The 111,150-nt window shown below is 71.8% G+C and carries 104 protein-coding genes and 2 tRNA genes (1 of these 106 cut by a window edge); 62 read left to right on the forward strand and 44 right to left on the reverse strand.

All coding sequences use genetic code 11. The annotated features are described in order from the left end of the window. The first annotated feature begins 1,721 nt into the window (after nucleotides 1-1,721). Nucleotides 1,722-2,336: a nuclease-related domain-containing protein gene (locus tag AB0I82_RS26705; RefSeq protein WP_363259866.1), complete on the forward strand. Its 615-nt coding sequence runs from the start codon at nucleotides 1,722-1,724 to the stop codon at nucleotides 2,334-2,336. A gap of 4 nt (nucleotides 2,337-2,340) precedes the next feature. On the opposite strand, the gene AB0I82_RS26710 is transcribed toward AB0I82_RS26705, so the two are convergent. Beyond that, complete coding sequence (locus tag AB0I82_RS26710) at nucleotides 2,341-3,099, reverse strand: GntR family transcriptional regulator (RefSeq protein ID WP_363259868.1); 759 nt, start codon at nucleotides 3,097-3,099, stop codon at nucleotides 2,341-2,343. Nucleotides 3,100-3,295: 196 nt separating this feature from the next. Between AB0I82_RS26710 and AB0I82_RS26715 the strand changes: the two genes are divergently transcribed. The 10 genes from AB0I82_RS26715 to AB0I82_RS26760 all read left to right on the forward strand — a co-directional run bounded on the left by AB0I82_RS26715 (nucleotide 3,296) and on the right by AB0I82_RS26760 (nucleotide 9,544). Continuing rightward, nucleotides 3,296-3,625, forward strand: a complete 330-nt coding sequence (locus AB0I82_RS26715; protein ID WP_363259869.1) for a hypothetical protein — start codon at nucleotides 3,296-3,298, stop codon at nucleotides 3,623-3,625. Between the two features lie 2 nt (nucleotides 3,626-3,627). Next, the gene (locus tag AB0I82_RS26720; protein WP_363259870.1) at nucleotides 3,628-4,974 is read left to right on the forward strand and encodes an FtsK/SpoIIIE domain-containing protein; all 1,347 of its coding nucleotides are present in this window, start codon (nucleotides 3,628-3,630) and stop codon (nucleotides 4,972-4,974) included. A gap of 88 nt (nucleotides 4,975-5,062) precedes the next feature. After that, complete coding sequence (locus AB0I82_RS26725) at nucleotides 5,063-5,239, forward strand: hypothetical protein (protein ID WP_363259871.1); 177 nt, start codon at nucleotides 5,063-5,065, stop codon at nucleotides 5,237-5,239. Between the two features lie 66 nt (nucleotides 5,240-5,305). After that, on the forward strand, nucleotides 5,306-6,040 hold the full coding sequence (locus AB0I82_RS26730) for a DUF2637 domain-containing protein (RefSeq protein WP_363259872.1): 735 nt from the start codon (nucleotides 5,306-5,308) through the stop codon (nucleotides 6,038-6,040). Nucleotides 6,041-6,053: 13 nt separating this feature from the next. Next, nucleotides 6,054-6,242, forward strand: coding sequence for a mobile element transfer protein (locus AB0I82_RS26735; protein ID WP_031050283.1), 189 nt, complete (start codon nucleotides 6,054-6,056; stop codon nucleotides 6,240-6,242). A 21-nt stretch (nucleotides 6,243-6,263) separates the two neighbouring features. Further along, a complete protein-coding gene (locus AB0I82_RS26740; protein ID WP_363259873.1) occupies nucleotides 6,264-6,533 on the forward strand; it encodes a hypothetical protein in 270 nt (89 codons plus the stop codon). A 92-nt stretch (nucleotides 6,534-6,625) separates the two neighbouring features. Continuing rightward, nucleotides 6,626-6,814, forward strand: coding sequence for a hypothetical protein (locus tag AB0I82_RS26745; RefSeq protein WP_363260015.1), 189 nt, complete (start codon nucleotides 6,626-6,628; stop codon nucleotides 6,812-6,814). Then, the gene (repSA, locus tag AB0I82_RS26750; RefSeq protein WP_363259874.1) at nucleotides 6,811-8,208 is read left to right on the forward strand and encodes a replication initiator protein RepSA; all 1,398 of its coding nucleotides are present in this window, start codon (nucleotides 6,811-6,813) and stop codon (nucleotides 8,206-8,208) included. Before AB0I82_RS26745 ends, repSA begins: the two co-directional genes overlap by 4 nt. Then, nucleotides 8,205-8,420 carry an excisionase family DNA-binding protein gene (locus AB0I82_RS26755; RefSeq protein WP_363259875.1) on the forward strand — a complete coding sequence of 72 codons (216 nt, stop codon included), beginning with the start codon at nucleotides 8,205-8,207 and terminating at the stop codon, nucleotides 8,418-8,420. Before repSA ends, AB0I82_RS26755 begins: the two co-directional genes overlap by 4 nt. Next, nucleotides 8,420-9,544, forward strand: a complete 1,125-nt coding sequence (locus tag AB0I82_RS26760) for a tyrosine-type recombinase/integrase (protein WP_363259876.1) — start codon at nucleotides 8,420-8,422, stop codon at nucleotides 9,542-9,544. Before AB0I82_RS26755 ends, AB0I82_RS26760 begins: the two co-directional genes overlap by 1 nt. Before the next feature lie 90 nt (nucleotides 9,545-9,634). On the opposite strand, the gene AB0I82_RS26765 is transcribed toward AB0I82_RS26760, so the two are convergent. The 3 genes from AB0I82_RS26765 to AB0I82_RS26775 form a co-directional block, all read right to left on the reverse strand. Next, a tRNA-Arg gene (locus AB0I82_RS26765) sits at nucleotides 9,635-9,707 on the reverse strand. A 116-nt stretch (nucleotides 9,708-9,823) separates the two neighbouring features. Further along, nucleotides 9,824-10,138, reverse strand: a complete 315-nt coding sequence (locus tag AB0I82_RS26770) for a hypothetical protein (protein ID WP_363259877.1) — start codon at nucleotides 10,136-10,138, stop codon at nucleotides 9,824-9,826. Next, complete coding sequence (locus AB0I82_RS26775) at nucleotides 10,135-10,293, reverse strand: hypothetical protein (RefSeq protein WP_169746153.1); 159 nt, start codon at nucleotides 10,291-10,293, stop codon at nucleotides 10,135-10,137. Before AB0I82_RS26775 ends, AB0I82_RS26770 begins: the two co-directional genes overlap by 4 nt. A 149-nt stretch (nucleotides 10,294-10,442) precedes the next feature. Here AB0I82_RS26775 and AB0I82_RS26780 point away from each other — a divergent pair, with 149 nt between their 5' ends. Continuing rightward, a complete protein-coding gene (locus tag AB0I82_RS26780; RefSeq protein ID WP_363259878.1) occupies nucleotides 10,443-11,087 on the forward strand; it encodes a TetR family transcriptional regulator in 645 nt (214 codons plus the stop codon). 30 nt (nucleotides 11,088-11,117) lie between these two features. Here AB0I82_RS26780 and AB0I82_RS26785 read toward each other — a convergent pair whose 3' ends face one another. After that, on the reverse strand, nucleotides 11,118-12,563 hold the full coding sequence (locus tag AB0I82_RS26785; protein ID WP_363259879.1) for a M6 family metalloprotease domain-containing protein: 1,446 nt from the start codon (nucleotides 12,561-12,563) through the stop codon (nucleotides 11,118-11,120). A gap of 255 nt (nucleotides 12,564-12,818) precedes the next feature. Between AB0I82_RS26785 and AB0I82_RS26790 the strand changes: the two genes are divergently transcribed. Continuing rightward, nucleotides 12,819-13,475, forward strand: a complete 657-nt coding sequence (locus tag AB0I82_RS26790) for a helix-turn-helix domain-containing protein (protein WP_363259880.1) — start codon at nucleotides 12,819-12,821, stop codon at nucleotides 13,473-13,475. A gap of 138 nt (nucleotides 13,476-13,613) precedes the next feature. Beyond that, entirely contained in the window at nucleotides 13,614-15,131 is a 1,518-nt protein-coding gene (locus AB0I82_RS26795; RefSeq protein WP_363259881.1) for an MFS transporter, read from the forward strand. Nucleotides 15,132-15,206: 75 nt separating this feature from the next. Here the strand turns inward: AB0I82_RS26795 and AB0I82_RS26800 are convergent, their stop codons facing one another. Then, nucleotides 15,207-15,704 carry a MarR family transcriptional regulator gene (locus AB0I82_RS26800; protein ID WP_363259882.1) on the reverse strand — a complete coding sequence of 166 codons (498 nt, stop codon included), beginning with the start codon at nucleotides 15,702-15,704 and terminating at the stop codon, nucleotides 15,207-15,209. A 153-nt stretch (nucleotides 15,705-15,857) separates the two neighbouring features. Between AB0I82_RS26800 and AB0I82_RS26805 the strand changes: the two genes are divergently transcribed. Together AB0I82_RS26805 and AB0I82_RS26810 are read left to right on the forward strand one after the other, a co-directional pair. Further along, nucleotides 15,858-16,283, forward strand: coding sequence for a pyridoxamine 5'-phosphate oxidase family protein (locus tag AB0I82_RS26805; protein WP_363259883.1), 426 nt, complete (start codon nucleotides 15,858-15,860; stop codon nucleotides 16,281-16,283). 55 nt (nucleotides 16,284-16,338) lie between these two features. Beyond that, the gene (locus AB0I82_RS26810) at nucleotides 16,339-16,848 is read left to right on the forward strand and encodes a pyridoxamine 5'-phosphate oxidase family protein (RefSeq protein WP_363259884.1); all 510 of its coding nucleotides are present in this window, start codon (nucleotides 16,339-16,341) and stop codon (nucleotides 16,846-16,848) included. Between the two features lie 48 nt (nucleotides 16,849-16,896). Here AB0I82_RS26810 and AB0I82_RS26815 read toward each other — a convergent pair whose 3' ends face one another. Both AB0I82_RS26815 and AB0I82_RS26820 read right to left on the reverse strand, forming a co-directional pair. Next, the gene (locus AB0I82_RS26815; RefSeq protein WP_363259885.1) at nucleotides 16,897-17,316 is read right to left on the reverse strand and encodes a hypothetical protein; all 420 of its coding nucleotides are present in this window, start codon (nucleotides 17,314-17,316) and stop codon (nucleotides 16,897-16,899) included. A gap of 53 nt (nucleotides 17,317-17,369) precedes the next feature. Further along, nucleotides 17,370-17,927, reverse strand: a complete 558-nt coding sequence (locus AB0I82_RS26820) for an N-acetyltransferase family protein (RefSeq protein ID WP_363259886.1) — start codon at nucleotides 17,925-17,927, stop codon at nucleotides 17,370-17,372. 188 nt (nucleotides 17,928-18,115) lie between these two features. Here AB0I82_RS26820 and AB0I82_RS26825 point away from each other — a divergent pair, with 188 nt between their 5' ends. From AB0I82_RS26825 to AB0I82_RS26840, 4 genes are all read left to right on the forward strand, one after another. Next, a complete protein-coding gene (locus AB0I82_RS26825) occupies nucleotides 18,116-19,117 on the forward strand; it encodes a sigma-70 family RNA polymerase sigma factor (protein WP_031051217.1) in 1,002 nt (333 codons plus the stop codon). Nucleotides 19,118-19,402: 285 nt separating this feature from the next. Continuing rightward, nucleotides 19,403-20,164, forward strand: coding sequence for a DeoR/GlpR family DNA-binding transcription regulator (locus AB0I82_RS26830; protein WP_363259887.1), 762 nt, complete (start codon nucleotides 19,403-19,405; stop codon nucleotides 20,162-20,164). Then, on the forward strand, nucleotides 20,161-21,108 hold the full coding sequence (pfkB, locus tag AB0I82_RS26835; protein WP_363259888.1) for a 1-phosphofructokinase: 948 nt from the start codon (nucleotides 20,161-20,163) through the stop codon (nucleotides 21,106-21,108). The genes AB0I82_RS26830 and pfkB overlap by 4 nt, the downstream gene beginning before the upstream one ends. Before the next feature lie 138 nt (nucleotides 21,109-21,246). After that, nucleotides 21,247-23,307, forward strand: a complete 2,061-nt coding sequence (locus AB0I82_RS26840; RefSeq protein ID WP_363259889.1) for a fructose-specific PTS transporter subunit EIIC — start codon at nucleotides 21,247-21,249, stop codon at nucleotides 23,305-23,307. Between the two features lie 114 nt (nucleotides 23,308-23,421). On the opposite strand, the gene AB0I82_RS26845 is transcribed toward AB0I82_RS26840, so the two are convergent. Both AB0I82_RS26845 and AB0I82_RS26850 read right to left on the reverse strand, forming a co-directional pair. After that, a complete protein-coding gene (locus AB0I82_RS26845) occupies nucleotides 23,422-24,705 on the reverse strand; it encodes an Ig-like domain-containing protein (RefSeq protein ID WP_363260016.1) in 1,284 nt (427 codons plus the stop codon). Between the two features lie 79 nt (nucleotides 24,706-24,784). After that, nucleotides 24,785-25,966 carry a CoA transferase gene (locus AB0I82_RS26850; RefSeq protein WP_363259890.1) on the reverse strand — a complete coding sequence of 394 codons (1,182 nt, stop codon included), beginning with the start codon at nucleotides 25,964-25,966 and terminating at the stop codon, nucleotides 24,785-24,787. Nucleotides 25,967-26,477: 511 nt separating this feature from the next. Here AB0I82_RS26850 and AB0I82_RS26855 point away from each other — a divergent pair. Then, nucleotides 26,478-26,735: a hypothetical protein gene (locus AB0I82_RS26855; protein ID WP_223732716.1), complete on the forward strand. Its 258-nt coding sequence runs from the start codon at nucleotides 26,478-26,480 to the stop codon at nucleotides 26,733-26,735. Nucleotides 26,736-26,767: 32 nt separating this feature from the next. Here the strand turns inward: AB0I82_RS26855 and AB0I82_RS26860 are convergent, their stop codons facing one another. From AB0I82_RS26860 to AB0I82_RS26870, 3 genes are all read right to left on the reverse strand, one after another. Beyond that, nucleotides 26,768-27,376, reverse strand: a complete 609-nt coding sequence (locus AB0I82_RS26860; RefSeq protein WP_363259891.1) for a YIP1 family protein — start codon at nucleotides 27,374-27,376, stop codon at nucleotides 26,768-26,770. 78 nt (nucleotides 27,377-27,454) lie between these two features. Beyond that, entirely contained in the window at nucleotides 27,455-28,606 is a 1,152-nt protein-coding gene (locus tag AB0I82_RS26865; RefSeq protein ID WP_363259892.1) for a P1 family peptidase, read from the reverse strand. Nucleotides 28,607-28,660: 54 nt separating this feature from the next. Further along, complete coding sequence (locus tag AB0I82_RS26870; protein WP_363259894.1) at nucleotides 28,661-29,485, reverse strand: L,D-transpeptidase family protein; 825 nt, start codon at nucleotides 29,483-29,485, stop codon at nucleotides 28,661-28,663. A 347-nt stretch (nucleotides 29,486-29,832) separates the two neighbouring features. Here AB0I82_RS26870 and AB0I82_RS26875 point away from each other — a divergent pair, with 347 nt between their 5' ends. Further along, on the forward strand, nucleotides 29,833-30,297 hold the full coding sequence (locus AB0I82_RS26875) for a group III truncated hemoglobin (RefSeq protein WP_363259895.1): 465 nt from the start codon (nucleotides 29,833-29,835) through the stop codon (nucleotides 30,295-30,297). Nucleotides 30,298-30,303: 6 nt separating this feature from the next. On the opposite strand, the gene AB0I82_RS26880 is transcribed toward AB0I82_RS26875, so the two are convergent. Then, nucleotides 30,304-31,416, reverse strand: a complete 1,113-nt coding sequence (locus AB0I82_RS26880; RefSeq protein WP_363259897.1) for a methyltransferase — start codon at nucleotides 31,414-31,416, stop codon at nucleotides 30,304-30,306. Nucleotides 31,417-31,683: 267 nt separating this feature from the next. On the opposite strand from AB0I82_RS26880, the gene AB0I82_RS26885 reads away from it, so the two are divergent. Continuing rightward, nucleotides 31,684-32,919, forward strand: coding sequence for an amidohydrolase (locus tag AB0I82_RS26885; protein WP_363259898.1), 1,236 nt, complete (start codon nucleotides 31,684-31,686; stop codon nucleotides 32,917-32,919). A 118-nt stretch (nucleotides 32,920-33,037) separates the two neighbouring features. Beyond that, nucleotides 33,038-34,123, forward strand: coding sequence for a MerR family transcriptional regulator (locus tag AB0I82_RS26890; protein WP_363260017.1), 1,086 nt, complete (start codon nucleotides 33,038-33,040; stop codon nucleotides 34,121-34,123). A 1-nt stretch (nucleotide 34,124) separates the two neighbouring features. Here the strand turns inward: AB0I82_RS26890 and AB0I82_RS26895 are convergent, their stop codons facing one another. Then, a complete protein-coding gene (locus AB0I82_RS26895) occupies nucleotides 34,125-35,369 on the reverse strand; it encodes an FAD/NAD(P)-binding oxidoreductase (protein WP_363259899.1) in 1,245 nt (414 codons plus the stop codon). A 250-nt stretch (nucleotides 35,370-35,619) separates the two neighbouring features. Here AB0I82_RS26895 and AB0I82_RS26900 point away from each other — a divergent pair, with 250 nt between their 5' ends. Continuing rightward, nucleotides 35,620-36,093 (forward strand): AMP-binding protein, encoded by a 474-nt coding sequence (locus tag AB0I82_RS26900; RefSeq protein WP_363259900.1) that lies wholly within the window; start codon nucleotides 35,620-35,622, stop codon nucleotides 36,091-36,093. Here the strand turns inward: AB0I82_RS26900 and AB0I82_RS26905 are convergent. Then, complete coding sequence (locus AB0I82_RS26905; RefSeq protein ID WP_363260018.1) at nucleotides 36,060-37,505, reverse strand: MFS transporter; 1,446 nt, start codon at nucleotides 37,503-37,505, stop codon at nucleotides 36,060-36,062. The two genes, AB0I82_RS26900 and AB0I82_RS26905, sit on opposite strands and share 34 nt — an antisense overlap. A gap of 421 nt (nucleotides 37,506-37,926) precedes the next feature. Here AB0I82_RS26905 and AB0I82_RS26910 point away from each other — a divergent pair, with 421 nt between their 5' ends. From AB0I82_RS26910 to AB0I82_RS26925, 4 genes are all read left to right on the forward strand, one after another. Continuing rightward, nucleotides 37,927-38,826: a formylglycine-generating enzyme family protein gene (locus AB0I82_RS26910; protein WP_363260019.1), complete on the forward strand. Its 900-nt coding sequence runs from the start codon at nucleotides 37,927-37,929 to the stop codon at nucleotides 38,824-38,826. A gap of 178 nt (nucleotides 38,827-39,004) precedes the next feature. Continuing rightward, nucleotides 39,005-41,113: an arylsulfatase gene (locus AB0I82_RS26915; RefSeq protein ID WP_363259901.1), complete on the forward strand. Its 2,109-nt coding sequence runs from the start codon at nucleotides 39,005-39,007 to the stop codon at nucleotides 41,111-41,113. A 201-nt stretch (nucleotides 41,114-41,314) separates the two neighbouring features. Next, the gene (locus tag AB0I82_RS26920; RefSeq protein ID WP_363259902.1) at nucleotides 41,315-42,328 is read left to right on the forward strand and encodes a LacI family DNA-binding transcriptional regulator; all 1,014 of its coding nucleotides are present in this window, start codon (nucleotides 41,315-41,317) and stop codon (nucleotides 42,326-42,328) included. Between the two features lie 222 nt (nucleotides 42,329-42,550). Continuing rightward, entirely contained in the window at nucleotides 42,551-42,745 is a 195-nt protein-coding gene (locus AB0I82_RS26925; RefSeq protein WP_363260020.1) for a hypothetical protein, read from the forward strand. Nucleotides 42,746-42,789: 44 nt separating this feature from the next. On the opposite strand, the gene mscL is transcribed toward AB0I82_RS26925, so the two are convergent. From mscL to AB0I82_RS26950, 5 genes are all read right to left on the reverse strand, one after another. Beyond that, nucleotides 42,790-43,305: a large conductance mechanosensitive channel protein MscL gene (gene mscL, locus AB0I82_RS26930; protein WP_363259903.1), complete on the reverse strand. Its 516-nt coding sequence runs from the start codon at nucleotides 43,303-43,305 to the stop codon at nucleotides 42,790-42,792. 693 nt (nucleotides 43,306-43,998) lie between these two features. Then, a complete protein-coding gene (locus AB0I82_RS26935; protein ID WP_363259904.1) occupies nucleotides 43,999-44,832 on the reverse strand; it encodes an S-methyl-5'-thioadenosine phosphorylase in 834 nt (277 codons plus the stop codon). Between the two features lie 98 nt (nucleotides 44,833-44,930). Next, nucleotides 44,931-45,260: an FmdB family zinc ribbon protein gene (locus AB0I82_RS26940; RefSeq protein ID WP_363259905.1), complete on the reverse strand. Its 330-nt coding sequence runs from the start codon at nucleotides 45,258-45,260 to the stop codon at nucleotides 44,931-44,933. A gap of 69 nt (nucleotides 45,261-45,329) precedes the next feature. Beyond that, the gene (locus tag AB0I82_RS26945) at nucleotides 45,330-46,550 is read right to left on the reverse strand and encodes an MFS transporter (protein ID WP_363260021.1); all 1,221 of its coding nucleotides are present in this window, start codon (nucleotides 46,548-46,550) and stop codon (nucleotides 45,330-45,332) included. 459 nt (nucleotides 46,551-47,009) lie between these two features. Beyond that, nucleotides 47,010-48,515: a potassium/proton antiporter gene (locus AB0I82_RS26950; protein WP_363260022.1), complete on the reverse strand. Its 1,506-nt coding sequence runs from the start codon at nucleotides 48,513-48,515 to the stop codon at nucleotides 47,010-47,012. A 193-nt stretch (nucleotides 48,516-48,708) separates the two neighbouring features. On the opposite strand from AB0I82_RS26950, the gene AB0I82_RS26955 reads away from it, so the two are divergent. Further along, nucleotides 48,709-51,417, forward strand: coding sequence for a penicillin acylase family protein (locus AB0I82_RS26955; RefSeq protein ID WP_363259906.1), 2,709 nt, complete (start codon nucleotides 48,709-48,711; stop codon nucleotides 51,415-51,417). Between the two features lie 60 nt (nucleotides 51,418-51,477). Here the strand turns inward: AB0I82_RS26955 and AB0I82_RS26960 are convergent, their stop codons facing one another. After that, nucleotides 51,478-52,089, reverse strand: a complete 612-nt coding sequence (locus AB0I82_RS26960; RefSeq protein WP_363259907.1) for a 5-formyltetrahydrofolate cyclo-ligase — start codon at nucleotides 52,087-52,089, stop codon at nucleotides 51,478-51,480. A gap of 56 nt (nucleotides 52,090-52,145) precedes the next feature. Here AB0I82_RS26960 and galU point away from each other — a divergent pair, with 56 nt between their 5' ends. The 7 genes from galU (at nucleotide 52,146) to AB0I82_RS26995 (ending at nucleotide 57,644) form a co-directional block, all read left to right on the forward strand. Beyond that, on the forward strand, nucleotides 52,146-53,048 hold the full coding sequence (galU, locus tag AB0I82_RS26965; protein ID WP_351595563.1) for a UTP--glucose-1-phosphate uridylyltransferase GalU: 903 nt from the start codon (nucleotides 52,146-52,148) through the stop codon (nucleotides 53,046-53,048). A gap of 4 nt (nucleotides 53,049-53,052) precedes the next feature. Next, a complete protein-coding gene (gene glp / locus AB0I82_RS26970; RefSeq protein WP_363259908.1) occupies nucleotides 53,053-54,369 on the forward strand; it encodes a gephyrin-like molybdotransferase Glp in 1,317 nt (438 codons plus the stop codon). 152 nt (nucleotides 54,370-54,521) lie between these two features. Next, a complete protein-coding gene (gene moaC / locus AB0I82_RS26975) occupies nucleotides 54,522-55,025 on the forward strand; it encodes a cyclic pyranopterin monophosphate synthase MoaC (RefSeq protein ID WP_363259909.1) in 504 nt (167 codons plus the stop codon). Further along, entirely contained in the window at nucleotides 55,022-55,552 is a 531-nt protein-coding gene (locus AB0I82_RS26980; protein ID WP_363259910.1) for a MogA/MoaB family molybdenum cofactor biosynthesis protein, read from the forward strand. Before moaC ends, AB0I82_RS26980 begins: the two co-directional genes overlap by 4 nt. 14 nt (nucleotides 55,553-55,566) lie before the next feature. Then, nucleotides 55,567-56,181, forward strand: coding sequence for a GNAT family protein (locus AB0I82_RS26985; RefSeq protein WP_037799145.1), 615 nt, complete (start codon nucleotides 55,567-55,569; stop codon nucleotides 56,179-56,181). Nucleotides 56,182-56,332: 151 nt separating this feature from the next. Continuing rightward, entirely contained in the window at nucleotides 56,333-57,496 is a 1,164-nt protein-coding gene (gene glpR / locus AB0I82_RS26990) for a gephyrin-like molybdotransferase receptor GlpR (protein ID WP_363259911.1), read from the forward strand. 75 nt (nucleotides 57,497-57,571) lie between these two features. Next, nucleotides 57,572-57,644: transfer RNA gene (locus AB0I82_RS26995), tRNA-Ala, on the forward strand. Between the two features lie 87 nt (nucleotides 57,645-57,731). Here the strand turns inward: AB0I82_RS26995 and AB0I82_RS27000 are convergent. The 3 genes from AB0I82_RS27000 to AB0I82_RS27010 form a co-directional block, all read right to left on the reverse strand. Then, nucleotides 57,732-58,586: a DUF2637 domain-containing protein gene (locus AB0I82_RS27000; RefSeq protein ID WP_363259912.1), complete on the reverse strand. Its 855-nt coding sequence runs from the start codon at nucleotides 58,584-58,586 to the stop codon at nucleotides 57,732-57,734. 82 nt (nucleotides 58,587-58,668) lie between these two features. Then, on the reverse strand, nucleotides 58,669-58,869 hold the full coding sequence (locus AB0I82_RS27005; RefSeq protein WP_363259913.1) for a hypothetical protein: 201 nt from the start codon (nucleotides 58,867-58,869) through the stop codon (nucleotides 58,669-58,671). 442 nt (nucleotides 58,870-59,311) lie between these two features. Then, complete coding sequence (locus AB0I82_RS27010) at nucleotides 59,312-59,884, reverse strand: M23 family metallopeptidase (RefSeq protein WP_363259914.1); 573 nt, start codon at nucleotides 59,882-59,884, stop codon at nucleotides 59,312-59,314. A gap of 198 nt (nucleotides 59,885-60,082) precedes the next feature. Here AB0I82_RS27010 and AB0I82_RS27015 point away from each other — a divergent pair, with 198 nt between their 5' ends. Further along, the gene (locus AB0I82_RS27015) at nucleotides 60,083-63,154 is read left to right on the forward strand and encodes a glycoside hydrolase family 38 C-terminal domain-containing protein (RefSeq protein WP_363259915.1); all 3,072 of its coding nucleotides are present in this window, start codon (nucleotides 60,083-60,085) and stop codon (nucleotides 63,152-63,154) included. Here AB0I82_RS27015 and AB0I82_RS27020 read toward each other — a convergent pair. Beyond that, the gene (locus AB0I82_RS27020) at nucleotides 63,151-63,630 is read right to left on the reverse strand and encodes a hypothetical protein (protein WP_363259916.1); all 480 of its coding nucleotides are present in this window, start codon (nucleotides 63,628-63,630) and stop codon (nucleotides 63,151-63,153) included. The two genes, AB0I82_RS27015 and AB0I82_RS27020, sit on opposite strands and share 4 nt — an antisense overlap. On the opposite strand from AB0I82_RS27020, the gene AB0I82_RS27025 reads away from it, so the two are divergent. Next, entirely contained in the window at nucleotides 63,602-64,690 is a 1,089-nt protein-coding gene (locus AB0I82_RS27025) for a helix-turn-helix transcriptional regulator (RefSeq protein ID WP_363259917.1), read from the forward strand. The genes AB0I82_RS27020 and AB0I82_RS27025 overlap by 29 nt on opposite strands. A gap of 19 nt (nucleotides 64,691-64,709) precedes the next feature. Here AB0I82_RS27025 and AB0I82_RS27030 read toward each other — a convergent pair whose 3' ends face one another. From AB0I82_RS27030 to AB0I82_RS27060, 7 genes are all read right to left on the reverse strand, one after another. After that, on the reverse strand, nucleotides 64,710-65,402 hold the full coding sequence (locus tag AB0I82_RS27030; protein ID WP_363259919.1) for a maleylpyruvate isomerase family mycothiol-dependent enzyme: 693 nt from the start codon (nucleotides 65,400-65,402) through the stop codon (nucleotides 64,710-64,712). A gap of 21 nt (nucleotides 65,403-65,423) precedes the next feature. Then, complete coding sequence (locus AB0I82_RS27035) at nucleotides 65,424-66,749, reverse strand: glycosyltransferase (RefSeq protein ID WP_363259920.1); 1,326 nt, start codon at nucleotides 66,747-66,749, stop codon at nucleotides 65,424-65,426. Further along, the gene (locus AB0I82_RS27040; protein WP_363259921.1) at nucleotides 66,746-67,537 is read right to left on the reverse strand and encodes a MerR family transcriptional regulator; all 792 of its coding nucleotides are present in this window, start codon (nucleotides 67,535-67,537) and stop codon (nucleotides 66,746-66,748) included. The genes AB0I82_RS27035 and AB0I82_RS27040 overlap by 4 nt, the downstream gene beginning before the upstream one ends. A gap of 90 nt (nucleotides 67,538-67,627) precedes the next feature. Beyond that, complete coding sequence (locus AB0I82_RS27045) at nucleotides 67,628-68,014, reverse strand: GntR family transcriptional regulator (protein WP_363259922.1); 387 nt, start codon at nucleotides 68,012-68,014, stop codon at nucleotides 67,628-67,630. A gap of 73 nt (nucleotides 68,015-68,087) precedes the next feature. Further along, the gene (locus AB0I82_RS27050) at nucleotides 68,088-69,053 is read right to left on the reverse strand and encodes an ABC transporter permease (RefSeq protein ID WP_363259923.1); all 966 of its coding nucleotides are present in this window, start codon (nucleotides 69,051-69,053) and stop codon (nucleotides 68,088-68,090) included. Then, on the reverse strand, nucleotides 69,050-69,979 hold the full coding sequence (locus tag AB0I82_RS27055; RefSeq protein ID WP_363259924.1) for an ABC transporter ATP-binding protein: 930 nt from the start codon (nucleotides 69,977-69,979) through the stop codon (nucleotides 69,050-69,052). The genes AB0I82_RS27050 and AB0I82_RS27055 overlap by 4 nt, the downstream gene beginning before the upstream one ends. Nucleotides 69,980-70,135: 156 nt before the next feature. Further along, nucleotides 70,136-70,618 carry a GNAT family N-acetyltransferase gene (locus AB0I82_RS27060; RefSeq protein WP_363259925.1) on the reverse strand — a complete coding sequence of 161 codons (483 nt, stop codon included), beginning with the start codon at nucleotides 70,616-70,618 and terminating at the stop codon, nucleotides 70,136-70,138. A 67-nt stretch (nucleotides 70,619-70,685) separates the two neighbouring features. Here AB0I82_RS27060 and AB0I82_RS27065 point away from each other — a divergent pair, with 67 nt between their 5' ends. Both AB0I82_RS27065 and AB0I82_RS27070 read left to right on the forward strand, forming a co-directional pair. After that, nucleotides 70,686-71,483 (forward strand): exodeoxyribonuclease III, encoded by a 798-nt coding sequence (locus AB0I82_RS27065; protein ID WP_363259926.1) that lies wholly within the window; start codon nucleotides 70,686-70,688, stop codon nucleotides 71,481-71,483. A gap of 213 nt (nucleotides 71,484-71,696) precedes the next feature. After that, nucleotides 71,697-72,605, forward strand: a complete 909-nt coding sequence (locus tag AB0I82_RS27070) for a hypothetical protein (protein ID WP_363259928.1) — start codon at nucleotides 71,697-71,699, stop codon at nucleotides 72,603-72,605. Between the two features lie 54 nt (nucleotides 72,606-72,659). Here AB0I82_RS27070 and AB0I82_RS27075 read toward each other — a convergent pair whose 3' ends face one another. Beyond that, on the reverse strand, nucleotides 72,660-73,415 hold the full coding sequence (locus tag AB0I82_RS27075; protein ID WP_363260023.1) for a MerR family transcriptional regulator: 756 nt from the start codon (nucleotides 73,413-73,415) through the stop codon (nucleotides 72,660-72,662). A 217-nt stretch (nucleotides 73,416-73,632) separates the two neighbouring features. Here AB0I82_RS27075 and AB0I82_RS27080 point away from each other — a divergent pair, with 217 nt between their 5' ends. From AB0I82_RS27080 to AB0I82_RS27095, 4 genes are all read left to right on the forward strand, one after another. Continuing rightward, nucleotides 73,633-75,159 carry an NAD(P)/FAD-dependent oxidoreductase gene (locus tag AB0I82_RS27080; RefSeq protein ID WP_363259929.1) on the forward strand — a complete coding sequence of 509 codons (1,527 nt, stop codon included), beginning with the start codon at nucleotides 73,633-73,635 and terminating at the stop codon, nucleotides 75,157-75,159. Beyond that, nucleotides 75,156-76,148 (forward strand): alpha/beta fold hydrolase, encoded by a 993-nt coding sequence (locus tag AB0I82_RS27085; protein WP_363259930.1) that lies wholly within the window; start codon nucleotides 75,156-75,158, stop codon nucleotides 76,146-76,148. The genes AB0I82_RS27080 and AB0I82_RS27085 overlap by 4 nt, the downstream gene beginning before the upstream one ends. Next, nucleotides 76,145-77,026: an SDR family oxidoreductase gene (locus AB0I82_RS27090; RefSeq protein WP_363259931.1), complete on the forward strand. Its 882-nt coding sequence runs from the start codon at nucleotides 76,145-76,147 to the stop codon at nucleotides 77,024-77,026. Before AB0I82_RS27085 ends, AB0I82_RS27090 begins: the two co-directional genes overlap by 4 nt. Before the next feature lie 89 nt (nucleotides 77,027-77,115). Further along, a complete protein-coding gene (locus tag AB0I82_RS27095; RefSeq protein WP_363259932.1) occupies nucleotides 77,116-77,262 on the forward strand; it encodes a hypothetical protein in 147 nt (48 codons plus the stop codon). Nucleotides 77,263-77,319: 57 nt separating this feature from the next. Here AB0I82_RS27095 and AB0I82_RS27100 read toward each other — a convergent pair whose 3' ends face one another. Next, the gene (locus AB0I82_RS27100; RefSeq protein WP_363260024.1) at nucleotides 77,320-80,595 is read right to left on the reverse strand and encodes a S41 family peptidase; all 3,276 of its coding nucleotides are present in this window, start codon (nucleotides 80,593-80,595) and stop codon (nucleotides 77,320-77,322) included. A gap of 339 nt (nucleotides 80,596-80,934) precedes the next feature. On the opposite strand from AB0I82_RS27100, the gene AB0I82_RS27105 reads away from it, so the two are divergent. The 4 genes from AB0I82_RS27105 (at nucleotide 80,935) to AB0I82_RS27120 (ending at nucleotide 84,918) form a co-directional block, all read left to right on the forward strand. After that, complete coding sequence (locus AB0I82_RS27105) at nucleotides 80,935-82,104, forward strand: energy-coupling factor ABC transporter permease (RefSeq protein ID WP_363259933.1); 1,170 nt, start codon at nucleotides 80,935-80,937, stop codon at nucleotides 82,102-82,104. A 1-nt stretch (nucleotide 82,105) separates the two neighbouring features. Beyond that, nucleotides 82,106-82,867 carry a cobalt ECF transporter T component CbiQ gene (gene cbiQ, locus AB0I82_RS27110; protein WP_363259934.1) on the forward strand — a complete coding sequence of 254 codons (762 nt, stop codon included), beginning with the start codon at nucleotides 82,106-82,108 and terminating at the stop codon, nucleotides 82,865-82,867. Further along, the gene (locus AB0I82_RS27115; protein ID WP_363259935.1) at nucleotides 82,864-83,622 is read left to right on the forward strand and encodes an ABC transporter ATP-binding protein; all 759 of its coding nucleotides are present in this window, start codon (nucleotides 82,864-82,866) and stop codon (nucleotides 83,620-83,622) included. The genes cbiQ and AB0I82_RS27115 overlap by 4 nt, the downstream gene beginning before the upstream one ends. A gap of 102 nt (nucleotides 83,623-83,724) precedes the next feature. Further along, a complete protein-coding gene (locus AB0I82_RS27120) occupies nucleotides 83,725-84,918 on the forward strand; it encodes a serine hydrolase domain-containing protein (protein WP_363259936.1) in 1,194 nt (397 codons plus the stop codon). Nucleotides 84,919-84,946: 28 nt separating this feature from the next. Here the strand turns inward: AB0I82_RS27120 and AB0I82_RS27125 are convergent, their stop codons facing one another. The 4 genes from AB0I82_RS27125 to AB0I82_RS27140 form a co-directional block, all read right to left on the reverse strand. Beyond that, nucleotides 84,947-85,798 (reverse strand): EamA family transporter, encoded by an 852-nt coding sequence (locus tag AB0I82_RS27125; protein WP_363259937.1) that lies wholly within the window; start codon nucleotides 85,796-85,798, stop codon nucleotides 84,947-84,949. Beyond that, the gene (locus tag AB0I82_RS27130) at nucleotides 85,795-86,280 is read right to left on the reverse strand and encodes a YbaK/EbsC family protein (protein WP_363259939.1); all 486 of its coding nucleotides are present in this window, start codon (nucleotides 86,278-86,280) and stop codon (nucleotides 85,795-85,797) included. The genes AB0I82_RS27125 and AB0I82_RS27130 overlap by 4 nt, the downstream gene beginning before the upstream one ends. Before the next feature lie 124 nt (nucleotides 86,281-86,404). Beyond that, nucleotides 86,405-88,063, reverse strand: coding sequence for a penicillin-binding transpeptidase domain-containing protein (locus tag AB0I82_RS27135; RefSeq protein ID WP_363259941.1), 1,659 nt, complete (start codon nucleotides 88,061-88,063; stop codon nucleotides 86,405-86,407). 197 nt (nucleotides 88,064-88,260) lie between these two features. Further along, entirely contained in the window at nucleotides 88,261-89,913 is a 1,653-nt protein-coding gene (locus tag AB0I82_RS27140; protein WP_363260025.1) for a phospholipid carrier-dependent glycosyltransferase, read from the reverse strand. Nucleotides 89,914-90,137: 224 nt separating this feature from the next. On the opposite strand from AB0I82_RS27140, the gene rsmI reads away from it, so the two are divergent. From rsmI to AB0I82_RS27185, 9 genes are all read left to right on the forward strand, one after another. Beyond that, nucleotides 90,138-91,007, forward strand: a complete 870-nt coding sequence (gene rsmI / locus AB0I82_RS27145; protein ID WP_363259942.1) for a 16S rRNA (cytidine(1402)-2'-O)-methyltransferase — start codon at nucleotides 90,138-90,140, stop codon at nucleotides 91,005-91,007. Nucleotides 91,008-91,176: 169 nt separating this feature from the next. After that, nucleotides 91,177-91,617 (forward strand): hypothetical protein, encoded by a 441-nt coding sequence (locus AB0I82_RS27150; RefSeq protein WP_363259943.1) that lies wholly within the window; start codon nucleotides 91,177-91,179, stop codon nucleotides 91,615-91,617. A 40-nt stretch (nucleotides 91,618-91,657) separates the two neighbouring features. Beyond that, nucleotides 91,658-92,557 (forward strand): TatD family hydrolase, encoded by a 900-nt coding sequence (locus AB0I82_RS27155; RefSeq protein ID WP_363259944.1) that lies wholly within the window; start codon nucleotides 91,658-91,660, stop codon nucleotides 92,555-92,557. Between the two features lie 73 nt (nucleotides 92,558-92,630). Beyond that, nucleotides 92,631-94,088, forward strand: coding sequence for a ubiquitin-like domain-containing protein (locus AB0I82_RS27160; protein ID WP_363259945.1), 1,458 nt, complete (start codon nucleotides 92,631-92,633; stop codon nucleotides 94,086-94,088). Continuing rightward, the gene (gene rsmA / locus AB0I82_RS27165) at nucleotides 94,085-94,966 is read left to right on the forward strand and encodes a 16S rRNA (adenine(1518)-N(6)/adenine(1519)-N(6))-dimethyltransferase RsmA (protein ID WP_363259946.1); all 882 of its coding nucleotides are present in this window, start codon (nucleotides 94,085-94,087) and stop codon (nucleotides 94,964-94,966) included. Before AB0I82_RS27160 ends, rsmA begins: the two co-directional genes overlap by 4 nt. Beyond that, nucleotides 94,963-95,883 carry a 4-(cytidine 5'-diphospho)-2-C-methyl-D-erythritol kinase gene (locus AB0I82_RS27170; protein WP_363259947.1) on the forward strand — a complete coding sequence of 307 codons (921 nt, stop codon included), beginning with the start codon at nucleotides 94,963-94,965 and terminating at the stop codon, nucleotides 95,881-95,883. The genes rsmA and AB0I82_RS27170 overlap by 4 nt, the downstream gene beginning before the upstream one ends. Nucleotides 95,884-96,007: 124 nt before the next feature. Next, a complete protein-coding gene (locus tag AB0I82_RS27175) occupies nucleotides 96,008-97,804 on the forward strand; it encodes an ABC-F family ATP-binding cassette domain-containing protein (RefSeq protein ID WP_363259948.1) in 1,797 nt (598 codons plus the stop codon). Nucleotides 97,805-97,993: 189 nt separating this feature from the next. Next, complete coding sequence (locus tag AB0I82_RS27180) at nucleotides 97,994-99,844, forward strand: PQQ-binding-like beta-propeller repeat protein (protein ID WP_363259949.1); 1,851 nt, start codon at nucleotides 97,994-97,996, stop codon at nucleotides 99,842-99,844. A 266-nt stretch (nucleotides 99,845-100,110) separates the two neighbouring features. Next, nucleotides 100,111-100,818 (forward strand): LuxR C-terminal-related transcriptional regulator, encoded by a 708-nt coding sequence (locus AB0I82_RS27185; protein ID WP_030617335.1) that lies wholly within the window; start codon nucleotides 100,111-100,113, stop codon nucleotides 100,816-100,818. 12 nt (nucleotides 100,819-100,830) lie between these two features. Here the strand turns inward: AB0I82_RS27185 and AB0I82_RS27190 are convergent, their stop codons facing one another. Both AB0I82_RS27190 and AB0I82_RS27195 read right to left on the reverse strand, forming a co-directional pair. Further along, nucleotides 100,831-101,142, reverse strand: coding sequence for a hypothetical protein (locus AB0I82_RS27190; RefSeq protein WP_363259950.1), 312 nt, complete (start codon nucleotides 101,140-101,142; stop codon nucleotides 100,831-100,833). 19 nt (nucleotides 101,143-101,161) lie between these two features. Then, nucleotides 101,162-102,832, reverse strand: a complete 1,671-nt coding sequence (locus AB0I82_RS27195) for a sodium:solute symporter family protein (RefSeq protein WP_363259951.1) — start codon at nucleotides 102,830-102,832, stop codon at nucleotides 101,162-101,164. A 244-nt stretch (nucleotides 102,833-103,076) separates the two neighbouring features. On the opposite strand from AB0I82_RS27195, the gene galT reads away from it, so the two are divergent. From galT to AB0I82_RS27215, 4 genes are all read left to right on the forward strand, one after another. Beyond that, nucleotides 103,077-104,123 carry a galactose-1-phosphate uridylyltransferase gene (gene galT, locus AB0I82_RS27200; RefSeq protein ID WP_363259952.1) on the forward strand — a complete coding sequence of 349 codons (1,047 nt, stop codon included), beginning with the start codon at nucleotides 103,077-103,079 and terminating at the stop codon, nucleotides 104,121-104,123. Then, nucleotides 104,120-105,091: a UDP-glucose 4-epimerase GalE gene (gene galE / locus AB0I82_RS27205; RefSeq protein WP_363259953.1), complete on the forward strand. Its 972-nt coding sequence runs from the start codon at nucleotides 104,120-104,122 to the stop codon at nucleotides 105,089-105,091. Before galT ends, galE begins: the two co-directional genes overlap by 4 nt. Nucleotides 105,092-105,246: 155 nt before the next feature. Beyond that, nucleotides 105,247-106,422 (forward strand): galactokinase, encoded by a 1,176-nt coding sequence (gene galK / locus AB0I82_RS27210; protein ID WP_363259954.1) that lies wholly within the window; start codon nucleotides 105,247-105,249, stop codon nucleotides 106,420-106,422. 433 nt (nucleotides 106,423-106,855) lie between these two features. Beyond that, a complete protein-coding gene (locus tag AB0I82_RS27215; RefSeq protein ID WP_037960603.1) occupies nucleotides 106,856-107,662 on the forward strand; it encodes a response regulator transcription factor in 807 nt (268 codons plus the stop codon). Nucleotides 107,663-107,767: 105 nt separating this feature from the next. Here the strand turns inward: AB0I82_RS27215 and AB0I82_RS27220 are convergent, their stop codons facing one another. The 3 genes from AB0I82_RS27220 to AB0I82_RS27230 all read right to left on the reverse strand — a co-directional run. After that, nucleotides 107,768-109,786, reverse strand: coding sequence for a beta-galactosidase (locus AB0I82_RS27220; protein ID WP_363259955.1), 2,019 nt, complete (start codon nucleotides 109,784-109,786; stop codon nucleotides 107,768-107,770). Between the two features lie 83 nt (nucleotides 109,787-109,869). Beyond that, nucleotides 109,870-110,664, reverse strand: coding sequence for an SDR family NAD(P)-dependent oxidoreductase (locus tag AB0I82_RS27225; protein ID WP_363259956.1), 795 nt, complete (start codon nucleotides 110,662-110,664; stop codon nucleotides 109,870-109,872). A 212-nt stretch (nucleotides 110,665-110,876) separates the two neighbouring features. Further along, a protein-coding gene (locus AB0I82_RS27230) for a MarR family transcriptional regulator (RefSeq protein ID WP_363259957.1) crosses the window boundary here: on the reverse strand, nucleotides 110,877-111,150 show its 3' portion. The gene runs 224 nt beyond the window's last position; only the last 274 of its 498 coding nucleotides appear in the window; the start codon falls outside the window, past its right edge — the gene reads right to left on this strand; it ends in the stop codon at nucleotides 110,877-110,879.

The raw sequence follows: 111,150 nt of genomic DNA on the forward strand, positions 1-111,150 counted from the left end.
TGCGACACCCGCTTTAGGAGCGAGGTTGGGCGATCACCGCCGTGACCTGCGAAGTTCTGGCCTTCGTCGATCGCTGGCCATGTTCCCGGCTTGATCCACGGTTCCCCGTGAGTCTCCGCCTGTCATGGCACGACTGTGGCACGCGCTGATTCCTTGTGACCGGCTACCGTCGCTTGGGGGCTGGTGAGCTGCAATTAGAGCTGGCGAACAGTAGAGCCGCAACGGCTACAGCGTTCGCATAGGCTCCAGCGACCTCCGCCGCTGGACGCCATACGAGCACTACGACGACGATGACAGTGACGAGCCAAGGCTGCCACGTCGGAATTGACAGTCCCCCGCATGCTCGGGACACACTCATCTACGAACCTCCAGGTTCCATGCCCACCTGCCGCTCGCGCGACCAAGCATCAGCGGTCAGGTGGGCTTTGTGTTGACGCGAGGACGCTAGCGGAGACCGGCCATGGTCCCAACGCGCTCCGATTACTCTCGGCTGCTGTCCGGAAATGGAAAACACCCTGAGCTATCGCAGATAACGCATTGGATATGCGTTAGAGGCATCGGTGATGCGCTTCACGCATTACCGGACCGTAGTTGTTACTAAGAGTGATGGCTGGTTTTGTCCCCTACGTTCCTGCGCTGGACGCTGTTGCTTCGCGGCTGGTGCATGGCGCCCGCGGCGGGACGATGGCTTGCTCCGTAGGCGCGACACGCTCCTTGGCCACGACGGTGCCGCGTCGAGTGGAACGCCTACGGGCCTTCGCCACAGCGCGGCAGCAGGTAGCTCCCCCTCGGCCATGACCTTCGAGTCCGGTCCGCTCACGCTGGAGCATCCGTGACGGCGTCGGTACGGTGGCCTGCCCCATGTCGGCGTTTTCGCCCGGAGTGCTCGGCTGCCCCGGCCCCACCCCTCCCGTAGCTGGCTTTCTCCACAGGACTAGGGCCTATGGGGCGGTCGGGAGTGCGCCTGTCACGTAAACCGCTCACCGTTTCCGCCTCCACCTTCACCCCTTCTCATCTGCACTCTTCTCGCCGCCCTCGGGGCTCCCCGTCTGGGTCCGCCCTGAGTCTCGGGCCTGGGTGTGGCTGCTTCGCCTGGGCTGGTGGTGGGTGTCCGTGGTGGCCTGGGGTTCGTTGGTGGTGGTGTTGGCCGGTGGGAAGCGCTGCTCGTTCCGGTGCTGCTTTGGGCGGGGCAAAGCGTGTAGGGAATCACCCCGTGGCAGCGTTCGGTGGCGCGGGGCCGGGGGCCGGGCGGAGCGGGCCGAAGGCAGGAGCGGCGCCCGAGTCCCCGTGCCCGCGCCGGCCCTTTATGGGCCGGTGGGGTGTGATTCCTAGCGGCGGCTGGCACAGCCGTTGGCCTGCGCGCCGGATGTCGAAGGCAAGAGCACCTACAAGGTCACAGCCGCAGCCCGGACGGCTTGTGAAGGGCCTGCCGCGAAGTGCCCGGCCGCCGCGCTGCGTGGTGGTCGCTGGCCCCGATCGGCGCCCACGGGATCAACCGGCGAACCCAAGAGAGCGGCACCAGGTAGGCCCGGCAGGGAACGGCACCCCTCAGCGAGAGCCCAAGAGTGATCCCCCGCCCTCCCCTTCCCCGACCGTAGGGAGGGGCTTGATGAGGTAGAGAAACCTGTAACAGCTCTCCTCCCCCACCGCTCAATGCCATCTTGTCGTGGCGACGTACGCATGCTGCTCTGACTGCCGTAACTGATTCGCAGGAAGGCAGGATGATGCACGAAGATCTGGCATTGAATAGACCGGGTGCCGCCGTACGCCAAAAGATCGTGGAGCTGGAGCCCAACGGCTTCAAGCGGATGATCGCCCGACTGTCCCCCAAGTCTGAGATCCGCTCCTGGACGGATGGTCTGATCGGAGAGCGGGCCACAGCACGACGGCTCAACAAGTTACGTTCGCGCGAGTGGCATGTCCTGCACGCCATCCAGTGGGCGAGCGGATCCGACATCGATCACTTGGCCATCGGTCCGGCCGGTGTCTTCACGATCAACTCGAAGCGGCACAAGGGCAAGACAGTGTGGTACGGAGATCACGCCATCACCGTGAACCGTTCTCCCACCCGGCACATCGCAATCAGTCAGCACGAGGCACAGCGTGTAGAGAAGATCCTCGCTCGGCATTGCGCTGTGCCGGTGCCCGTCCGGCCCGTCATCGCTGTCGTGGACGCTGCCGAAGTCACGGTGAAGAACTCAGCTCCACCCGTACTCGTCGTCGACGTTGCCGGGCTGGACCGCCTGCTGTCAGGCATGACACCTGTGCTGTCCTCGGAGACCGTTGACCGCATCTTCGAGGTGGCGCGCCAGCCCGGCACCTGGTCGTCGCATTGATCGGCTAGGCGTCGAAGTCGTACTCAAGCACATAGGAAGCGGAGTCAAGGGTCATCTCATTGACCTCGACAGGGCGGCCTCCGTCGGCGAAGGCGGTCCGGCAGATGAGCATCACCGGCGTGCCCATGGAGAGGTTGAGCCGCTTCGCTTCGTCCTGGGAGGGCATGCGGGACCGCACTTCTTCGCGGAAGTGGACAGGCTTGGCTCCGAGTTCGGCAAGGCGGGCGTACGTGCCGCCCGGTCCCGTGTCCTCCTGGGTGATGGCCGAGCCCGCGACGAGCTCTGCAGGCAGGTAGCTCGTGGCCAGCAGGACCGGCTTTCCGTCGAGGACGAATCGCCGGTTGCGGACGCAGACGGCTGACTCCGGGGAGATGTCCAGGACGCTCGCGATCCGCTCGGGAGTCGGCTCCTCAGTGACGGTGACCTGATCCACGGTGAGCTGTCGGCCCTCGGTGTCGGCCGACCAGATCGAGCGGCCTGAGCCCCACTGCTCTTGGGAGAGGCGCTGGATGCCGCGCCGTCGCAGCGGTCGGAACGCCCGGACGAACACGCCGGCACCCTTGCGTGACTCGGCGAGTCCCTCGTTCTGCAGGACTCCAAGAGCCTGCCGGGCCGTCATCCGGGCCACGTCGTACTTCGCCATGAGGTCGTTCTCGCCCGGCAAGCGATCACCAGGGCCGTACTCACCTGCCGTGATTGCCTCCCGAAGCGCGTCAGCAATGCGCTGGTACTTCGGCTGTCGGGCGCCGTTCTTCGCGGTCATTGCGTCTTCCTCCTTTCATCCTCTCTAGACAGCCTAGGACATACGTCCGTCGCTGCATCCGGGCCTGGTGTCCCTTCCCACCACACGCGAACCTCTCTAGACATCTCCATTGACATCTCTAGAGACGTGCGCTTCACTCGTAGATGTCTAGAGAGGTCGCCGACAGGGCGGCTTCCCCAGAAACAAGGGGTGTTCCATGCCTTCGTTCAAGATCGACACGTCGACTGCCGTGGTGTTCGTCGCGACCGCGCCGACCCCGAAGGTCGCCAACCGGAAGACGGGCGAGATTGCCAAGGACCGCGAGACCGGTGCCGACCTGATGACGGTGGGTCTGCTGGTCTCGGATGAGGGGGAGGGCAACCTCTACCAGGTGTCCGTGCCGGAGACGGGCGTCCCGGAGGGCCTGACCCCCGGCATGCCGGTCTCGGTGGTCGGCCTGAAGGCGCGGGACTGGGAGAACGAGTTCAACGGCGAGAAGCGGCACGGCATCGCCTTCCGTGCGACGGCTCTCGCGGCGGGTGCCTGATCATGACGGACCTGACTACGGTGCTGGAGGCCACCGGTGCGCTCGCCGGTGTCGGTGGCCTCGGCTACGCCAAGGCCCACGCCCCGCGCGTGTACTGGTCGCTGGTGGGCCTGCCGGTCACGATGGGCCGGTTCACCTTCACCTACGGCACCACGATGGACGTGTGCGGGCTGACCGTGCAGCCCTCGAAGCTGCGGGCGTTCATGGTCCGCAACGTCGCCCGCCGCGAGGTCCAGCCGGTGCCCCCGAAGGTCCGCCGGGTACGCGGCACCTCCACCGGCCTGGTCGCCTCCCTCCGGCTGCCCGCCGGGCTGGAGCCCTCCGATGTGGCGGCGGCCTCCAACCGGCTGAGGCACGCCTGGGGCGTCCACTCCGTGACCGTCGCCGAGACCAAGCCCGGTGTGGTGGAACTGCGGATGACCGGCTACGACGTGCTCCGCCGGGTGAAGATGCCGCGCCGGATGCGGCCCGGCGGGCCGATGGTGGTGCCCGTCGCCCTGCGCGAGGACGGCAGCGCTTATGTCCGGGACTACCGCAAGGTCCCCCACGCCCTGACGCTCGGCGCCAACCAGTCGGGGAAGTCCATGTACCAGCGCAACCTGATCACCGGGCTGGCCAAGCTCGATGTGGGGCTGGTCGGCATCGACTGCAAGCGCGGGGTGGAGCAGAGCGCGTATGCGCCCCGGCTCTCCGCCCTGGCCACCACCCCGGAGACCGCCGCCGAGCTGCTGGGCGTACTGATCCAGGAGATGGAAGAGCGCTTCGACCTGCTCAGCGCCCATCACGTCTCGGACCTGTGGGGCCTGCCCGAGGACGTGCGGCCGGTGCCGCTGGTGGTCCTGGTCGATGAGGTCGCCGAGCTGTTCCTCACCGCCGCGAAGAAGGATGAGGAACGCCGGGATCGGATGGTCATGCAGATGGTCCGCCTGGCTCAGATGGCCCGGGCGGTTGGCATCTACCTGGAGGTCTGCGGTCAGCGGTTCGGTGCCGAGCTGGGCAAGGGCGCCACCATGCTCCGCGCCCAGCTCACCGGCCGCGTCGTCCACCGCGTCAACGACAAGCAGACCGCCGAGATGGGCCTGGGCGACGTCTCCCCGGACGCGGTCCTGGCCGCAACGCTGATCGCCGCCGACCGGCCCGGTGTCGCGGTGGCAGGAGACGCCTCCGGCGGCTGGTCGCGCATCCGCACTCCAGAGACCACCCCGGCCGAAGCGGCTGCCGTCTGCCGGGAGTACGCCCACCTCGTCCCCGACGTGCCCGCGCTGGCCCCGTTCCGCCCGCACGTGCCGGCGGAACCCGCCGCCGATGACGCGCCCTCGCTGATCAAGCCCCAGCCCGTCACCGAGTAGCACCACAGCTCTCTCCGGTTGGCGTGACCGTCTCGCGCCAGGTCCCTACCCCACCCATGTCGGAATCGGATCGAGAGGACCCACAGTCATGGCCGCATCCAAGCGCGCGACCCGCAGCAAGGCCGTCAAGAAGTGCACCGACTGCGGCGGCAAGGGCGAGACCGCCACTGCCGTCCGCGTCGGCCCGCGCGGCAAGAGGCTCACCGACCATCAGCAGGCCGCGCTGTGCACCACCTGCTGGGGCACCGGCGAAGCCTCCCACTGACCATCCGGCTGGGCGGCCTGACAGGTCCCGCCGCCCGGCCCCTGCTCCCCTCGAAAGGAGGACGCGATGACCAAGCCGCAGGCGGAACGCACCGCGATCCTCGTCGCCGGAGCGGTGATCATGGTTCTGACGATCGCCGCGTTCTGGCTGTCCTACGCCCACCTCGCCTCGGTCGCCCAGTCGCACGGCCTCGGCTCGTCGCCGGAGCGTCGGTGGGCCTGGCCGGGCACCATCGACCTGTTCATCCTGGCCGGTGAGGTCCTGATGTTCCGCGCCGCGCTGCGGCACGTGACCGACTGGTGGGCGATCGGTCTGACGGTCGCCGGATCGCTCGGCAGCATCGGCCTCAATGTCGCTGGGGTCGGTGTCGGCGCCCCTGTTCTGGACTACGTGGTGGCCGCCGTCCCGCCGTCGGCCGCGCTGCTGGCCTTCGGCGCCCTGATGCGGCAAGTGCACACCCTCGTCATCGAGCCGACGCCGGAGCCGGAACCGGTTCCCGAGCAGGTCACCGTCGAACGCGCCCCGGAGCCGCCCCCGGCCGAACTGCCCGCGCCGGAGCCGGTACCCGAGGAAGTGCCGGATGAGGCAGAAGACCCGTCACCGGAGCTCGTAGCGGTCACGCCTACGCCCCGGCCTGCCTCGTCGGCGCCCGCGGTCCCGCCGGCACTGCTGGATCACGCCCGCAAGGTCGCTGACACCCACCAGGCCGCTACCGGCACGCCCATCGACGCGGACACCCTCCGCGCCCGGCTCGGCGTCCCGCCCGTGCTCGCCGACGCCATCACCGCCCAACTCGCCTGAAAGGACACCTGACATGCCCCGACCGAACCGCTTCTACAACGTCCTGCGCTTAGGCCCCGTCAAGGTCGGCTCCCACTACGACGGCCGCGGACGCACCAAGCACACTGCCGCCTGCACCGTGCCCCGCTGCGGCTTCTCCGTCGACTACGACGACCGCTCCGCCGCCGAACTGGCCGCCCGCACCCACCGCTGCAACCCCTGACGCCGAAGGGAGGGAACCGCCATGCGTCACCCGGACGCCCAGCTCCGTGCCAACCACCGCCCGGCCAGCCTGATCCCGCCCGGCATCCACCCCGGCGATGTCGTCGTCATTCAGGCCCCGCCCCGCTCCTACGCCGGACCGATCCTGCTGACCATCACCATCGCCGTCGGCGCATCCGTGGTCCTGATCGTTCTCGCTGTGACGTTCCAGATCGCGGCCGCCGCTGCCGCGGCCGCCGTCCCCACCGTGGGCGGCGCGGGCGTCTCGCTCAAGCTCGCTCGCAAGCGCTAAGCGGCCCCCGGGGCGGCATCGACCGCCAAGTTTCCGCCGTCCCGGGCGCCTGACCCCTTCCAGATCCCCAGACCCGAAAGGGACTCCTCATGATGCCCGAGAACGCCCCTGCCCGCGTCCGGCTCTGCCCCGACTGCGACGGCTTCCCCACCGTGGCCATCACCACTGGCCAGACCAACCCCGACGGTTCCCGCCAGACCCTCACCGTCGTCTGCCGTACCTGCGAGGGCGCCGGCAACGTCGCCCGCCGCCCGGCCATCGCCCGCGAGGTGTCCGCGTGAGTGACGCCGCCACCCTGGCGGGCCTGGACCCGACCACCCTGGGGGACCTCCTCCGGGTGGCCGGGGCCCCCGGCTTCGACCGCTGGCGAGATCAGATCCGCCGCACCGGCGGCTGCTCCGACCCGATCCACCTCACCGGCGCCACGAAGACGATTGACCGCGCGACCGGCACCGTCCTGCACAGCTACTCCACCGATGGCGAGCCCGGTGGGCGGCTCCGGGTGGCCTGTGGCAACCGCCGTGCCTCCCGCTGCCCCTCCTGCGCCTGGACCTACGCGGGCGACACCTATCACCTCATCCGCGCCGGACTGACCGGTGACCAGGCCAAGGGCACCCCGGAGACCGTCCGCGACCACCCCCGCGTCTTCGCCACCCTTACCGCCCCGTCCTTCGGCCCGGTGCACAATCGCCCCGACAACGGTCACCGTCCCTGCCGCTGTGGCGTCCACCACCAAGCCGACGCGCCCGAACTCGGGACCGCGCTGGACCCGGAGCGCTACGACTACGCGGGGGCGGTGCTGTGGAACAACCACGCGGGACACCTGTGGCGGTACGTGACCATCTACCTGCCCCGGGAGCTGGCCAAGCGCGCCGGCATCACCCAGCGTGAGTTGAAGGAACAGCTCCGGGTCTCGTACGGCAAGGTCGCCGAGTACCAAAAGCGCGGCGCGATCCACTTCCACGCCGTCATCCGCTTCGACGGACCCGACGGCTCGGACACCGCGCCCCCGGCCTGGGCGACCATCGACCTGCTCACCGACGCCCTGCGGGCTGCCGCTGCCCGCGCGGAGATCGTCCTCGGTGCTGTCGGGGATCAGCCGGAGCGTGTCCTGCGCTGGGGCACCCAGCTCGACGTCCGCCCCATCGGCGCCTTCGGAGCCGGGGAAGACCTCACCGAGCAGGCCGTGGCCTCGTACGTGGCGAAGTACGCCACCAAGGCCGCTGAGACCACCGGCACCGTGGACCGCCGCATCGGCGAACTGCGTGAGCTGGACAAGGTCCCCGATCTGCCCGACCACACCCGGCGCCTGATCCGCGCCTGCCGGGATCTGGATGAGCTCTACCCGGACCGGAAGCTGTGGCAGTGGGCGCACATGCTCGGCTTCCGCGGCCACTTCTCCACCAAGTCCCGGCGGTACTCCACCACCCTCGGCGCCCTGCGCCAGGTCCGCGCCGACTACCGCGCCGCCCAGCAACGCGCCGCCCTCGGCCTGCCCGACCCCGACGACCACCCGGAGGCGACCACCCGGGTCATCGCCCACTGGGCCTACGCCGGGCACGGCCACACCCCCGGTGAGTCCTGGCTCGCCGCCAACCTCGCGAAGGAGATCCAAGCCAACCGTGAGATCGCCCGTGAAGTCCGCGCCGAACTCGACACCGAAGGGGAGTGGTGACCGTGGCTGACCGCCTGCTGACCGTGCAACAGGCCGCAGAGAGGCTTGGTACGACGGTGCGCTTCCCCCGACGGCTCATTGAGGAACGACGGATCACCTTCGTCCGGGTTGGACGCCACGTTCGTATCCCGGAAACGGTGTTGGAGAGCTACATCAATGAGCACACCGTCCAGCCGATCTCCGCCCGCCATCTCCTGCGGAGGGCTGCCTGATGCCCAATGCCAAGGGGAAGCGTCGTCGCTTCGGGGCCGTCCGACAGCTCAAGTCCGGCCGCTGGCAGGCGCGCTATCGGGACCCCGGTACTGGACAGCTCCGGAGCGCTGAACAGACCTATCCGACCAAGAAGGATGCTGAGGTCGCGCTGTCCCACATCGAGGCGGACATCTCGCGTGGCCAGTGGGCGGACCCCGATGCCGGCAAGGTGCTGCTTGCCGACTACGCGACCGCGTGGCTGCGGGACCGTAAGCTCGCTGACCGTACGCGGGAGCGGAACGAGTCGGTGATTCGGCTGCACATCCTGCCAACTCTCGGCGCTCGTCCGCTGTCTTCGATCACGACCAGCCACGTGCGTGCCTGGCGCTCTGCTCTGCTCGAAAACGTGGGGGAGCCGACCGTGGTCAAGGCGTACCAGATCCTTCGTGCGGTCATGCACACCGCTGTGGATGACGAGCTGATCCGCCGGAACCCTTGCCGGATCAAGGGGGCTGACAGCTACGACGTGCCGGAGCGTCCGGTGCTCACCGTGGCTGAGGTCTTCGCCGCTGCGGACGCGATCACCCCGCGCTATCGGCTGCTCGTGCTGCTCGCCGCGTTCACTGGGCTGCGCTTCGGGGAGCTGGCCTCGCTGCGCCGTCGGGACATCGACACCGAGAACGGCGTGCTCATGGTCCGACGCTCACAGGCGGAGATGCAGAACGGGGCGCTCTTCGACAAGGCGCCGAAGTCCGATGCGGGGATTCGCCCTGTGGCCTTCCCGACCGAGCTTCTTCCGGATGTGCGGGAGCACTTGGAGTACTTCGCCGGTGCCGGCCGGGATGGGCATGTCTTCGTCGGGCCTCAGGGCGGGCAGCTCCGCCGGAGCAACTTCCGGGACGACTGGATCAAGGCGCGCACGAAGGCGGGCATCACCGCGAACGTTCACTTTCACGATCTGCGGCACACGGGCAACACCCTTGCCGCGTCCGGGGCGAGCCTGCGAGAGCTGATGACCCGGATGGGCCACAGCACGCCACGGGCCGCGCTGATCTATCAGCACATGGTCAACGGCAGGGACCGGGAGATCGCTGATCGGCTGGGCGCGATGATCCGCAAGACGCGGGAGGACGCGGGCTCGTAGCGGGCGTTGTGGCACCCGTGTGGCACGGCCGGGTGTAAGCCGAAGGGCCAGTTCGAGAGGTTGTCGCCTCTGAACTGGCCCTTCTTCGTGTGCCCCCGGCAGGATTCGAACCTGCGACACCCGCTTTAGGAGAGCGGTGCTCTATCCCCTGAGCTACGGAGGCGGGGCGGTCAGTCGTGGTGCGGTGCTCTTGGTGAGCGGGTGGTGCGTGCACCAGCGGCCGGCCGTGAACAGGGTAGCGGATGGGGTCGTGCCCGGTCTCGCCACCAGGTGTCGGCGTCAGGCGGGGAAGTTCCAGCTGATGGTGCCGTCGGCGGTGACCAGGGCGGCCAGGACGATGAGGTCGGCGAGGCCCAGGGTCATGCCGAGGAGGGCGCGGCCGCGGCGGGCGGTGCCGCGGAGGAGCGCGAGGGCGCCCAGGGTCAGCGAGAGCGGGCCCAGGACGACGTTCATGACGAGCAGGCCCACCAGGCCCAGGACGAAGGAGGCCACGGCCATGCCGTCGGCCTGGTTGGCCTTGCGGCCATTCTCGGTGCGCGCGGTGGGCTCGGCCTTGTCGGAGCGCGTCTCGGCGCGGTGGATGAGCGTGGTCATCGACGGGCCCCCTTCGTGCGGTACTCGCGGATGGCGAAGATCAGCAGCCAGACGGCGATCGCGGCGGCCGCGGTCAGTGTCGCGTCGAGCGGGAGGTGTGCCGCGGTGCCCAGCAGGACTCCCAGGAGGAGCAAGGCTGCGACGAGGAAGATCATTTCTGGCCCTTCCGGGTGAGGTGAGTGGCCTTGATCGACGGTTGGTTGAGCAGTTGGTGAACAGTTGGTGTGACAGTTGTTCACTGACTATCGAGTCTAGCGCGACCCCGGGGTGGATCGTGTCGGAGAACGGATGTTTACTGAATGGCATGAGTCACACCATCGGCGTCCGGCAGGCCCAGAAGCAGAAGACCCGGCAGGCGCTCCTCGATGCCGGGCTGCGGCTGCTGGCGGAGCAGAGCCTGAGCAGCCTCGGGCTGCGCGAGGTGACGCGGGTGGTGGGGGTGGCGCCGGCGGCGTTCTACCGGCACTTCCGGGACATCCCCGACCTGGGCGTCGCGCTGGTCGAGGAGTCGCTCGGCAGCCTGCACGTCGTGATCCGCGCGATCCTCGCCGAACAGCCCGGCTCCGAGGAGCGCATCGACCGTACGGTCGCGGTGGTCGAGCAGTACGTACGGGACAACCCCGCGCATGTGCGCTTCATCGCGCGGGAGCGGCACGGGGGCGTGCGCGCCGTGCGGAAGGCGATAGCCGCCGAACTGGCGCGGTTCGCCGCGGAGGTGGCGGCGGGGCTCAGGGCGCAGCCGGTGTCGGACGCCTGGAGCGACGACGACGTACTGATGCTCGCCGAGATGTACGTCGATCATCTGGTGATGACCGCGTCGGCGATCCTGGATGCGGCGGACGACGGTGAGGCGGACGGCGGTGATGCGGGCGCCTGTGACCGGGTCGCCGAGCGTGCCCGCCGGCAGCTCCGGTTGATCAGCCTGGGGCGGCTGCACTGGACGGATTGAGGCCGCCCGACCCCAGATGGGGATCGCCCGTCAGGGGCGTTTCGGCGTGGTGATGCGGACGCGGAAGGCGTCCGGGGAGTTCGAGGCGCTCCGTAGGACCGAGAGCGTGAGGCCGGCGGCGCGGAAGGTCTGGCCGGGGCGGTACGTGGCGTCGGTCAGACCGGCGCGGACGTTCGGGTCCTTGCGGTAGCAGCCGGCGCTCTTCGGGGTGGCGTCGGCGACGCGTACCGGGCCCCGGCCCGAAGGGGTGACGCTGCTGACGCGGTAGATCAGGACGCCCGGGCGGCACGCGGTCGGGTCGAGCGGGCCGGTGCGGCGGGCCTCCACGACGTACGCGCGGTACCGGGAGACCGGGATGACGGCGATCTTCGTGCCGCCGGGGACGGCGGCCGGGGTGAGCCGGTGGGTGGTGGTCGAGCCGGGGCGGTGCACGCAGTCCACCTGGTCCGGGGTCAGCCAGCCGAGCTTCCACTTGTGCCAGCCGAGGAAGTCGTTCTCCGGGCCCCAGTCCACGTCCATGGGGTCCCAGTGGCCCACCGGGTGCGGATCGGCGCGCCCGTCGGTGAAGTACAGGTCCGGCAGGCCGAAGGAGTGGGCGTTCTCGTGGTTGAGGACGCGGTAGGCGCTCGGGCCGGTCTGCCGGCTCCAGATGAACGAGATGTTCCTGAGTTGCGTACCGTCGCCCGTTCGCAGGCCCAGCGGGCCGCCGCTGAAGGTGACGGACCAGACGTTCTTGGTCGCGGGCGGGCCGGCGTTCGGCGTGACCAGGACGTTGACCAGGTCGTACGCGCGGAAGTCCACGTTGCGGTCGACGGTGCGCACGATCTCCTTCGCCACCGCGTAATAGCCGTTCTTCGAAGCGGGGTTGAAGGAGGTGCCGCGCCCGATGTCGTACGAGGCCAGCGGGCGGGACATCCGTATCCACTTCAGGATCGGTGTCGAGCGGTAGTCGAGCCTGCCGTGGGAGCTCTGCCGGAAGAAGCGCGGGACGGCCGGGAAGAACTCGCCGTAACGCGCGCGGGGGCTGATCCCGGCGCGTACGTCGGGGAAGTCGATGAGCACCGTGAGGGCCCGTACGCGGCCGGTGGCGCGGGTGAAGCCGCGGGGCGTGGCGGCCGCCTCCGATACCCCGGTGAGGGTGCCGGGGAAGGCGCCGGGGAGGGCGCAGGGGCCGGACGGGAGGGCCGCGGAGGGGGTACGAGGGGAGCGCGTCGGGGTCGTGGGGGAGTGCGGGGGAGGCGCTGAGGCTGTCTCGCGCGCGGTCGTCCCCGTCTTCGTGCCCGTTTCTGTTGCCGTTGGAGGGGCAGTGGGGGCGTCCGTCCGGTCCCGGGCGTCCGGGGGCGGGGAGGTGGCCGGCCGGCTGTCGCCGTGCCGGGCGGTGCCGGTGGGGCGGGGCGCGGCGGCGTTGAGGGCCGGGACGGCCAGCGTGGCCGCCAGCGCCGTGGTGGCGAGCAGGGCGGACGATATCTGCCTCATGTGCTCACCCTGGGACGGCGCGCGGCGGCCTGCCCGTCGGGTTACGTCATCCGGTGCCGGGGGCGGATTTCACGGGGGCGGGGCCGGGTGACGCAGGTCACAAGGCGTGCGGGAAATAACCGGGGAGCCGGTCCCCGTTTAACCAGGCGTCCGTGCGAAACGGGGACTCGCTCCCCGGTTTCGCCCCGCAGGGCAGGAAGCACCCGGAAGAACAGGCCGCACGAGGCCACCCGTACTCGGAGGGAGTGAGCCGACGTGACCGTCACCCCGACCCCCGCCGCCAAGGCGGCCCGGCCCCGACTGCGGGCCGATGCGCAGCGCAACCGGGAGCGGATCGTCGCGGCCGCTCGCGAGATCATGGTCGAGCAAGGGGCCGATGTCCCGCTCGACGAGGTCGCCCGCCGGGCCGGCGTCGGCAACGCCACCCTCTACCGGCATTTCCCGGACCGCGCCGACCTGATCCACCACGTCACGCTCTCCGTCATGGACCGCACGGCGGACCGTGCGGACGGCGCGCTCGCGGCGGAGGACGACGCGTTCCAGGCGCTCCGGGTCTTCGTGCACGCCGCCGTCGAGGAGCGCATCGGAGCGCTCTGCCCGCTCCTCTCCGACGGCGTCGACAAGGACCACCCCGACCTGCTCGCCGCGCGGGACCGCCTGGAACGGGCCGTCGAGGCCCTCATGGGCGCCGCGCGCGAGAGCGGCCGACTGCGCACCGACATCGCCGTCGGTGACCTGATGGTCGCGATCACCCAGCTCACGCGGCCGCTGCCGGGGTCCGGCTGCGCCGACTTCGACCGCTTCGTGCACCGCCATCTCCAGCTGTTCCTGGACGGCCTGATGGCGCCCGCCCGTTCCGAACTGCCCGGGTCCGCGGCCACGTTGGACGACCTCCGGCAATGTCGCCGGTGACGTCCGCGGCCGACGCGGCTCCGCGCCGGTGACCCGGCACACCCCTTCCGACGCTCACTTCACGTAACGCCTTCAGAGCCACCCGCCCCTTTCCGTACGCGCATTGCGTGCGTCTTTGCACCCTAGGTGGACCCACCCATGTCCAAAACCGTCCCGAATGTGGACCCCCGGCGCTGGAAAGCGCTCATATTCATCGCCCTCGCCCAGCTCATGGTCGTGCTCGACGCGACGATCGTGAACATCGCGCTGCCCTCCGCCCAGGCGGACCTCGGGATCTCCGACGGGAACCGGCAGTGGGTCATCACCGCGTACGCCCTCGCCTTCGGCGGGCTGCTGCTCTTCGGGGGCCGCGTCGCCGACCTGTGGGGCCGTCGGCGCACCTTCGTCATCGGCCTGATCGGCTTCGCCCTCGCCTCCGCGCTCGGCGGTGCCGCGGGCAGTACCGCGATGCTGCTCGGCGCCCGCGCGCTGCAGGGCGTGTTCGGCGCGCTGCTCGCCCCGGCCGCGCTCTCGCTGCTCGCGGTGACCTTCACCGAGGCGCGCGAGCGTGCCAAGGCGTTCGGCATCTTCGGTGCCATCGCCGGTGGTGGCGGCGCCGTCGGGCTGATCCTCGGCGGCGTGCTGACCGAGTACATGGACTGGCGCTGGACGTTCTTCGTGAACATCCCCTTCGCCGTGGTCGCGGCGGCCGGTGCGCTGCTGGTCATCCGGGAGCCCGCGGAGGGCCGTAATTCCTCCCGGCTCGACGTGCCCGGCGTACTCCTCGCCACGGCCGGACTGGTCGCGCTCGTGTACGCCTTCACGCGTGCCGAGTCCGACGGCTGGAGCGCCGCGCCGACCATCGGCCTCTTCGTGGCGGCCGGCGTGCTGCTGCCGGCCTTCGTGGTCGTGGAGTCGCGGGTGAAGGCGCCGCTGCTGCCGCTGCGCGTGGTCACCGACCGGAACCGCGGTGGTGTCTATGCCTCGCTCGGCCTCGCCGTGATCGGCATGTTCGGTCTCTTCCTCTTCCTGACCTACTACTTGCAGATCGTGAAGGGGTACACGCCGGTCGCGACCGGTCTGGCCTTCCTTCCGATGATCGCGGGCATGATCACCGGCTCGACGCAGATCGGCGCCCGGCTGATGACCCGGGTCCGGCCGCGGCTGCTGATGGCCCCCGGCTTCCTGCTGGCCGCGATCGGCATGCTGTCGCTGACCCGGATCGACCTGGACACCTCGTACCCGGCGCTGATCCTGCCCTCGTTCCTGCTGCTCGGCCTCGGTATGGGCACGGCCTTCATGCCGGCCATGTCGCTGGCCACGCACGGTGTGCAGGCGCAGGACGCCGGTGTGGCGTCGGCGATGGTCAACACCTCGCAGCAGGTGGGCGGCGCGATCGGTACGGCGCTGCTGAACACCATCGCGGCGGGCGCGACCACGGCGTACGCGACGGCGCACGCGGCCGGTGCGCGCTCCGCGGACGTCCTCAAGCTGCAGTCGATGGTGCACGGGTACACGACCGCCATCTGGTGGGCGGCGGGCATCCTGCTCCTCGCGGCGGCGATCGCGTTCGTCTTCGTCACCACGGGGCGGCCCGGTGCGGGTGCGCCGGCGGCGAGCTCCGAGGACGGTGCGGGCGCGGCCGAGGACGTGCCGGTGCCGGTGCTGGCGCACTGAGGCAGACGTGAAGAAGGGGCGCCCCCTCGGGCGCCCCTTTCGCGTGCGCGCGGTCAGCTTCGCGTGCGGGGGCGTTCAGCGCAGCCAGGGCAGGTCGGCGCCCTTCGGCTGCAGGCCGTCCGCCACCGACCGGCAGATTTCCGCGAGTTGGCGTACCTGCTCCGGGGACAGCCGGTCGAACAGCGCGGCCCGAACGGTCGCGACGTGGCCCGGCGCGGACTCCTCCAGGACCTTCATGCCCTCGTCCGTGAGCACGGCGTTCTGGCCGCGCTTGTCGGAGGGGCAGTCCTCGCGGCGGACCCAGCCGTTCTTCTCCAGGCGCGCGACCGCGTGCGAGAGCCGGGACCGGGTGATCTTGGCGTTCTGGGCCAGCTCGGTCATCCGCAGCCGCCGCCGCGGCGCCTGGGAGAGCTGGACGAGCAGGCCGTAGTAGATGTGCGGCATACCGGCATCGCGCTGCAGCTGCCGGTCGAGGTGGTCTTCCAGAAGCGTGGTGGCGTGCAGGTACGACTGCCAGGCGTACTGCTCCTCGTCGCTGAGCCAGCGCGGCTCACCGGCCATGTCGTTGCTCATACCATCCACTGTCTCATTGCCCATGGCGTTCTTGAAGGTTTAACAACGAAGTGGACGGCCGATATGCCCGTCCCCGCGCCGGAATGCGCTGCGGCTGCCGTTCGTTGTGGGGCTGTACCTTCCGTGCACATCGACGCCCCAGGAGGCGCAGCGATGCCGCTCACCGTGGAAGAACGTGACCAGTTACTCGCCGAGCCGCACGTCGCGGTGCTGGCCGTGGAGGCAGGGGGCGGACGCGCTCCGCTGGCGGTGCCCATCTGGTACAGCTACCGCCCCGGCGGCGACTTCCTGGTCTTCACCGGGCGTACGTCCCGCAAGGCGCGGCTCATCGAAGCGGCGGGGCGGTTCTCGCTGGCCGTGCAGCGCACCTCGCCGACGTATCGGTACGTCACGGCGGAGGGCCCGGCGAAGCTGGTCCCGGTCACCGTCGAGGACGTCGAGGAGGTGGCCGGGCGGTACGTGCCGCCGGAGGGCGTGGCGGAGTACGTACGACAGGCGCTCTCCGAGGGCGGCGAGGACATGATCGCCGTGCGCCTCACCCCGGAGCGCTGGATCTCGGCGGACGCGGGACCGTCATGAGGCAGCTCGGGGATACCCGACAGAAGATGTCGGGTATCCCCGTCAGTCTGGAGCCATGACGAACACGAAGACGGCGGGCTGGTCGGAGTTCTCCGTGGCGGAGCCCGCGCTCGCGGGGTGGGTGGAGCGGCGGTTCGGCGCGTACCGGCACCATGTGCTGGCGACGCTGCGCGCGGACGGCTCGCCGCGGCTGACCGGCCTGGAGGCGGACTTCCGGGGCGGGGAGCTGTGGCTCGGCATGATGCCCGGGTCCCGGAAGGCGCTGGACCTGCGGCGCGATCCCCGGTTCGCGCTGCACGCCAATCCGGGCGCCGGTGACGACATGGCGGACGGGGACGTACGGATCGCGGGGCGGGCCGTGGAGGTCACGGACGCGGATGTGCTCGCACGGTACGCGGACGAGGCCGCGACGCCGCTGCCGTTCCACCTCTTCCGGGCGGAGCTGACCGAGGTGGTGCGGACGTACGTCGAGGATCCGCACATCGTGCTGGTCACCTGGCGCCCGGGGGAGCCCCTACGCACCATCCGGCGCGGCAACGACGACGCCCCGCCGACCGTCGGCTGACGACGGGGCGGGGCGGCGCGGCGTGCGGCTGCCGGGGGCGCGCGAGGGCTATCGTCGCGCCCCCGGAGTGCCGTGCGTACGGAAGAGGTACAGGGCCACGACCAGCATGATCACGCCGAAGAGGGCGCCCATGCCCGACGCCTTCAGCACCGTCGAGGTCCCCGCGAGGCTGTAGAGGAAGCCCATCGTGGCGCCGAACATCACGCCGTACGAGAGGGCCCGGACTTCGGTGATCATGCGGGACTGGCTGTGCATCAGGGCCAGCCCGAGGACCATGGTCACCGCGGTGGCGATCAGGCCGAGCACGAACGCGTGGACGCCGGACGAGCCGGTGCTGTGGTCGAGCAGTCCCGCGTAGATGCCGTAGGCGATGCCGCCCGCGACGGGGACCACGGTCGTGACGGCCAGGTGATGGCGGGGCGCCGCGGCCGTGGTGGCCGTGGAGCGGGTGCGAGCGTGCGTCTGCATGACGGCTCCTCTCTCTCGCCCTCCCTCCAGGCGACACCCGGGCGCGGCGGGCGTCAACCGGAGCCGAGCTCCTTCTCGTACCAGGCCACGTCCCAGTACCGGCCGAATTTGCGGCCGACCTCCGCGAACGTACCGACGTGCCGGAAGCCGAAGCGGGCGTGCAGGGCCGCCGAGCCGGGGTTGGGCAGGGCGATGCCCGCGTACGCGCGGTGCACGTCCTCGCCCTCCAGGGCCTCGAAGAGCGCCTTGTAGAGCAGGGTGCCGACGCCGCGCCCGGTCGCCTCGGGCGCGAGGTACACCGTCGTCTCGACGGACGTGCGGTATGCGGGCTTCGGGCGGAAGGGGCTGGTGGTCGCGTACCCGAGGAGGCGTCCTTGCGGCGTGTCACCGGTCGCTGCCGGACCGCCCGTGCTCTCCCGCGCAACCAGAAGGCGGTGCGGGCCGTCTTCGGGGTGGGAGAGGAGCCACGGTCTCCGCTCTTCGGGGGTGAAGGGCTCGGTGTCGAATGTGATCGCCGTCTCACGGATGTAGTGGTTGTAAAGCTCCGTGAGGGCGCTCAGATCGGCCTCGACGCCCGGTCTGACCTGCACTTCCCTGCACTTCAGCGGCATGCGGCCTCCCTCGGTGGGGACGCAGGGTACTGCATGATCAGAAAAACGACGGGTCCCCAGGGGAATTCTGTCCGGTTTCCAGCCGTTGTTTCCTTCAGACGGGGGCACCCGGCCCCGGCAGACAGCAGGGATCAGGTGTCCCGGCCGCCACCATCCCGCGACCGACTCATCGCAGAGGGAGCACACGCATGGCAACCCGTGCCGTCGCCCGTCGTCAGCCCACGACCAGCGGTGCTGAGACGGCAAACAGCGTTCGCGCCGTAGGCGGGGAGATCGCCGACCGCGACCTGGTCGGCATGTACCTCGACGAGATCGCGCGCACGCCACTGCTCGACGCCGCGAAGGAGGTCGAGCTGTCGCAGACCATCGAGGCGGGTGTCTATGCCCGGCAGATCCTGGACGGCGAGGTGACCGACGGCAATGCCGCCGGCGCGACGCCCGAGGAGCTGCAGGCACTGGTCGACGAGGCCGAGAAGGCCAAGGACGTCTTCATCCGTTCCAACCTCCGCCTGGTCGTAGCGGTCGCCCGCCGCTATCCGCGCAGCGGCCTGCCGCTGCTGGACCTGATCCAGGAGGGGAACGCCGGCCTGGTGCGCGCGGTCGAGAAGTTCGACTACGCCAAGGGCTTCAAGTTCTCCACGTACGCGACGTGGTGGATCCGCCAGGCCATCACGCGGTCCATAGCCGACCAGTCCCGTACGATCCGGCTGCCCGTCCACCTGGTCGAGGAGCTGGGCCGGATCCGCCGTGTGCAGCGCGAGTTCAACCGTGAGCACGGCCGCGACCCGGAGCACGCGGAGATCGCCGCCGAGCTGGGCGCCAAGCCCGAGCGGATCAGCGACGTACTGGACTGGGCCCGCGACCCCGTCAGCCTGAACATGTCCGTGGACGACGAGGGCGAGACGCAGTTCGGCGACCTGCTGGAGGACACCTCCGCGGCCTCGCCCGAGCAGTCCGTGCTCACGCTGCTGCGCAGCGAGGAGCTGGAGGACCTGATCGACCGCCTCGACGGCCGCACCGCCTCGATCATCAAGGCGCGGTACGGCATAGAGGACGGCCGCGAGCGGACCCTGACCGAGGTCGGCAAGCAGCACGGCCTGACCCGTGAGCGGATCCGCCAGATAGAGAAGCACGCGCTGCTGGAGCTGAAGCGCATGGCGCACGACACGGGCTTCGACGCGGCGGCGTAACGCCGACGCGGAGGCGTAACGCTTCTGCACCCCACAACGGGACCTCGCCCGAAGAAGGTCCCCCCGAGACGAGCCCCGGCACCCTCCCCCGAGTGCCGGGGCTCTTTGCTGCCCGCACGCGGTCGGCGGCTGTCAGCTCCGTCATGCGGCTGTCAGCTCCGTCATGCCCGTTTGTGTCTGTCCATTGCCCGAGTCTGTTTACTTTGCAGAAATCCGGGCGTAGCCTGCTGGCGAAACCACACGTTCGGGCATCGTACGGACAGGAACGGAACGGACCCAGGTCGCATGTACGCAGCGGAACGACAGCAGGAGATCCTGCGCCTCGCCCGGGACAGCGGGCGGGTCGACGTCCTCTCCCTCGCCGAGGAATTCCAGGTCACCGCCGAGACCGTGCGGCGCGACCTGAAGGCGCTGGACCGCGCCGGACTGGTCCGGCGGGTGCACGGCGGGGCGATACCGGCGGGCCGGCTGGACTTCGAGCCGGACCTCGCCGAGCGGGACACCGTCGCGGCCGACGAGAAGGACCGCATCGCGCGGGCCGCGCTCGCCGAGCTGCCCGACGACGGCAGCGTGATCCTGGACGCGGGCACCACCGCGGCCCGGCTGGCCGCGGAGTTCCCGCTGGAATCCGACGTCACCGTCGTGACCCACGGCCTCCCGGTCGCCGCCCGCCTCGCCGACCACCCCGGACTGACCCTGCACCTCGTCGGCGGCCGCATCCGGCACCGTACGCGGGCCGCCGTCGACGACTGGGCGCTGCGCGCCTACCGCGAGATCAACGCCGATGTCCTCTTCCTCGCGACGAACGGCTTCTCGCTGGAAGGCGGCCTGACCACGCCCGATCTCGCCGAGGCCGCCGTCAAGCGGGCGGTGATCCGTGCCGCCCGGCGGGTCGTGCTGATCGCAGACTCGGCCAAGTTCGGGCAGCAGCACTTCGCCCGCTTCGGCGACCTCTCCGATGTCGACGTCCTGATCACCGACACCGGGCTCAGCCCCGAGAACGCCCTCGCCATCGAGCGCGCGGGCACGGAAGTAGTACGCGCATGATCCTCACCGTCACCCCCAACCCCAGCCTGGACCGCACGTACGAGGTGCCCGCTCTGGAGCGCGGCGCCGTGCTGCGGGCCGGCGCCGACCGGGTCGACCCCGGCGGCAAGGGCGTCAACGTCTCCCGTGCGGTCGCGGCCGCCGGGCACGAGACGCTCGCCGTGCTGCCGGTCGGCGGCCCGGCCGGACAGGCGCTCGCGAACCTGCTGGTGGCCGAGGGGATAGAGGTTGCGCCGGTGCCGGTCGCCGGGGCCACCCGCTCCAACATCGCGGTCGCCGAGCCCGACGGCACCCTCACCAAGATCAACGCGGCCGGCCCCGAGCTGTCGGCGGCCGAGTCCGAAGCACTGCTGGAGACCGTACGGGAGCGCTCGGCGGGCGCCGCCTGGATCGCCTGCTGCGGCAGCCTGCCGCGCGGGCTGGCCCCCGAGTGGTACGCCGATCTGGTCGCCCGCGCGCACCGGGCCGGGGCCCGGATCGCCCTGGACACCTCCGGCCCGTCGCTGACCGCCGCGCTGCGCGAGCGCCCCGACGTGGTCAAGCCCAACGCCGAGGAGCTGGCGCAGGCCGTCGGCCGGCCGCTCGCCACGATCGGCGACGCGGTCAAGGCCGCGGAGGAGCTGCGCGCGCTGGGCGCGGTGGCGGTGCTGGCCTCGCTGGGCGCGGACGGGCAGCTGCTGGTCGACGCGACCGGGACGTATTACGGCTGCGCCGAGGTGGATGCCGTCCGGAGCAACGTCGGCGCGGGTGATGCTTCGCTGGCGGGGTTCCTCGCGGCCGGTGGTACGGGGGCGCGGGCGCTGGCTTCGGCGGTGGCGCATGGGGCTGCTGCTGTGCAGCTGCCGGGGAGCGTGATGCCTACGCCGGGCGATCTGCGGCCGTCGGACGTGACCGTGACCGATGTGGTCCCCATGGACCGCCCGCTGACGGAGGCCGTGGCATGAACGGTTCTGTGCGTCGGGGTCGCCCGCCGTTCGATTGTCCTCAAACTCCCCCAGCTACCGCTGGGAGGTACCCCCAGGACGGGCTGGATGTTGCCCGGCCGGGCTGGATCTTGGGCTGGAATCTGAAGGGAGCCCGCGATGAGTGAGCTGATCACCGCGGACCTGGTCGACCTCGACCTGTCCGCCGACACCAAGGAAGCGGCCGCCAGGTCGCTGGCCGAACGGATGGTGGCGGCCGGTCGCGTCACCGACCTGGAGGGATTCCTCGCGGACGTGGCCGCGCGCGAGGCCCAGATGCCCACCGGCCTGGACGGCGGCATCGGCATCCCGCACTGCCGGAGTGCCCATGTCACCGAGCCGACGCTGGCTTTCGGGCGCAGCGCTACCGGCATCGACTTCGGCGCCGCGGACGGCCCGGCCGACCTGGTCTTCCTGATCGCCGCGCCGACCGGCGGCGACGCCGACCATCTGTCGATCCTCTCGACGCTGGCCCGGCACCTGATGGACGCGGAGTTCACCGGCGCACTGCGCTCGGCGGACGACTCGGAGCGGGCGGCGGCGCTGGTACGAGGCGACGAGCCCGAGGCTCCTGAGGCGGAGGCCGAAGCCGAGGCCGCGGAGCCGGAGCCGGAGGCCCCGGCAGCGGAGGCCCCCGAGGCGGAGACCCCGGCTGCCGACGCTCCTGAGCCCGAGTCCGCCAGTGCCTTCAAGATCGTCGCCGTCACCTCCTGTCCCACCGGTATCGCGCACACCTACATGGCCGCCGAGTCGCTGACGAAGGCGGGCGAGGACGCCGGTGTGGAGCTGGTGGTCGAGACGCAGGGGTCGGCCGGGTTCACCCGCCTCGACCCGGCGGTGATCGAGGCCGCCGACGGCGTGATCTTCGCGCACGACGTGGAGGTCCGGGACCGGGAGCGGTTCGCGGGCAAGCCCGTTGTCGACGTCGGCGTGAAGGCCGGCATCAACCGCCCCGCCGAACTGATCTCCGAGGTACGGGAGAAGGCGGCGCGCGGCGAGGTCGGTGCGCCGGCCGCGCACCGCGACGCGCCCATGGACCGGGGCGGCGAGGAGACCGACGGCTACGGCACCCGGCTGCGCAAGTGGCTGATGACCGGCGTCAGTTACATGGTGCCGTTCGTCGCCGCGGGCGGCCTGCTGATGGCCCTGGCCTTCGCGATCGGCGGCTACGAGATCAACAAGGCGCCGTCCGTCGCCGAGCACTTCATCTGGACCGAGACCGGCAGCTGGGCCGCGCTGCTCTTCCAGATCGGCAACGTGGCCTTCACCTTCCTGGTGCCGGTGCTGGCCGGATTCATCGCGTACGGCATGGCCGACCGGCCGGGTCTCGTACCGGGCTTCGTGGGCGGCTCGATCGCGCTGACCATCAACGCGGGCTTCCTCGGCGGCCTGATCGCCGGTCTGCTCGCGGGTGCGGTGGTGATGGCCATCCAGCGCGTCAGGGTCCCGGCGCCGCTGCGCGGCATCATGCCGGTGGTGGTGATCCCGCTGGTCTCCTCGGCGGTGGTCGGCTTCCTGATGTTCCTGGTGGTCGGCAAGCCCATCGCCGAGCTCCAGAAGGCGCTGACCGACTGGCTGTCCGGCCTGACCGGCGCCAACGCGATCATCCTGGGCGTCATCCTGGGCCTGATGATGTGCTTCGACCTCGGCGGCCCGCTGAACAAGGTCGCGTACGCCTTCGCGGTCGGCGGCCTGGCCAACCCCAACGACGGCAGCCTGAAGGTGATGGCCGCGGTGATGGCGGCCGGCATGGTCCCGCCGCTGGCGATGGCGCTGGCCACGACGGTGCGCGGCAAGCTGTTCAGCAAGGCCGAGCGGGAGAACGGCAAGGCCGCCTGGGTGCTGGGCGCTTCGTTCATCACCGAGGGCGCGATCCCGTTCGCGGCGGGCGACCCGCTGCGCGTCATTCCGTCCGCGATGGCGGGCGGCGCGGTGACCGGTGCGCTGTCGATGGCGTTCGGCTGCACGCTGCGCGCCCCGCACGGCGGCATCTTCGTGGTCCCGCTGATCGGCCAGCCGCTGCTGTACCTGGTGGCGATCGCCGCCGGTGTGGCCGTCAGCACGGCCCTGGTGGTCGTCCTGAAGGGGCTGCGCAAGACCGGTACGGAGGCGGCGGCTCCCGCCGCGGAGGGCGAGCCGCTGTCGGCCGCCGAGGCGAAGAGGGAGCCGGTCGCCGCCTGACACCGGTCGCCGCCTGAGGGCCTTGGGTTCTCCCTCCCGAAAACACACCACCCCGCTGCCAGTGCCCGGCAGCGGGGTGGTGCTTTCTGCGGTGCTTTCCGCGTGTCAGTACGGTCAGGCCGCGCTGCCCGCCGTCCACTCGTCCCACGGCATGTTCCAGCCGTTGAGGCCGTTGTCGGGCTTGATGGTCTTGTCCGGGGAGTTCTTCACCACGACCACGTCACCGACGAGCGAGTTGTCGTAGAACCACTTGCCGGGGGTGTCGCTGTTGGCACCCTTCGCGTCCCGCAGGCCCACGCAGCCGTGGCTGGTGCCCGCCTGGCCGAAGATCGAGGGCGAGCCCCAGTAGTTGCCGTGGATGAACGTGCCGGACGCGGACAGCCGCATGGCGTGCGGCACGTCCTTGATGTCGTACTCGCCCTTGCCGTCCTTCTTGGTGAAGCCGACCGTGGAGCCGTCCATCCGGGTCTCCTTGAACTTCTCCGAGATCACCATCTGACCGTTGTAGGTCGGGTTCTCGGGGCTGCCGCCGGAGATCGGGATCTTCTTGAGGGTCTTGCCGTCCCGCTCGACCGTCATCATCTGGGTCTTCATGTCGACGGTGGAGACCTGGGAGCGGCCGACGGTGAAGCTGACCGTCTTGTCCTGGACGCCGGTGACGCCGTTCGCGCCCTCCACGCCGTCCAGGTCGATCTTCATCGTGACCTTGGAGCCGGCCTTCCAGTAGTCCTTGGGGCGGAAGTCCAGCCGCTGGTTGCCGAACCAGTGGCCGACGACCTGCTGGCCGCTGCTGGTGGTCACCGTGATGTGCGACTGCACGGCCTTCTGGTCGGTGATGGCCTTGTCGAAGTTGAAGGAGACCGGCATGCCCACGCCGACGGTCTTGCCGTCGTCCGGGGTGTAGGTGCCGATGAAGCTGTTGGCGGGCGACACCGTGGTGAACGTGGCGTTCTCGGCCGCCGAACGGCCCTTGGCGTCCTTGGCGCTGGCGGCCAGCTGGTACTTCGTACCGCGCTCCAGCTGAACGTCCGGCTTCCAGCCGGAGCCGTCGGCGGATATGGATCCGGCGACCTTCTCGCCGGTGTCCACCCGAGTCAGCGTCACCTTGGTCAGCTTGCCGCTGCTGACCTTGACGTTCGTTCCGTTGATGCTGGCGCCGCTGGAGCCGTCCTTCGCCGAGACCTCGATCTTGGCGTCGGAGGCGTCCTTGGCGGCCGCGGCGTCGGCGCCGGCCTGCCCGTCCTTGTTGTTCGCGCCCGAGGCGTCACCGCCGCAGGCGGTCAGGGCCAGGGCGCCGGCTGCGAGCAGTGCCGCCGCCGCGAGGCCGCGCCGCAGCGAGCGCGAAGTGCGGGGCTGTGCGGGCGCGGCGTTGTCCGGCGTTGTCACGAGCTGCTCCAGGCAAGAGTGTTGGTCCACTGTTCTTAAACAGCGACTGTGAGCCGTTTTGGTTGCAACTCTCCATATCTTGTGACCGATGTCACACGAGTGGAGGAAGTGGCTGGTCGGAGGGGCCGGCCAGCCACTCGCGGAGCTGCGTTCCGTGCTCGTCCAGCCGCGGCGGCGCGACCGGTTCGGCCACGGGGGTACGGGACAGTCGCAGGGGGCTGCGTACTTGAGGTGTCCGTCCCTCGCCCACGGAAACGACCGGATCAAGCCCCAGCCCCGCCGCGAACTCCAGGGCCTGGCTCAAGGTGTTGACGGGCCCACAGGGCACCGACACCTTGCCGAGCCGCTCCGTCCAGCCCTGCGCGGTGTCGGCGGCCAGCCGCTCCTCCAGCTCCTTCACCAGCTCCGTGCGGTGCACAACCCGGTCGGGATTGGTCGCGAACCGTGCGTCCTCGGCCAGCTCCGGCGCGCCCAGCGCCGTTGTCAGCGCCCGGAACTGACGGTCGTTCCCCGCCGCCACCGCCAGCAGCCCGTCGCGGCAGGCCAGCGTCTCGTACGGCGCGATGCTCGGGTGCCGGTTGCCCATCGGGCCCGGGTCGCGGCCGGTGGCCAGGTGCCCGGACGCCTGGTTGACCAGCGAACCCAGTAGGGAGGACAGCAGGTTCACCTCGACGTGCTGCCCCTGGCCCGTACGGTCCCGGTGGCGCAGCGCCGCCAGGATGCCGGTCGTGGCGTCCTTCGCGGTCAGTACGTCCACCAGCGCCACGCCCGCCTTCAGGGGCGGGCCGCCGGGCTCGCCCGTGATGCTCATCAGCCCGCCGACCGCCTGCACGACGAAGTCGTATCCGGGCAGGTGGGCGCCCTCGCCCGAGCCGAAGCCGGTGATCGAGCAGTGCACCAGGCCCGGGTTTGCGGCAAGGGAGGAGGCCGGGTCCAGGCCGTACTTGGCGAGCGCGCCGGGCCGGAAGTTCTCGATGAGGACATCGGCCCGCGCCGCCAGTTCGCGTGCGGCCTCGGCGTCGTCCGGCGCGGAGAGGTCCAGGGCGAGGCCGCGCTTGGAGCGGTTGGCGGCGTCGAAGTACGCGGCCGTGCCGTCGGCCGCGAAGGGCGGCCCCCAGGCCCGGGTGTCGTCACCGGCGCCGGGCCGCTCCACCTTGACGACCTGCGCTCCCAGGTCCGCCAGGGTCGCGGCGGCCAGTGGCCCCGCCAGCACCCGGCTGAAGTCGGCGACGAGCACGCCGTCGAGCGGCTTGGGCTGGTCCGTACACTCCACGCGCACTCCTCCGTCATGGTGATCCGGTCGTCCGGTTCACCCGTATCGGTGGTCCGGTTGTCGTATCGGGTGAGTGGTGCGCCGCCATGCTCGCGGACGATCTTGGCCGGACGGAACCCGCCGATGCGTCCAACGTGCCCCGCCCGACTCGGCCGTGCAGGAGTGGTGGGGACGTACCGGGGAAACGGGCGGAAGCCGGGACACCGCGCCGTCGGCCGACGGATCATTACGGACGTGGCGCGGAATTGTGGCGGAATTCTTTCGGTGTTTCCGGCGATTCTTGTGGGCCTCGCACCTGATGCGGTGGGATGAGGGATGGTTGCGGCGTGATGCGGGAAGAACCCTGAGTGATGCAGGAAGGTCCGTTAGTGATAGGAGATGCATCACTTCGGGCCTTAAGTCCTATAAAAACCTGTCATAAACCTTGAGGCGTGGTGTCTACTGATCCGCGTCAGCCGCCGGTTCCGAGTGCGCCGGCGCAGCGCCGCGCCCGTACGCCATGGAGGATTGGATGCTCCCCTCCGTCTCGACCCTGCAGCAGATCGGCCTGGCCGTACTGCTGCTCGCGACCCTCGCCTGGGCCATCGGGCTGGTCCGGACCGTGCGCCGGGACCGCCGCGCACCCCAGCCGCCGGGCGCGGGAGCGGCCCCGCGGCTGCTCAAGGCCGTACCGCGGCAGGTCGTCCCGCCGTCGGAGAGCGTCGAGCTGACCGCGGCCGAGCGCGAGGCGTTCGCCGGCCTCGTACGGGAACTGACGCGCGGTCACTGACAGCGCGGCTCAGGGCCGTCGGGCGGAGCCCCTCAGCTGATCGGGCCGAGCTTGAGCAGCGCCAGCGAGGCCAGCATCTGTACCGCCACCGCACCCACCGACCGCAGCGTCGGCAGATGGTGCTGCCCCCGTATGAGCAGCACGGCCAGCGCGCAGCCGAAGCCCCACGTCGTCAGCGCCACCGCCTGCGCGACGGGATGGTCCTCCGGCAGCAGGAACGACAGCGCGAGACGCGGCAGGTCCGTCACCCAGAACACCACGAGGAACAGGCTGACCGTCGGCCGGAGCCGGCCGTTGCCGCCGAGGGTGCGCGCTATGGCGTGCGTGACCAGCCCCAGCCCCAGGCTCGCGACCAGCACGCCCGCCTCGGTGAGGCCCGCGAGCTGCCACACCACGTCCCGTGGCGCGGTCCCCCACTGCGCCCGGAAGGACTTCGACGCCAGCAGCCCGAGCGCGCCGCCGACCAGCGACAGCAGGACCGCCGCGCTCCACGCCCCGCGGTCGCGCGCCTCGTCCAGTACCTCCACCGGCCGGTACCACAGCCCCAGGATCAGCCGGTGCCACCACAGCCGACGCCGCTTGACGGCGGGTCGGGGTGCGGGGGCCGGCTGGACGAGGGTGGGCGGCGGCGGTTCGGGCATACGGCCGTTTCTACCACCGGGATTCGCGCGGGGATGAGGCAGGGACCGGTGCGCGCGGTGGGCCCGGTGCGGTACTGCTCAGCCCGTCCCGTACAGGTCGGTGTACGAGGGGAAGACGCCGCCCGGGCCGTCCACGCCCTCCGCCGCCAGCATCGCCTTCACGACGGCGCGGGTCAGTGCGTCGGCGCCGGCCGCCAGGATCTCGTTGACCGCTCCGGCGTCGGCGTGCACGGCGAACGCCGGGTCGCTCTCGGCGCTCTCGGGCGCCGCCGCCCGCTCCCCGGTGGCCAGCGCGAAGACCGTGTCGCCGTCCGAGAGCAGATGTACCGGCCGTATGGCGCGGGCCAGCCCGTCATGCGCCGTGCCCGCCAGCTTCTGGGCCTGAGCACGCGTCAGGGCGGCGTCCGTGGCGACGACGGCGAGCGTGGTGTTCAGGGGCGGGCGCACGGAGGCCGCCGAGCGCGCCGCCGACTCCGCGCGGGCGGCCGCCAGGTGGCGCGTCGCCGCCGTGTGCCGCTCGGGCGCGGGCGGCCGCGCGGTGCCCTGGTACAGCCGTCCGTACAGCAGCCCGGTCACCGGGTCGACCGGCGAGCCCGCCGCGTTGACCGCCGCGAGCACCGCGACCGTCACCCCCGACGGCAGGACGATGCTCGCCGTGCCGATGCCGCCCTTCAGGCCGCCGGCCACCGCGCCCGTACCGGCGCCCACGTTGCCCTGCGCCACGGCCGTGCCCGGCGCGCTGCCGTGCGCCGCCTCGATCGCCGCGCGGCCGAGCGCCGCGTCCGGGCGGGCTCGCCAGTCGCCGCCCCGCCCCAGGTCGAAGAGGGCGGCGGCGGGCACCACCGGCACCACCTGCGCGGGATCGGGCCCCACCTGGAAGCCCCGGCCGTGGTCCTCCAGCCAGCCCGCCACACCGGAGGCCGCGTCCAGCCCGAAAGCGCTGCCGCCGGTCAGTACCACGGCGTCCACGCGCTGTACGAGGTTGCGCGGGTCCAGGGCATCGGTCTCGCGGGTGCCGGGGCCGCCGCCCCGTACGTCGACGGCGGCGACCGCGCCGCCCTCGGGCGCGAGGACGACGGTCGTGCCGGTGAGGTGGCCCGCGTCCGTGCGCTGCGCGTGCCCGACCCGGAGGCCCGGTACGTCCGTCAGCGCGTCGTGGGGGCCGTGCGGGGTGAGGGACTGCTCGGTACCCGCATCGAGGGACTGTCCGGTACGTGTGGGGTCAGCCATGGTTCATGCGTACCACGGGGGCGCGGCGCCGGAACGGATTGCCCGGGACCGGTCTCAGCGGCCCGACGGGCCCATCACGATGACGGGGTGTTTGGCCGGATCCAGCGTCCGCAGCAGCTCGCGCATGACATCGGGCTTGAGGCTGATGCAGCCCTGGGTGGGGCCGTCGTGGTCGACGTGCAGCCAGACGCCGCCGCCCTTCGCCGCGCCTTCGGGGCGCCGCGGGTCCAGCGGCGAGGAGCCCGGCACGCGGTTGTAGTCGATCGCGATGACGTAGTCGAACGAGCCGGCCAGCGGCTCGCCCTCCACGCCCGATCCGCTGGCGACGAACGAGGAGTTGTGGTCGTACGGAAGCTTCGTGCCGCGCGGCGGGGCGAGCTTGCCGCCCGCGTCGGTGAGCGAGAAGACGCCCTCGGGCGAGCGCAGGTCGCCGTAGTGGTGGTCCTTCGTCCAGCCCTTGGCGGCGTTGTGCGCGGCCCATGCCGTGCCGCCGCGCCACTTCTCGGAGTCCTTGGCGCGGGTGTAGAGCGTGACGGTCGAGTCGTGCGAGTCGACGTCCTCGCCCGTGACGACGAGGACCTGCCGGGAGTCGGCCGGGATGCGGTCCCGGGTGGCCGCGTCGAGGCCGGGGATGTGGCCCGGCTCCGTACGGACGGGGGAGCCCTGCTTGAGGCCGGTGGGCCGCTGCTTGGAGGAAGCGGTCGGGCTGGGCTCGTCCTGTGCCGTCACCGAGACGCCGTGGGTGCGCTGGTCGTCCCCCGAGGCCGGCCAGGCGCACAGCGCGGTGCCTATCAGCACCACCACGGCCGCGCCGCCGACGGCCTTGCCCCGTCGGGACAGGCGTATTCGCTCACTGGGCTGGGCGTGCCGGCCTGCCATGTAGTGACAACTCCTTGCGCGACGGCGCTTCGTGGGCATAAAAGGGGGCAATATGTACCCTACCCTTCACAGGGTGGGTTTAGCCCCGCGGGCCCCTTGTTCCGCTTGTTCTGCACATCATGCCGTGTGGTGATCGGTGCCGGCGCGGAATGGGTATCCACCGCTGCGGGGCGGACAGTTGGCGCGGCGTACTGTACGGCGGTCCGCACGGCCGCTGCCGCCCGGTCGCCGGGGGTTGACCGGATTTGGTGCCCGGCGGGGCACGGGGCGGTGCGGCGGGGTCGGGCACCATGGGAAGTCGGGGCAGGGTGCACGGCGGGGCGACGAGAGCGACAGGAGTACGGGCAGTGACGGAGTCGTGTGCACGCGCGGACATCGCGGGCCGCCCCGATCTCGACCGGCTGCTGCGCCGCTTCTACGCCGAAGCCTTCGCCGACCCGCTGATCGGCCCGTTCTTCACCGACGTGGCGGGCACGGACCTGACCGCGCACCTGCCGGCGATCACCGACTTCTGGGAGCGGGCGCTCTTCCGTACCGCGGACCACCGCCGCGACGTCTTCGCCGCGCACGCCGTCCTGCACGACGCCCGGCCGCTGACCGCCGCGCACTTCGGGCGCTGGGTCCAGCTGTGGCAGGCCACGGTGGACGGGCTGCACGCCGGGCCGCGCGCCGAACGCGCCAAGGCGCAGGGCGAGCGGCTCGCGGTCGCCATGCTCCGCCGCCTGTACGGCCCGTCCGCCTCCACCGGGGGCGGCACCGGCGGCTTCGTACCGATGGCCGCACTGCGGCTGCGGGCGGCGGCTCTGCAATAGCGGCGGTTACGGCTGCCGGTCCTCGTCACCGCCCGCGCTCCGGGGCGCCGGCCGCGCCGCCGGTACGGACTCCACGATCGAGGGGAAGGCGGGCGTGGACAGCACGCGGGTCAGCCGGAAGTCCGCCACCGAGAGCAGCGTGGCGTACTCCTCGGCGGTCCGCTCCTTGCCCTCCAGTACCGCCATCATCGCCACGTCCATCGCCTTGCCGTAGTGCGGCGCGTTGCCCTGCGGCAGTACCGAGTCGACGATCAGCAACCGCCCGTGCGCCGGAATCGCGGTCCGCACCCGGCGCAGAATGTCGACACAGGCCGCGTCCGGCCAGTCGTGCAGCACGTGCTTGAGCACGTACACATCGCCGCCCTCCGGTACGGCGGTGAAGAAGTCGCCCGCCTCGGCCCGCCAGCGGCCCGCCAGTTCCGGCAGGTCCAGCAGGTGCCGGGCGATCGCCGGCTCCTGGTCGTAGAGCACCCCGGAGAGCGAGGGGTGCAGCTCCAGGACGGAGCGCAGCAGCCCGCCCCGTCCGCCGCCGACATCGACCACCGTGCTGCCCTCGGGGAACGGATAGCTCTCCGCGACCAGCCCGTCCACCGGCCCGGACAGCGACGCCATCCCCGTGTCGAACAGCTCGCGCGTCCCGGGATCGGCGGCCAGTACCTCGAAGAGCGGCGCCCCGAAGAGCCGGTCGAACGACGGCCCGGCGGACCGCACGGTCTCCGTCAGCGCCGCCGAGGACCGCCGGAACATCTCGTCGGTCATCATCAGCACCGCGTCCCGCAGCGAGTGCGGCACGTCCGAACGGAGCGGCTGCCCCGCAGGAGTCAGCCGGAACGCACCGGTCGCGTCCTCGCGGAAGATGTCCCGGGTGGCCAGGTAGCGCAGTACGCGCCGCAGGTGGGGGCCGTGCGTGCCGGTGGCCTCGGCGAGCTGGTCGGCCGTGCGCGGACCGGCCGCCAGGTGGTCCGCGATGCGGTACTCGACCGCCGTGCGCAGGGCGGCGGAGAACAGGTGCCCCAGCGCCTGCTCCATCAGAAAGGCGACCGGGTCCTCCGGCGTCCGGCCGTCGGCCGGGCGGTGCGCCGGCCGCCCCGTGGGCCGGTCGGTCGATGACGTGGTCAAGATCTGCCTCCCGTCACTCACCGAGGTGAGAGCTGGCGTCCGGGCCGAGGTGCCCGGCCGGGCCGTCCCGCACCGGACGACCACCGAAGCCCGCACCGGACGACCACGGTGGCAGCGCCCGGCCCGCCTGTCACCGGTACCTCCCGAACCACCCGCGAACTCCGGCCACCGAGCCGTACCTTCCGCCCCCGGCCGCGCGGCACGCGGCGGCCGCCGAACGGGCCGTGCCCCTGTCCCGTAAGGGCGTTACGTGATCGAATACGGCACATGAGCGATCGTGCGCGTGAGATGGTCCTGGCCCCGCTCGACGCCCGCATGGCGGACCTCGAAGCCCTCTACGAAGATCTGCACCGGCACCCCGAACTGTCCTTCCAGGAGACCCGCACCGCCGCCGAGGCCGCCCGTCGACTGCAGGCCGACGGCTACGACGTACTCACCGGCATCGGCCGCACCGGCGTGGTGGGCGTACTGCGCAACGGCGAGGGGCCGACGGTCCTGCTCCGTGCCGACATGGACGCGCTGCCCGTGACCGAGCGGTCCGGCCTCCCGTACGCCTCCACCGAGCCGGGCGTGATGCACGCTTGCGGCCACGACGTGCACGTCACCTGCCTGGCCGGTGCGGCGGGGCTGCTCGCCGCCGGACGCGAGCACTGGTCAGGCACGCTCGTCGTCCTCTTCCAGCCCGCGGAGGAGGACGGCGGCGGCGCGCAGAAGATGATCGACGACGGCCTCTACAGCAAGGTCCCGGTGCCGGACGTGGTCTTCGCGCAGCACGTCGCGCCGCTCGGGGCCGGCCTGATCGCGTACCACGACGGCGCCTGCATGGCCGCCGCCGACAGCCTGCGGATCACCTTCCACGGCACCGGCGGCCACGGCTCCCGCCCCGAGACCACGGTCGACCCGATCCTGATGGCCGCCTCGTTCGTGCAGCGCGTGCAGTCCGTCGTCGCCCGCGAGACCGCGCCCCGGGAGCAGGCCGTCGTCACCGTCGGCTCCTTCCACGCGGGCGACGCCCCGAACGTCATCCCCGACCAGGCCACCGTCCAGCTCAGCATCCGCACCTTCGACGAGGAGGTACGCGCCCGGGTGCTGGCCGCCGTCGACCGCATCGCCCGCGCCGAGGCCGCCGCGTCCGGCGCCGCGCGCGCCCCCGAGACGGAGAGCCTCGCCACCTTCCCCGTCACCCGCAACGACTCCGAGACGCTGCGCGAGGTCAACGCCGCCTTCGCCGGGCTCTTCGGCGAGCAGGCGCTGTTCCCCTTCGACCCGGCCTCCGGCAGCGAGGACGCGGGCCTGCTCGCCACGGCGGCGAACGCCCCGCTGTACTACTGGTGGCTCGGCGGCTGGGACCCGGCCGCCTTCCGCAAGGCGATGGAGGCCGGCCGGCTCTCCCAGGACATCCCCTCCAACCACTCGGCGTACTTCGCGCCGGTCCAGCAGCCGACGCTGACGATGGGGACGCGGGCGCTGGTGGCGGCGGCGCTGACCGGACTGCGCTCCTGAGGCTGCGTGCGGCACCGCCGTTGACCTTTCCCTTGGGGCAGGCCCCAGCCTCGGTCGTGGAAGGCGAACCAGGGCCCGGCGCCCAGGACGCGGCGTTCCAGGAGAGGGGCAACGGGTGGTGGCGGACGGTCTGCTGACGATCGGTGCGTTCGCCCGCGCCTCCCGGCTCTCACCGAAGGCGCTGCGTCTCTACGACGACCTGGGCCTGCTGCGGCCGGCCCGCGTCGATCCGTTCAACGGCTACCGCTTCTACGCCCCGGACCAGCTCGAACGGGCCCGCCTGGTGGCGTGGCTGCGCCGCCTGGGCATGCCGCTGTCCCGTATCCGGACGGTGTGCGACCTGGCCCCGGCCCAGGCCGCCGCGGAGATCGCGGCGTACTGGGCCGGGGTCGAGGCGGACACCGCGGCCCGCCGGGACCTGGCCGCCTTCCTCATCGACCAGCTCAGCGGAGAGGACCCGGCCATGACCGACGAAACGATCACCGGCATCCGGTACGCAGCCCTGTCGGACACCGGCCTGGTGCGCGAGGGCAACCAGGACACGGCCTACGCGGACAGCCGCCTGCTCGCGGTCGCCGACGGCTTCGGCGCGGACGGGGCCGCGGCCGGCACCGCCGCGATCGAGGCCCTGCGTGGGGTGGGGGACGGGCCCGCACCGCTCCCCGGCGACATTCTCAACACCCTCAGCGAGGCGGTGGGGCGGGCGAACCGCACCGTGGCGGAGCGGAACACGGGCGACGACAGCGGCACCACCCTCACCGCACTGCTGTGGACCGGCTCCCGGCTGGCACTCGTGCACGTCGGCGATTCCCGCGCCTACTTGCTGCGCGGCGGCGGCTTCTTCCGCATCACGCACGACCACACCCACGTCCAGTCCCTGGTGGACGAGGGGCGGATCACCCCCGAGGAGGCGTCCGCGCACCCGCAGCGGGCGCTGCTGCTGCGGGCGCTGGACGGCCGGGAGGGCGACGGATCCGTACCGGATGTGAAGCTGCACGACGCCCGGCCCGGAGACCGCTATCTGCTCTGCTCCGACGGCCTGTACGGCGTGGTCACGGACGCGGAACTGCGCCGCGTACTGGCCACGGGCAGCACCCCGGAGGAGGCGGTGCGCGACCTGATCGCGCTCGCCCACGCGGCCGGCGCCCCGGACAACGTCAGCTGCGTCGTCGCGGACACGGTCACGGCGGCGGGGCCCCGGTGACTCAGCCGAGCCCCTTGAGCATCCCGTGCCAGTAGAACTGCGGGAGTCCGTACCGCTTGAGGAACCACATGTCCGTCCGCTCCCTCGTCGTGTCCAGGAAGGGCAGCGAGGGAGCGGGCTTGAGGTCGTAGTCGAACTCCGCCAGCAGCATCTTGTGGCGCGCGGTGACCAGCGGACAGGAGGTGTACCCGTCGTAGCGGGCGCGGAGCGGGCGGTCGCGCAGGGAGTCGCGGAGGTTGGCGACCAGTACCGGGGCCTGCTTGCGCACGGCCGCGCCGGTCTTCGAGGTCGGCAGGTTCGCGACGTCCCCGAGCGCGAACACCTCCGGGTGGTCCGGGTGTTGCAGCGTCCCCGGGTCGGCCTTGACGTACCCGAAGGGCGAGGCGGGATCGGCCAGCGGGCCGTTCGCCACCCACTCGGGAGCGGCCTGCGGCGGCACGGCGTGCAACAGGTCGTAGGAAATCGTCTCCTTGTCGCCCGTCGCGTGGTTCACGATCACCGCCTCGCATGCCGCGCCGTCCACGGACACCATCTCCGACCGCAGCCGTACCTCGATGCCGTACCGCCGGGCCACGTCCTCCAGTACCCGGCCGAACTCCGGCACCTTGAACATCGCCGTCTCGGGCAGCACGAGGACGACCCGGATGCGGTCCAGCACGCCGCGCTTGCGCCAGTGATCGGCGGCCAGATACGCGATCTTCTGCGGCGCTCCGCCGCACTTCACCGGCCCGGACGGCATCGTGAACAGCGCGGTCCCGCTCTTCATGCGGCGGACCAGGTCCCAGGTGAGCGGGGCCAGTTCGGGCAGATAGTTGCTGGTCACGCCGTCGTGGCCGAGGGCCTGCGCGAGACCGGGCACGCCGTCGGGGTCCAGCCGCAGCCCCGGCGCGAGCACCAGCCGGTCGTACGAGACGGTCCGCCCCGATGCCGTGCCGACCGTGCGCGCGCCCGGATCGACGGACACGGCGGCCTCCCGCAGCCAGTGCACGCCGGGCGGCATGACCTCGGCCTCGGTGCGTAACGACGCCCGCAACGGCGCCTGGCCACCGCCGACCAGCGTCCACAGCGGCTGGTACCAGTGCGTACCGGACGGCTCCAGCACCGCGACGTCCGGCGCCCCGGCGCGCCGCAGCCGAGCGGCCACGGTGATCCCGGCGGTGCCGCCGCCGACGACAACAATGCGGTGGTGCAGACGGGTTGACTGCGCTGGGGACTGCGGGGACGGCTGACTGGCTGACGTGGACATGTGAGCCTCCTGAACCTTGGGCGCAGCGCGCCTGGACGGGGTCAGGCCCAGCCTCTCAGGGGTGGGGGGCGGGGGCGAGGGCGCCGTTCGCGGCTGACGGCACGCTTTTGCGAGGCGGCGCCTCCGGTTCCGTTGGTCGGCGCATCTATCGCGCGTTCAACAAACGTTGATCACCGATCTTCAAGCTGGGCGCATGTTGCGCCGCGTGCCCTCCGATCCCGTTGACTCTGTTGATCCCGTTGACCCCGGCTTGGCCCCGCACTCTCCGGACATCGCCCTGAGCTGGACCGGCGAGCCGGGCCGGATCGAGGAGTTGACCCACAGTCAGCTCATCGACCGGTCGTCCCGGGCCGCCACCGCCCTGACCCGCCTCGGCGTACGCGCCGGCGACCGGGTGGCCGTCCATCTGCCCCTGGTCCCCGAGTCGGTGATCGCCACGCTCGCCTGCGGCCGTATCGACGCCGTACGCAGCAGCCTGCCGGTGACGCTGACCGCGCCCGAACTCGCCGCCCGGCTCAGGAAGTCCGAGGCGAACGTGGTCATCACCGCCGACGCCGGCTTCTGGGACGGCGCGGTACGCCCCGCCAAGTCCACGCTCGACCGGGCCCTGGCGCGCGGCGGCACGGACGTCCGCACCGTACTGGTCGTGAACCGCTGCCCCCGCCCCATCGCCTGGCACCCGGGCCGCGATCACTGGTGGCACGAGGTCCTCGACGCCGCCTGACGGACGTCTGCGCGGGGGCGGACGAGGAGCACCGCGGCCATCACCAGCAGGCCTGACGCCAGCACCTGGAAGCCGACCGGCTGAACCGACCCACCGGCCCCGTTGACCAGCGCCTGGGCTATGAGGGGCCCCGCCCCGCCGCCGAGGATCGTGGCGGCCTGGTAGCCGATGGACATACCGCTGTAGCGGACCTCGGCCGGGAACAGGCTCGCGAAGTACGCCGGTTCCGGTGCGGACAGCAGCGCCTGGGTCACCGAACCGCCGATGAAGACACAGAACAGCGCCGCCACGCTGTCCGAGTTCAGCAGCCACACCATGGGCAGGCCCCACAGGGCGACCGCCGCGCCGCCGGCCAGGAGCAGATCGCGCTGCCCGAAGCGGTCGGCCAGACGCCCGGCCAGCGGGGTGAGCAGCAGATTGACGACGCTCCCGACGATGTTGCCGGCCAGCGCCACCGACGCGCTGATGCCCATGACGGCTTCGGCATAGCCCACGAGGAAGGCACCACTGAGGAACCCGACCGTGGTGGGCCCGATATGGATGCCGATCACGGACAGGATCTGCTTCGGGTACCGGGTGATGGCTTCCAGTACGGGGGTACGTCCACGCTTCGGGTCCGGGCCCGGGGTTCGTACGGCCTGCTGGCCCTCCGCCGCCCGACCGGTCTCTGCCGCCCGGCTGGTCTCCTCCGCCCGGCTGGTCTCCGCCGCCCGGCTGGTCTCCGTTGCGCGGCCGGTCTCCTTCGCTCGCGTGAAGTCCGGGCTCTCCTCGACCTTGAGGCGCAGCACCAGCCCGACGAATACGAGCACCACGCTCACCAGGAACGGCAGCCGCCAGCCCCAGGCGAGCATCTGGTCTTCGGTGAGCGTCGCGGTCAGCAGCGCCACGACGCCGTTCGCGAGGATGACCCCGACCGGCGCGCTCGCCGAGACGATGCTGCCGAAGAACGCCTTGCGTCCGGGCGGCGCGTGCTCGACCGCGAGGAGCGCCGCACCGCCCCACTCGCCGCCCAGCCCGACGCCCTGCAGGAAGCGCAGCGTCACCAACAGGACCGGCGCCCAGATGCCTATCTGGCCGTACGTGGGCAGCAGCCCGACGGCGAACGTCACGGCGCCGGTGAACAGGAAGCTCGCCACAAGCATGGGGCGCCGCCCCACACGGTCGCCGAAGTGCCCGGAGATCAGGCCGCCGATGGGCCGCGCGACGAAGCCGACGGCGAAGGTGGCCAGCGACAGCAGGGTGCCGGTGCCGGGCGCGCTGGCCGGGAAGAAGATCTTGGCGAAGACCAGCGCGGCCATCGGGCTGTAGATGAAGAAGTCGTAGAACTCCAGCATCGAGCCCACCCCGCTGGCCAATGCCGCTTTCCAGGGATGCCCGGCCTCTCGGCGTGTTTCCGCGACCGCACTGTCCATGCTCACCGCCCCCACCTCCCATGCTCTGGAATCAATTCCAGAGCAGACTGAGGTTGGCCGTCGATATCTGTCAATGGTTCGGTACGAGAAAGTCGGCAGGTAGTTGCTGTCTTCGCGCTCCAGGGGTCGGTCGTGGGTTGACGTCGGGAAGCGGGGTGTCTTAGCTTCTGGGTCGGTTCTGGAATCGATACCAGAACGGTGTCAGGGTGTGCCGATGGGAGCTGAACGGCACCTCTGACCGCACCGGGAAACCCCAGCAGGAGGTCGTCATGAAGCCGGTGGAGGGCACGCCGTGAGCGCCTGCTGCGCCCCGCGCGGCGGGAACGCGGAAGCCGCGGCGGGGGAGGCGGCGGCGGGCGTGGCTCGCGAGGCGGCGGCGGGCGCGGGCGCCCTGCCGGGGCGCCGCGCGGACGGCAAAGGCATGGTGGCCGTGCCCGGCGGTGGCTTCCGTATGGGAGGGGCCGACCCGGACGCCTTCCCCGCGGACGGCGAGGGCCCGGTACGGACCGTCGTCACCCGCCCCTTCCTCATCGACCCGTGCACGGTCACCAACCGCCAGTTCTCCCGCTTCGTTCGCGACACCGGCCACGTCACCGACGCCGAGCGGCACGGCTGGTCGTTCGTCTTCTACGCCCTCGTCCACCCGCAGGCCCGTCGGTACGTACGCGAGGGTGCCGTCCCGCATGCCCCGTGGTGGCTCGCCGTCTCCGGCGCCTCCTGGCGCACCCCGTACGGCCCGGGCTCCTCCCTTCAGCAACTGGACCAGCACCCCGTCGTGCACGTGTCCTGGAACGACGCCGCGGCGTACGCGGCCTGGGCGGGCAAGCGGCTGCCCACCGAGGCCGAATGGGAACGGGCGGCCCGCGGCGGCCTCGACCAGGCGCGTTACCCCTGGGGCGAGGAACTGCTCCCGCGCGGCCGGCACCGCTGCAACATCTGGCAGGGCACCTTCCCGGACCACAACACCGGCGCGGACGGCCACCTCGGCACCGCTCCGGTCAAGTCCTACCGGCCCAACGGCTACGGCCTCCACAACGTCTCCGGCAACGTCTGGGAGTGGTGCGCCGACTGGTGGAGCACCACCTGGCACGTGCCGGACAGCCCGGAGACCCGGGACAACCCGCGGGGCCCGCTGAGCGGCGAGGCGAAGGTCATCCGTGGCGGCTCCTACCTCTGCCACTCGTCGTACTGCAACCGCTACCGCGTGGCCGCCCGCACCTCGAACACCCCGGACACCAGCACCGGACACACCGGCTTCCGCTGCGTGGCCGACCCGGACCCCACCACCGGCTCCACAGGAGGAACCAGTGTCATCGCGTGAGCCCTCGCCGACCGGAAGCACCGGAGGCGCCGGCCGGACCGGAAGCACCGGAAGCGCCGGAGGCACCGGCCGGACCGGTCGGACCGGAAGTGCCGGCCGGACCGCCGCCGACTCCACGCCCTGGTGGCCCGCGGCCCCGAGCGGTGCTGCCCCCAGCGGTGCGGCCCCCAACGTCCTGATGGTGATCCTGGACGACACCGGCTGGTCCGACTTCGGCTGCTTCGGGTCCGAGATCCGTACCCCGACCATCGACCGGCTCGCCGCCGGCGGGCTGCGCTACACCAACTTCCATGTCACGCCGATGTGTTCGCCGACCCGCGCCTGCCTGCTGACCGGCCGCAACAACCACAAGCTCGGCATGCGCTTCATCGCCGACACCGACACCGGCTTCGCCAACTCCCGCGGCCGGGTGGACCCCGACGTGCCGCTGCTCCCCACGCACCTGCGGACCGCCGACTACGGCTCCTACCTGGTCGGCAAGTGGCACCTGACCCCCGGCCACGAGATCACCCCGGCCGGCCCGTTCCACAACTGGCCCGTGCCGCGCGGCTTCGACCGGTACTACGGCTTCATGGACGGCTGCACCGACCAGCACGCGCCGGAACTGTACGAGGACAACCACCAGGTCCAGCCGGACCCGGACCCGGACTACCACCTCTCCGCCGACCTCGCCGACCGGGCCATCGGCTATCTGCGCGAACACCGCACCTACCGGCCCGACAGCCCCTTCTACCTCCAGCTCGCCCTGGGAGCCACCCATGCGCCCTTCCAGGCCCCGAAGGAGTACATCGAGTGCTACCTCGACGTCTTCGCCAAGGGCTGGGACCGTACGCGAGCCGACCGGCTGCGCCGCCAGGCCGAGGCGGGCCTCGTGCCCGAAGGGACCGAACTGACCGCGCGCAACCCGGGCGTGGCCCCGTGGGACGACCTCACCGAGGACGAACGGACCCTGTTCACGCACCTGCAGGCCGCGTACGCCGGTTTCCTGGAGCACGCCGACGCCCAGCTCGGTCGGGTCGTCGCGGCGCTGGAGGAATGGGGTGCGCTGGAGAACACCGTCGTGCTCGTGATGTCCGACAACGGTGCCAGCAGGGAAGGCGGCCCCCAGGGCGCCGTCGACGTCAACGCCCCGTACAACGGCGTCGGCCAGAGTGTCGCCCAGGAACTCTCCCGGCTGGACCGGCTCGGCGGCCCGCAGGGGCCAGCCCACTATCCCGAGGGCTGGGCGACGGCCGGCAACACGCCCTTCCGGCTGTACAAGCAGTACACCGACCTGGGTGGCGTCCGGGTGCCGCTGGTCGTGCACTGGCCGCGCGGCATCGCGGACGCGGGCGGCATCCGCGACCAGTTCGTGCACGCCGTCGATGTGGCGCCGACGCTGCTGGAGCTCGCCGGAGTCCCGTCGGACAGAGGTGCGTTCGACGGCCGCAGCATCGCCGGGACGTTCGCCGACGCCACCGCGCCGGCGCCCCGGGAGACCCAGTACTTCGAAATGCTGGGGCACCGCGCCATCCGCCACCAGGGCTGGAAGGCCGTCGCCACACACGTCCCCGGGACGCCCTACGAGGACGATGTCTGGCGGCTCTACGACACCACCCGCGACTTCTCCGAATGCCACGACCTGGCCGCGGAGGAGCCGGACCAGCTCAAACTGCTCTGCGAGCTCTGGGAGGAAGAGGCCGCCGCCCACGGTGTCTTCCCCCTCGACGACCGGCCGCTGAAGGAACTGCTCGCGCTGGACACCGGGCAGGGCATGCTGAGCGCCCGGCGGGTGGTGCTGGAGGCGGGCTCCGGCCATGTGCCCGCCGCCTGCCGGATCACCGGCAGCAATCGCACGATGCGGGCGACCGCGCGGCTGCGCCACGCCGCCGACGGGGTCGTACTCGCCAGCGGCACCAGCGCGGGCGGCTACGTGCTCTACGTCCAGGACGGGCACCTGGTCTTCGAACACCGGCTGCTCGACGCACACGTGCGCTGTGTCTCCCCGCGGCCTCTCCCGGCCGGGGAGGTGACGGCGGGCTTCCTCCTGGAGCGCCGGGAGGACCGGTCCGCGCGGCTGGTGCTGGAGGTGGCGGGGGAGGCGGTCGCCGGGGCGGAGATCCCGATGACCGCTGCCCGGCTCTCCGGATTCGGCCTCGACGTCGGGCGCGACACACTGAGCCAGGTGTCCCCGTCCTACACCGGCGAATTCCCGCTCCCCGCCGACGCGTTGATCGATGTGACGCTGGACTTCACCGGACCGGGCTCGGCCGATGAGCTGGCGGATGTACTGGAGGCCACGGAGTGACGGGGGACGGGGCTCGGGCGGCGGCCGGTGCGGCTCGGGTGGCGGTCGGTATGCCCCGGGCTGAGGACGGCGCGGTCCGGGCCGCGGGCGGCGTGGCTCGGGCGGCGGTCGGCGACCGGGTGGGGGCGGGGCCATGAGAGGCTGACCCCGTCGCCGCCCGGCGTCCCCGGCGGTGTGGGACACGGACGGACAGGCGGGCGAATGGCAACGATCAGCGACGTCGCGCGACGCGCGGAAGTGTCGCGGACCACCGTTTCGCGGGTCCTCAACCATCCGGAAACAGTGGTCGAGGAGAAGCGCGCACGAGTCCTGGCCGCGATAGACGAGCTGGGCTACCGCCCGAACGTCAGCGCCCGGAACCTGCGGCGCGGCGCCTTCGGCGTGCTGGCGCTGTGCGTCGGCGACGTCTCGCAGCCTTTCCACGGGCAGCTGACGAAGGCCGTCCAGACGGCCGCGGAGAAGCACGGCTACAGCGTCCTGCTCCACGACCTGGACAACCGGTCCGACCGGCTCACCGCCTTCCTCGAAGGGCTGCCCCACCGGGGCGTCGACGGCGTGATCATCGCGACGGCCGACGACCTGACGGCGCCCGCCGTACGCACCGCGATCGGTGCGGCGCTGGAAGCCGGAGTGCTCGTCGTCTCCACCGGCACCGCCGTCGACGACCCCGCCGTGCCCGCCATCGCCAGCGACAACGCAGCGATCGGCGCCGAGGCCACCCGGCATCTGCTGGAGCAGGACCTGTGGCCGGTGGCCTTCCTCGGCGGCCGCCGGTCCTCCACGCTCTCCGCCGAACTCCGCGCGGGCTACCTGACCGCCTGCCGGCGTGCCGGCCGCGCACCGCAGAACTGGATGTACCTCAGCGGCGCTTTCCAGAGCGAGCCCGCGCGGCGCGCCGTCAGCCGCCTGCTCCAGGAGCGGCCCGAGGTCCGGGCGCTGGTCGCGGCGAACGCGCCGATGGCCGTCGGTGCGATGCGGGCCGCCGGGGAGCTCGGGCTGCGCATCCCCGAGGATCTCGCGGTGGTGTGCTGCGAGGACGTGGAGCTGTCGATGTACACCAGCCCTCCGCTGACAGCTGTCGCCCTCGACCTCGACGAGCTCGGCGGCCGCGCGGTCGACACCCTCGTCGCCGCACTCGCCGGCGAGCGCACCGACCGGACCACACACATCCCGCACAGCCTCGTCGTCCGGGGGTCTTCCCTGACGGGGGCGTAGCGGCCACCGGCGGGTGGCGGCGACCTCCGGACGGTACGCACGCTCCGTACCCGGAGCAGCGGCGCCCGGGGCGGCAGAGTCCGGAGCGGCGCCGTCTGGGACCGCGGCGTCCGGCACAGCGGCGCCGGGGACCGTACGCGGCGGCCGTACCCTGGAGGAATGAGTGAGACCGCCGACGCCGCAGCCGAGAACGAGCCGGATAAGGCCCCGCAGGCTCCGGACATGCCCGCGGCCGCGGGGACCGGCGCAGGCCGCGGCCCGAAGTCCGCGGCCGCCGCGTTGATCTTCGACGACCCGCTGGACCGGCAGTCGGCGGACGACACGGACCGGGGATGGGGCGAGCGGCCCGGGTCCGCGAACAGCAGCGCGGCCGACCTGGCGCGCTTTCTGGACGAGAAGCCGCCGCACCACATCTGAGGGCTCCGGAGAGCCGCGTCCGACGCGTGCGGCGGCGGCTCGCGTCAGCTCTGCGACTTCTCCGTCGAGACGGGGCCGGGGATCGCGCCCGCGCCCACGGCGGGCTCCGATCCGTCGCGCTGGGTGATCAGCGCATCGCGGATCTGCGCCAGCAGCTCGACCTCGGTCGGGCCCACCGGGGTCTCGTCCACCGGCTTCTTCGCGTCCTGGCGCGCCTTCCACTTGTTCATCGGAAGGATCATGAGGAAGTAGACGACCGCGGCGGTGATCAGGAAGGTCAGCGCGGCGCTGAGCACCGAGCCCCAGAGGATGTAGATGCCGTCGGTGAATTCGCCGGTCTTGGCGTCCGGGTGGCAGGTGGCGCTGAGGCAGCTCTTGTAGTGGTCCAGGTTCTGCGAACCGAGCGCACCGATGAGCGGGTTGATGACGCCCTTCACCACAGCGTTCACGATGTTGGTGAACGCGGCGCCGACCACGACCGCAACCGCAAGTTCGATGACGTTGCCGCGCATCAGGAATTCCTTGAATCCCTGCAGCACGCCGTTCTTCTCGTCGCTCACCTGACAGCCTCTTTCCACGCTTACTTCGGACGCCGGGCCTTTCCGAGGCGCCGGCGCAACTTACGGCGAGGTGGGGCACAGCTGTCCAAGGGCTCAAAAGAGACCAGAATTTGGACGGAGCGTCAGTACGGATCAGCATGGCGTTACCGCCGTACGGGGTGAAATCGCCACATTGCGACATCGGGGGGTCGCCCCACCATCCGTCACAGTTTTGCGTGCCTGATGCGTATCGGCCAGTAGAACGGAATTGCTGAAACGGCCTTCGGTGCGTGTTTCGCCACCCGGTGAGGCGATGGCGAGAGCGGCCGCCATGGCGGCCAGGCCAGCGGAAACGGCGTACCAGCGGGCTTTCGGCAGGGCCGGCGTGCGGTGCCGCGCACCGCGAATGCGGAATGGCTCGAAGTGCGGAACCTCACACAACGGGGGTGCGGGCAATGGGGGATTGGTGTAGGAGGAGGTGGTCATCGTCGGTCACCGCCGGAAAGAGGGGAATCGCACGCCCCGCGCCGGTGCGCCAGGGCGTCGGACGAGAACCACCCTGACCGAATACGGCGGATCCCGCGGCGGCCTGTGGACAGCCGATTCCGCTACCCGTCGGTTGTGTACAACTCCCTCACCCGCAAGGAGTCCACGCGGCGTCCGCGCTGACGGTCACGGCCACCTGCGAGGGGCTCACGGCCGCCCGCGAGGCGCTCACGGCAGCTCGATCCCCAGTTCCCGGCCCGCATGGACCTGGGCGCAGGCGCAGGTGCGAGCCGTCGCCGCGGGGAGTGCGGCCACCGCCTCGAAAAGGACCTCGCGCAGCCGGCCCACGTTCTCGGCGAAGACCCGCAGGACCTCGCCGTGCGAGACGCCCGCGCCGACCTCGGCCCCCGCGTCCAGGTCCGTGACCAGGGCCATGGAGGTGTAGCAGAGGCCCAGCTCACGGGCCAGGACGGCCTCGGGGTGGCCCGTCATGCCGACCACCGACCAGCCCTGCGCCGCATGCCACCGCGACTCGGCGCGGGTGGAGAAGCGCGGGCCCTCGATGACCACGAGTGTGCCGCCGTCGACCGGCTCCCAGTCGCGCCCGCGGGCGGCGTCCACGGCGGTCCGGCGGCCGGCCGGGCAGTACGGGTCGGCGAAGGCCACGTGCACGACGTCCGGGACGCTGCCGTCCGGCAGGGGCACCCCGTCGAAGTACGTCTGGACGCGGGTCTTCGTACGGTCCACGATCTGGTCCGGTACGAGGAGTGTGCCGGGGCCGTACTCCGGGCGCAGGCCGCCGACCGCGCAGGGGCCGAGGACCTGGCGGACGCCGACCGAGCGCAGTGCCCACAGGTTGGCGCGGTAGTTGATGCGGTGCGGCGGGAGGTGGTGGCCGCGGCCGTGCCGGGGCAGGAAGGCGACCTGCCGACCGGCGATCTCCCCGAGGAAGAGCGAATCACTGGGCGGCCCGTACGGCGTCTCGACGGTGACCTCGGTCACCTCGTCGAGGAAGGAGTAGAAGCCCGAGCCGCCGATTACACCGATCTCCGCGTCCGCCATGCGGGTCACCCTAGCGGCCGGCGGCCCGCCCGCGGTGGTGTGCGGCACAACGCCGTGGACCCCGCCGTCGGTGACGGCGGGGTCCACGGGAAAGGCTGTCAGGCGGCGGAGCTGCTGCTCGACGTGGTCGTGGCGGAGCTGCTCCCGGACGTGGCCGAGGAGGAGCTCGACGACTTGCTGTCGGAGCTGCTCGACGTCGAGGAGGACGTGCTCGACGAGGAGGTCGACGCGGGGCTGCTGCTCGACGAGGAGCCGCGGCTGTCGTTCCGGTAGAAGCCGGAGCCCTTGAAGACGATGCCGACCGCCGAGAAGACCTTCTTCAGGCGTCCACGGCAGCTCGGGCACTCGGTGAGCGCGTCGTCGGTGAACTTCTGCACGGCCTCAAGGCCCTCGCCGCACTCGGTGCACTGGTACTGGTAGGTCGGCACGTTGTCTTCCTCCTGGCACTCTCACTCAATGAGTGCTAACGACGATCCATAGTGCAGTATTCCGGCGCGTCAGTCCACTGTGACCGGCGTACGGTGACCGACCCCACGTGCCGCGATCCGCCCTGTACCGGGCGGAATCAGGCGTCCCCGCAGCGCCGCGAGCACCAGGAAGGCCAGCGCCGTACCGGCCAGCGGCACGAAGAATCCGGCGCTGGGGCCGAAGCGGTCGGTGAGCTGCCCGGAGGCAGTGGCGGCCGCGGCCTGGCCCAGCGCCACCGCACCGGTCAGCCAGGTGAACGCCTCCGTACGGGCCGAGGCCGGCACCAGGGACTCGACCAGGGTGTAGCCGGTGATCAGGGCCGGTGCGATGCACAGGCCGACCACCAGGCCGGTCAGGCCCAGCAGCGGTACTGCGGTGAGGGCCCACAGCGGAGTGGTGGCCAGCGCCAGCAGCCCGTAGGCGACCAGCAGCCGGCGGCGCGGGCCGACCTTCCAGGCGATCGCGCCGCACACGATGCCCGCGGTCATGTTGCCGCCCGCGAAGATCCCGTACAGCACGCCGTTGATGCCCGGCTGCCCGATGGACTCCGTGAACGCCGTCAGCGAGACCTGCATGCCGCCGAAGACCGAACCGATGCCGAGGAAGACCGCGATGAGGACCCGCACACCAGGGACCGAGAGGGCCGAGGTGCGCGCCTCGCCGCCCTCCTTCGTGCGGTGCACGGCCGGCTGGCTACGGTGCTGCGCCGCGAAGAGCAGACCGCCGGCCAGCGTCAGGACGGCCTCGGCGATCAGACCGGCCGCCGGGTGGACGCTCGTGCACAGGGCGGTCGCCAGCACCGGGCCCACCACGAAGGTGAACTCGTCGGTCACGGACTCGAAGGCGGCGGCGGTCGACATCAGGGGGCTGTCGCTCAGCCGCGCCGCCCACCGCGCGCGCACCATCGGGCCGACCTGCGGCGTCGAGGCTCCCGTAGGTACGGCGACGACCAGCAGCGCCCACAGAGGCGCGTGCAGCAGCGCAAGGGCGATCAGCGCCGCCACTGAGGCGGCGTGCACGGCCACCCCGGGGAGCAGGACGGCGCGCTGCCCGAAGCGGTCGGCGAGCTTGCCGCTCTGCGGGGCGAACAGCGCCATCGAGATACCGGTCGCCGCGGAGACCACGCCCGCGGTCCCGAAGGAGCCGGTGGTGTGCTGGACGAGCAGGACGATGCCGATGGTGAGCATCGCGAAGGGCTGCCGGGCCAGGAAGCCGGGCAGGACGAAGGTCCACGCTCCCGGGGTGCGCAGGAGCTGTCCGTATCCGGGGCGCTTGCCGGACGGGCCGCCCGCAGGAGCGTTTTCGGGGTTCTGCGACTCGTCGTGGGCCGTCGAAGCGTTCTGGACCGTGGATGCCACGGCCGGGCCTTTCCGCCGCCTGGTGACGCGCCCGTGAGGTGATCACGGAGAGCGCGCCGAGAGCTGTCCTCTCGCGCTGGACCGAGTGATACCGGGTCCGCACCTGAGAGGTGGCTGCGTACGCAGGGGACCGCGGCCGCCGAGCGGTCGCGCCAGCTCTGCATCAGGCAGAGTGGGTGTCGTGCATTGCTTCTTCAATGCTACAGGCGAGTGGGGGTCGCGGCCTGCGATCGGCATGGTGAGATCTGTCCCACACCTGGGATCGAACGGGGGCTTGCGCGGTGCACCGAGGCACTGACCACCGCCTCCGAAGAGGTGCGCCCGCCGCCTCCCGAAGGGGCGCGCCCGTCCTCAGCTGCGGGGGGCCGACGCCCCGCCCGTGCCCAGCCAGCCCGCCAGCTTGCCGCCCTGGGAGACCGCCTGGAGGCGCCGCTCGGCCGCGTCCCGCACCGGGTCGGTGGCCACGACCAGGAGCTCGTCGCCGCGCCGCAGGACGGTCGTGGGGGACGGTACGAAGCTCGTGCCGTCCCGGACGACCAGCGTGACCGCGGCGCCGGCCGGCAGCCGCAGCTCGGCGATCTCCACGCCGTGCATCCGTGACTTCGGGCCGATCGCCGTCGACAGGAGGTGGCCGCGCAGGCGCTCCAGAGGGGCGGACTCGATACCGAGGTCGGCCGCCTCCTCCGTGTCGCCGATCCGCAGTCTCCGGGCGAGCCAGGGCAGCGTCGGGCCCTGCACGAGGGTGTAGACGACCACGAGTACGAACACGATGTTGAAGACGCGCTCGCTCCCGGGGACCTCGCCGACCATCGGGATCGTCGCCAGCACAATGGGTACGGCGCCGCGCAGCCCCGCCCAGGAGAGCAGCGTCTGTTCGCGCCACGGCATACGGAACGGCCGCAGGGTGAGCAGTACGGACAGGGGGCGGGCGATCAGCGTCAGTATCAGCCCGATGACGATCGCGGGCAGGATGTCGTCGCCGAGGTTGTGCGGCGTGACGAGCAGGCCGAGCAGGATGAACATGCCGATCTGGCCGAGCCAGCCCAGTCCCTCGGCGAAGCCGCGAGTGGCCGCCGAGTGCGGCAGCTTGGAGTTCCCGAGGACCATCGACGCCAGGTAGACCGCGAGGAAGCCGGAGCCGTGCGCGAGAGCACCCGCGGCGTACGCGGAGACCGCGATGGCCATGACGGCGATCGGGTACAGGCCGGAGGCCGGCAGGGCGATGTGCCGCATGCCGTACGCGCCGAGCCAGCCGATCGCCAGACCGATCGCGGCGCCGATGGCCAGCTCCAGGGCGATCTCGCCGATCAGGACGTACCAGTGCTCGACAGGGCCGGCCGTGGAGAACGCGACGACCAGAATGACCACGGGGGCGTCGTTGAAGCCCGATTCGGCCTCCAGGACGCCCGTGAGGCGGGCCGGCAGCGGGACGCTGCGCAGCACCGAGAAGACCGCCGCGGCGTCGGTGGAGGAGACCACCGCACCGATGAGGAGCGCCTGCCGCCACTCGAGCCCGACCAGATAGTGCGCGCCGGCCGCGGTGACCCCCACGCTCACCGCGACACCGAGGGTGGAGAGCAACGCGGCCTGGGGGAGCGCCGGTCTGACTTCTTTCCACTTCGTACCGAGACCGCCTTCGGCGAGGATCACCACGAGCGCGGCATAGCCGAGGATCTGGGTCAGTTCCGCGTTGTCGAAGACGACGCCGATGCCGTCGGCCCCTATGGCGACGCCGATCCCCAAGTAAATGAGCAGGCTGGGAAGCCCGCTGCGCGAGGAGATCCGTACGGCCGCCACGGCGATGAGCAGTACGAAAGAGCAGACCAGCAGGAGTTCGTTGAGGCGGTCGACAGTCAGGGGCCGGGTCCTTCCATGTGGCTCTCCGGGCGAACGCTCCCCGGATTTTTACTTACTGTATCTAGTTACTGACCCTAACAATTTACCATTACTTGAATGTCGGACGCGTTGGTGGTGACTCCGCGTAGGGGTCACCGAACCGGTGCGCCTATGGTTGCTCCAGCACTCCCACCCTGCCCCTCGAAGGACAGAGATGCCCGCCAACAAGTCCGGCCCCGCTCCGAAGAAAAAGGGGCGGCGCGCCCGCCTCGTCGTCATCTTGGTCGTGCTTCTGCTCGTGGCGGGCGTCGGCTACGGGACGTTCTGGGGCGTCAGCACCGTCCGTGCGTCCTATCCGGAGACCACCGGGTCCCTGAAGATGCCCGGACTGTCCAGCCCCGTGGACGTCATGCGGGACGGCAATGGCATCCCGCAGATCTACGCCGACTCCGATGAGGACCTCTTCCGCGCCCAGGGCTACGTCCAGGCGCAGGACCGCTTCTGGGAGATGGACGTCCGCCGCCACATGACGGCCGGACGGCTCTCGGAGATGTTCGGCAAGAGCCAGGTGAAGACCGACTCCTTCCTGCGCACCCTCGGGTGGCACGACACCGCGCAGAAGGAGTACGACACCAAGCTGTCGGACAGCACGAAGAAGTACCTCGACGCCTACTCGGCCGGCGTCAACGCCTACCTCAAGGACCACGAAGGCTCGGCGCTGTCCCTCGAGTACGCGGCGCTCGGCCTTCAGAACGACTACAAGCCGGGCAAGTGGACGCCGGTCGACTCCGTGGCCTGGCTCAAGGCCATGGCCTGGGACCTGCGCGGCAACATGCAGGACGAGATCGACCGGTCCCTGATGACCAGCCGCTTCTCCCAGAAGCAGATCGCCGAGCTCTACCCGTCCTACCCGTACGACCGCAACAAGCCGATCGTGCAGGGCGGCGCCGTCGACCCGGGGACCAAGGAGTTCGACCCCAAGGCCACCGCGAGCGGCACGCAGAGCGCGGCCGGCGCGGCGCAGTCCCTTCAGAGCCAGCTCTCGTCGCTCTCGAACACCCTGGACGAAGTGCCCGCGCTGCTCGGCCCGAACGGCAACGGCATCGGCTCCAACTCCTGGGTCGTCTCCGGCAAGCACACCACCACCGGTAAGCCGCTGCTGGCCAACGACCCGCACCTGGCGCCGCAGATGCCCTCGCTCTGGTACCAGATGGGTCTGCACTGCCGTACGAAGAGCCCGCAGTGCAACTACGACGTCTCCGGCTTCACCTTCTCCGGGATGCCGGGCGTGATAATCGGCCACAACCAGGACATCTCCTGGGGCATGACCAACCTAGGGGCCGACGTCTCCGACCTGTACCTGGAGAAGGTCGGCGAGAACGGCTACCTGTACGACGGCCGTGAGGTGCCCTTCACGACCCGCAGGGAGACCATCAAGGTCGCCGGCGGCGCCAGCCGCACCATCACCGTACGGTCCACCAACAACGGCCCCGTGGTCTCCGACCGCGACGACGAGCTGGCCAAGGTCGGCAAGGACGCCCCCGTGGGCAACGCCGCGCCCGACCGCGGCGACGGCTACGCCATCTCCCTGAAGTGGACCGCGCTCTCCCCGGGGCGCTCCATGGATGCCGTGTTCGAAATGAACCGGGCTTCGGGCTGGGACGAGTTCCGTAAGGCGGCGCACCACTTCGAGGTGCCGTCGCAGAACCTCATCTACGCCGACCGCAAGGGCAACATCGGCTACCAGGCCCCCGGCCGCATCCCCGTACGCGGCAAGGGCGACGGCTCGCTGCCGGCGCCGGGCTGGGACCCGGAGTACCAGTGGACCGGCTACATCCCGCAGTCCGCGCTGCCCTGGGAGCTCAACCCCAAGAGCGGCTACATCGTCACCGCCAACCAGGCCGTGATCGACCAGGACAAGTACCCGTACCTCATCACCCGGGACTGGGGCTACGGAGCGCGCAGCCAGCGGATCAACGACCTGATCCAGTCCAAGATCAAGGACGGCGGCAAGATCTCCACGCACGACATGCAGACCATGCAGCTGGACAACAGCAGCGAGATCGCCGAACTGCTCACGCCGTACCTGCTGAAGCTCGACATCAAGGACCCGTACGTCCGCGAGGCCCAGCAGCTCCTGGAGGGCTGGAACTACACCCAGGAGTCCGACTCGGCGGCCGCCGCCTACTTCAACGCGGTCTGGCGCAACACCCTGAAGCTCGCCTTCGGCGACAAGATGCCCAAGGAGCTGCGCGTCGACGGCCAGTGCCTGACGGTCCACCCGGCCGACGAGACCGGGCCGGCCGACGACCTGCAGAAGTGGGTGCGCGAATGCGGTGAGCGCGCCAAGGACTCCGCCCAGCCCGATGGCGGCGACCGCTGGTACGAGATCGTGCGGAAGATCCTCGACGACCCCGGCAACGACTGGTGGAAGACCGAGGACAAGCCGGGCCGCCCCGGTGACAAGAACCGCGACCAGCTCCTCGCGCACGCCATGCAGGACGCGCGCTACGAGCTGACCGCCAAGCTCGGCAAGAACATCAACACCTGGAGCTGGGGCCGGCTGCACCAGCTGACGCTGAAGAACCAGACGCTCGGCACGGACGGACCCGGCATGCTGCAGGGCCTGTTCAACCGCGGCCCCTGGAACCTCGGCGGCGGCGAGGCGGCCGTGAACGCCACCGGCTGGAACGCGGCCGGCGGCTACCAGGTCGTCTGGGTGCCCTCGATGCGGATGGTCGTCAACCTCGCGAACCTCGACAAGTCGCGCTGGATCAACCTCACCGGCGCCTCGGGGCACGCGTACAACGCGCACTACGACGACCAGACCGGCAAGTGGGTCAAGGGCGAACTGCTGCCCTGGGCCTTCTCCGAGAAGGCCGTCAAGGCCGCGACGAAGGACACGCTGACGCTGTCGCCGTGATGCGACAGCCGGTGCGCAACGATCGCCGGGGTGGCCCGTCCACCCCGGCGATCGCGTTTTTCAGAACCGGTGCACGCCCGACGGCGTCACCGCCGCCTGTACCGGCCGGTCGTGCGGATCGGCCGGTACCTCCTCCAGGACCTCGCCGTCGTACAGCAGCACCACCAGCGCGGGCGTGGCGCCGGCGCGTTCCAGCCGGGCCAGCACCCGGTCGTAACTGCCGCCCCCGCGACCGAGCCGCAGGCCCCGCCGGTCCACCGCCAGACCCGGCAGGAACACCGCTCCCGCGCCCGTGACGGCCTCGGGACCGAGCCGGGGCCCCACGGGCTCCAGCAGCCCCCGTCCGGCCTTCACGAGCCGCTCAGGGCCCTCGTACGCCGCCCAGTCCAGGTCGTTGTCCGGCAGCAGGACCGGCAGCAGTACGCGCACGCCCGCCTCCCGCAGCCGGTCCAGCAGCGCACGGGTGGACGGCTCGCGGCCGATCGACACGTACGCGGCGACCGTCCGGGCCTCCGCCAACTCCCTGAGCTGCAGCGCCCGCTCGGACAGAACCGATCCGGCCGCCGATACGTCACTCAGGGGCAACGCGTTCCTCACCTCGATGAGGTCTCGCCGCAACCCGCGTTTCCTAGCGTCATTCGTGGTCACTGTGCGCCCTTGCTCCACTCTCATGCGCTTTTCACCGGACAATCATGAACCGCCACAAAGCTCCGGTTATCGTGTGGCGCATGACTGAATCGCGTACTCGGATCCGTAAGGCTGTCATCCCGGCGGCCGGTCTCGGCACCCGCTTCCTGCCCGCCACCAAGGCGACCCCGAAGGAAATGCTGCCGGTCGTCGACAAGCCGGCCATCCAGTACGTGGTGGAGGAAGCCGTCACGGCCGGGCTCTCCGACGTCCTGATGGTCACCGGCCGCAACAAGCGCCCCCTGGAAGACCACTTCGACCGCAACTACGAGCTCGAAGAGGCGCTCAGCCGCAAGGGCGACCAGTCCCGGCTCGCCCGGGTGCAGGAGTCCAGCGACCTCGCGACCATGCACTACGTACGGCAGGGCGACCCGCGAGGTCTGGGCCACGCGGTCCTGTGCGCCGAGCCCCACGTGGGCGACCAGCCCTTCGCCGTCCTCCTGGGCGACGACCTGATCGACCCCCGGGACCCGCTGCTGCAGCGCATGGTGCAGGTCCAGGAGGAGTACGGCGGTTCCGTCATCGCCCTCATGGAGGTCGACCCCGCCCAGATCGGCCTCTACGGATGCGCGGCCGCCGCCCCCACGGGCGACGACGACGTGGTGACCGTCTCCGACCTGGTCGAGAAGCCCGACCCGGCCGACGCGCCCAGCAATCTCGCCATCATCGGCCGGTATGTGCTCGATCCGGCCGTCTTCGAGGTGCTGCGCAAGACCGAACCGGGGCGTGGCAACGAGATCCAGCTGACCGACGCCCTTCAGGCGCTGGCCGCCGACCCCTCTCTTGGCGGCCCCGTCCACGGCGTCGTCTTCAAGGGCCGCCGCTATGACACCGGTGACCGTGGCGACTACCTGCGTGCCATTGTCAGACTGGCATGCGAACGTGAGGACCTGGGCCCCGACTTCAGGACCTGGCTGCGGAGTTACGTCACCGAGGAGATGTAGGGATTTGAGCGCCACCACCGACCGGACCAGCCAACCCGACCGCGTCTGGTCGGTGGCCGACCACATCCAGGACGTCCTGTCCAAGATCCGCCCGCTGGAGCCGATCGAGCTGCAGCTGCTGGACGCGCAGGGCTGCGTCCTGGTCGAGGACGTCACGGTGCCCGTCGCGCTGCCCCCCTTCGACAACAGCTCCATGGACGGCTATGCCGTCCGCGTCGCCGACGTGGCGGGGGCCACCGAGGCGTACCCCGCCACCCTCACCGTGATCGGCGATGTCGCGGCCGGCAGCGGCGACCTGCCCCCTGTCGGGCCCGGCGAGGCCGCCCGCATCATGACGGGCGCCCCGCTGCCCCCGGGTGCCGAGGCCGTCGTCCCCGTGGAGTGGACCGACGGCGGCACCGGAGGCGGCCCCGCCACCACGATGCGCGCCCGCAGCACCGACCCGGCCGGCGCGAGCGGCGAGGTCCGGGTGCACCGCCCCGTGGAGGCGCACGCCTACGTACGGGCCCGGGGCAGCGACGTCTCCGCAGGGGAGCCCGCGCTGGCCGCCGGCACGGTCCTCGGGCCCCCGCAGATCGCCCTGCTCGCCGCCATCGGACGCGCCACCGTCAAGGTGCGGCCGCGCCCCCGTGTCGTGGTCATGGGCACCGGCAGTGAGCTGGTCCAGCCGGGCGAGCCGCTGGGTCCCGGCCAGATCCACGATTCGAACAGCTTCGCGCTGACCGCCGCCGCCCGGGACGCCGGTGCGCTCGCCTACCGGGTCGGCGCGGTCGCCGACGACGCCGACACGCTGCGCGCCGCCATCGAGGACCAGCTCATCCGCGCCGACATCGTCGTCACCAGCGGCGGCGTCAGCGTCGGCGCGTACGACGTGGTCAAGGAGACGCTGGCGGACTTCTCCGGCGAGGAGGGCAGCGTCGAGTTCCGGCGCCTCGCCATGCAGCCGGGCAAGCCGCAGGGCTTCGGGCTCATCGGCCCGGACCGCACCCCGCTGCTGGCGCTGCCCGGTAATCCGGTGAGCTCCTACGTGTCCTTCGAGCTGTTCGTCCGCCCGGCCATCCGCGCCCTGATGGGCCTGCAGGACGTGCACCGGTACACCGAGCGGGCCCGCTGCACGCAGGACATCACCTCCTCGCCCCAGGGCAAGCGGCAGTTCCTGCGCGGCCGCCACGACCCGGTGTCCGGCACGGTCACCCCGGTGGGCGGCGCGGGCTCGCACCTGGTCAAGGCGCTCGCGCACGCCAACTGCCTGATCGCGGTGCCCGAGGACGTCACGGAGGTCGCCGCGGGGGACGAGGTGGACGTGGTCCTCCTCGGATAGCCGCTCCTCAGGTGGGGCGGCCGACCCGGGTGGCGCGCTGGCGCCCCCGGGTGGCCCGCTTCTCCCGTAGCGCCCGGCTGCCCGGGTGACGGTCCGCCGCTGCGGGTACGGTGTCGTCGCACAGGCGCGGCACGGTCCGGACCAGGAGAACGATGAGCAGCGGCCAGCAACACCTCACCCACATCGACGCGGCGGGCGCGGCCCGCATGGTCGACGTATCCGAGAAGGACGTCACCGCGCGCACGGCCCGCGCCAGTGGCCGGGTCCTGGTGGCGCCGCGGGTCATCGAACTGCTGCGCGGCGAGGGCGTCCCCAAGGGCGATGCCCTGGCCACCGCCCGTATCGCCGGCATCATGGGTGCCAAGCGCACGCCCGATCTGATCCCGCTGTGCCACCCGCTGGCCGTCTCCGGCGTGAAGGTGGAGCTGTCGGTGGCCGACGAGGCCGTGGAGATCCTGGCGACGGTGAAGACCACCGACCGTACGGGCGTGGAGATGGAGGCGCTCACCGCGGTCACCGTGGCCGCGCTGACCGTGATCGACATGGTCAAGGCCGTCGACAAGGGCGCGGTCATCACCGACGTACGCGTGGAGGAGAAGAGCGGCGGCAAGTCGGGCGACTGGGTGCGCGAGGGCGGCGCGGAGGCCGGCGCATGAGCGCGCACTCCGCCCCGGCAGCCCCCGCACGCCCGTACCGGGCCATGGTCGTGACGGCGTCCAACAGGGCCGCCGCCGGGGTCTACGCCGACAAGGGCGGCCCGCTCATCGCCGAGGCGCTCACCGCGCTCGGCTTCGAGGTCGAGGGCCCGCGAGTGGTTCCGGACGGCGACCCCGTGGAGGCCGCGCTGCGCGACGCGGTGGCCGGCGGCTTCGACGCGGTGGTCACCACCGGCGGTACGGGCATCTCGCCCACCGACGCCACCCCGGAGGCGACCCGCCGGGTGCTGGACTACGAAGTGCCCGGCATCCCCGAGGCGATCCGGGCCGAGGGCCTGGCCAAGGTGCCCACAGCGGCGCTCTCGCGGGGGCTGGCGGGCGTCGCGGGCCGCACCCTCGTCGTGAACCTGCCCGGCTCCACAGGGGGCGTCCGCGACGGCCTGGCCGTACTGGAGCGCCTGCTCGTCCACGCCGTCGACCAGCTGCGCGGCGGCGACCACCCCAGACCGGCCGGGAGTACGCACTGAACGCCCCCTGGCCGGTGGAGCTGGCGGACGGCGACACGGCCCTCCGCCCGATAAGGCTGCGCGACCAGCGGGCCTGGCGCGAGGTCAACCGGCGCAACCGCGACTGGCTGCGCCCGTGGGAGGCCACCATCCCGCCCGCGCCGCCCGGCGCGCCACCGGTCCAGCGGCCGACCTACCGTCAGATGGTGCGGCACCTCCGGGCGGAGGCGCACGCGGGCCGGATGCTGCCGTTCGTCGTGGAGTACCAGGGCCGGCTGGCCGGCCAGCTGACGGTCGCCGGGATCACCTGGGGATCGATGTGTTCGGGCCATATCGGCTATTGGGTCGACGAGGCCGTAGCGGGGCGCGGTGTCATGCCCACCGCGGTCGCGCTCGCCGTCGACCACTGCTTCCGTACGGTCGGACTGCACCGCATCGAGGTGTGCATTCGCCCGGAGAACGTGCCCAGCCGCCGGGTGGTGGAAAAGCTCGGTTTCCGTGAGGAGGGGCTGCGGCCGCGCTATCTCCACATCGACGGCGCCTGGCGTGACCACCTGGTTTTCGCGCTGACGGCCGAGGAGGTGCCGGGCGGGCTGCTGGCCCGGTGGCACCGCGAGAAGCCGGGCACCCCCGGGACATCCCACAAATAAAAAATCTGTTCGAATTAATCCATCAATTCGCCACATTCGTAGTGCGCTGATCGCAACAATCACAAAAAAAGTTCGAGATATCAGCCAGATCGTGCGACACACCGGCTCAATTGGCGGATGGCCCCGCTCAAACCCCTCTACCGTGTGAGGCGTGAGCAGCAGCGGCCTCATCTACGCAGTCATCGTCGGGGCCTGGGCCGCCTACTTGGTGCCGATGTGGCTCCGTAGGCAGGACGAACTCAATGAGGCCCGTCCTACGGAGCGTTTCAGTACCGCCATCCGGCTCCTGTCCGGGAGGGCGGCGATGGAACGCCGTTACGCCAAGGGGCAGGAAGGGCGCGCGGCCGACGATGCGAGCGGGGAACGGGACCCGGACGCCCCGGCCGACGCGGCCGGCGTCCGGTCAGTAAGCACGCCCGCGGACGAGGACCGCCCACCAGGGGCGGACACCCGCGCCCCCGAAGAGCGCGAGGCCGCACCCACGGCCGTCCAGCCGCACGGCCCGGCTTCGCACGCCACCGCGCCCCCGCGGCCTTCGTCCGCCGAGCGCACGAAGCGGGCCCGGGTCCTCGCGCGGCGCCGCCGTACGATCACGGTCCTCTTCCTCGTCTTCACCGTCGGCGCGGTCGTCGCCGGAGTGGGCGGCATCACCTTCCTGTGGGCCCCCGGCGTCCCCGCCGCCCTGCTGAGCGCGTACATCGTGTACCTCCGCCTCCAGGAGCGCCGCCGGTTCGCCTTCACGATGGACCAGCGGGGGGCCGAGGTCGCGGCTCAGCGGCTGCGGGAGGGCCGTGCCCGCCCTCCGCAGGCGGGCCACCGGCCGCCCGCCGACGAGACCCCCGCCGAACCGGCCGGCCCCGCGCCTGAGCCGGTGCGCCCCGAGCCGACCCCGAGCGCGGGTCGTCACCCTCTTGTCGAGCAGGGCGGGCACACGGAGTGGGCCGATCCGCAGCGCCCCCGGGGCCGCCGTGGCGGGGACGGCTGGGAGCCGGTCCCGGTACCGCTGCCGACGTACGTCACCGCCCCCGTGGCGCCGCGCGCCAACGGCCATGTCGATCTGTCCGCCGACGACGCCTGGAGCTCCGCCCGGTCCGGCACGGCGGGCGGAACGGGCGCGCCCGCGGACGGTGCCGCCGCGGCCCCGTCGGCCGGCGCCGGAACGGGCGCGGGCGCCGGTGCCGCGGACGCGGACCCCCGCCCGGCGGCGGGCCGGGAGCGCCCCGCCGGCGGCCGCCGCGGCCGTACCCCGCTCTTCGACCAGTTCGCCGCTCCGGCGGACGAGGGGCTGGACCGCCCGCGGGCGGCGAACGAGTGACCCGCCACTCCTGACCAGCGCCGGAAGCGATTTCCGAGCACGGCCGCAAGGATGCTAGAGTTTCACTCGTCGCAAGGGCCTGTGGCGCAGCTGGTAGCGCACCTCGTTCGCAACGAGGGGGTCAGGGGTTCGAATCCCCTCAGGTCCACAGACATCAGAACCCCTGCCGGGAACTCCGGCAGGGGTTCTTTCGTATACGTATCGAGCGGGGTGCTCGCGGCGGGGCGAGTGGTGCTCAGGACCCCACGCGCTGGCGGTGGCTGCCGCCCTTGGTGTTCTGGGCGTGGCGGGTGATGACCTGGGGCGCGGGGGAGAGGTCCAGCTGCCGGACGAGCTGGTGGAAGCAGAGGAGGACGGTCACGGGCGGCAGTCCGGCCACGGTGATGCCGGCCGGCGTCGCGGGGGTGTGGGCGATGCACAGCAGCATGGCGACGGCTGCGAAGAAGATGACGACGAGCCAGGACTGCGCCGTACGGCGGCGGTAGGCGCGCGCCCGCAGGATGGACAGCGTGGCGGCGATCCAGGGGCCGTAGATCAGCAGCGGCCACAGATCGGCGATGTGGCGCGGCGCGACGCCGCCGGCCAGAGCGCGGAGCGAGGGGTAGGACGCGAGGGCGCCCAGGATGCTCACCGCGATGACGATCAGGGCCGTCAGCGTCACGGACACCAGGCTCAGCACACGCTGCCAGGTCCAGGTGGCGATGTGGGCGCGGAGGAAGGAGGTCTTGCGGTGCCGCGTGGGCGGCACGGCCGGGGTGGGCTGCGGCGTCACCACGGGCTGCTCGGCCGTCTCCAGGAGCTGCGCCAGCTCCCCTTCCAGCTCCTCCACCACGGCGGCGTCCCAGCCGTCCGACGTGTGGCCGAGTGCCATGTCGTCGGGGCCGAGCATCATGTCGTCGCGGAAGAGCGGCATGCCGTCGAGGCCGGTGGGGGCGTCGAGCCCGTCGGCGGTCTGGCGCGGCATCCGGTGCCGCCCGGAGCCGTCCGGGTATCCAGTACTGCCGCCCGGGTATCCGGGGCCGTCCGGATAGCCGGTGCCTCCCGGGTGCGCGGGACCGGACGGAAAGGGGGCCTGGGGAGTGTCGTACACGTCGGCTCTCGTGGGATCGATGGGACCGGGACCGGGCGGGAGGCCGGTGCGGGCCGCTTGGCGGCCGGACCGGTGACGGCTCCTACCGTCTGATGCGCGGCGAGCGCTCCGCGCCGTCCCGAGGCCCCAGACCGGCCTCGATCCCGTCGAGGGCCGAGAGCAGCACCTCCAGCAGGTCGCCGGTGTGCTCCAGCCGTACGCGCTGCCCGGCGCGCTCCAGATGGACGTCCGGGCGGCCGGCGGCGACTGCGGAACTCAGGTGCCAGCCACCGAGTTGCCGCATTCGCGGAATGGTTGTCTCAGGCATACTCCGTCAACGAAGAAAAAGCCGTAAAGAAACGTGGCATCCAGGTAATTCGAGTTTGATTTTCCGGACGTCGGGAATGCCGACCGGTTCATGTTTTTCTGCAATAGAAGGCCCTTGAGTAAATATGCTGAGCGGCCGTGTGCGCCGCTGGTGGGCGGCTCGGCCTGGTCCGGCGGCCCTTGCTTGGGCCGCCGGACCAGGCCAGTTGCGTCGGTCGCCGGGCGCAGACCGCCCTCCGGAAAATCCCGCCGCCGGTCGTCATGGGTCGACTATTGGGGCCGCGGAGATAAACGTAAAAAGCGTTGGGCATACGGCTGCATGAATTCGGTGGGCGCAGATCGGCCAACCCGGGAGCACCGCTTGGACCGCGCGCAACACCCGTTTCTCCGCGGGGTCCTGTCCGCGCCGCTCAACCGCGTCAGCGCATCCGTACGCCGTGCCGGGACAGGTACCGCATCGGGTTGATGTCGTTGCCGTAGCCGCGGGCATTGCGTACTTCGAAGTGCAGGTGCGGGCCGCTGGAGCGGCCGGTCGAGCCGCTGGAGCCCAGCCGGGTGCCGGGGCCCACATGGCGGCCCTTCTTGACGGCGATCCGGGAGAGGTGGCCGTACACGACGTAGTGACCGTCGCGCATGCGAACGGTCACCGCCTTCCCGTAGTCGCCGGAGCGGCGGGCCAGCACCACCGTGCCGTAGCCCACCGAACGGACGCGGGTGCCGGTCGGTACGGCGAAGTCCACGCCCGGATGGTGCCCCGCGGCCCAGTCGCCGGGCACGCCGTACCGCGCCGTGACGTGGTAGGGCGCGGTGATCGGCCGGGCGTAGCTGCCTGCCGCGTCGACGGCGGCCGCGTCCTGAGGGGCCGTCAGAGCCAGGGCGGCAGCGGCGGCGACGGCGGCCGGGGCTGTGCGACGCGGGGTCAGATTCTTGAACAGACGACGCGGGGGCAGGCCCTTGAACGGACGCGGCGCCAGATCCTTGAAGGCTGTCATAGAGGCGACCCCACCGTTTCCGGCGGCCCGTTGCAATGCGCAATCCCGCCGCACGGGTTAATGGCGTGGACCACTCGGTACGGCGGGTGCGAGGCGCATCCTGCGGGCGCGCCGTGCATGGCTCCGCGCCTCCGCCGGGCAGGCTGGAGGCAGGGCCGTACTCGCCGGGTCTCCCCACGCACCCACCGGAGCAGCCGCATGCACGACGACCGCAGCATCGTGGAACACCGCCTCCGCCGCGTACTCGAAGAGCGCGTCAGGCCCGCCCTGTACAGCGCGTCCGTGCCGCTGTCCGTGGGCCGCTGGGACGCGCCCGGAGAGCCGGTGCCGGTCGCCGAGGGGCTGGCCGCGCCGTACGCGCCGGCAGCGGCGGGCGAGGCGTGGGGACCGGCCTGGGGCACCAGCTGGTTCCGGCTGACCGGGCGGGTGCCGGAGGAGTGGGCGGGCCGGACCGTGGAGGCCGTACTGGACCTGGGGTTCGAGCGGATGAGCCCCGGTTTCCAGAGCGAGGGGCTGGTGTACCGGGCGGACGGCGAGGCGGTGAAGGGGCTCCATCCGCGCAACGACTGGGTGCGGATCGGCGACCGGGTGGCGGGCGGTGAGGAGGTCGAGCTGTACGTCGAGGCCGCCGCCAATCCGGTACTCAACGGCCAGCGGCCGACCTACGAGGGCGACCGGCTCACCTCCGGTGACGCGCCGCTCTACCGCCTGAACCGCCTGGATCTGGCCGTCTTCGAGCCCGCCGTGTGGGAGCTGATCCAGGACCTGGAGGTACTGCGGGGGCTGATGGAACAGCTCTCGGCGGACGACGCGCGCCGCCATGAGATTCTGCGCGCTCTCGAACGTGCCCTGGACGCCCTGGACATCGACGACGTACCGGGTACGGCCGAGGGCGCACGCGCCGAGGTGGCCGCCGTGCTCGCCGCGCCGGCGCACGCTTCCGCGCACCGTCTCAGCGCGGTCGGCCACGCCCACATCGACTCCGCCTGGCTGTGGCCGCTGCGCGAGACCGTCCGGAAGGTCGCCCGTACCTGCGCCAACATGACCGCGCTCATGGACGAGCACCCGGAGTTCGTCTTCGCCATGTCGCAGGCGCAGCAGCTCGCCTGGATCAAGGAGCACCGGCCCGAGGTCTTCGCACGGGTGAAGGAGAAGATTGCGGCCGGGCAGTTCGTGCCGGTCGGCGGGATGTGGGTGGAGTCGGACACCAACATGGTCGGCGGGGAGGCCATGGCCCGGCAGTTCCTGTACGGGAAACGGTTCTTCCTGGAGGAGTTCGGGATCGAGACCGAGGAGGTCTGGCTGCCGGACTCCTTCGGGTACACCGCGGCCATGCCCCAGCTGGTGAAGCTCGCGGGCGCGAAGTGGTTCCTCACCCAGAAGATCTCCTGGAGCCAGACCAACGCCTTCCCGCACCACACCTTCTGGTGGGAGGGCATCGACGGCACCCGGGTCTTCACCCACTTCCCGCCCGTGGACACCTACAACTCCGAGCTGAGCGGCCGGGAGCTGGCGCACGCGGCGCGCAACTACCGTGAGAAGGGCCGCGGGAGCCGGTCCCTCGTCCCCTTCGGGCACGGCGACGGCGGGGGCGGCGCGACGCGCGAGATGCTGGCGCGCGCGGCACGGTGCCGCGACCTGGAGGGCTCGCCGCGCGTCGCGATCGAGCGACCCGCCGCCTTCTTCGAGCAGGCGCACGAGGAGTACGCGGACGCCGCACCTGTATGGGTCGGCGAGCTGTACCTGGAGCTGCACCGCGGCACGTATACCTCGCAGGCGAAGACCAAACAGGGCAACCGCTTCAGCGAGTCACTGCTGCGCGAGGCGGAGCTGTGGGCGGCTACCGCCGCGATCCGCGTACCGGAGTACGCGTATCCGTACGAAGAACTGGAGCGGCTGTGGAAAACGGTCCTGCTGCACCAGTTCCACGACATCCTGCCCGGTTCATCGATCGCCTGGGTGCATCGGGAGGCCCGGGAGACCTACGCGCGGGTCCACGCCGAGCTGCGGGACATCGTCGACGGCGCGCAGCGGGCGCTCGCCGGGCCCGGCAGCGACGAGATCGTCTTCAACGGGGCGCCGCATGCACGGAACGGAGTACCGGCGGGCGGCGCGGCCCGCGCGGTCACCGGACGTGCCGTGGAGGGCATCGAGGGTGTGGAGGGCATGGAGGCCGGCGCGGTCAGCGCGGTCGAGCGCCCTGGTGGCGGGTGGGTCCTCGCCAATGGGGTGCTGCGTGCCGAGATCGACGGGCGTGGGCTGCTGGTCTCCGCGTACGACCTGCGCGCCCGCCGCGAGGCACTGGCGCCGGGCCGGGCCGCGAACCTCCTCCAGCTCCATCCCGACCTGCCCAACTTCTGGGACGCGTGGGACATCGACGCCTTCTACCGGCACCGCGTCACCGATCTGACCGAGGTGGAGGAGCTGCGGCTGATCGCCGACGGGCCCGACGCGGCCACGGTCGAGGTCCGTCGTGCGTTCGGGAACTCCACGGTCACGCAGGTCGTTACGCTCCGTGAGGACTCCGCCACCCTCGAAATCGCCGCCGATATCGACTGGCACGAAAAGGAGAAGATTCTCAAGGCCGCCTTCCCGCTGGACGTGAAGGCCGACCGGTCCGCCGCCGAGACCCAGTTCGGGCACGTTCACCGGCCCACTCACACCAACACCTCTTGGGAGGCAGCCAAGTTCGAGATCTGTGCACACCGCTGGATCCAGGTCGAGGAGCCCGGCTGGGGCGCCGCGCTGGTCAACGACTCCACGTACGGGCACGACGTCACCCGCGACGTACGCGCCGACGGCGGCCAGACCACGACCGTCCGGCTCTCCCTGCTGCGCGCCCCGCGCTACCCGGACCCGGAGACCGACCAGGGCCGGCACCGGCTGCGGTACGGGCTGGCGCTCGGTGCGGGCACGCTGGACGCGGTGCGCGAGGGGCACTGGATCAACCTCCCGGAGCGGACGGTGCCCGGCTCCCGGGCGGTCGAGCCGCTGGTCGGCGTGGACAACGACGCGGTGGTCGTCGAGGCGGTCAAGCTCGCCGAGGACCGCGGCGGCGATGTCGTCGTGCGGCTGTACGAAGCGGCCGGCGGGCGGGCCTCTGCCACGCTCACGGCGGGCTTCCCGGTGGCGGAGGCGTACGCCACGGACCTGCTGGAACGGCCGCTTGCCGACGCGCCGCCGTATGCGGTGACGGAGGGCGGAAGGGTGGCTGTCGCGCTGCGGCCGTTCCAGATTTTGACGTTGCGGCTGTCGCCCAGGCGAGCCTAGGCGGTACGGGCCCGGGCGGCGTGCGCCGCTTGGCGGATGCGGTGCAGGCCCACGTACTCCAGTTCCGCGAAGACCGCGACGATCACGGTACCCGCGCCCAGGAACAGCCGACCGAAGCCGGTCAGCGGGACGAGGTCGGTGCAGGCCAGGACGGCGAACGCGGCGCCGCACACGGCGTTCAGTACGATCGCGCCGGCCACGAGGCGGTACGGCAGCACCGGCTGCCGGGCGAGCAGCCAGAACGCCGCCGCGCCGCACACCATCCCGCACCCGGACACCACCGCCATCCCGCGTGGCATCCCCAGCGGGGTGCCGGTCAGCGCAGCGGTGACCAGCATCAGCACGGCGAACGCGGCCGTACTCGCACTGTCGATCCGCAGCACCGTCCGCAGCAACCAGGACGCGTCCCCGTCGGGGCGGCTGCCGGGAGCGGTGCGGGACGAGGTCGTGTTCGAGGTCGAGGTCGAGGTGGTCATGCGGGCCTCCTTGGCCTGTGACGGTGCGTGCGTACGGGCGGTCCGTACGGGCGGTCTGTACGGAACGGTCGTACGGGATGGTCCGAGCGGAGTGGTCCGTACGGGGCGGTCGTACGCATCGAACGGTGGCAAGGGGCAGGTGGCGCGGGCAATGACCTCCGAGGTCATGGACGCCGCGACCGGCGCGGTTAGGCTCAAGGCCATGACCGCCGAACTAGCCGAGCCAGCAGTACCGTTCGCTCGCGACGCCCCGCCGACCGACCGGCCGCGCGTCGGCACGCTGCTGCGGGACTGGCGGCGCCGCCGCCGGCTCAGCCAGCTCGAACTGGCGCTGCGCGCCGACAGCTCCGCCCGGCACCTGTCCTGCGTGGAGACCGGCCGGGCCCGCCCCAGCCGCGCGATGGTTCTGCGCCTCGCCGACCACCTCGACGTACCGCTGCGTGAGCGCAACAGCCTGCTGCTGGCGGCCGGTTACGCGCCCGCCTATCGGGAGAGCGCGCTGGAGGACGAGGGGCTGCGGTCCGTACGCGGCGCGCTGGACATGATGCTGGAAAGCCATCTGCCGTACCCGGCGGTGGTCGTCGACCGCGGCTGGAACGTCGTCACCGGCAACCGCGCCATGGGCGTCCTCCTGGACGGCGTGCCCCCGGAACTGCTCGCGCCCCCGGCCAACGTGGCCCGCATGGCGCTGCACCCCGAAGGGCTCGCCGCGCACTGCACCAACTTCCCCGAAGTACGCGGCCACTTCCTGGAGCGGCTGCAACGCGAGTCCGAGGCCACCGGCGACCCGGAACTGCGCGCGCTGTACGAAGAGGTGCGCGCCTACGGTCCTCCGGAGGCGGCGACCACGCACACCGACGAGGGCCGCACCCCGGAGGCCGTCGTCCCCCTCCGCTTCCGCACCCCGCACGGCGAGCTGGCCCTCTTCAGCACGATGGCCGTGATCGGCGCCCCCAACGACGTCACCCTCTCCGAGCTGGCCATAGAGCTCTTCTTCCCCCTCGACGACCACACGGCGGAGGTCCTGCGCACACTCGACGACGCGGCCGCCGCCACTTAGGAGCGGCCGGCTGCTCGCCTCAGGGCACCAACGCGGTGCGCAGCATCCGCAGCCCCGCCTCCCGGTCGCCCTCCCAGGCGCCGCCGCCCGCGGGGAGCCGCCCCCACAGCGTCAGCAGCAGGCGTTCCGCCGGGGCGGCGAGCGTGGCGACCGGCGCGCCCGGCCCGTACGTCCACGAAACCCCCGTGTCCGTGGCGTACAGGCGGAGCGCGTATGTGGGTGCCGCGGCGCGGCCGCGCACTATCTGACGCGGCGCGATGGTGTCGAACACTTCCGCCACGCCGTCACCCGCCAGCTCGGCGTCGAGCGGGGCGGGCGCACCGAGCGCCAGCTCGGCGTCCCAGCGGTGGACGAGCGTCTCCAAGGCGCGGCGCCGCCGCCAGAAGGCGACAGTGTGTGGCGGACGTTCCGCGAACGTCCAGGCAGGTGCCGCCGGGTCGCCCTCCAGCGCGGCGACCAGCCGCGCGGCGCGCTCGTCGAACCACGGCCGCAGTGCCGCCGCCTCCCGAGGCGCCGCGGGCTCCTGGTGGTCGCCGTGCCGCTCGGCCACGGCCACTGCTGCCCACGCGTTCGACCGTCCCAAGTGCTCGGCGAGGTCGTGCAGCGTCCAGTCGCCGCACGTCGTGACCGGAGCGCCGAGATCACCGGTCAGGCAGGCGCGGAAGGCGTCGAGTTCGCGGCGGAGGTGGCGGAGGTGAGTGTCGGTGTCCATGGTCCGGGAAGCTACGGGAACCTAGTCGAGGCCGGTCGGCGCCGGGTCGCCTTCGGAGAGCCGCTCGACCGCGCGCAGTACGTGGGCGGCGCCGTCCTCCGTGGCCATACGCGCCGCGGCGTTCCGGGCCCGGTCGCGCATCCCCGTGTCGCTTACCGCCGCCCCGATGGCGGTCGCCAGTCGCTCCTCGGCGTCCTTACCGGTCAGGGCCTTGAAGGGGGTGGGGGCGGGCGCCGCGCCCAGGGCGGTCAGACGCGCGGCCCAGAAGGGCTGGTCTGTGGTGACCGGTACGGGGACGGTGGGGGCGCCGGCGCGTAGGGCGGCTGCTGTGGTGCCGGCGCCGCAGTGGTGGACCACCGCGGCCGTGCGGGGGAAGAGGAGTGCGTGTGGCAGGTCCTCTACGGAGAGGATGTCGTCGTCCTGGTGGGCGGCGGCCGTCAGGCCTGCCCAGCCGGCCTGGAGGATGCCGCGGACCTTGGCGCGGCGCAGCGCTCGTACGGCCAGTTCGCCCAGGCGTTCGCCCTGTCCGGCGGCCATGCTGCCGAAGCCGATGAAGACCGGTGGGGGGCCGGATGCGAGGAAGTCTTCGATGGTGGGCGGCAGGTGTTCGGTCGGCGCTGTGTACGGCCACCAGTTGCCGGATACCTGCAGGCCCGGGCGCCAGTCGCTTGGTCGGGGTGCCAGTAGCGGGCTGAAGCCGTGCAGTACTGGCCAGTGCGATGCCTCCATGCGGGCCCGCACCGCGGAGAGGGGGGCGGGAGGTAGGCCGAGTCGGCTGCGCAGGGCGCGTACCGGGGCGGAGTAGAGGCGGTCGACGATCTTCAGGGCTGCGGTGCCTGCGAGGCGGTTGCCCCAGCTGCCCAGCGGGCGGCCGCTGCCCATGGTGGGCGGGAAATCCCTGGTGGGGTGGGTGGGTTGGAGGTACACGCCCAGGGTTGGGGTGCCGGTGGCTTCGGAGAGTTGCCAGCCGAGCGGGGCGGTGGTGGTCGACAGCAGTAACAGGTCGGCGCCGGGTGCCGCGGCGTCGGCGAGCCCGTCACCGAGCTCCGCCAGGAAGGCGGCCGCCCGGGCCATCAAGGCCCGCCTGCCAGTGGCGCCCCCGGTAGCGGGACCGATGGCGCCCCCGGAGGCGGAGCCGGCCGTCCCTGGGTCGACCGTCCCTGGGTCGGCCGTTCGCGGGTCCGCCGGCAGTGGCCGGTACTCCAGGCCCGCGGCCCGTACCGGCTCCGTGTACGCCTCGTGCGTGGCCAGTGCCACCTCGTGCCCGGCCGTTCGCAGCCGCGCGCCGAGACCGGTGTACGGGACCACGTCCCCGCGCGAACCGGCCGCGGTGATCAGGATCCTCATCGCGCGCCACCTTCCACCGAGCCCCGGTGCGCCGCGTTGGCCCGTACCGCAGTCAGCAAGTACGCGGCGAGGCCCGGACGCTGTTCGGACGGCGGGACGGTGAGTGCGAAGGCGCGTGGATCGGTGGTGAAGTCCTGCGCGATGCGGCAGTGCATGTCGGGTGGGCAGGGGGTGAACCAGCGGGTGATGTGCTGGCGGTGTTCCTCGGCGAGTTCCATGGCGCGGTCGCCCTCGGGCGGTTCGCCCGCGTCGAAGGCGGTGGTCAGCCGCTGTCGCCAGGCCGCCGCCTCGGCCATGAGGCGGGACCAGTCCTCCTTGCTGTGCGCGGCGGCGCGCGCCATCGAGCGCTGGTGGCCCTCGCTGTGCTGCCACTTCAGATGGGCTTCGGTGGCGTAGGTGAGGTCGAACGAGATCTCGCCGAAGACCGCGAAGCGCTCCTCGGGTGTGAGGATGACGCCGGTCTGCTGGACTTCCATGGCCTGTTCGGCGACTTCGACCAGGCGCTGCAGCTTCTGCATCTGCTCGGTGAGCAGCCGGTGGCGGGCGCGCAGGTGTTCCAGCACGTTTGCCTGCGGGTCGGCGAGGATCGCCTTGATCTCCTCCAGGGAGAAGCCCAGTTCGCGGTAGAAGAGGATCTGCTGGAGGCGGGCCAGGTCGGCGTCGCCGTAGAGCCGGTAACCGGCCGGGCTGCGCTCGCTGGGCGAGAGCAGCCCGGTCCGGTCGTAGTGGTGCAGGGCCCGTACCGTCACGCCCGCGAAGCCGGAGACCTGCCCGACCGAATAGCTCATGGAGCACCCCGTTGTCATCCGTCCGTTGGGACCGCCTGCAGCTTGCAGCCTGACGTGACGTGAGGGTCAAGACACGGGGGCCTCGGGGGCTCAGCTCCTAGGGAAGCGGTCCTCCAGTACGGCGCCGAACAGCGCCTCGATGTCCTCGCGGTCCAGGCCCTCCGTACGGGCCCGGTCCAGCCAGTCCGCCAGCTCGGCCCGGAGCACCGCGTCCCCCTCGGACTCCGGGCGGGCGAGGGTGCGGCTCACGAAGGTGCCCAGGCCCGGGCGCGGCTCCACCAGGCCCTCGCGCTCCAGCTCGCGGTATGCCTTGAGCGTGGTGTTCGGGTTGACCTTCGTGGTGGCGGCGACCTGCGCGGCGGTCGGCAGCCGGTCGCCCTCCACCAGCGTGCCCAGCCGCAGCGCCTGCCGTACCTGCTGGACGATCTGCTGGTACGTGGCGACGCCGCTGCGCCGGTCGATGCGGAATTCGACCATGGTCAGCGCCTCTCCGCTCGGTGTGTGCGCCGGTGTGCGCGTCGGTGTGTGCGCCGGTCTGTGCGATGGCTGTTCAGAGCGGCCGCCGACGGGTCCACTGCACGATGAACGCCACGATCAGGACGGTCAGTACAAGGAGGACGCCGGTCCCGCGCCACTGCATGACCGCCATCTGGTCGAAGCTGAAGTACTCGACGATCTTATGCACGATGCCCATGTCGGACTGGCACGCCGCCTCGTTCTTGGCGTCGACGCAGGTGCCCCAGCCCAGGAGGCGGCCGTCGGCGGTGCCCAGCCACTGATCGAAGTTGATCGCGCCGTCCGGGATGGCCGGGAAGTCGCGGGAAACGGGGCCGGTCAGCGAATGCGGGGTGGCCAGCCTGGGCCGGATCCATTCGAAGACGAAGGAGGTGCCGGTGGCGGCGACGAGGGTGAGCAGCATGGCGGGGACCGCGCGGCGTACGAGCATCCCCACGGCGATTCCGCAGCTGGTGAGGAAGAGGGCCATCGCGACCGGCACCGGGCCCGTGATGTCGAAGATGGTGCCGCCGAGCCAGTCGCCGTAGTTCACCAGTCGGCTCGCCGGTGACCACATGGCGGTGAAGGCGAGGGAGATCAGCGTGGTGCAGACGAGGACGGCCAGCAGCGGCAGTCCCACGGTCGCGGCGATCCAGCGGGTCCGCGGGACGGACTGGGTGGTGGCCAGCCGTACGGTGCCGTGCTCCTGCTCGCCCGCGATCAGCGGGGCGCCGAGGAAGATGCCCAGGAGGGCGGGCAGGTACGACAACGCGTAAACGTTGTCGAACACCGGCTTGTAGAGCTGGTCGAACTTCTCGGTGTAGCGGTCGTCGTTGCCGTACTGGGCGACGAAGTCCAGTACGCCGGCGCGGTGGTAGAGGCAGTATCCGCACACCATCACGGTGAGGGCGGCCAGCAGCAGGAACGCCGTGCGGTTGCGGCGCCACACCAGCCAGGTCAGGCCGTGCAGCGGGCCGCCGCTCCGGGCCGTGGCGGTACGGGCTTCGGTCAGCGTGGTCACGCTGCCTCCTGGTGGGTCGAGGGCCGGGCGGCGGCGGTGATCAGGGACGGGGCGTCGGGGGAGCGGAGGTAGCCGAGCAGGACCTCTTCCAGGTCGGGCGCGGCGGTCTCCCATGGGCCGTCGGGCAGCTCGGCCCGGGGCCCTTCGCTCCGTACGAGCGCGGTGAACTGGCGGCCCGTGACGCGGTGCTCCACGACCGTGTGGCCGTCGGTCAGCGCCCGGGGCAGGGCGCCGTCCTCCGCCGCGCCGGTGAGCAGCGCGTGCGCGGGCAGCAGCGCGTCGGTGTCGCCCGCCATCCGCAGCCGGCCCCCGGCCAGTACGAGGAGGAAGTCGCACATCTCTTCCAGGTCGGAGAGCACATGGGACGACATCAGTACCGTCGTGCCGTGCTCGGCGGCCTCGGCCAGCAGCAGGCCGGACAGCTCGTGCCGGGCGAGCGGGTCGAGGTCGGCCATCGGCTCGTCGAGCAGCAGCAGCTGCGGCCGCTTCCCGAAGGCCAGCGCGAACGCGACCCGGGTGCGCTGCCCTCCGGACAGCGTCCCGACCTTGGCGTCCAGCGCGATGTCCCCGGCCCGCACGATCCGCTCCGCCGCCGCCTGGTCCCAGCGGGGGTTGAGCTCGCGGCCCATGCGCAGCGTCTCGGCGACCGTGAACCGCTTGTACAGCGGCTTGTCCTGCGCCAGGAAGGCGAACCGGGACAGCACGGCAGGGTCGGTGACGGGCACGCCGAACAGCTCCAGCGTTCCGGTGGTCGGCCGGACGAGCCGGGTGGCGGCGCCGAGGAGCGTGCTCTTGCCGGCGCCGTTCGGCCCGACGAGCGCGCAGACCCGGCCGGCGGGCAGCCGGAAGGACAGGTCCTGCAGTGCCCAGCCGCGCCGGTACTTCTTGCCCAGCTCCCGGGCTTCCATTGCGATGGCTTCGCTCATCCCCATCCCGGTCCCCCCTTTCACTAGTTAATTAGTGGAATGAGTATGGGAGGGTGCCCGGGAGGATGTCAACAAAGATCGCGAGCGCGGGGGCGGAGGGGCCGGCCCGGCCTCAGCCGGCGGCCGTCACGGCGGCCGGCGTCGCATCGGCCGCCGTTACAGCGGCTTGGCGAAGCAGCGGCTGTCGTCGTACTCGCGGTAGTGGCCGAACTTCGGCACCGGGCGGTAGCCGCTGGATGCGTACAGCTCCAGGGCCTCCGGCTGCTTGATCCCGGTCTCCAGGACCATCCGCGTCCGCCCGGCGGCGCGCGCGTCGTCCTCCAGCGCGGCCAGGATCCGGCGCGCCAGCCCGCGCCCGCGTGCCTCGGCCGTCACGAACATTCGCTTGATCTCGGCGTCGCCGTCCGAGTACCCCTTGTCGTTGGCCTCCTGCCGACGCCAGCCGCCGGTCGCCAGCGGACGGCCGTCCTCGTACGCGAGCAGGTAGATCCCGTTCGGCGGCGCGAACATCTCCGGATCCAGCGGGGTGATGTCGGGGTCGCCGTAGCGCAGCACGTACTCCTGCTGCACCAGCTCGTCGAGCTTCACGGCATCGGGGTGGTCGTACCGCACGGGGCGGACAACGGGCGAAATCTCCATTCATGGAATCGTACGGGCGTCCGACCGCAGGGGGCGAGCGCGTTCCGTGAGTCGGTATCGTGCCCGGATGCTCACCGTGACCACAGTAAACGTCAATGGCCTGCGGGCCGCCTCGAAGAAGGGCTTCGTACCGTGGCTGGCGGAGACCGCCGCGGACGTGATCTGCCTGCAGGAAGTACGTGCCGAGCTCGACCAGCTCCCGGCGGGGGTGCGGGCGCCCGAGGGCTGGTTCGCCACGTACGCGCCGGCCGCGGCCAAGGGGCGGGCCGGCGTGGCGCTGCTCACGCGCCGGGAGCCGGACGAGGTGCGGGTGGGCTTCGGGTCGGCGGAGTTCGACACCAGCGGCCGCTACGTCGAGGCCGACCTCCCGGGCGTCACGGTCGCCAGCCTCTACCTGCCCTCCGGCGAGGTCGGCACGGACCGGCAGGACGAGAAGGAACGCTTCATGGCGGAGTTCCTGCCGTACCTGGTGGAGCTGAAGGGCAGGGCGGCGGCGGCCGGCCGGGAGGTCGTGGTCTGCGGTGACTGGAACATCGCGCACCAGGAAGCGGACCTGAAGAACTGGAAGGGCAACCAGAAGAAGGCCGGCTTCCTCCCCGAGGAGCGCGCCTGGCTGACCCGCGTCCTGGACGAGGCCGGCTACCGGGACGTCGTCCGCGCCCTCCACCCGGACGTCGCGGGCCCGTACTCCTGGTGGTCCTACCGCGGCAAGGCCTTCGACAACGACGCGGGCTGGCGCATCGACTACCAAATGGCCACCCCCGGCCTCGCGTCCCGCGCCCTGAAGGCCTACGTGGAACGCGCCGCGGCCTACGACCAGCGCTGGTCCGACCATGCTCCGGTGACGGCGGTGTACGACCTCTGATTCGACCCGGAGGATCCCGGGGCGGCGAGCCCCGGGATCCTCCGGCGGCGTTCACTCGCGTGTCCGAGTCAGGGGCTCCAGGGCGACGTTTCTTTCACCCGTTCATGCGTGTTAGTCGGCATATCTCCTGGTTTCATGCTTTGTTGCGTTTTGTCGACATTGATGCCGTGGGGCCGGTCCGGTCGTGCGGCAAGGCAGGAGAGGAAACGCAACATGCGGTACAGGATCAAGGCTGCGTCCGGCGCGGTGGCCGGAGTGGCGCTGCTGCTCGCCTCGGCGGGGACCGCCACGGGTGACCCCGGAGGTCGGCCCGCCGCCCCGGGGAAGGGGGACTTCCGCATCGCCAGCGCCGCCGACGGGCGCTGCCTGGCGCCCCGTGCGGCCAAGGGCATGCTGGATCTGTCGCTCATCACCTGCGGCAGTCAGGGCGCGACCGATGTGTTCGGGCTGAAGCCGCGCGCCGAGGGGTTCCAGCTGCGCAGCGACGCGAAGAAGGGCTGCCTCGGCATCAACCCCGCACGGAAGCTGATGTTCCCGTCCTGCTCGGTGAAGCAGATGACGGACTGGACGTTCACGAAGCACGGCGCCGGTTACCAGATCCGCAGACCGGGCACCGACCCCAGTCGGGGACAGCTGCGCGGTGCGCCCCGGCAGGACTGCGTCACCGAGGTCATCGACCGGAAGAAGGGCGACCGCGTCTCCCTGAAGCCGTGCTCCCTCAAGGACCCGCGGCAGATCTGGAAGCTGACCGAGATCCGGCAGGCGGCGGCCCAGCAGCAGGACCCGGTGCAGCAGCCGCAGAACGGGAAGTCCGAGCCGGCGAAGCCGGAGCCGGGCCACCACGACGCGGCCAAGCCGGACCCGGCGAAGCAGGACGCGACAAAGCAGGACGCGACAAAGCAGGACGCGACGAAGCAGGACGCGACGAAGCCCGCGTCCGGGCATCACGAGTCGGGTCACCACGAGGCCGCGAAGCCGGAGGCCGGTCACCATGACGCGGCCAAGCAGCAGCCCGGCCACCACGAGTCGGGACACCCGGAGGCTGCCAAGCCCGAGGAGAAGCCCGAGGAGACGAAGCCCGCGGGCGCTCAGCCGCACGTGGCGAAGCCGGCCGGCGCGTAGCCGGCAGTAGTACGAGGAGCCCGTTCCCGGCGCGCGCAGGCGCCGGGGACGGGCTCAGTCCGCTTCCGGGCCGCCCGGCGGGGGCGGCTCCGTACCGCCCGCCCAAGAGGACAGTTCCGTACGGATGCGGCGGTCCATGGCCATGGACAGTTCGGCGTCGACGATGCTCTTGGAGAGCGGGCGCAGCTTGTCGATGGTCCCCGCGAGCTCGGTCAGCTCCTCGGGGCCGAGCGTGCCGCCGGACTCCGCGCGGGCCAGGACGTCCTGCAGGACGTGGGTGCGGATGACCGTGATGAACAGCTCGGCCAGCGCGTCGGCGTGCGCGCGCACCTGGCGCCCGGCGTCCAGTACCGCGGCGAGCGGCACGCCCGCGGCGACCAGGTCCGTCGAGGCGTCCAGCAGCCGGCGGCTGATGTGCACGAACTCGTCGCCGTCCACGGCGAGATAGCCGATGTCCAGGGACTTGGCGAGGTTGTCGACCGTCACATGGTCCTTGAAGTGGTCGGCCAGCTCCTCGGGGGTGAGGCGGACCGGGGTCTCCTCGGAGAAGGGCGCCACCAGTGAGCTGCTGTCCAGGCCGAGCAGTTCTCCGGGGTCGCGGCCGCTCTCGAAGGCGGTGAGCAGCTGTGCGATGCCGCCGAGGTTGTGGCCGCGCTCCAGCAGGCCCGCGATCGTCCGGAGCCGGGCCAGGTGGTGCTCGTTGTACCAGGCGATGCGGCCCTCGCGGCGGGGTGGCGGGATGAGCTTGCGCTCGCGGTAGAAGCGCAGCGTACGCACCGTGATGCCGGCCTTCTCGGCCAGCTCGGTCATGCGGAACTCGCGTTCCTTCGGGCCGTCCTCAGTGCCTGTCTTTGCTTCCACGGCTTCAGCCTATGCCGGTGGCCCGGCGGCGCTGCGAGGTGCAACCGCCGGTAACTTCACCTCGCGCGCCCCCTACCGCTCGGTACGCACCTGCCTTACTCTCCAATTGCGCCAGTGATTACTGGCGCGGTTCGGAGCGGGCAGGGACGGACACAGGAGGCACGGCATGGCCGAGCGCGAGCACGAACACGTACGGGTGGCGGTGATCGGAACGGGGTTCGGCGGCCTGGGGGCCGCCGTCCGGCTCCGCCGCCAGGGGATCACCGACTTCGTCGTCCTGGAACGGGCCGACTCGGTGGGCGGCACCTGGCGGGACAACAGCTATCCGGGATGCGCCTGCGACGTGCCCTCGCATCTGTACTCCTTCTCCTTCGCGCCCAATCCCGAGTGGCCGCGGAACTTTTCGGGGCAGCCGCACATCCGGGCGTACCTGGAGAAGGTCACCGACACCTTCGGGCTGCGACCGCACATCCGCTTCAACGCGGACGTACGCAGCGCGCGCTGGAACACCGACGAGCTGTACTGGGAGATCGAGACGGCGCAGGGGGCGCTCACCGCCGACATGGTCGTCTCGGCGGCCGGGCCGCTCTCCAATCCGCAGATCCCGGACGTCCCGGGGCTGGCCGACTTCCCGGGCAAGGTCTTCCACTCGGGGCGCTGGGACCACGACTACGACCTGCGCGGCAAGCGCGTCGCGATGGTCGGCACGGGTGCCTCGGCGATCCAGATCGTGCCCGAGATCCAGCCGACCGTCGAGCGGCTCACCGTCTTCCAGCGGACACCCCCGTGGGTCATGCCGCGTGCGGACCGGAAGATCACCCGCGCCGAGCACTGGCTGCACACCAAGCTGCCCGCCACCCGCGTGCTCCGCCGCCAGCTGCTGTGGGGCCTCCGTGAGCTCCAGATCGGCGCGTTCACCAAGCGGCCCAAGCAGCTGGCCGTGATACAGGCCATGGCCAAGGCGCATCTGCACCGGGCGGTCAAGAACCCCGCCCTGCGCGCCAAGCTCACCCCGGACTACCGCATCGGCTGCAAGCGCATCCTGCTGTCCAACAGCTACTACCCGGCGCTCGCGAAGCCCAATGTGGACGTCGTCGCCTCCGGGCTGAAGGAAGTACGCGGCAACACCCTGGTCGCCGCGGACGGCACCGAGACCGAGGTCGACGCGATCATCTTCGGCACCGGCTTCCACGTCACCGACATGCCGATCGCCAAGCGGGTGACCGGCGCCCGCGGCACCACCCTCGCCGAGGAGTGGAAGGACGGCATGGAGGCGCTGCGCGGCAGCAGCGCGGCCGGCTTCCCCAACTTCCTCACGATCATCGGGCCCAATACCGGCCTCGGGAACACCTCGATGATCCTCATCATCGAGGCCCAGCTGAACTACATGATCGACTACCTGCGCCAGCTCGACGCGCTCGGCGGCCGGACAGCCCTGGACGCCCGCCCCTCCGCGGTGCACGCCTGGACCGCCACCATCCAGCAGCGCATGGAGCGCACCGTGTGGAACACCGGCGGCTGCGACAGCTGGTACCTGGACGCCAACGGCCGCAACACCACGGCCTGGCCCGGCACCACCGCCGAGTTCCGCAAGGTCACCCGCCAGGTCGACATCGCCGAGTACGAGGTGCTGCGTCCGCGGGCCGGCGGACGGCCCGAAGGCGCCGAGCAGAACGTGGAGGCCGTGATTTGAGCCGCCCGCCGCACGCCACCAGAGGGCGCTACGCCCCGCCCGCCGCCCGCCGTGTGCTCACCGCCACCTCCGTGGACGGCTCCCGGCTGCACACCGAGATACACGGCCCCGAGGGCGCGCCCGCCGTCGTCCTCGCCCACGGCTGGACCTGCTCCACCGCCTTCTGGGCCCCGGTCATAAGGGAGCTGGCCGCCGACCACAAGGTCGTCGTCTACGACCAGCGCGGCCACGGCCGCAGCCCCGCGGCCGGCCCCGGCGGCTACAGCACCGAAGCGCTCGCCGACGACCTCGAAGCCATACTGGCCGACGCGCTGGAACCGGGCGAGAGAGCCGTACTGGCCGGGCACTCCATGGGCGGCATGACCGCGATGGCCGCGGCCCGCCGCCCCGGCCTGCGCGAGCGCGCCGCCGCCATACTGCTGTGCAGCACAGGCGCCGCCGACCTCGCGGCCGAGTCCCGGGTGATACCGCTGCGCTCGCCCGGCGCGCGCCGCTTTGCGCACCGCGCCGTCCTCGGCTCGCGCGCCCCGCTGGGCCCCGTCACCCCACCCGCCAAGCGTGTCCTGAAGTACGCCACGATGGGCCCCCGCGCGACGCCCGAACAGGTCGAGGCGTGCGCCCGGATAGTGCATTCCTGCCCGGTCGGGGTACGCGCCCAGTGGGGCAAGGTTCTCGCGGGCCTGGAGCTGACCGGCGAGGTGGCCCGCCTGAACGTGCCCACCGCGATACTGCAGGGCACCGCGGACCGGCTCACCCCGGTCGTGCTCGCCCGCCGGCTGGCCTCCGTACTGCCGGACTGCCTCGGCCTCACCGAACTCCCGGGGCTCGGCCACATGACGCCCATAGAGGCGCCGGACGTGGTCACCGGCAAGATCCGCGAGCTGGTACGGAACCACCTGACCGCGGCCGCGCCCGAGCCGGCCGCGCTCGCCCCGCAGCAGAAGACGAAGGCGCGGCGCGCCGGGGAAGCGAAGGAGAAGACGGCATGAGCGGACGCAGGACCCTGGAGGGCCAGGTCGTCGTCGTCACCGGTGCGGCCCGCGGCGTCGGTGAGCTGCTGGCCCGCAAGCTCTCCGCGCGCGGCGCGAAGCTCGCGCTGGTCGGCCTGGAGCCGGACGAGCTGAAGAAGGTCGCCGCCTCCCTGCACGGCGAGGCGGCCCACTGGCACGCGGACGTCACCGACCACGAGGCGCTCGCGCAGGTCGCGCAGGAGGTGAAGGCCCGCTTCGGCAAGGTCGACGTCGTGGTCGCCAACGCGGGCGTCGCCACCGGCGGCCCGTTCGTCGACTCCGACCCGGTCGCCTGGAAGCGCGTCATCGAGGTCAACCTCATCGGCGGCGCGGTCACCGGGCGCGCCTTCCTGCCCGTACTGATGGAGTCCCGCGGGTACTTCCTGCAGGTCGCCTCGCTCGCCGCGATCACCCCGGCGCCGATGATGACCGCGTACTGCGCGTCCAAGTCGGGCGTCGAGGCGTTCGCGCACAGCCTGCGCGCCGAGGTCGGGTACAAGGGCGTGAAGGTCGGCGTGGGCTATCTGAGCTGGACCGACACCGACATGGTGCGCGGCGCCGACCAGGACGACGTGATGCGCGAGCTGCGCCAGCGGCTGCCGTGGCCGTCGAACAAGACGTATCCGCTGAGCCCTGCCGTCGACCGGTTCGTGGCCGGCATCGAGCGCCGCTCCGCGCATGTGTACGGACAGTGGTGGCTGCGCGGGATGCAGTCCATTCGCGGTTATCTGCCCGCGATCATCGGGTCGGTCGGGCAGCGCGAGATGAAGCGCTTCGGCAACCGGCTGGAGGGCATGAAGGTCGGGCTGGTGGGCGCCGGCGGTGCGGCGGACGAGAGCGCGCGGTCGCAGCGGTAACCAGTCCGCACGCCGTCCGAAATGCGTAGTTAATTGCTCCATGCGAGGCTGGTGTGCATTCCGTCGTCACCTCAACGGGAGTACACGCCATGGGCCTGATAGACCAGTTCCGTGCCAAGCAGCGGGAGCTCGACGAGCGGGCGCGGCGTGCGTCCGGCAACGAGGACGTACCGGAACGCGGCCAGCAGGCGGCGTCCCGCCCGCAGAAGACCTCCGAGGAGGGCCTGGAGGCCTGAGCCGGGCCGGACGTGTGAGGGGCGCACCCGAAGCGGGTGCGCCCCTCACACGTGCCGTCAGCCGTTGCTCCGTGGCGGCAGCTCCGGACGGCTGTTGTCCGGGACGTTGGCGAGCCCCGGCGGGTCCGTCGCCGGGTGCCGCTCCAGCAGCTCCAGCGCCGTACGGACGGCGACGCCCAGCTGCGGGTTGCGGCCCTCCGCCCACTGGAGCGGCGAACGCAGCGCCTGGATGTCGGCCTCCACGCCGCGGTTCTCCACGTCCCAGCCGTACGCGTCGAACCACGCGGCGTTCATCGGCACGGTGATCGACGTGCCGTCGCCGAGGCGGTGCCGGCCGGTCATCCCGACCACCCCGCCCCAGGTGCGCAGGCCCACCACCGGTCCGATGCCCTGGAGTTTGAAGGCCGCGATGATCATGTCGCCGTCGGAGGACGTCATCTCGTCCGCGACCGCCACGACCGGACCGCGCGGCGCGTTCGACACGTACGTCACCGGCTGCGCGTCCCGGGTCAGGTCCCAGCCCACGATCGTGCGGGTCAGCTTCTCGATGACCAGCTCGGAGATGTTGCCGCCGGCGTTGCCCCGTACGTCGACGATCAGCGCCGGGTGCGAGACCTCCATCCGGAGGTCGCGGTTGAACTGCGCCCAGCCGGAGCCGCCCATGTCGGGGATGTGCAGATAGCCGCACTTGCCGCCGCTCAGCTCGCGCACCACCTCGCGGCGCTTGGCCACCCAGTCCTGGTACCGCAGCGGCCGCTCGTCGATCAGCGGCACGATGGCCACCCGGCGGGAGCGGCCGTCGCCCTCGGGGGCCTCGAAGGTCAGCTCCACGGTGGTGCCGCCCGCCGCCGCCAGCAGCGGGAACGGGCCCGTCACCGGGTCGACCGCGCGGCCGTCGATGTGCGTGAGGACCGCGCCCTCGCGGATGCCCGTACCGGCCAGTGGGGAGCGGGCCTTGGAGTCGGAGGAGTCGCCGGGCAGGATGCGGTTGAGGATCCAGCGGTCGTTGCGGCACACGAAGTTGGCGCCGAGCAGGCCGATCGCGCGCTGGTAGTGCGGCGGGCCTTCGTTGCGCCGCGCGCCCGTGACGTACGCGTGCGAGGTGCCCAGCTCGCCCATGACCTCGCGGAGCAGGTCGGCGAATTCATCGGGGGAGGCGACCCGTTCGACCAGCGGGCGGTACTGGTCCAGCACCGCGCCCCAGTCGATGCCGCACATGCCCGGGTCCCAGAAGTAGGAGCGCACGATCCGGCCCGCCTCGTCGAACGCCTGCCGCCACTCCGCCGCCGGGTCCACGTCGTGCAGGATGCGCCGCAGGTCCAGGAAGACCGTGGAGTCGGCGTCCGGGGTCTCCAGCGCGGGCACCGACCGCAGATCGCCCTCGTCGTTGATCACGAGACGAGTGCCGTCGCCGCTGAGCGCGTAGGAGTCGATCGAGCCGGTCAGCTCCGTGCGCTTGGCCTTGACCAGGTCGAAGTGTTCCAGCGTCGGCTGGCCCGAGGTGTTGTCCGGGTTGGCGAAGGTCTCGCCCAGCGCCCCGGAGATCGGCCAGCGCAGCCACACCAGCCCGCCGCCGGCCACCGGCGAGAGCGCGGAGTACTTCGAGGCCGCGACCGGGAACGGCGTCACCCGGCTGGGCAGCCCCTCCACCTCCACCAGCACCATGCCCTCGGCCGCCGTGTCCACCGGGTCCAGGCCGCCGGCCGCGGGCCGGCCCTCCGGGGACAGCGCGAAGGGGGAGGGGGTGGCCGAGGAGAGCGGGACCAGATACGGGCGGCAGCCCAGCGGGAAGGACAGATCGCCGGTGTGCACGTCGTAGACCGGGTCGAAGCCGCGCCAGGACAGGAATGCCAGATACCGGCCGTCGCGGGTGAAGACCGGCTGCTCGTCCTCGAAGCGCCCGTTGGTGACGTCCACGACCAGGCCGTCGCCCAGCTTGGCGATTTTGATCTTCCGCAGCGACCGGCCGATGCCCGGATGCGACCAGGTCAGCCACTTGGAATCGGGCGAGAACGCCAGGTCGCGCACCGGGCCGTTGTCCGAGCGCACCAGCTCGGTGACCTCGCCCTCGCCCTCCTCGGAGGCGTCCACCAACAGCAGCCGCCCGTCGTTCGCGGCCACCGCCAGCCGCTCGCCGTCCGGCGCCGACACCAGCTCGTGCACCCGGCCGAGCTGCCCGGCGGCGAGCCGGCGCGGCTCCCCGGGCCCGGACGCCTTCGGCAGGTCCGCGATCTCGATGGCGTCCTCGCCGACCACGTCGGTGACGTACGCGATCCGGCCCGTGTCGCCCAGCATCTCCGGCAGCCGGACCCGCACGCCCGGGATGTCGTGGATCGTGCGCGCCGGGCCGTCGCGGTGCGTGAGCCAGTACAGGCTGCCGCGCACGCCGACCGCGCTGGCCCGGCCCGTGGCGTCCACCGCGAGGGAGGTGACGTTGGCGGCGGCGGGCACCTGATGCGTGCGGCGGCCCGTGCGCGGCCCGCCGAGCCGGACCGGCAGCTTGCGCGGCTTCCCGGCCGGGCTCAGATCGTCCACCAGCCACAGCTCGCCCGCGCACTGGTACACGATGCGCTCGCCGTCGCTGGCGGCGTGCCGGGCGTAGAAGTCCGCGTGGTCGGTGTGGCGGCGCAGGTCCGTGCCGTCGGGGAGGCACGAATAGACATTGCCGACGCCCTCGTGGTCGGAGAGGAAGGCGATGCGGCCGCCGACGAACATCGGGGTGTCCAGATGGCCGTTGATCTCCGGCACCAGCTGGGTGCCGTGCAGCCACAGCCGCCCCGTCGCGCCGCCGCGGTACCGCTTCCAGGCCGCGGGCTCGTGCGGCGGAGTGCCGCTGAGCAGCAGCGTTTTGTGCTCGCCATCGATGTCGGCGACCGCGATGTTCGACACCGGACCCCATGGCAGCCGCCCGCCGGGGCTCCCGTCGGTCGGCAGCTTGTACGCCCAGGAGTAGTACGAGAACGGCTGGCCGTGCGAGGATACCGCGAGCACCTCGCCGTCCGGGGTCCAGCCGCACACCCGGGCGTCCACGCTGCCCCAGTAGGTCAGCCGGCGGGCCGGGCCGCCCTCGGACGGTACGAGATGAACCTCCGGGTCCAGGCTGCGCCATGTGGTGAACGCGATCTCGCTGCCGTCGGGGGAGAAGCGCGGATGGCTCACCCGTGTGCGGTCCACGGTCAGCCGCCAGGCGCGGGGCGGCTCGGCGTCCTCCGGGACGACCGGCGCCACCCACAGGTCGTCCTCGGCGGCGAAACACAGCGTGTCCCCGTGGATATGGGGGAAGCGGAGATAGGACCCGCCGGTGGTGCCTCCGTCCGGCTTGACCGGCCGCAGGCGGCCGCGGGCTCTGGTCGGGGCGGACTGCGTCTCCGAGGGCGGCTCGACGGCCTCCTGTGCGTCGCTCACCCGTCCATCGTTTCGGCCCCGGCAGGCCGCGGCAACTCGACTCCCAGAAGTCACCCCAAGGGGTGACGCTGCGTGGAGCCGTGCCCCGCGCTTTTCCTCCGGGCGTGCGCCGGTGTTGTACGCGGTAGTGGCCTATGTCATACCCGCGAACGGTCTCAGGGGTAGTGACCTCCCCGAATGGGCAGTTCCGCAGTACGGACGTTCTTGCACATCATTTGCAGTACGACCACCATGAGTGGGTTACGACCACGAGCGGAGAGCCCAGCCATGCATGTCCCCGACGGATTCATCAATGCCCCGGTCTCGCTGGCGACCGGTGCGGTCGCCGCGGCCGCCGTCGCGGTCAGCCTGCGCGGCGCCCGCCGCGAGCTGGGCGGCGACGGCCTCGGCGGTGAGCGCACCGCGCCGCTCGCCGGCCTCGTCGCCGCGTTCATCTTCGCCGTACAGATGCTGAACTTCCCGGTCGCCGCCGGCACCAGCGGCCACCTCCTCGGCGGGGCGCTCGCGGCGATACTCGTCGGCCCCTACACCGGGGTCCTCTGCGTCTCCGTCGTCCTGCTCATGCAGGGCGTCCTCTTCGCCGACGGCGGCCTCACCGCGCTCGGCGTCAACATCACCGACATGGCGGTGACCACGACCGTCGTCGCCTATCTGCTCTTCCGCGGCCTGGTGAAGGTACTGCCGCGCACGCGCCGCTCGATCACGGTCGCGAGCTTCGTCTCAGCCCTGGTCTCCGTCCCCGCCGCGGCCCTCGTCTTCACCCTGCTCTACGCGCTCGGCGGCACCGCCGACGTCTCCACCGGCAAGGTGCTGACCGCCATGGTCGGCGTGCACGTCCTCATCGGCATCGGCGAGGCCGTCATCACCGCCCTCACGGTCGGCGCGGTGATCGCCGTACGGCCCGACCTCGTGTACGGCGCCCGCGGCCTCACCAAGCCGCTCGAACTGAAGGTCACCCCCGTCGCCGCGCCCACGGCACCGGGCGCGCCCCGCCCCGAGCCCGTCGCCGCTCCGGCGGCCGCGTCCGAGGCGGCGCCCACGGCCGGGGCGTCGACCGCCGAGGCCGAGCCCAAGACCCCCGCACCGGTGGCCCCCGCCCCCCGCTCCACCAAGCGCGTCTGGCTCGCCGGCGTCGCCGCCGCCCTGGTCTGCGCCGGCGGCGTCAGCTACTACGCCTCCGCCAGCCCCGACGGCCTGGAGAAGGTCGCCCAGGACCAGGGCATCGACAAGACGGAGAAGGACCACGCCGCCAAGGACTCCCCGCTCGCCGACTACAGCGTCAAGGACATCACCAATGCCCGGCTCTCCGGCGGCTTGGCGGGCGTGATCGGCGTCGGCGCGACCCTGGCCGTCGGTACCGGCGTCTTCGTGGTCGTCCGCCGCCGGGATGCCGCGGAGACCGCCGCTACCGACGACCGCACCCCGCAGCAGGTCTGACATGGGTGCCGGACACGCCCACAAGCTCTACCGGCACGGGCACTCGCCCGTGCACGCGCTCCCCGCGCACTGCAAGATCGCGGCCGTCTTCGGCTTCGTGCTGATCGTCGTCTCCACGCCCCGCGAGGCGGTCTGGGCCTTCGCCCTGTACGCAGTACTCCTCGCGGCGGTCGCGGCGGCGGCCCGCATCCCCGCCGGCTTCCTCCTCAAGCGCCTCCTCATCGAGGTGCCGTTCGTCGCCTTCGCGCTGCTCATGCCGTTCGTCGCCGAGGGCCCGCAGGTGCACGCGCTCGGCATGTCGCTCAGCGAGTCCGGCCTGTGGGGCGCCTGGAACATCCTCGCCAAGGGCACCCTCGGCGTCGCGGCGTCCGTACTCCTGGCCTCCACCACCGAACTCCGCGAACTCCTCCTCGGCCTGCAGCGCCTGAAGATGCCCCCGCTGCTCGTCCAGATCGCGTCCTTCATGATCCGCTACGGCGATGTGATCACCGACGAGATGCGGCGGATGCGCATCGCCCGCGTCTCGCGCGGCTTCGAAGCGCGCGGCGTCCGCCACTGGGGCGTCCTCGCCAAGTCCGCCGGCGCGCTCTTCATCCGCTCCTACGAGCGCGGCGAACGCGTCCACCTCGCCATGGTCAGCCGCGGATACACCGGCACGATGCCGGTCACCGACGAGGTGACCGCCGACCGCGCCCAGTGGACCTCCGCCGCGCTGCTCCCCCTTGCCGCCCTCGCCGTCTGCCTCCTCGGATGGACCCTATGAACACCACCGCCCCCTCCCTCCAGGTCTCCGGCCTCGCCTACGCCTACCCCGACGGCCACCAGGCCCTCTTCGGCGTCGACCTGACCGTCGCGCGCGGCGAGCGGGTGGCCCTGCTCGGCCCGAACGGCGCCGGCAAGACCACCCTCGTACTGCACCTCAACGGCATCCTCGAAGCGGGCGCCGGCACCGTCGCCGTCGCAGGCCTCCCCGTCGCCAAGCGCAACCTCGCGGAGATCCGCCGCCGCGTCGGCATCGTCTTCCAGGACCCCGACGACCAGCTCTTCATGCCGACCGTGCGCGAGGACGTGGCGTTCGGCCCGGCCGCCGCGGGCCTGCGGGGCGCGGAGCTGGAGGAACGCGTCATCGAGGCGCTCGACCGGGTCGGCATGGCGGGCTTCGCCGACCGGCCCCCGCACCACCTCTCCTTCGGCCAGCGCCGCCGGGTCGCGGTGGCCACCGTCCTCGCCATGCGTCCCGAGATCCTCGTACTGGACGAGCCGTCCTCCAACCTCGACCCGGCCTCCCGCCGCGAACTCGCCGACGTACTGCGCTCCTTGGACGTCACGGTCCTGATGGTCACCCACGACCTGCCGTACGCGCTGGAACTCTGCCCGCGCTCGGTCGTCCTCTCCGGCGGGGTCATCGCCGCCGACGGCCGTACCCAGGACCTGCTCTGCGACGGGGACCTGATGGCGGCCCACCGGCTCGAACTGCCTTTCGGCTTCGACCCCCGCTCGGTGACCGCCCCGGTGTGACATGCCCGCGGCGGTTCCTGTGACCCTCCCCACGGCCGACGGGTTCCTGGTCATCAGCACTGATCGGCGCGTTGCACCATGGATGGGTCACAAACGCGACGGATGAGTGGGAAGCGGGAACCAGTGGTGGACGTCCACGGCACGGTCGAGGCCGGCTATGAGCCGGTCCGCGATGCCTTCGCGGCGAACTTCGCGCAGCGCGGTGAGCGTGGGGCGGCGGTCGCCGCCTATCGGCACGGGCGCAAGATCGTGGACCTGTGGGCCGGTGCCAAAAACGCCGATGCGGACGACGCGACCCCCTGGCAGGAGGACACCGCCACCGTCATCCGCTCCGCCACCAAGGGCGTCGCCGCCGTCGTGCCGCTCCTCCTCCACCAGCGCGGCCAGCTCGACCTGGACGCGCCGGTCGGCACGTACTGGCCCGAGTACAAGGCCGCCGGCAAGGAGCGCACGCTGGTCCGCCACCTGCTCTCGCACCGCGCGGGAGTACCGGTACTGGACAACCCGCTCACCCCCGCCGAGGCCGTCGACGGCGTCAGCGGCCCGGCCGCTGTGGCCGCGCAGGCCCCGGCCTGGGAACCCGGCACGGACCACGGCTACCACGCCCAGACGTACAGCTGGCTCCTCTCGGAACTGGTCCTGCGGGTCACCGGCCGCACGATCGGCGCGTTCGTCGCCGAGGAGATAGCCGGGCCGCTCGGCCTGGACCTGTGGATCGGCCTCCCCGAGGCGGAGGCAGGCCGGGTCGGACGGCTCGCCGAGATCACCCCGCCGCCCGCCCCTGAGGGATCCGGCCTGCGGGTACGGCCCAAGCGGGCCGTGGCCGAGGCGTACGAGGACCCCACCTCCCTCACCCGCCGGGCCTTCGCGGCGATCTCCCCGCACGCCGACGAGAACGCCCCCGAGTTCCGCGCCGGGCAGCTCCCCGGCTCCAACGGCATCGCCACGGCGCGCGCCCTGGCCCGCCTGTACGCGGCGCTCATCGGCCCCGTGGACGGCCACCCCCGCCTCTTCGCGCCCGCGACCCTCACGCTGGCACGTACGGAGGAGTCCGCGGGCCCGGACCGTACGCTCATCGCCTCGTCGCGCTTCGGCCTGGGCTACATGCTGCACGGCCCCGCGGCCCCGCTGCTCGCCCCCGGCTCGTTCGGCCACCCGGGCCGCGGCGGCGCCCTCGCCTTCGCCGACCCCGAATCGGGCCTCTCCTTCGGCTACATCACCAACGGCATGCAGAAGAACGTCACGGCGGACCCGCGGGCACAGGCGCTGGTCCGCGCGCTGCGGACGACGGTCTGAGGTCGGTGCAGAGGCCCGGGCGGCGCCGCTAGCTCGTGTGCAGCATCAGTCCGATGCCGACCACCATCAGCCCCGCCGCCGCGATCCGCGGTGCCCCGAAGCGTTCCTTCAGGAAGATCGCGCCGATCGCGGCGCCGACGATGATCGAGGACTCGCGGAGCGCCGCGATCGGCGCGAGCGGCGCGCGGGTCTGCGCCCACAGCACCAGCCCGTACGCGAAGACCGAGAGCACGCCGCCGAGCAGCCCGCGCACGGCGAACGGGCGCAGCTCGGCGAAGAGCGCGCGGCGCCGCGTGGCCACCGCGTAGGCGGGGATCGCGATGCCCTCCAGGAGCATCAGCCAGCCGATGTAGCCCAGCGGCGTACCGGAGGCGCGCACGCCCACGCCGTCGACCGTCGTGTACGAGGCGATCGCCAGCCCCGTGGCGACCGCGGCGGTGATCGCGGGCCAGTGCGGCCGCGCACCGGAGCCGCGGATGCCCCACAGGGCGACGCCGAGGAGGCCGGCGGAGGCAAGCGCGACGCCGGCCAGCGCCCAGGCGTCGGGCAGTTCGTTGACGAAGACCGCGGCGAGGACGGTGACCACGAGCGGCGCGGTGCCGCGCGCGATCGGGTACATCTGCCCGAAGTCGCCGAGCCGGAAGGACCGCATCAGCAGCGCCTGGTAGACGACGTGCAGCAGCGCGGAGGCGATGAGCAGCGGCCAGGAGCCGGCGGCGGGGAGCGGCGAGACCGCTGCGAGTACCGCACCGCAGACGGCGCCGCCGGAGCCGACGAGGGTGAAGGCGAGCAGCTGGTCCTTGATGCCGTGGGCGATCGCGTTCCAGGCGGCGTGCGTGATGGCGGCGGCCAGTACCGCGGCGACGACGAGCGGGGTCACGGGGTGTGCTCGCGGACGTCCACGACGCGGCCGCCGGCGTGCTCGATGAGCGACTTGGGGTCGAGCGGGAAGACGGTGTGCGGGGTGCCGGCGGCGGCCCAGACGGTGCCGTGGGCCAGTAGCCCCTGGTCGGCCAGGACGGTCGTACGGGTGCGGTGCCCGAAGGGCGGTACGCCGCCGATGGCATAGCCGGTGGTCTCACGGACGAGATCGGCGTTGGCGCGGCCGACGTGCTGCGCGCCCAGCTCGGCCCGCACCTTGTCGAGATCGACCCGGGACGCCCCGTCCATGAGAACGAGGACGGGCACCCCGTCCGCTTCAAAGACCAACGACTTGACGATCTCGGCGGGCTCGCAGCCGACCGCGGCCGCGGCCTGCGCCGCCGTGCGGGTGGCGTCGGGGAAGCGGCGTACCGCGACTTCGAGGCCCAGCTCGCGCAGGGCGGCGGCGAACAGGGGATGAGCGTCGGCTGAAGTACTCATGGCCCGCACGCTAGCGAAAGCTGTACGGGCCATGCGACCGGGAAAAGGGGGCCGTCCGCGATGTGGACGACCCCCTTCCGGGAGGGCAGGGCACTCAGCCCCGGGTTCTCAGCCCTGGATGTTCTCAGCCCTGGTTGAGGATGGCGCGGACGACCGGGCCCGCGTTGTCGCCGCCGTGGCCGCTGGCCGGGACGACGGCCGAGGCCGCGAGGTCGCCGTTGTAGGCGGTGAACCAGGCGTTCGGCTTCTTCTGGTTGTCGACCTCGGCGGAGCCGGTCTTGGCGCCGATGTCACCGCTGAGGCCGGACATCGCCTTGGCGCCGGTACCGGAGGTGGCGGTCAGCTTCATCAGGGACTTCATCGCGGACGCGGTGGCCGGCTTCATGTTCCGGGAAGCCTTGGCCAGCGTCCGGTTGTCGAGGTCCGGGGAGACCAGGTACGGCTGGTGGAAGCTGCCGGCCTGGACGGTCGCCGCGATGGAGGCGACGTTCAGCGGGTTCATCCGGACCCCGCCCTGGCCGATGAGCGAGGCGGCCATCTGGGCGTCGCTCTGCACCGGGACGTTGCCGTCGAAGCTGGGGATGCCGGTGTTCCAGGTCTGGCCGAGGCCGAAGACGTCCCGTGCCTGCTTGGTCAGGTCGTCGTCCTTGAGCTTCTCGGCCTGCGAGATGAAGGCGTTGTTGCAGGAGGCCGCGAAGCTCTGCGCGAAGGTGCCGTCCTTGATCTCGGTCTTGTTGAGGTTCTGGAACTTCCAGCCGCCGTACGTCACGTACTTCGCGCACGGGTGCTTCTTGTTCGGCGAGGTCAGGCCCTTGTCGATGAGCATCGACGCGGTGACGACCTTCATCGTGGAGCCGGGCGCCAGCGAGCCCTGCGTGGCGACGTTGAAGCCCTTCTCGGGCGCGCTGGCGATGGCCAGGATCTCGCCGGTGCTGGGCTTGATCGCGACCGCCGACGCCTTCTTCTTCGCGGCGACCGCCTTCTGCGCGGCAGCCTGGATCTTGGCGTCCAGGGTGGTCTTCAGCGTGCCGGGGGTGCCCTTGGAGAGCACCTTCAGCGTCTGGTCCGGCTTCTGCGCCGCCTTGTTGTCGCTCTTGGCGCGCTCGATGAAGAACTCGACGCCGGGAGTACCGCCGGCCTTCTCGCCGTACTTGTCGCGCAGGCTGGCGAGGATGCCGGCCAGTTCCGGGTTGCTGTCCTTGGTGATCTCGGTGCCGTTGCGGTCCACCGCCTTGATGGGCGGCGCCTCGCCCTCGCCCGTACGCAGCGTGTCGCCCTCCCCGAGCCCGGGGTGCACGATCGTGGGCTGCCAGGCGACGACCGGCTCGCCGGTGGCCTTGTCCCGCTCGACGGTGAGGGAGGTGGCGTACGAGACCGGGGCGCTCTTGCCCTGGTACGAGATCTGCCCGGACACCTGGTACGGCACCACGTCACCCTTACGGGTCCCGGGCGTGAGCCGCAGCTGCTCGATGTGGGCCTGCTTGGCGACGCCGGTCAGCGCGGTGGTCGCCGCCTCCGTGTCGTCGGTCAGCTTCGCTGCCTTGGCGACCTCGCCGGACTGCCAGGCGTTCAGGAAGCCCGTGGCGGCGGTCTTCACTTCCTTCGCGGAGAGCGGCCCGGTCTTCACCGTCGCGCCGCCGTCGGCGGACTTGCCGTCCGCCGCCGTGACCTCCTGCTGCGGGGCCTCATCACCGGAACTTCCCATCAGGGTGTACCCGCCGACGCCTCCCGCGACCAGGGCGATCGCCCCGCCGATCAGCCCGTACCTCACCTCGCGGCGCATGACTTACCGTTCCCCTCCCGAAGAAAGCGTGGCCGTCCCTGGAAACCCGACACAAGAACGTGCAGCGCACTCTATGGGACACGGGGTGTTGGAGTGACCTTCGCGCGTCTCGTTACGGCATCGGTACGGTGACACTCAGTCGATACGACCGTCACAGAACGGTCACATGCGGGGCCGCCCATTCCCCGCCGCATCCCTCATACCCAGGTGTCCAGCCACATCCGCGCCTGCCATGCGCTCTTGGGGATCGGTAGCCCTGTGTATACGGGATAGAAATAAATGAAGTTCCACACAATGAGCAGGACCAGGATGCCCGCGGCTACGATGCCCGCCGCGCGGCGGCGGTCGCCGGTGAGGAGGAGGCGCGATTCCGTGGCGAGGCCGTCCTGGGGGCGGCCGATGATCGCGCCGAGCATCATGGCGAGCGCCAGGCAGAGGAACGGCACGAAGACGACCGCGTAGAAGAGGAAGATCGTGCGTTCCTGGTAGAGGAACCAGGGGAGATAGCCCGCCGCGATGCCGCAGGCGATCGCGCCGGCCCGCCAGTCCCGCTTGAACAGCCAGCGGTAGAGGACGTAGAGCAGCGCGAAGCAGCCGGCCCACCACAGGAGCGGGGTGCCGAGCGCGAGGACCTCGCGGGCGCAGCCCTCCGCCGCGGTGCAGCCGTCCTGGCCCGCCTTGGGGTCCTCGTAGAAGTAGGAGACCGGGCGGCCCAGGACCAGCCAGCTCCAGGGGTTGGACTGGTAGGTGTGGGTGGACGTCAGGTGGGTGTGGAACTCATAGACCTCCGACTGGTAGTGCCAGAGGCTGCGCAGCCAGTCCGGGAGCCAGGTCCAGCCGGCGGCGCGGCCGTCGGCGGTGGTGGCCCAGTCGCGGTAGTAGCCGCCCTTGGTGACGATCCAGCCGGTCCAGGAGGCGAGGTAGGTGGCCGCCGCGAGGACCACGGTGGAGAGGAAGGCGGGGACGACGTCCCGGCGGAGGGCGGAGCGGTACGGGTGCCGGGCGCCCGCCGTGCGCCGGGCGCCGGCGTCCCACAGGACCGACATCAGGGCGAAGGCGGCGAGGAAGTACAGGCCGTTCCACTTGGTGGCGGCGGAGAGGCCGAGGCAGAGCCCGGCGGCCAGCCGCCAGGGGCGCCACCCGAGCCGCAGCCGGTCGCCGACCTCCTCGTCGGGGCGGGCCAGCCCGTCCTCCCCGACGGGCAGCGCCGCGGCGAGCCGGGCGCGGGTGCGGTCCCGGTCGATCAGCAGACAGCCGAAGGCGGCCAGCGCCCAGAACATCACGATGATGTCGAGCAGCGCCGTGCGGCTCATGACGAAGTGCAGGCCGTCCACGGCCAGCAGCAGGCCCGCCAGGCAGCCCAGGGCGGTGGAGCGCAGCAGGCGGCGGCCGATGCGGCAGAGGATCAGTACCGACAGGGTGCCGAGCAGGGCCGTCATGAACCGCCAGCCGAAGGGGTTCATGCCGAAGGCCCACTCGCCCAGCGCGATCAGCCACTTCCCGATGGGCGGGTGGACGACGTAGGAGTGCTCGGGGCTGAGCAGGATGCGTGACGGGTCGCCGACCAGCGCGTCGTTGGCGTTCTTCGCCCAGGTGCCCTCGTAGCCGTACTGCAGCAGGGACCAGGCGTCCTTCGGGTAGTACGTCTCGTCGAATATCACCTTGTCCGGGCTGCCGAGGCGCCAGAAGCGCAGGATGCCGGCCAGCAGTGCGGCCAGTACGGGCAGACCCCACGCGGTGAGGCGGGCCGTCCGGGGGGAGACCCGCGGCGCGGGGAAGGGTGCGAGGAGCCGGGTCCGCACGTCCCGCTCCGGGCGTGCGGTGTAGCCGAAGCGGCGCAGCCGCCGCAGCCAGGCGGTCGGCGCCGGGACGCCGCCCTGGGGCGCCTGCGCGGCGCGGGCGGCGGCCCCCGAGGCGGCCAGGGCCCCGCCGTGGTCGCCGGCGCGCCGGTCGTTGGTCGCGGTGTCACTCGTCACCGGGCCATCGTAGGGAAGCGGCCTGTGAGAGGCCCGTCTCTCCGGCCCGTCTCCCGGCGCGGCGGGAAGGATGCGGGCGCGCCTGAAAGGATGGGGCCGTGACTGGAACGCTCGTACTCGCAGGGACCCCCATCGGCGACACCGAGGACGCGCCGCCGCGGCTGGCCGCCGAGCTGCTCGCCGCCGACGTGATCGCGGCCGAGGACACCCGCCGGCTGCGCCGCCTGACGACCGCGCTGGGCGTGCACACGACGGGGCGGGTGGTGTCGTACTTCGAGGGGAACGAGTCCGCGCGCACCCCGGAGCTGGCCGACGCGCTCGAAGGCGGGGCGCGGGTGCTGCTGGTCACCGACGCGGGCATGCCCTCGGTGTCCGACCCCGGCTACCGTCTGGTGGCTGCGGCGGTGGAGCGCGGCGTGAAGGTGACGGCCGTGCCGGGCCCGTCGGCCGTCCTCACCGCGCTCGCCGTCTCCGGGCTGCCGGTGGACCGCTTCTGCTTCGAGGGCTTCCTGCCCAGGAAGGCGGGGGAGCGGACCGGCCGGCTGAAGGAGGTCGCCGACGAGCGGCGCACGCTCGTCTACTTCGAGGCGCCGCACCGGCTGGCCGACACCCTCGCCGCGATGGCGGAGGTCTTCGGCAAGGACCGGCGCGCCGCCGTCTGCCGTGAGCTGACGAAGACGTACGAGGAGGTCCGCCGCGGCCCGCTGGAGGAGCTGGCCGAGTGGGCGGCCGACGGCGTACGCGGCGAGATCACCATCGTGGTGGAGGGGGCGCCCGAGCCGGGGCCCGGCGATCTGGGCCCCGAGGAGCTGGTGCGCCGGGTGCGGGTCCGTGAGGAGGCCGGGGAGCGGCGCAAGGAGGCCATCGCGGGGGTCGCGGCCGAGGCCGGCGTGCCCAAGCGGGAGGTCTTCGACGCGGTCGTCGCGGCGAAGAACGCGGAGCGTGGTGATTCTCGTGCGGGTAAATGACCGGTCCGAAAGGTAAAGAGGAGGTCGGCCCGGCGAGGCTCTTTCCCTCGGCACGCTCAAATCTGTGCCAATAGGAGGAACCTTTGCTGCATCGCGGCTCCGAAAGGCGTCCACTGGAACTCGGGACGTTCGTCCCCGAGAGCTTGTCCGGCGGACAAGAGGAGCTGCGATGACTGAACCCGTGGGAACCGCGAGCGGGACCCCGCACACGACCCGGACCGAACCGGCCGCGCACGAGGCGTACTCCTTCGCCTGCATGAAATGCGGGCACGGCTGGGAGCAGTCCTACGACATCGAGCACCACGTTGACGTGTCCGGCGCACCGCGCGTCGTCTACTACACGGACGGCGAGCGCGTCCCGTCGCCGCTGACCAGGCCCACCTGCCGGCAGTGCGGCGGGCACCTGGTCCGGATCATGCGGGCCGGGCAGGTCTCCATGGTCTCGGCGGCCGCCGAGCGGCTCTACTCGCCGCGCAAGCCGCAGCCCACGACCGGTCCGGCCGGCGGCCCCGGCGACTCGGGTGGCTCCGGCGGTGATGCGTCCGCGCGGCGCGGCCACCACCACTGGCACCTCTCCGACCTGCTGCACCCCTTCCAGCGCCGCAGGTAGCCCGGTACGCCCGGTGCCGCGGGGCTCATAGGATCGAGGTATGAGCTCGAAGGACGCACCGCCGCCGCTGCCCGAACCGCTCGGGGTCTCCGTAGCGGACTCGCACACCCATCTCGACATGCAGTCGGGCACGGTCGAGGAAGCGCTCACCAAGGCCGCCGCCGTCGGCGTCACGACGGTGGTCCAGGTGGGCTGCGACGTGAAGGGCTCGCGCTGGGCCGCGGAGACCGCCGCCGCGCACGACGCGGTGCACGCGGCGGTGGCGCTGCATCCGAACGAGGCGCCGCGCATCGTGCTCGGCGACCCTGGGGGCACCTCCCAGCCCCCTAGGGCTGGGGGAGGCTGGTCCCGGCAGGGGGCGCGCGAGCCGGGCGGCGACGCGGCGCTGGACGAGGCGCTCGCGGAGATCGACGCGCTGGCCGCGCTGCCGCACGTCCGCGGCGTCGGCGAGACCGGCCTGGACTACTTCCGTACCGGCCCGGAGGGCATGGCCGCGCAGGAACGGTCCTTCCGTGCGCACATCGAGATCGCCAAGCGGCACGGCAAGGCCCTGGTCATCCACGACCGGGAGGCGCACGACGACGTACTGCGGGTGCTGCGCGAGGAGGGCGCGCCCGAGCGGACCGTCTTCCACTGCTACTCCGGCGACGCGGAGATGGCGAAGGTGTGCGCCGAGGCCGGGTACTTCATGTCCTTCGCCGGGAACGTCACGTTCAAGAACGCCCAGCCGCTGCGGGACGCGCTGGCCGTCGCCCCGCCCGAGCTGGTGCTCGTCGAGACCGACGCCCCCTTCCTGACCCCCGCGCCGTACCGCGGTCGGCCCAACGCGCCGTACCTCATTCCGGTCACGCTGCGGGCCATGGCCGAGGTCAAGGGCATGGACGAGGAAGCGCTGGCCACGGCCGTCGCGGCCAACACGGCGCGCGCCTTCGACTACTGAGCCGTCGGCGGAGTACTCCCGCTCAATCCACTACATTCCGGCCCGTCAACCGGTCCCGGGCACGTGGAGCGTCGTGAGTCATTCGCAGGGATACGGATACGGGTCGCCGTGGTCGTACGACGGGACGGAGGGCCCCCGGACCCAGGGCTACGGCCCATACGGACCGCCGGACGAGGCCCAGGTGTACGACACGTACGTCGCGCAGTCGTACGCACCGCCGCGCCCGCAGTCGTACGCACCGTGGCTGCCCGAGCAGCAGTCGTACGAACCGCCGCCCCCGGAGCCGCAGTCGTACGACCAGCCGCTCCCCGAGTCGCAGTCGTACGACCAGCCGCTCCCCGAGCCGCAGTCGTACGACCGGCCGCCGGTCGTCGGAGGCCGGTCCGCGGGCCGCGCCGCCGCCCGCCGCGCCGCCCGGCGCAAGCGGTTCGTCGAGCGGCCCGAGGGGCTGCGCAGGCTGGTCCCGCAGGCGCTGGTCGTCGCGTTCCTCGCGGGCGGCACCACCGCTTTCGTCGCGCACGACAAGGCCGTCCGCCTCAGCGTCGACGGCGATCCCCGGCGGCTGCACACCTTCGCCGGGGACGTCGGCGAGCTGCTGGCCTCCGAAGGCGTGCCCATCGGCCCGCACGACATCGTCGCGCCCGGCCCGGACGCCCCGCTGACCAGCGGCGACGAGGTGGCCGTGCGGTACGGCAGGCCCGTCGTGCTCACCGTGGACGGCCACCGCCGCCGGGTGTGGACCACCGCGCGCACCGTCGAGGGCGCGCTGCGCCAGCTCGGCGTGCGGGCCGAAGGCGCGTACATCTCCGCCTCGCGGTCGCTGCCCATCGCGCGGCACGGCATCGAGCTGGCCGTACGCACCGAGCGCACGGTGACCTTCATGGCCGACGGCCGCGCGCACAGCATCCGCACCAACGCCGCCACCGTGCGCGCGGCGCTCGCCCGGGCCGGGATCGCGCTGCACGGCCAGGACACCACCTCCGTACCGCTGGACAGCTTCCCGCGCGAGGGCCAGACCATCTCCGTGCTGCGTGTCACCGGCTCCCGCGAGGTCCGCGAGGAGCCGATCGCCTACGAGACCCGGCGCATCCCCGACGCCTCGCTCTTCAAGGGCACCGAGTCGGTGGTCCAGCAGGGGCGGCAGGGCGTGCGCCGGGCCACGTACCAGCTGCGTACCGTCAACGGCGTCCGGCAGCGGCCGCGGCTGCTGCGCCAGGAAGTGGTCAGTGCGCCGCGCGACGAGATCGTGCACGTGGGCACCGCGACCGTGCCCAGCAGCGTGGCCGGCGCCGACCAGCTGAACTGGCAGGGGCTCGCGCAGTGCGAGACCGGCGGCCGGGCCGACGCGGTCGATCCCTCGGGCACGTACGGCGGGCTGTACCAGTTCGACCGCCCCACCTGGCACTCGCTCGGCGGGACCGGCGCCCCGCAGGACGCGCCCCCCGAAGAGCAGACGTACCGGGCGAAGAAGCTGTACGTGAGCCGGGGGGCGAGCCCGTGGCCCGTGTGCGGCCGTAAGCTTCACCAGTGACCAACAGCAGCACCGATGAGCCCGGCCCGCTCCTGGGCCCCGCCGACATCCGAGAACTGGCCGCGACGCTGGGCGTCCGCCCCACCAAGCAGAAGGGCCAGAACTTCGTCATCGACGCCAACACCGTCCGCCGGATCGTGCGGACGGCCGAAGTGCGCCCCGATGACGTGGTCGTCGAGGTCGGGCCAGGACTCGGCTCGCTGACCCTGGCGCTGCTGGAGGCCGCCGACCGCGTCACGGCCGTGGAGATCGACGACGTACTGGCGGCCGCGCTGCCCGCGACGGTCCAGGCCCGGATGCCGGAGAAGGCCGACCGGTTCGCGCTCGTCCACTCCGACGCGATGAAGGTCACCGAGCTGCCGGGCCCGCCGCCCACCGCGCTGGTCGCCAACCTCCCGTACAACGTCGCCGTCCCCGTCCTGCTCCACATGATGGCGACCTTCCCGACCATCGAGCGCACGCTCGTCATGGTCCAGTCCGAGGTCGCCGACCGGCTCGCGGCCCGCCCCGGCAACAAGGTCTACGGCGTGCCGTCGGTCAAGGCGAACTGGTACGCCGAGGTCAAGCGGGCCGGCGCGATCGGCCGGAACGTCTTCTGGCCCGCGCCCAACGTCGACTCCGGACTGGTCTCCCTCGTACGCCGCGAGGCGCCGCTCGAAACCACCGCCAGCCGCGACGAGGTCTTCGCCGCCGTGGACGCGGCCTTCGCGCAGCGCCGCAAGACGCTGCGCTCGGCGCTCGCCGGCTGGGCGGGCTCGGCCGCCGCCGCCGAGGCCGCGCTGGTCGCGGCGGGCGTCTCGCCGCAGGCCCGGGGCGAGGCCCTGACCGTCGAAGAATTCGCCCGCATCGCCGAGCACAAGGAAGCCGCAGCCCAGTGACCCCGTCCAGCCCCCGCGCCGTCACCGTCCGCGTCCCCGCCAAGGTCAACGTCCAGCTGGCGGTCGGCGCCGCACGCGCCGACGGCTTCCACGACCTGGCCAACGTCTTCCTCGCCGTCGGCCTGTACGACGAGGTCACCGCGGCGCCCGCCGACACCCTGACGATCACCTGCGAGGGCCCGGACGCCGGGCAGGTCCCGCTGGACCGTACGAACCTCGCGGCCCGCGCCGCCGAGCTGCTGGCCGCCCGGCACGGGATCGGCGAGCCCGCCGTCCACATCCACATCGCCAAGGACATCCCCGTCGCGGGCGGCATGGCGGGCGGCAGCGCGGACGGGGCGGGCGCGCTGCTCGCCTGCGACGCGCTGTGGGGGACCGGTGCCTCGCGCGAGGAGCTGCTGGAGATCTGTGCCGAGCTCGGCAGCGATGTGCCGTTCAGCCTGGTCGGCGGGGCGGCGCTGGGTACGGGCCGTGGTGAGAAGCTCACGCCGCTGCCGGTGGGCGGTGGCTTCCATTGGGTGTTCGCGGTCGCGGACGGTGGGCTGTCCACGCCTGCGGTCTACCGCGAGTTCGACCGGCTGACGGAGGGCACGGATGTGCCGGTGCCGGTGGCTTCGCCCGCGCTGCTGGACGCACTGCGGGCGGGTGACGCGGCGGTGCTGGCCAAGGCCCTTTCCAACGACCTGCAGCCCGCCGCGCTCTCGCTCTTCCCCTCGCTCGCCGCGACCCTGGAGGCGGGCACGAAGGCGGGCGCGTTGGCTGCGCTGGTGTCGGGCTCCGGGCCGACGACGGCGTTCCTGGCGACGGATGCGGATGCCGCTGCCGCGGTTGCGGATGCGTTGGTGGCGTCCGGTACGTGCCGCACCGCTCGTATCGCCGACAGCCCGGCGCCTGGGGCCACGGTTATCCGCCCGTAGGGGGCGGTTGAGCAGGTATTCGCGGCCTTCCCGCCGTTGTGGTTGCTCGCGCAGTTCCCCGCGCCCCTGAAGGCACTCCGTGCCCACTAGGCTGGAAGGCCGACCGTTGTGAAACAGGAGTGAGATGGCCGCGAACCTCGTCAATCTGGAAGCCGTCAGCAAGGCGTACGCACTGCGCGCGCTGCTCGACGGCGTCTCCCTCGGCGTCAACGAGGGAGACCGGATCGGCGTCGTCGGCCGCAACGGTGACGGCAAGACGACCCTGATCCGCATCCTCGCGCAGCTGGAGTCCCCGGACGACGGCCGCGTCACGCACGTGAACGGGCTGCGCCTCGGTGTGCTGACGCAGCACGACTCGCTCGACCCCGAGGCGACCGTCCGGCACGAGGTGATCGGCGACCTCGCCGACCACGAGTGGGCGGGCAACGCCAAGATCCGGGACGTGCTGACCGGCCTCTTCGGCGGCCTGGACCTGCCGGGCTTCCCGCAGGGCCTGGACACCGTCATCGGCCCGCTCTCCGGTGGCGAGCGGCGCCGCATCGCACTCGCGAAGCTGCTCATCGCCGAGCAGGACCTGATCGTCCTCGACGAGCCGACCAACCACCTGGACGTCGAGGGCATCTCCTGGCTCGCGCGGCACCTCCAGGCGCGGCGCTCCGCGCTCGTCGTCGTCACCCACGACCGGTGGTTCCTGGACCAGGTCTGTACGCGCATGTGGGACGTGCAGCGCGGGGACGTGCACGAGTACGAGGGCGGCTACAGCGACTACGTGTTCGCGCGCGCCGAGCGGGAGCGCATCGCGGCCAGTGAGGAAGCCAAGCGGCAGAACCTGATGCGCAAGGAGCTGGCGTGGCTGCGGCGCGGTGCTCCGGCCCGTACGAGCAAGCCGCGCTTCCGCATCGAGGCCGCCAACGAGCTGATCGCGGACGTGCCGCCGCCCCGGGACAAGGCCGAGCTGATGAAGTTCGCCGGCTCCCGGCTGGGCAAGACGGTCTTCGACCTGGAGGACGTGACCGTACAGGCCGGGCCCAAGGTGCTGCTGAAGCACCTCACCTGGCAGCTCGGCCCCGGCGACCGGGTCGGCCTGGTGGGCGTGAACGGCGCGGGCAAGACCTCGCTGCTGCGGGCGCTGGCCGACGCGGCGCGCACGCAGGGCGAGGCGCAGCCGGCCGGCGGGAAGATCATCGTCGGGAAGACCGTGAAGCTGGCGTACCTCTCGCAGGAGGTCGCCGAACTGGACCCGTCCTGGCGGGTGCTGGAGGCCGTGCAGCGGGTCCGGGAGCGGGTGGACCTGGGCAAGGGCCGGGAGATGACCGCGGGCCAGCTCTGCGAGAAGTTCGGGTTCACGAAGGAGAAGCAGTGGACGCCGGTCGGCGACCTCTCCGGCGGTGAGCGGCGCCGGCTGCAGATCCTGCGGCTGCTGATGGACGAGCCGAACGTGCTCTTCCTCGACGAGCCGACGAACGACCTCGACATCGAGACCCTGACGCAGCTCGAAGACCTGCTCGACGGGTGGCCCGGCTCGCTGGTCGTCATCAGCCACGACCGGTACTTCGTCGAGCGCACCACCGACCGGGTGTTCGCGCTGCTCGGCGACGCGGCGCTGCGGATGCTGCCGCGCGGGCTGGACGAGTACATCGAGCGGCGGGAGCGGATGGCGCAGGCCGCAGCCCCGGCGCCGGCGGCGGCCGCGCCCAAGCAGAAGTCCGCCGCGGTGGACCGGGCGACGCAGAAGGAACTGCAGAAGATCGAGCGGCAGCTGGACAAGATCGGTACGAAGGAGGCGAAGCTGCACGCGCAGATCGCCGACAACGCCACCGACTTCGCCAAGGTTGCCGAACTGGACGCGCAGCTGCGGGAGCTGCGGGACGAGAAGGACGAGCTGGAGATGCGCTGGCTGGAGCTGGCGGAGGACGCGTAACAGGTGCGTCGCGGGAGGGTCCCGGGCCGGGTGCGGTGTCGGTGCCGAGTGGTAGAAAGAACTCCCGCTCAACTGCCGTTAATTGCCGAGCCTTATGTCTGATTCACTCCATCCTGGGGGGCTTTGCCGCTCGGGATCGCGGGGGAGGCCGATTCGGAGCCATGGGCCGGCGTGAAGAGGTAACGACCCATGTCCCAGCCGCCGCAGCCGCCACCACCGCCCGGTCAGCCGCCGTCCGGCGGCTTCGGCGCGCCCCAGGAACCGTCGTACGGCTACCCGCAGCAGCCGCCGCAGCCCCCGAACCAGCCGCCGCAGCCGCCCCAGGCCCCGCCGCAGCCGCCGAACCAGCCGCCGCAGGCCCCCGACCAGCCGCCCCAGGCTCCGGGCCAGCCGCAGCAGGGCCCGCCGCCCGGTCCGTACGGCGCGCAGCCCGGGTACGGCTACCCGGCCCAGGGTCCGGGCTACGGCTACCCGCAGCAGCCCGGCCAGCCCGGCGCCCCCGGCCCGTACGGAGCCCCCGGCCCGTACGGCGCGCAGTTCCCCGGCGGTGGCATGCCCCCGCAGGGCGGCGGCGGTAATCAGCAGCGCACCCGCATCATGATCGTCGTCGCCGCGGTGGTCGCCATCGCGCTGATCGTCGGCGGCGGCGTGTGGTTCGCCAACAGCGGCGGTGACGACCCGGCGCCGAACGCCCAGGGCTCCAGTGCGGGCACCGACGGCGGTGGCCAGGGCGGGGACGCCCCGTCGACGCTCAAGGGCGGCAAGGTCGCGCTGAACGCGGAGAGCAAGCCCGGCAGTTCCACGGGCAAGCTGCTCTTCAATGTGCCGCTGCCCTCGCCGGACAAGTCGGTGGTGACGCTGAACGGCGCCTGGGCGACGGCGAAGACGTACGCCAAGGTCAGCAAGGCCGAGATCGTCGGCTACGACCTGGCCGCGCGGAAGCCGAAGTACAAGCTCCCGATGGACGGCATCGTCTGCGGCGCCTCGCCGTACGCCACCGAAGAGGGCAAGGCCGCGGTCGTCTTCGAGGCCGGTCCGCGCAAGGGCGAGAACGACCGCGAGCCGTGCAGTCAGATCGCGCTGCTGGACATCGACTCCGGCAAGTTCGACTGGCAGAAGACGATGCCCGGCGGCGACCAGGCGTCCAGCCTCGGCATGGGCGTCACCTTCAGCCAGGGCGCGGTCGTCGCCTCCTGGCCGGGCAACGGCGAGGCCGCGTACGACATCTCCGGCAAGGAGCTGTGGCACCGCCGCGACAACGGCAACGACGCCTCGATGCAGTGCCTGGACCGGGGCATCGGCGGCGGCCAGAAGCTCGTCGCGGTGCTGCGCTGCGGTGAGTACGGCTCGCAGACCACGCAGGTCCAGGAGATCGACCCGGCCACCGGCAAGCCCAAGTGGACCTATGACGCGCCCAAGGGCGTGGAGAGCGCCGAGGTGGTCTCCACCAACGGCCCGGTCGTCATCGGCATCTCCGCGGGCGACGCCGGTATCACGGACATGGTCGTCATCGACGACTCCGGCAAGCAGCAGGCACAGATTTCGCTGCAGAAGGACAAGTACAAGCCCAACTGCGGCATCAGCGGCGGCGTGGAGCGCTGCGTCACCGCCACGGCGGACGACAAGTACCTCTACATGCCCTCCAAGTCGCACGACGCGGTGGGCGGCGAGTCCTTCGACAAGCAGAACGAGATCGTCGCCTTCGACCTGAAGACCGGCGCCGCGACCTGGAAGGCGACCTCGGAGGTCAACCAGGAGATCGTGCCGATCCGCATGGCCGGCGACAAGCTCATCGCCTACCAGGACGGATACAGCGACAAGGGCGGCCAGGTCGTCAGCATCGACCCGGCCGGGCAGGGCAAGAAGACGGTCTTCCTCAACCTCCCGAAGGAGACCGCCGACGCGGCCCGCAGCCTGCGCCCGGGCATGACCCGCGCGGTGTACGCGCACGGCCGGCTGTTCCTGAACCAGGACATCATGTCCGGCACGAAGTACGGCCTGGGCGACGGCAAGTACCTGGGCCTGGCCTTCGGCAGCTGAGAAACCCGCAGGCCCCAGGGCCTGTCCGGCGGCCCTGTCCTACGCACTGTAGGGCGGGGCCGCTGTCGTACCGGGTCCGTCCGCCTCTGGAAATAAATGATCGGCGGCTGATGGCAAGTGGCCCAGAATGGCCGGGATTTCAGCATTCCGGCGGGCTTCTGCCCGGTAGGGGGCGCGCAATGTCGAACAAGCGTGTAGCTTCCGGATGCAAAGGGGCCCGGCGGAGATCGGGGGGCTGATATCGCCGGGGAATGGGGGGTTGCTGAATGGGCGTGCGGCTCATGGTGGTCGATGACCACCGCCTGCTCGCCGAGGCGCTCGCCTCGGCACTGAAGTTGCGCGGGCACAGGGTGCTCGCCGCGGCCGCGCCGAGTGCCGGGGCGGCGGATCTGGTGGTGAGCAGAGCGCCGGAGGTGTGCCTCCTGGGGACGGCAGCGCCCGCCGAGCCGGGGGTGTTCGACCCGGTGGTACGGATCAAGAAGGAGCGGCCCCAGGTGGCGGTCGTGGTGCTCGGCCCGGTGCCGAACCCGCGGGGCATCGCCGCGGCGTTCGCGGCCGGCGCGTCCGGTTACGTCCGCCACGACGAGCGGATCGAGGGCGTGGAGCGGGCGATGATGAAGGCCAGGGCGGGCGAGGCGGCGATCGCCCCGGCCCTGCTCCAGCAGGCCTTCGAGGAACTGCTGCATCCGGCGGCGCAGCCGGACGACGAGGGCGCGCGGCTGCTGCAGATGCTGACCCCGCGCGAGGTGGAGGTGCTGGTCCGGGTCGCCGAGGGCGAGGACACCCGGCTCATCGCGGCCGGTATGGGCATCGCGCCGAGCACGGCCCGTACGCATGTGCAGCGGGTGCTGATGAAGCTGGGGGTGGGCTCGCGGCTGGAGGCGGCGGCGCTGGCGGCCCGTACGGGGCTGCTGGACCGGGCCGCGGTCAGCAACGCGAACGCGGCGGGGCCGCAGCAGGCCCCGCCGCAGTGAGCGCGCGGCGCGTCAGTCCGTCGTGCCGCTCGGGCCGTCGGCCGCGGCGCCGGTCTCCTCGGGGGCCGGTGCCTCGGCCGGGCGCAGCTTCATCCACGCCAGGAAGAAGAGTCCGAGGATCAGCATCCCGAGGCCGGTCCAGAGGTTGATGTTGATGTCCTGGGCCTTCTTCAGGTCCGCGTCGGACGCGGTGAGGCCGGCGATCGTGACGATGACGCCGTAGACGACGAAGAGTCCGCCGATGATGCGGCGTACGTCGAAGAGCCGGGCCGCCGTCGCGGACTTGCGCTCCAGCTCCTCGACCTCGTGCTGGTAGTCACTCATGGGGTGTGCTCCTTGGGCCTCAGAAGGAGAAGGGGATGTAGCAGACGGCGGCGAGGACGACCGCGCCCCAGCCCAGCAGGGCGGGCTTGCGGTACCAGGCGTCGTCGCCCTCGGCGGGCAGCTCCTCCATGCCGGGCGAGGTGGTGCCGTAGACCAGGCCGGCCAGCGACTCGGCGGACTTGGGCTTGGTCACCAGGGTGACCACGAACATCACGACCGCGCCGACGACGAACGCCACGATCGAGGAGACGAAGTTGGCGCCCTGGTCGGAGGGGATCGAGATGACGCCCTGCTTGTAGAACCAGAAGTAGTTGACCATCGCGGCGACGGTGCCGGAGAGCAGGCCCCAGAAGCCGGCGGCCGCGCTGGTCCGCTTCCAGAACATGCCGATGATGAACACCACGAACAGCGGGACGTTGAAGAACGAGAACAGCGTCTGCAGGTAGTTCATGATGTTGCTGAACGAGGACGCGATGAACGCGGTCCCCATGCCGATCAGCACGCCCACCGCGGTGATCACCCGGCCGGTCTTCAGGTAGTACGCGTCCTCGCGGCCCTTCTTCAGGTACGCCGCCCAGATGTCGTTGGTGAAGACCGTGTTGAACGAGGAGACGTTCGCCGCCATACCGGCCATGAACGCGGCGAGCAGACCGGTCACCGCGATGCCGAGCACGCCGTTGGGCAGCAGGTCGCGCATCAGGACCGGAATGGCGTCGTTGTACTGCAGGCCGTCCTTGGTCTTGCCCAGCGAGGGCTCCATGACCAGCGCGATCAGGCCCGGCACGACCACGACCAGCGGGATGAAGATCTTGGGGAAGGCGGCGATGAGGGGGGTGCGCTTGGCGGCGGAGCCGTTCTTCGCGGAGAGCGCGCGCTGCACCTCGGCGAAGTTGGTGGTCCAGTACCCGAAGCTCATCACGAAGCCGAGGCCGAGCACGATCGTCAGCCAGTTGGCGCCCAGCGGGTTGGCCTCGCCGATGCCGGTGCCGCCCCAGGCGGTGAGGAAGTCACCGCCGTGGCTGTCGGTGAGGCTGCTGGTCAGCCCGTCCCAGCCGCCGACGCGCTTGAGGCCGACGACGGTCAGCGGGATCAGCGCGGCGAGGATGACGAAGAACTGCAGGACCTCGTTGTAGATCGCCGAGGACAGGCCGCCGATGGTGATGTACGCGAGGACGAAGAAGCCGGCGACGACGATGGCCACCCACTCCGGCCAGCCCAGCAGCGCCTCCAGCACGATCGCCATCGCGTAGAGGTTCACGCCCGCGATCAGCACGGACGACACCGCGAAGATGATCGAGGACAGCAGGTGCGAGGACGGCCCGAAGCGGTGCAGCAGGAACTCCGGTACGGAGCGGACCTTCGAGCCGTAGTAGAAGGGCATCATCACCAGGCCGAGGAAGACCATGGCGGGGATGGCGCCGATCCAGTACCAGTGCACGGTGTACGCGCCGTACTGCGCGCCGTTGGCGGCCATGCCGAGGATCTCGGTGGCGCCGAGGTTGGCGGCGACGAACGCGAGGCCGGTCACCCACGCGGGCAGCGACCGGCCGGACAGGAAGAAGTCCAGGCTGGTCTTCACGCTGCGTTTGGCGGCGAAGCCGATGCCCAGGACGACGGCGAAGTAGATCGCCAGGATGGTGTAGTCGAGCCCGTTGGTAGGGAGGCGTAGCCCTTCGGCCATCGTGATCATGGGGTCTCGCTTCGTTGCGTGGCGCCGGTGGCAGGAACGAGCAGCAAGTTACGCGCGGTCGCTCGGAAACTGAACACTTTTGTTGGTTTTGTTTGTTGGATCGTGATCGAGTGGCTTCCTTGGTGACGCTGGGTGCGGGCGGGTGCACCGCTCTGTCCACGGCGTTGACGGAAGTGTTGGCTCGTGGTTCATTATGTTCGTTTGTGTTTGGTCGTCTGCCGAGGATTTCTGGCGAGGAGCAACAGTGAAGAAGACGTCCACGCGGCTCGCGGACGGCCGGGAGCTCATCTATTACGACTCCCGCGACGACGTCGTCCGCGACGCCGTCGACGAACGCCCCCTGCCGCAGGTCACCACCGCCTCCGAGATCCGGCACGACCGCCTCCTCGGCGACTCCGTCGCCGTCGCCTCGCACCGCCAGGGCCGCACCTACCACCCGCCGGCCGACGAATGCCCGCTCTGCCCCTCGCGCGAGGGCCGGCTCTCGGAGATCCCCGCCGCCGACTACGACGTCGCCGTCTTCGAGAACCGCTTCCCCTCGCTCGCGGGCTCCACCGGCCGCTGCGAGGTCGTCTGCTTCGCCTCCGACCACCACGCCTCCTTCGCCGACCTCACCGAGGAGCAGGTCGCGCTGGTCCTGGAGGCATGGACCGACCGCACCGCCGAGCTCTCCGCGCTCCCCGACGTCGAGCAGGTCTTCTGCTTCGAGAACCGCGGCGCCGAGATCGGCGTGACCCTCGGCCACCCGCACGGCCAGATCTACGCCTATCCCTTCGTCACCCCTCGCACCGAGCGGATGCTGGCCTCGGCCACCGAGCACGCCGAGCGCACCGGCGGCCGCAACCTCTTCGACGACGTCGTGGCCGACGAGCTCGCCGACGGCAGCCGCGTCGTCCTGGAGGGCGAGCACTGGGTGGCCTTCGTCCCGTACGCGGCGCACTGGCCGTACGAGGTGCACCTCTACCCGCGGCGCCGGGTCCCCGACCTGCTCGCCCTCGACGAGGACGCGCGCACAGAGTTTCCACAGCTGTACCTGGAAGTCTTGCGACGGTTCGACCGGATCTTCGGGGCAGGGGAGCCGCCGACGCCGTACATCGCCGCATGGCACCAGGCGCCGGTGCGCGCCCCGCACCGCGACGGCTTCGCGCTCCATCTGGAGCTCTTCACCATCCGACGCACTCCCGGCAAGCTGAAGTTTCTCGCGGGTTCCGAATCCGGCATGAATGTGTTCATCAACGATGTGCCGCCGGAAGCCGCGGCGCAGCGACTGCGAGAGGTAGCGAGCACGTGAGCAAGAAATACCTGGTCACCGGCGGAGCGGGATACGTCGGCAGCGTCGTGGCGGCACACCTTCTGGAGGCCGGCCACGAGGTGGTCGTCCTGGACGACCTGTCCACCGGCCACCGCGTGGGCGTCCCCGAGGGCGCGGAGTTCATCGAGGGCCGGGTCCAGGACGCGGCCAAGTGGCTGGACCGCTCCTTCGACGCCGTCCTGCACTTCGCCGCGTTCTCGCAGGTCGGCGAGTCCGTCGTGGACCCCGAGAAGTACTGGCGCAACAACGTCGGCGGCACCATGGACCTGCTCGCGGCGATGCGCGTCGCGGGCGTGCGCACCCTGGTGTTCTCCTCGACGGCGGCGACGTACGGCGAGCCCGTGAACACCCCCATCACGGAGACCGACCCCACCGTCCCCACCTCCCCGTACGGCGCCTCGAAGCTGGCCGTGGACCACATGATCAGCGGTGAGTGCGCGGCGCATGGCCTGGCGGCCGTGTCGCTGCGGTACTTCAACGTGGCCGGCGCGTACGGCGAGTGCGGCGAGCGGCACGACCCCGAGTCGCACCTCATCCCGCTCGTCCTCCAGGTCGCCCAGGGCCGCCGCGAGTCGATCTCCGTCTTCGGCGACGACTACCCGACGCCGGACGGCACCTGCGTCCGCGACTACATCCACGTCGCCGACCTCGCCGACGCGCATCTGCTGGCGCTGGACGCGGCGGTCGCGGGCGAGCACCTGATCTGCAACCTCGGCAACGGCAACGGCTTCTCCGTACGCGAGGTCATCGAGACCGTCCGCGCGGTCACCGGCCACCCGATCCCCGAGACCGTCGCCCCCCGCCGCGGCGGCGACCCCGCAGTCCTGGTCGCCTCGGCCCAGACGGCCATCGACCGCCTCGGCTGGCAACCGAAGCGCGCGGACCTGGCGGAGATCGTCGCGGATGCGTGGGCCTTCGCCCGGGATGGCCGAGCGGCAACCCGGTAGGGGCTGCAGTGCCGCTGCCGGGCGCGCCACCGTCGTGGCCGATCGCGCAGTTCCCCGCGCCCCTTCAGGGGCGCGGGGAACTGCGCGCTCAGCCGAAACGGCGCCGCACCCGGGCACCGGGCATTCGCACAACGAGCTGGACGAAGGAGTCCGAGTTGAACAACGACACGGCGCACGGCGCACGCCGCACCGAGGCGGCATTCGGCGAGGTGTACGGAACCGCCCCTGCGGGGACATGGGCCGCCCCCGGCCGGGTCAACCTCATCGGTGAGCACACCGATTACAACGACGGCTTCGTGATGCCGCTGGCCCTCCCGCACACCACGACCGCCGCGGCCGCGCCCCGTACCGACGGCGTGCTGCGCCTGCACTCCGGCAACGTCAAGGGCGGCATCGTCGAGCTGCGCACCGACGCGCTGCGCCCGGCCCCCGACGGCGGCTGGGCCGCGTACCCGGCCGGCGTGCTGTGGGCGATGCGGGAGGCCGGACTCCCGGTGGACGGCGGTGCCGACCTGCACTTCGACTCCGTCGTCCCCACCGGCGCCGGGCTCTCCTCCTCCGCCGCCCTGGAGGTCGCCACAGCTCTCGCGCTGAACGACCTGTACGGCCTGGGCCTGGACGGCCAGGAGCTGGCCCGGCTGGCCCAGCGCGCCGAGAACGCCTTCGTCGGCGTGCCCTGCGGGATCATGGACCAGACCGCCTCGGCCTGCTGCACCGAAGGCCATGCCCTTCTCCTGGACACCCGCGACCTCACCCGCCGCCAGGTCCCCTTCGACCTCGCGGCGGCCGGGCTGCGCCTCCTCGTCGTCGACACCCGCGTCCAGCACGAGCTGGGTGACGGCGCCTACGCCGAACGCCGCGCCGGCTGTGAGCGGGCCGCGCGGGCACTTGGCGTACGCGCCCTGCGCGACGTGGCGTACGACGGACTGCGCCAGGCGCTGGAGTCGCTGGCGGACGAGGCCGCCGTACGGCCCCTGGTACGGCACATCGTGACCGAGAACCGGCGGGTGCAGGAGGTCATGGCACGCCTCGACGCGGGCGACCCGCGCGGCATCGGCCCGCTGCTGACGGCCGGCCACGCCTCGCTCCGCGACGACTTCGCGGTGTCCTGCGCCGAGCTGGACCTCGTGGTGGCCGCCGCCAACGAGGCCGGCGCGCTGGGCGCCCGGATGACCGGCGGCGGCTTCGGCGGGTCGGCGATCGTGCTGGTCGAAGAGGCGGAAGCGGAGGCCGTGGGCAAGGCGGTCACCGAGGCGTTCGCGGCGGCCGGGCACGCCGCGCCGCGGATCTTCACCGCCGTGCCGAGCGCGGGGGCCCGACGGCTGGCGTGAACCGGACGGCGGCGGGGGCGCAAAAGCGAGCCCCCGCACGCCCCCGCACACCCCCGACGCACTGTCAGCCGCTCCGGGCGACTGGCCGATTGCCCCGCCGGCGTCCGGCGGTAACCGGTCGGAATGAGCCGATCACCCGCTACTGGTGCCTCGTGGTGGTCCGGCTGCACCACCCTGAACACATGGGTCGGGCAGTTTTGCCAATCGGCTTCCGTTGCCGGACCCCGTACGTACGCTGAACAGAGCACCGGTGGGGGCCGGTGCCGATCAGGGGGCGAGCTGGACCCTCTCCGCCGAACGGCGCGGGGAGGTGAGGGTACGGCGCCCGGGACGGGACAGCGACGCAGCACGGCGGCGGCCGTGCCACTGCGGCGACCCCGTCCCCGGGCGCACGTACCGTTTCTGCCCGTTTCCCCGAGACAGGGGGTCCTCAGTGCAACGCATCCGGGTCTTGGTGGTCGACGACCACCGCATTTTTGCCGAGTCCCTGGCGGCAGCCCTCGCGGCCGAACAGGACGTGGACGTGGCGGCGGCCGGGAGCGGACCGGCGGCCCTGCGCAGTCTGGAGCGGGCGGCCTCCGAAGGCCGGCGCTTCGACGTCATGCTCGTCGACGCCGACCTCGGCGCCGCCGTCGCACCGCTCGCGGCCGTCCCGATACGGCCGCAGGGCCACCGCGACGGCGCGGCCGACGGCGCGCCCGTGGACGGTATTTCGCTGGTCACCTCGGTCCGCACCGCGCATCCGATGGTGCGCGCCGTGGTGCTCGCGGAGAAGGACGACCCGCGCAGGGCCGCGTCCGCGCTGCAGGCCGGGGCCGGCGGCTGGGTCGCGAAGGACTGCTCGCTCTCCCGCCTGCTGGCCGTGATCCGCGGCGTGCTGCGGGACGAGACGCATCTGCCGCCCGCGCTTCTCACGGGTGTACTGCGGGAGCTGACCGCGGCCCGCAAGCACCGCACGGAGAGCGAGCGGCTGGTCGAGTCGCTGACACCGCGCGAGCGCGAGGTACTGCGCTGCATGGTCGCCGGGCTCGGCCGCAAGGCGGTCGCGGAGCGGCTGTTCCTCTCGCCGCACACGGTCCGTACGCACATGCAGAACGTCCTGGGCAAGCTCGGCGTGCACTCCACGCTCGCGGCGGTGGCGCTGGCGCGCCGGGCCGGGGTGGGGCCGGTCGAGCTGGAGCCGCCCCCGTCGTCCCCGGCGGCGCAGCCGGTGCCGTCGGCGTCGGTCTCGGTGCCGTGAGGCGCGCGTGGACCGGCGGCCGCGCCCCGGCCGGTACGGCGGCCGGCGGCCGCACGGGTACGGCCGCCGGCAGACCCTGACCGCCCTGCCGTCCGGGGCCGCGGATCAGGAACCGCCCTCCTCGGGGCCCGGTTCCGTCAGGACGGCCACGCCGCGGGCGGGCAGGGTGAGGTGATGCACGGCTCCCGTCCGCGGCGTGGCCTGCTGCGCGGCCTGCGCCAGCGCGTCGGTCATGGGCCGCTCCAGCGCCACCTCGGCCGGCTCCTGCCCGTGGTTGAGCAGGAAGAGATACCGCGCGCGGGCATCGGAGCGCACGGTGGCCTGTACGCCGGGCGGCAGCCCCGGCAGTACGGGCGTGACGCCCGCCGCCTCCCGTACGTCGTCCATCAGGTTCCGCATCAGCGCCGGGTCGGGACGCGTGCCGACGTACCAGGCGGTGCCCCGGCCGTAGCCGTGCCGGGTGATCGCGGGCCGTAGCCCGTCGTACAGGAAGTCCACGACGGAGCCCGCGCCCTCCAGGACGATGTCCTCCGCCCAGAGGTCGGCGCGCCCGGCGTACCGCCCGCGCAGCGGCACGACAGCCCGCTCGTCCAGCGGCCAGAACTCCTCGACCCGCAGCCCCAGTACCTCGCGCAGCGGCGCCGGATAGCCGCCGGGATGCACCCGGTCGTGCGCGTCGACGATGCCGGAGAAGAACGACACCAGCAGGTGCCCGCCGTCGCGTACATAGGCGGCCAGCCGCTCGGCGTCCTCGGCGCGCAGCAGGTACAGGTTGGGGACGACGACCAGGCGGTACCCGGCCAGCTCCCGGTCCGGCGGTACGACGTCGCAGGCGACGCCCGCCTCGAAGAGCGGACGGTAGTGGGCCAGGGCCCGCTCAGGAGCCTCCAACGCCGTGGACGGGCGGGAGTCCAGCTCCAGCGCGCGCCGGCTGTCCCAGTCGGCGAGCAGCGCGACCTGTGCCTCGGAGCGGGTGCCCTCGATGCCCGGTACGGCGGCCAGCTCCCGCCCCAGCTCGGTGACCTCGCGGAAGATCCGGGTGCCGGTGCCGCCGTGCGGGACCATCGCGGAGTGGAACTTCTCGGCGCCGCCGAGCGACTGCCGCCACTGGAAGAAGAGCACCGCGTCCGCACCCTGGGCGACGGCCTGCCAGCTCCACAGGCGCATCGCGCCGGGCGGCTTGGGGCCGTTGCGGGGACGCCAGTTGACGGCCCCGGGGGCCTGTTCGAGCAGCTGCCACGGCTGCCCCTCGCGTGCCGAGCGCATCAGATCAAAGTTGTACGCGGCGCGAATGTGATCGTCCGGGTCATAGGGATCCTGATAGAAGTCCAGCGCCATGACATCCATGTCGCGGGCCCAGGCGAAGGCGTCGACGGGCTTGTGGTCCGGCATCAGATTGGTCGTCACCGGCACGCCCGGGGTGACCCTGCCCAGCACCTCCTTCTCTGCCAGGTAGCAGGCGCGCAGCGCGTCATCGCTGAAGCGGAGGTAGTCCAGCTGCTGCGCCGGATTGGCGGCGGCGGGCGCGGCACGGGGCGGCAGCACCTCCTCGAAGTCGCCGTAGCCCTGCGACCAGAAGGCGGTGGACCAGGCGTCGTTGAGGGCCTCGATCGTGCCGTAGCGCTCGCGCAGCCAGCGGCGGAAGTCGTGGGCCGAGACGTCGCAGTAGCACTGCCGGGTGTGGCAGCCGTACTCGTTGCCGATGTGCCACACGGCGAGCGCGGGGTGATCGGCGTAGCGGTGGGCGAGGCGTTCGACGAGGCGGACGGCGTGTTCGCGGTAGACCGGGCTGGAGGGGCAGTAGTGCTGCCGGGCGCCGGGCCAGCGGCGGGTGCCGTCGGCGTCCTCGGGGAGGATCTCGGGGTGCCGGTGGGCGAGCCAGGGCGGTGGTGAGGCGGTCATGGTGGCCAGGCAGACCGCGATACCGGCCTGGCCGAGGCCGTCCATGACGCGGTCGAACCAGCCGAAGTCATAGGTACCGGGCCGGGGTTCGACCCCCGCCCAGGAGAAGATCCCGGCGGTCACCATCGTGACGTGCGCCTGCTTCATGAGGACGAGGTCCTCGGCCCGTACGTCCTCGGGCCACTGCTCGGGGTTGTAGTCCCCGCCGAACCGGATTCCCATCGCGCGCTCCCCCCTGGGGGCTTGTCGGATCGCGTGGTCGCTGTTCGCTGCTGTGCTGTTGGACGAGTACTCGCTGCGGTTGGTCAGGACGAGTTCTTCAGGACGCTCCACCCGCCGTCGACGACGAGGCTCGCGCCGGTGACGAAGGAGGCGTCCGGCGAGAGCAGGAAGGCGATCGCGGCGGCGACCTCCTCGGGGCGGCCGAGCCGGGCCGCCGCGGTCTCGGCGGCGGTGGCCCGGCGGTCCTCCTCGGCGATGCCTTCCCACGCGGGGGTGAGGACGGGACCGGGCAGCACGGAGTTCACCCGTACGTCGGGCCCGTACTCCACGGCCAGCTGGCGGGCGAGGCCGGTCAGGCCCGCCTTGGACGCGGCGTACGCGGGCCGCCCCGGCAGCCCGAAGCGGGCGTGCACGGAGGAGGTCAGCACGACCGCGCCCTGCCGCGCGCGCAGGTCGTCCAGGGCCGCCCGTACGCCGAGGAACGCGCCGGTGAGGTTGACGGCGAGCTGGTGGTCCCAGTCGGCGCGCGGGGTGCGGTCGGCGGGCGCGACGTAGCGGGTGAAGGCGTTGGACACCAGGCCGTCGACAGGTCCGTACCGGCCCCGGGCGGCGGCCACGGCGCGCTGCCAGGCGGCCTCGTCGGTGACGTCGCAGTGCTCGTAGGAGGCGGTGCCGCCGGCGGCCCGGATCCGGCGCGCGGTGCGCTCTCCTCGATCGTCGTCGACGTCGAGGAGAAGCACGCGGGCGCCTTCGGCGGCGAGCCGGTCAGCGGTGGCGGCCCCGATGCCGGAGGCTGCGCCGGTGACGAGGTGGGTACGTCCGCCGAACCGTTGCCCTGCGGGCGGCGCGTCAGGCTGCGCGGTGCGCTGCTGGCTCATGGCCGCGATCCAAGTGGACGCACGCCGCGCCAGGCAAGGGGGCGCGCCCCGTAAGGGGCGCGGGGAACTGCGCGCTCAGCCGCAACGGTGCCGCGCTCGGCCGCCGAGGTATGCCCACCCCTGGGCCCGGAGGCCACTTCCCGAGCAGCCCGGTGGCCCGGTGCCGCGCCGCGACGGCTGGTCGCGCAGTTCCCCGCGCCCCTGACGGGGCGCTAGCCCGGAATGTTGTCGAAAGGTGCCGTCAACTGCCGCAGCAACCCCGCAAGTTCCGCGCGCTCGCCGCGCGAAAGCTCGGCCAGGATCGCCCGCTCCTGGGTGAGCAGCCCGGCGAGCGACTGATCCGCCCGGTCCCGGCCCTCCGAGGTAAGGCGGACGAGGACGCCGCGCCGGTCACTCGGGTCGGGCAGCCGCTCGACGAGGCCCTTCTTGGCGAGCCGGTCGATACGGTTGGTCATCGTGCCGGAGGTGACCAGCGTCTGGGTGAGC

Source organism: Streptomyces sp. NPDC050315 (genome assembly GCF_040655775.1).
GTDB lineage: Bacteria > Actinomycetota > Actinomycetes > Streptomycetales > Streptomycetaceae > Streptomyces.

Excerpts from the sequence above, each read along its gene's own strand:
- AB0I82_RS26705 (WP_363259866.1), top strand. The coding sequence starts at position 1,722 with ATGATGCACGAAGATCTGGCATTGAATAGACCGGGTGCCGCCGTACGC.
- AB0I82_RS26710 (WP_363259868.1), bottom strand. The coding sequence starts at position 3,099 with ATGACCGCGAAGAACGGCGCCCGACAGCCGAAGTACCAGCGCATTGCT.
- AB0I82_RS26715 (WP_363259869.1), top strand. The coding sequence starts at position 3,296 with ATGCCTTCGTTCAAGATCGACACGTCGACTGCCGTGGTGTTCGTCGCG.
- AB0I82_RS26720 (WP_363259870.1), top strand. The coding sequence starts at position 3,628 with ATGACGGACCTGACTACGGTGCTGGAGGCCACCGGTGCGCTCGCCGGT.
- AB0I82_RS26725 (WP_363259871.1), top strand. The coding sequence starts at position 5,063 with ATGGCCGCATCCAAGCGCGCGACCCGCAGCAAGGCCGTCAAGAAGTGC.
- AB0I82_RS26730 (WP_363259872.1), top strand. The coding sequence starts at position 5,306 with ATGACCAAGCCGCAGGCGGAACGCACCGCGATCCTCGTCGCCGGAGCG.
- AB0I82_RS26735 (WP_031050283.1), top strand. The coding sequence starts at position 6,054 with ATGCCCCGACCGAACCGCTTCTACAACGTCCTGCGCTTAGGCCCCGTC.
- AB0I82_RS26740 (WP_363259873.1), top strand. The coding sequence starts at position 6,264 with ATGCGTCACCCGGACGCCCAGCTCCGTGCCAACCACCGCCCGGCCAGC.
- AB0I82_RS26745 (WP_363260015.1), top strand. The coding sequence starts at position 6,626 with ATGCCCGAGAACGCCCCTGCCCGCGTCCGGCTCTGCCCCGACTGCGAC.
- AB0I82_RS26760 (WP_363259876.1), top strand. The coding sequence starts at position 8,420 with ATGCCCAATGCCAAGGGGAAGCGTCGTCGCTTCGGGGCCGTCCGACAG.
- AB0I82_RS26770 (WP_363259877.1), bottom strand. The coding sequence starts at position 10,138 with ATGACCACGCTCATCCACCGCGCCGAGACGCGCTCCGACAAGGCCGAG.
- AB0I82_RS26775 (WP_169746153.1), bottom strand. The coding sequence starts at position 10,293 with ATGATCTTCCTCGTCGCAGCCTTGCTCCTCCTGGGAGTCCTGCTGGGC.
- AB0I82_RS26780 (WP_363259878.1), top strand. The coding sequence starts at position 10,443 with ATGAGTCACACCATCGGCGTCCGGCAGGCCCAGAAGCAGAAGACCCGG.
- AB0I82_RS26785 (WP_363259879.1), bottom strand. The coding sequence starts at position 12,563 with ATGAGGCAGATATCGTCCGCCCTGCTCGCCACCACGGCGCTGGCGGCC.
- AB0I82_RS26795 (WP_363259881.1), top strand. The coding sequence starts at position 13,614 with ATGTCCAAAACCGTCCCGAATGTGGACCCCCGGCGCTGGAAAGCGCTC.
- AB0I82_RS26800 (WP_363259882.1), bottom strand. The coding sequence starts at position 15,704 with ATGAGCAACGACATGGCCGGTGAGCCGCGCTGGCTCAGCGACGAGGAG.
- AB0I82_RS26805 (WP_363259883.1), top strand. The coding sequence starts at position 15,858 with ATGCCGCTCACCGTGGAAGAACGTGACCAGTTACTCGCCGAGCCGCAC.
- AB0I82_RS26810 (WP_363259884.1), top strand. The coding sequence starts at position 16,339 with ATGACGAACACGAAGACGGCGGGCTGGTCGGAGTTCTCCGTGGCGGAG.
- AB0I82_RS26815 (WP_363259885.1), bottom strand. The coding sequence starts at position 17,316 with ATGCAGACGCACGCTCGCACCCGCTCCACGGCCACCACGGCCGCGGCG.
- AB0I82_RS26820 (WP_363259886.1), bottom strand. The coding sequence starts at position 17,927 with ATGCCGCTGAAGTGCAGGGAAGTGCAGGTCAGACCGGGCGTCGAGGCC.
- AB0I82_RS26825 (WP_031051217.1), top strand. The coding sequence starts at position 18,116 with ATGGCAACCCGTGCCGTCGCCCGTCGTCAGCCCACGACCAGCGGTGCT.
- AB0I82_RS26830 (WP_363259887.1), top strand. The coding sequence starts at position 19,403 with ATGTACGCAGCGGAACGACAGCAGGAGATCCTGCGCCTCGCCCGGGAC.
- pfkB (WP_363259888.1), top strand. The coding sequence starts at position 20,161 with ATGATCCTCACCGTCACCCCCAACCCCAGCCTGGACCGCACGTACGAG.
- AB0I82_RS26840 (WP_363259889.1), top strand. The coding sequence starts at position 21,247 with ATGAGTGAGCTGATCACCGCGGACCTGGTCGACCTCGACCTGTCCGCC.
- AB0I82_RS26855 (WP_223732716.1), top strand. The coding sequence starts at position 26,478 with ATGCTCCCCTCCGTCTCGACCCTGCAGCAGATCGGCCTGGCCGTACTG.
- AB0I82_RS26860 (WP_363259891.1), bottom strand. The coding sequence starts at position 27,376 with ATGCCCGAACCGCCGCCGCCCACCCTCGTCCAGCCGGCCCCCGCACCC.
- AB0I82_RS26865 (WP_363259892.1), bottom strand. The coding sequence starts at position 28,606 with ATGGCTGACCCCACACGTACCGGACAGTCCCTCGATGCGGGTACCGAG.
- AB0I82_RS26870 (WP_363259894.1), bottom strand. The coding sequence starts at position 29,485 with ATGGCAGGCCGGCACGCCCAGCCCAGTGAGCGAATACGCCTGTCCCGA.
- AB0I82_RS26885 (WP_363259898.1), top strand. The coding sequence starts at position 31,684 with ATGAGCGATCGTGCGCGTGAGATGGTCCTGGCCCCGCTCGACGCCCGC.
- AB0I82_RS26895 (WP_363259899.1), bottom strand. The coding sequence starts at position 35,369 with ATGTCCACGTCAGCCAGTCAGCCGTCCCCGCAGTCCCCAGCGCAGTCA.
- AB0I82_RS26905 (WP_363260018.1), bottom strand. The coding sequence starts at position 37,505 with ATGGACAGTGCGGTCGCGGAAACACGCCGAGAGGCCGGGCATCCCTGG.
- AB0I82_RS26910 (WP_363260019.1), top strand. The coding sequence starts at position 37,927 with ATGGTGGCCGTGCCCGGCGGTGGCTTCCGTATGGGAGGGGCCGACCCG.
- AB0I82_RS26915 (WP_363259901.1), top strand. The coding sequence starts at position 39,005 with ATGGTGATCCTGGACGACACCGGCTGGTCCGACTTCGGCTGCTTCGGG.
- AB0I82_RS26920 (WP_363259902.1), top strand. The coding sequence starts at position 41,315 with ATGGCAACGATCAGCGACGTCGCGCGACGCGCGGAAGTGTCGCGGACC.
- AB0I82_RS26925 (WP_363260020.1), top strand. The coding sequence starts at position 42,551 with ATGCCCGCGGCCGCGGGGACCGGCGCAGGCCGCGGCCCGAAGTCCGCG.
- AB0I82_RS26935 (WP_363259904.1), bottom strand. The coding sequence starts at position 44,832 with ATGGCGGACGCGGAGATCGGTGTAATCGGCGGCTCGGGCTTCTACTCC.
- AB0I82_RS26955 (WP_363259906.1), top strand. The coding sequence starts at position 48,709 with ATGCCCGCCAACAAGTCCGGCCCCGCTCCGAAGAAAAAGGGGCGGCGC.
- AB0I82_RS26960 (WP_363259907.1), bottom strand. The coding sequence starts at position 52,089 with ATGAGAGTGGAGCAAGGGCGCACAGTGACCACGAATGACGCTAGGAAA.
- galU (WP_351595563.1), top strand. The coding sequence starts at position 52,146 with ATGACTGAATCGCGTACTCGGATCCGTAAGGCTGTCATCCCGGCGGCC.
- moaC (WP_363259909.1), top strand. The coding sequence starts at position 54,522 with ATGAGCAGCGGCCAGCAACACCTCACCCACATCGACGCGGCGGGCGCG.
- AB0I82_RS26980 (WP_363259910.1), top strand. The coding sequence starts at position 55,022 with ATGAGCGCGCACTCCGCCCCGGCAGCCCCCGCACGCCCGTACCGGGCC.
- AB0I82_RS27005 (WP_363259913.1), bottom strand. The coding sequence starts at position 58,869 with ATGCGGCAACTCGGTGGCTGGCACCTGAGTTCCGCAGTCGCCGCCGGC.
- AB0I82_RS27010 (WP_363259914.1), bottom strand. The coding sequence starts at position 59,884 with ATGACAGCCTTCAAGGATCTGGCGCCGCGTCCGTTCAAGGGCCTGCCC.
- AB0I82_RS27015 (WP_363259915.1), top strand. The coding sequence starts at position 60,083 with ATGCACGACGACCGCAGCATCGTGGAACACCGCCTCCGCCGCGTACTC.
- AB0I82_RS27020 (WP_363259916.1), bottom strand. The coding sequence starts at position 63,630 with ATGACCACCTCGACCTCGACCTCGAACACGACCTCGTCCCGCACCGCT.
- AB0I82_RS27030 (WP_363259919.1), bottom strand. The coding sequence starts at position 65,402 with ATGGACACCGACACTCACCTCCGCCACCTCCGCCGCGAACTCGACGCC.
- AB0I82_RS27035 (WP_363259920.1), bottom strand. The coding sequence starts at position 66,749 with ATGAGGATCCTGATCACCGCGGCCGGTTCGCGCGGGGACGTGGTCCCG.
- AB0I82_RS27040 (WP_363259921.1), bottom strand. The coding sequence starts at position 67,537 with ATGAGCTATTCGGTCGGGCAGGTCTCCGGCTTCGCGGGCGTGACGGTA.
- AB0I82_RS27045 (WP_363259922.1), bottom strand. The coding sequence starts at position 68,014 with ATGGTCGAATTCCGCATCGACCGGCGCAGCGGCGTCGCCACGTACCAG.
- AB0I82_RS27055 (WP_363259924.1), bottom strand. The coding sequence starts at position 69,979 with ATGAGCGAAGCCATCGCAATGGAAGCCCGGGAGCTGGGCAAGAAGTAC.
- AB0I82_RS27060 (WP_363259925.1), bottom strand. The coding sequence starts at position 70,618 with ATGGAGATTTCGCCCGTTGTCCGCCCCGTGCGGTACGACCACCCCGAT.
- AB0I82_RS27065 (WP_363259926.1), top strand. The coding sequence starts at position 70,686 with ATGCTCACCGTGACCACAGTAAACGTCAATGGCCTGCGGGCCGCCTCG.
- AB0I82_RS27070 (WP_363259928.1), top strand. The coding sequence starts at position 71,697 with ATGCGGTACAGGATCAAGGCTGCGTCCGGCGCGGTGGCCGGAGTGGCG.
- AB0I82_RS27075 (WP_363260023.1), bottom strand. The coding sequence starts at position 73,415 with ATGACCGAGCTGGCCGAGAAGGCCGGCATCACGGTGCGTACGCTGCGC.
- AB0I82_RS27080 (WP_363259929.1), top strand. The coding sequence starts at position 73,633 with ATGGCCGAGCGCGAGCACGAACACGTACGGGTGGCGGTGATCGGAACG.
- AB0I82_RS27090 (WP_363259931.1), top strand. The coding sequence starts at position 76,145 with ATGAGCGGACGCAGGACCCTGGAGGGCCAGGTCGTCGTCGTCACCGGT.
- AB0I82_RS27095 (WP_363259932.1), top strand. The coding sequence starts at position 77,116 with ATGGGCCTGATAGACCAGTTCCGTGCCAAGCAGCGGGAGCTCGACGAG.
- AB0I82_RS27105 (WP_363259933.1), top strand. The coding sequence starts at position 80,935 with ATGCATGTCCCCGACGGATTCATCAATGCCCCGGTCTCGCTGGCGACC.
- cbiQ (WP_363259934.1), top strand. The coding sequence starts at position 82,106 with ATGGGTGCCGGACACGCCCACAAGCTCTACCGGCACGGGCACTCGCCC.
- AB0I82_RS27115 (WP_363259935.1), top strand. The coding sequence starts at position 82,864 with ATGAACACCACCGCCCCCTCCCTCCAGGTCTCCGGCCTCGCCTACGCC.
- AB0I82_RS27120 (WP_363259936.1), top strand. The coding sequence starts at position 83,725 with ATGAGTGGGAAGCGGGAACCAGTGGTGGACGTCCACGGCACGGTCGAG.
- AB0I82_RS27130 (WP_363259939.1), bottom strand. The coding sequence starts at position 86,280 with ATGAGTACTTCAGCCGACGCTCATCCCCTGTTCGCCGCCGCCCTGCGC.
- AB0I82_RS27135 (WP_363259941.1), bottom strand. The coding sequence starts at position 88,063 with ATGCGCCGCGAGGTGAGGTACGGGCTGATCGGCGGGGCGATCGCCCTG.
- AB0I82_RS27150 (WP_363259943.1), top strand. The coding sequence starts at position 91,177 with ATGACTGAACCCGTGGGAACCGCGAGCGGGACCCCGCACACGACCCGG.
- AB0I82_RS27155 (WP_363259944.1), top strand. The coding sequence starts at position 91,658 with ATGAGCTCGAAGGACGCACCGCCGCCGCTGCCCGAACCGCTCGGGGTC.
- AB0I82_RS27175 (WP_363259948.1), top strand. The coding sequence starts at position 96,008 with ATGGCCGCGAACCTCGTCAATCTGGAAGCCGTCAGCAAGGCGTACGCA.
- AB0I82_RS27180 (WP_363259949.1), top strand. The coding sequence starts at position 97,994 with ATGTCCCAGCCGCCGCAGCCGCCACCACCGCCCGGTCAGCCGCCGTCC.
- AB0I82_RS27185 (WP_030617335.1), top strand. The coding sequence starts at position 100,111 with ATGGGCGTGCGGCTCATGGTGGTCGATGACCACCGCCTGCTCGCCGAG.
- AB0I82_RS27190 (WP_363259950.1), bottom strand. The coding sequence starts at position 101,142 with ATGAGTGACTACCAGCACGAGGTCGAGGAGCTGGAGCGCAAGTCCGCG.
- AB0I82_RS27195 (WP_363259951.1), bottom strand. The coding sequence starts at position 102,832 with ATGATCACGATGGCCGAAGGGCTACGCCTCCCTACCAACGGGCTCGAC.
- AB0I82_RS27220 (WP_363259955.1), bottom strand. The coding sequence starts at position 109,786 with ATGGGAATCCGGTTCGGCGGGGACTACAACCCCGAGCAGTGGCCCGAG.
- AB0I82_RS27225 (WP_363259956.1), bottom strand. The coding sequence starts at position 110,664 with ATGAGCCAGCAGCGCACCGCGCAGCCTGACGCGCCGCCCGCAGGGCAA.